We start from the raw sequence: 95,322 nt of genomic DNA, 5'->3' as shown, positions 1-95,322 counted from the left end.
GGGGTGCTGTCGCTGGATGATGCCTGCCGACTCGTCCGGGCCCGGGGCGGGCTGATGGACGCCCTCCCGTCCGGCGGTGTGATGGTCGCCGTCGAAGCGGCGGAGGACGAAGTGGCGCCCCTGCTCGCCGGGGGAGTCTCCCTCGGCGCCGTCAACGGGCCGGAAGCGGTCGTACTGTCGGGCGTCGAGGAGGAGGTACTGGCGGTGGTGGCCGGGTTCGAGGCGCTGGGGCGCCGGACCCGCCGGCTGACGGTCTCCCACGCCTTCCACTCGTCCCTGATGGAACCGGTGCTGGCGGAGTTCCGTACGGTGGCGGAGGGGCTGACGTTCCATCAGCCCAGGATTCCCGTGGTCGCGGCCGGGGACGTGTCCTCGCCCGGGTTCTGGGTGGACCACATCCGGGACGCCGTCCGGTTCATGGACACCGTCCGGGGCATGGAGGCCAGGGGCGTCACCACCTTCGTGGAACTCGGCCCCGACCGGATCGTCTCCGGTATGGCCGCGGGCTGCGCGGAGGGCGACGACACCGCCTTCGTACCGCTGGCCGGGAAGGACCGCGACGAGACCGCCGCCCTGGTCGAGGCGCTGGCCCGGATCTGGGTCCGGGGCGGGACCCTCGACTGGCCCCGGCTCGTCGCCGACCGGCCCGAGGCCCGCGACCTGGTCCTGCCGACCTACCCCTTCCAGCGCCGCCGCTACTGGACGGAGCCGGTGTACGGAAACGCCGACGGTGTCGGCGCCCCGTCCGGGCAGGACCCGGCCGGACACCCGCTGCTCGCCGCCGTACTGACCGCGCCCGGCGGCGAGACCGTCACCCTCACCGGCCGGCTCTCCCTGCGCGACCATCCCTGGCTCGCCGAGCACACCCTCGCCGGGACCGTCACCGTCCCCGCCAGCGCCTTCGTGGAGCTGGCGATCCGGGCCGGGGACGAGGCCGGCCGGCCCGTCGTGGACGAGCTCACCCTGCTGGCGCCGCTCGTACTCACCGACCGCGACACCGTCCGCGTCCAGGTCGTCGCCGGGCCGCCCGACGCCACCGGCCGCCGCCCGCTGACCGTGTACGGGCGTGCCGAACACACCGAGGAGTGGACCCGCCACGCGGAGGGCGTCCTCGCCCCCGAGGGTCCTGCCACCTCCGGCGTCGACTCCGGTGCCTGGCCGCCGCCCGGCGCCGAACCCGTCGACGTCGACGCGCTCTACGGGCTCCTCGCCGAGCAGGGCTTCGGCTACGGCCCGCTGTTCGCCGGGGTACGCGCCGCCTGGCGGCACGGGGACGAGGTCCACGCCGAAGTCGCGCTCCCCGAGGAGACCGCCGTCGACGGCTACGGCATCCACCCGGCCCTGCTCGACGCGGCCCTGCACACCGGCGAACTGTTCGCCGCCGACAACACCCCGACCATGCCGTTCACCTGGCGGGGCGTCAGCCTGACCGCGACCGGCGCGACGACCCTGCGGGTCCGGCTCACGGCCCTGCCCGGAGGCGGCTACGCCGTCCACGCCGCCGACCCGGCCGGGGCACCCGTCCTCACGGCCGACGCCCTGCGCACCCGCGCCGTACCGGCCGACGCCCTCGGCGGCACCGAACGCCACCGGGACCTGTACACCGTCGACTGGACCCCCCTGCCGTCGCCGGAGAGCCGGGCCGACTCCGGCACCGAGCGGTGGGCCGTCATCGGCGGCCTCGCCGTCCCGGGCGCCGACCCCTACCCCGACCTGGCGGCCCTCCTCGCCACCGGAACGGTCCCCCCGGTCGTCGTCCACGCCCCCGCCCGCCCGGCCGCCGACACGGCCCCGCCGGACGCGGTCCGCGCCACGACGGCCGCCGTACTCGCCCTGCTCACCGCATGGCTGGCCGACGAGCGGTGCGCCGCCGCCCGGCTGGTCCTCGTCACAACCGGCTCGCCGCTGGTCGACGGGGCCGTCGCCGGACTCGTCCGGGCGGCCCAGGCCGAACACCCCGGCCGGATCCTGCTCGCCCGCGCCGCCGACGGCCCCGACGGCCCCGACGGCGATCAGGGCTGGCTCCGGGCGGCCGTCGCCTCCGGCGAACCGGAGACCGCCCACCGCGACGGCCTGGTGTACGCCCCGAGGCTCACCGCCGCGACCGGCGCCCGCAAACCCGTGGAGACCGGCGACACCGTCCTGGTCACCGGCGGTACGGGCGGCCTGGGCGCGGTGGTGGCCCGGCATCTGGTGGTCCGGCACGGGGTCACCCGGCTGGTGCTGGTCAGCCGCCGGGGTGACGAAGCCCCTGGCGCTGTCGAACTGAAGGCGGAACTGGCCGGGCTCGGGGCGGACGTGGTGATCGCCGCCGCCGATGTCGCCGACCGAGACGCCGTCGCCCGGCTCCTCGCCGAACACCCCGTCGACGGCATCGTCCACACGGCGGGCGTCGTCGCCGACGGACTGCTCGCCACCATGACACCCGACCGGCTCGACACCGTACTCCGGCCCAAGGCCGACGCCGCCTGGCACCTCCACGAACTCGCCGGAGAACTCCGGATGTTCGTCCTCTTCTCCTCCGCCGCCGGAACCTGGGACGGCGCCGGACAGTCCAACTACGCCGCCGCCAACGGCTTCCTCGACGCCCTCGCCGCCCACCGCCGCGACCTCGGCCTCCCCGCGTCGTCCCTCGCCTGGGGCCTGTGGGAGGAACGGGCCGGAATGGCGGGCCGCCTCACGGACACCGACATCGAACGGATGGCCCGCGCCGGGCTCCGGGCCCTGCCCACCGACGACGCGCTCGCCCTCCTCGACACCGCCGTCGGCCTCGACCACCCCGTCGTCCTGCCGCTCCGGCTCGACCCGGGCGCCGTCGCCCGCGCCGGGACACCCGTACCGGCGCTGCTGCGGGCCCTGGTCCGTACCCCCGCCAGGCGTACGGCCCCGGCCGCGTCCGCCGCCCCGGCCGCCGCCGAACAGTCCCTCACCGACCGGCTCGGGGCGCTCCCCGCCGACGACCGGGGGCCGCTCCTGCTGGAGCTGGTCCGAACCGAGGTCGCCGCGGTCCTCGGCCACGGCGGAGCCCGCGACATCGAACCCGGCCGCGGCTTCAACGAACTCGGCGTCGACTCCCTCGCCGCCCTCGAACTCCGCAACGGCCTCGCGGCCAAGGCCGGGATCAGGCTCCCCGCGACCCTGGTCTTCGACTACCCGAACCCGGCGGCCATCGCCGCCCACCTCCTCGACCAGCTCGCCGTCCCCGACCCCGGCACCACATCGGCCCCGCTCGGCGCGGAGCTGGCCGCCATCGAAAGGACCCTGACCGCGGGCTCCCCGGGAGACCCGACCCTGGACACCCTCGTCGCCCGCCTCCGCGAACTCACCGCCCGCTGGTCGGACCCGGGCCCAGAGGACGACGCCTTGTCCTCGGCGACGGCGGACGAACTCTTCGACATCCTGGACGGTGAGCTGAACTAGCCTCCACTTCAATTGACCGGCCGCGCCCGGCGCCCCTCGCGGCGGCCGGGCCGCGGCCCTGTCCGTGGGTGCTCGCGCAGTTCCGCCCCCTTTTTCTTCGGCGGTGGGGGGACCCTCAGCGCCTCGGCCCTCCGGGTGAGGCCCGCGCCATCCGCCCGGCCGGGCGAATGCTGCCGGGCGACCGCGCGCCGTCGTGGGCTGGTCGCGCAGTTCCCCGCGCCCCTAAACGCTCTCCCCGGCGCCGTCCCCTGAAGATGGGCCCGCCTCTATCCGAGGGCGACGAGGAGGGCAACCCAGGTGGCGCTGCGGGTCCCCCCATTGCCGAAGGCATAGGGGGCGGAACCGCGCGCTCAGCCACGGACGGTCCGCAGACCGAATACTGCGGACGGGTGCCGGGTGGGTCCGGCAATCACCGCAGCAGCCGGGGCCCGGAAACAAGAGACGGCCGTCCCCGGGAAGCATTCCCGGGGACGGCCGTCCGGCCACCACCCACAAGAAGAGACGATCGCGGCTGACACGGGGGCCACGACCCCTCAGGCGGCGCCGGTCAGGGACGCGGCGGTCAGGAACACGCGGCGGTCATGGATACGTACCGCTCACCAAGTGATCCGCAGCGCCGCCGGCCCGCGGACGATGACGCCGAACTTCCACTCCACCGCCTCCGCGCCGCCGTCCAGGCGGATCTCCGGCAGCCGGGTCAGCAGTGCCGTGAGGGACTCCTGGAGCTCCATCCGGGCGAGCTGCGCGCCGATGCAGTGGTGCGGGCCGTGGCCGAAGGTGACATGGGGGTTGTCGGTCCGGGCCAGGTCGATGGTCTCCGGGTCGTCGAAGACCTCCGGGTCCCGGTTCGCGGCGTGCAGCGCCGCGAGTACCGGTTCGCCGGTACGGACCAGGGTGTCGCCGACCCAGACGTCCTCCAGGGCGTACCTGGCGAACATCGCGGCCGTGTTGATGGGCACGTACCGCAGCAGTTCCTCGACGGCCGTCGGCATCAGCCCCGGGTCGGCCCGGAGCCGCTCCATCAGGCCGGGCCGGGTGAGCAGGGTGTAGACGAAGCTCGGCAGCGCCGCCGCGACGGTCTCGACGCCGCCCGTGAGCAGCCCCGCGCCCGCCAGCACGATCAGTTCGTTGTCGGTGAGCTTGTCGCCGTTGTCGCGGGCGAAGACCAGGGCGCCCAGCAGATCGTCGGTGGGTTCCTTGCGCCGTTCGGCGACGAGGGCGGCCATGTAGTCGTCGAGTTCGCCGCCGATGTCGAAGAGGACGTCCGCTTTCGCGGTCTCGTCGTTCGTGACGCCTTCCGTCCAGACGCGGAAGACATGGCGATCCTCGAACGGGACACCCAGCAGATCGCAGATGACGTTGACCGGCAGCAGCCGGGCGAAGTCCTCGACGATATCGGCGGGTTCGCCTTTGCCGTGTTTGGCGACGAGCCCGTCGACGAGACTTTCCGCGAGCCCCCGGACGCCGTCCCGCATCTGGTTCATCCGGCGGGCGGTGAACGCCTTGCCGACGAGCCTGCGGAGCCGGGTGTGGTCCGGCGGGTCCATGCCCATGATGCCGTCGCCGGTGGACTGGCGGCGCAGTCGTGGCTGGTCGAGCCCCTGGGCGATCTCCCGGCTGAACCGGGGGTCGGTCATCACCAGTTTGACGTCGGCGTGCCGGACGGCGAGCCAGGAGGGTTCCCCGTACGGCAGCCGGACCCGGCTCATGGGCTCCTCGCGCCGGAGCCGCTCGTACAGCGGCGAGACCCCGATGTCCGCCATCTCGAACGGATAGTCGCGCACCGTCGGTGGCACGGTCATACGAGTCCTCCTCGGTGAAGGGGCCGTCCGGCGAAACATCGGCGGGTGATCGACGGAAGAGACGGAAAGACAGAAGAGACGGACGTACCGGGGGGACGCCGCGCCGGGCCCCGCGCGCCGGGCATCGGAGGGCGCGCGGGGCACCGGACGCCGTCGCGACGAACGTCGGCGGGCGGCGGGCGGCCCTGAGGCCGCACCCGGCGGGCGATCCGTTACGGCAACCTAGCCGCCGCCTCCCGCCCCCGACACCCCTAGGGCCTTTCTTCCGGATCTTGCTGGGGTTCGCGTGCCCTGGCACCGCTCCCCCTGGGCCCGGCGGCCCGGGAGGTACCCCCACGCCGCGTTGTCGTCAATCACCCATGGCCCCCTGCGCCTGGCGGCGCGGGTGGGGGCACCTCCCGGGCGGAGCCCAGGGGGCGTGCCCCCACCGCAGTGGCTCATTCCTCCGCCTTGCGATCCACGGCACCAGACCCCGCTCACTAACCCCGCCTGATCCGGAAGAAAGGCCCTAACCAGCCGTGCCGCCCGCGGCCCGCGGCCCGTACTCCGCCCGGGCCAGGGCCGTCAGCCGGAGCCGGTCCGTCTTGCGGTTGGGGTTGAGCGGGAAGGCGTCGAGGTGGCGGAAGTGCCGGGGCAGTACCCCGTCCGGGACGACCTCCCGGAGCCGCCGGACCAGTTCGCGGGGTTCGACGGGGGTGCCGGTGTAGAAGGCGACGAGTTCGGTGCCGCCGGGGGTGTCGACGCCGACGACGACCGCGTCGTCCGTGCCGCAGGCCCGTACCGCGTGCTCCACCTCGGCCGGCTCGACCCGCCAGCCGTGCACCTGGAGCTGGGAGTCCAGCCGGCCGACGTAGACCAGGCCGCCGCCGGGCGTCCGGCGGACCCGGTCCCCGGTGCGGTACCAGCGGCGGCCCTCGCGCTCCACGAACCGGCCGTGTTCGTCGGCCGGGTCGAGATAGCCCGCCGCCAGCTGGGGGCCGGTGATCCACAGCTCGCCCTCGGCGTCCTCGCCGTCCTCGCCGTCCTCGCCGTCTATGGGCTTGTCGTCGGGGCCGAGCAGCAGATAGTCGTGGCCGTCGTTGATCCCGCCGATGGGGGAGAGGCCGTTGACGGCGGCCCGGGGGGACTCCTCGTCGTCCCAGCGGTGCGCCGCGACGGTGATCGTCAGCTCGGTGGGGCCGTACAGGTTCTCCAGCGTCGCGCCGGGCGCGGCCCGCCGCCAGTCCAGCGCGTCACGGCACTTGAGGGCCTCACCGGCGAAGAGGCTCCAGCGCAGCCCGGGCATCCGGGACCCGCCGACCCCTTCAGTCCCCCCGCCGCCCCCATCGACAGCGCCGTTGCCGAGCCTGCCGAGCCGCCGGGTCAGATCGATGACACTGGGCGTGGAGAACCAGACGGTGACACCCTGCGCGGCGATGAAGCCGGGCAGATCGCGGTAAGCGGGCGGCGGTACGGGTACCACGGTCGCCCCCGCGCCCCAGGCGCAGAACAGGTCGAAGACGGCGCAGTCGAAGTTGAGGTCGAACGCCTGCGAGAAGACGTCGGACGGGCCGAAGTCGTAGCGGCGCTCCATCAGGCCGAAGTAGTGGTCGGTGGCGCCATGGGTGATCACCACACCCTTGGGGCGGCCGGTGGAGCCCGAGGTGAACAGCAGATACGCCGGATCGCCGGGCTTGCACCGCACCGGCTCCGGCAGGGCGGGTTCGGGGCGCGGTACGAGCCGTACGACTCCGGCGGGCAGCCCGCCGTCCGGCGTGTCGGGCAGGTCCGGCGCCAGTACGGGGAAGTCCACTGGGACGTCCCCGCCGCCTGCCAGGGCGTCGGCCAGTACCGGCAGCCCGGCCCCGTCTACGACGACCGCGTCCGCGCCGGACGCCCGCAGGATCTCCCGGGTCCTGGCCGCCGGGAAGTCGGGCCGCAGCGGCACCACGGCCGCCCCCGCGTACAGGACGGCCAGGATCCCCGCGTAGCCGGTGGCGCTCTTGCCCGCCAGGACGCCGACGGACCGGGCGCCCGCGGCGGTCAGCGCGCCCGCCCAGCGCAGCGCCGTCCGGTGCAGTTCCCGGTAGGAGACGCTCTCCGTACCGATCCTCACCGCGGCGCCGTCGGGCGCCGTCGACAGCCCGCGCAGGAACCGGGCGTGCAGCCCGTGATCCATGGTGTCGTCCATGCTCGTCCTCCATGGGAATAGGGGGTGCGGGCCGTCGAGAAAGTGCGAATCGACAAGTAGGCTCGGGCCTCGACCTTCGGCTTCCCAAGCCGTTCTGACAACCCTTAATTCCCGGTAACACCGAAGGGGTGGCACCTATGTGGGACGACCGGTTCGAGGAAGTGCTCAGGCGTTTCCTGCCGTACCTGGCGGAAGGCCAGGAAGTACGCGAGAACATCCGGCTGCGCGATGTCGGCCTGGACTCGATCGCGATGGTCGAGCTGCTTTCCGTACTGGAGAAGGAGTACGACGTCCGGCTGGACGACGAGGCGCTGCGCCCCGAGACCTTCGAGACCCCCGGCACGCTGTGGGACGCGCTGGCCGCGGCCCGCGTCTGACCCGCGCCCTCGCCTGGCCGGAGCCGCGCGCCCCGGGGCGCGGCCGTCGTCCGGCCGCCGCCCGCCCCCGTCCGCGGACCCCGGGACAGCCCTTAGGGGTTGAAATGCGGGCCGTGACCGGCCCTAGGATGCGGGCCGTCGGGGGTTTCCCGGATTCCCGGATTCCCTGATTCCACGGGGGACCGCGGTGCGTCGGCCGGGCCGGATATCCGGGCCCCCTGCCGCATCGGCCGTACGGGTCCGTGCGATTCCCCCGCCGCCGTTTCGCGTCATTCTTCGCGTGTCCGCCGTATGCCAGATCCAGACCCAGATCCAGATCCATTCGCGTATCCGTACCGCGTGTCCGGCAATTCACGTTCCGTGTTCCACGGGATGGGTACGGGTTCCCCGTCCGCCCGGCGGGCCGCCCGCCCGGTAGCGCGTTTCACCGATGTCCGCCGCCCGCGTCCGACCGCCGTCATCCGCCCGGCGCCCGCCCCCTGTATCCCGGCCGGCGCCCGCGGGGCGGTCCGGCGCGCCACCGTCGCGTTCCCGGCGCCCCGTCCAGCCGCCGGGCCCGCGCGGTCCACGTACAGAACAGGTGATTCCGTCTTGGCCGCAGCACGATCCGCAGAGACCATCTACCAGGAGAACTTCGCGGAGATCTACGACGACGTCTACCGGGGGCACCGCGACTACCGGCTGGAGACGGAGCGCTTACGGCAGCTGGTGCACGAGCGCCGGCCCGCCGCCCGCACCCTGCTGGACGTGGCCTGCGGCACCGGGGAGCATCTGGTCCATCTGGGCCGGGTCTTCGACGTCGAGGGGCTCGACCTCGCCGAACCCATGCTGCGGGTGGCCGCCGCGAAACTCGGCGACGTCCCCGTCCACCAGGGCGATATGCGGAAGTTCGACCTCGGCCGCAGCTTCGACGCCGTCAGCTGTCTCTTCAGCTCCATCGGCTATCTCGGCGGTACCGACGACCTCGACGCGGCCGTCGGCGCCATGGCCGCCCATCTGGCCCCCGGCGGGGTACTGGTGATCGAGCCGTGGATCCTGCGGGAGCGCTGGAACGGCGGCGACCTCGTCCAGGCGCAGTTCAGCGGCGACCGGGCCACGGTCTCCCGGATGGGCCGCTGGTACACCAGCGGCGACCGCAGCCAGGTCGAGATGCACTACCTGGTCGCCGGTCCCGACGGGGCCGTCCGGCACTTCGTCAACCAGCAGGACCTCGCGCTGTTCTCCCGCGACGAGTACGAGGCGGCCTTCGTCGCGAGCGGCTGCACCGTCGAGTACCTGGCCGACGGATACGCCGACCGGGGCGTCTTCGTCGGCGTCCGCACGTCCTGACCCCGGCCCCGTCCGCTCCGGCGGCGGGGCCCAGCACATCCGACCGGCCGCCCTCTCCCGATGAATCGGTGGACGCCATGAAAGCCCTCGTACTGTCCGGAGGATCGGGGACGCGACTGCGGCCGATCACCCATACCTCGGCCAAGCAGCTCGTGCCCGTGGCCAACAAGCCCGTCCTCTTCTACGGGCTGGAATCGCTGGCCGCCGCAGGCGTCACCGACGTCGGGATCGTCGTCGGCCACACCGCGCCCGAGATCGAGGAGGCCGTCGGCGACGGCTCCGCCTTCGGCCTCAACGTCAGCTATATCGCCCAGGAGGAGCCGCTGGGCCTCGCCCACGCCGTACTGATCTCCCGGGACTTCCTCGGCGACGACGACTTCGTGATGTATCTGGGCGACAACTTCATCGTCGGCGGCATCACCGGTCTGGTCGAGGACTTCCGCCGGGACCGGCCCGACGCCACGATCCTGCTCACCCGGGTCTCCGACCCCCGCCAGTTCGGGGTCGCCGTCCTCGGGGACGACGGCACGGTGGCCGCCCTGGAGGAGAAGCCGGAGCACCCCAAGAGCGATCTGGCGCTGGTCGGCGTCTATCTCTTCTCGTCCGCCGTACACGAGGCCGTACGGGCCGTGAAACCGTCCTGGCGGGGCGAATTGGAGATCACCGACGCCATCCAGTACCTCATCGACGACGACGCCCGGGTCCACTCCGAGATCATCGACGGCTACTGGAAGGACACCGGCAACGTCGACGACATGCTGGAGGTCAACCGGACCATCCTCGAAGGGGTGGAGCCCAGGATCGACGGCGAGGTCGACGACGCCTCCCGGATCATCGGCCGGGTCGTGGTCGAGCCGGGCGCCAAGGTCACCGGATCCCGGATCGTCGGCCCCGCCCTCATCGGCGCGGGCACCGAGGTCACCGACTCGTACATCGGCCCCTACACCGCCGTGGCGGAGAACTGCCGCATCCTCGACAGCGAACTGGAGTTCTCCATCATGCTCCGCGACTCGTCCCTCACCGGCGTCCGCCGGATCGAGGCGTCCCTGATCGGACGGCATGTCCACGGCGCCTCCAGGCCCCGGGTGCCCAACGCCCACCGGCTGGTCCTCGGCGACCACTCCACCTTCGAGATCAGCTCATGACCGAGCGGATCCTCGTCACCGGCGCCGCCGGATTCATCGGCTCCGCCTACGTCCGGGCCCTGCTCGGCCCCGAAGGACCCCGGGGCGACGGCACCGGCCCGCAGGTCGTCGCCCTCGACCTGCTGACCTACGCCGGCCGCCGCGACAACCTCGACCTCGGCGACCGCCGGCTGACCTTCGTCCACGGCGACATCCTCGACACCGGACTCGTCGGCGAACTCGTCGCGAGCGTCGACCAGATCGTCCACTTCGCCGCCGAATCCCATGTCGACCGCTCCATCGACGACGGCGGGGCCTTCGTCCGTACCAACGTCCTGGGCACCCAGACCCTCCTCGACGCGGCGCTGCGGCACGGCGTCGACCGCTTCGTCCATATCTCCACCGACGAGGTCTACGGCTCCATCCCCGTCGGCTCCTGGCCGGAGACCCACCCGCTGAGCCCCAACTCGCCCTACTCCGCCTCCAAAGCGGGCTCCGACCTGCTCGCCCTGGCCTACCACCGCACCCACGGCCTCGACGTCCGGGTCACCCGCTGCTCCAACAACTACGGCCCGCGCCAGCACCCCGAGAAGCTGATCCCGCGATTCGTCACCACCCTCGTCGACGGCGGCAACGTCCCCCTGTACGGCACCGGTGACAACATCCGCGACTGGCTCCACGTCGACGACCACTGCGCCGCGATCGAGCGGGTACGCAACCACGGCAGGGCCGGGCGCGTCTACAACATCGGCGGCGGCACCGAGCTGACCAACAAGGAGCTGACCGGGCTGCTGCTGGAGGCGTGCGGCGCCGACTGGAACCGGGTCGAGTACGTCACCGACCGCAAGGGCCACGACGCCCGCTACTCCGTCGACTGGACCCGGGCCCGCGACGAACTGGGCTACCGCCCCCGCCGTGACTTCGCCCGGGGACTCGCCGAGGTCGTCGACTGGTACCGGGAGAACCGCGCGTGGTGGGAGCGGCTGGTGTGAGCCCCGGGACCGCGCACTTACCGGCCCGCACCCGGCCCGGGACCGATACCGGCCCCGCCGGGCCCGGGACCGTGCCCTTGCCCGCCGGACACCGTACGGAGCCCGCCCGGCCCGAGTACCCGTACGGGACACCTCCGCACCGGCACCCGTACGGCCCCCGGCCCCGGCCCCGCACCGCCCGTCCGGCGCCGACCGCGCCCGGCGCACCCGTCCGGCCAGGGCGGCCGTACGGGACACCTCCGCACCGGCCATCGGCCCCGGCCCACGACGCTCCGAACCGGTACCGGGACACCCATCCCCAGGAGATCCGCATATGAACTCCCCACTCGCGCCCGAAACACTCGACGACGCGTTCCTGAGCGGCCTGCGCAGCCCCGCCAACGGCGCGCCGCTGCGCCCGGCCGGGCCCGGACTGCTCACCGACGGAGACACCCTCTGGCCCTGCCTCGACGGCATCCCCTATCTGCGGCTCGGCCGGCACGGACTGCGCACCGCCGCCGTCGAGGCGATCCGGGCCGGTGATCCGGTCCACGCCCTCGCCCTGCTGCTCGCGGACCGCAAGGACTCCTCCGTGCCCGCCGCCGACCCGGCCGCGTCCCGCGCCGCGGTCGACGCCGTCGTCCGGGGCGAGGTCACCGCCGCCGAGGTCATGACGGCGCTCGGCTACGGCGGCCTCGGCACCTACTTCCTGCACCGCTGGTGCCTGCCGACCTATCTGAGCGGCCAGGCCCTGCTGGAGGCGCACGCCCCACGCGGCGGAACCCTGCTGGAAGTCGGCTGCGGCGCCGGTCATCTGCTCCGCGGCTGGCTCGCCCGATCAGGCCCCGCCCACGGCTGCGACCTGGTCTTCTCCCATCTGTGGCTGGCCCGGCGGTTCACCGCCCCCGGCGCCCGGCTGGTCTGCTTCGACGCCGCCGGGCCCTTCCCCTTCGCCACCGGCTCCGCCGACGTCTGCTTCGCCCACGACAGCTTCCACTACTTCCCCGACAAGGCCCACGCCTTCCGGGAGCTGCGGCGCATCGCCCGCGACGGACGCGTCCTCCTCGGCCATATCCACAACGCCGACGCCCCCAACTACGCGCCCGGCACCCCGCTCTCCGTCGAGGAGTACACGGCCCTGCTCGGCCCCACCGCCGGATACGACGACGCCGCCCTCACCCGGGCCGCCCTCGACGGCGCCCCCGCCGAGCCCGTACCGTCCGAGAAGCTCTCCGCCACCCCGGCCCTGGCCTTCGTCCACGGCCCGCCGGCCGCACCCGCCGAACCCGGCTGGCTCACCGCGCCCCGCCCCGGTGTCCCGCTGCGGGTGAACCCGCTGCTCGGCCCGGACGGACCCCGCTGGCCCACCGGACAGTTCGCCCGCGAGTTCGCCGAGGACTGGCCCTATCTGCGCCGGCTCACCCCACCGCCCGCCGGTACGGCCGACGCCGTCGCCGACACCGGCTGGGACGGCACCGACCCGGACGTCGAACGGCTCGTACGCCGCCGGGTCCTGCTGGAACTTCCGGAGCGCTGGTCCTGAGGGGCGGGCGGTGCCGGGCGGGACACCACGCCCGGCACCGTCCGCCCCGGCGCTCCGGACGATCCGGCCGGTGGCCCCGCCGCCCGGGGTCACCGGCCGGAGCTCCCGGGCCGACCGGTCCGTACTCCGGCGGCGGTCAGCGCGCGGCGGCCGCGGCCGCCGCGGCGGCTTCCAACCGCGGTACCACATCGGCCAGCGTCGGGGCCGCCAGCATCTCGTCCCGTACCTCCGCCGCGATCCGGCGGAACGACTCCTCCTCCAGCAGCCGGGTCACATCCCGGGCGATCCGCTCCGCGGTGATCTCCGGGAGATCCACATAGAGACCGAAGCCCCGCTCGGCCTGCGCCACCGCCGACGCCCGCTCGCTCCAGATCGTCCCCGGCACCAGTAGCTGCGGCACCCCGTTGACCACGGCGTTCCCGATTGTCGCCCCGCCGCCCTGGTGCACGATCGCCGAACAGCTCGCCAGCACCTCGTTCATCGGGACGAACGCCTCGGCCCGCACGTTCTCCGGCAGCCGGGTCCCCGGCGGCAACTGCTCCCGGCTGAAGGTGGCCACCACCTCCACGTCGAGTGAGCCGAGCCCCTCCAGCAGCTCCGAGACCGACGCCTGCTCCTCGCCGTGCACCTGCCGGTTGGAGACCCCCAGGGTCAGCAGCACCCGGGGCCTGGCCGGCGGCTCGTAGACCCAGCGGTCCATCGCCAGCGGCCGGTTCACCGGCACGAACCGCACCCGCAGATAGTTGACGTCCAGCGGGAACTGCACACACTCCGGGCCCGGATCGATCGACGCCGAACCGAACCGCAGCTCCTCGTCGAACTCATGGCCCTGCTTGGCCAGCCAATCCGACATCCACTCCCGGAGCGGATCCGGCCAGTCCTCGTCGGGCCTGCGGGCCTTCAGCTTCTCGTACTCGAAATGGACCCGGGCGTTCTGGTCGGCCGCGTACAGCATCCGCATCTGCGCGGCGCCGACCACCTTCGCCACCAGCGGGGCGGTGTAGATCAGCGGATCCCAGACGATCAGGTCCGGCCGCCACTCCCGGGCCAGCCGCAGCGTCTCGTTGAGCATCCGGTCCGGGTTGAGATAGCGGATCATGCCCGCCGTGGTGTCGTACGCGGCCTTCACATACTCGTCGGTCAGCCGCTCCGACCTGGTCTCCGACAGCTTGAACGGATCCTCGCCGGGCTCGACACTGCCGCCCGCCTGCCGGTGGCGGGCGATATCGAAGTCCCCGCCGACCCACATGCACTCCAGACCGGTCTGGAGGAACGGATCGACCTCCGACGGATTCCGCTGGCCGACATAGCGCACCTCGTGCCCGGCGGCCCGCAGCGCCCAGCCGACCGGGGCGAGGCTGTAGATATGGGTTCGCGTCGGAAACGACATCAGCATGACGCGCACGGGATTCCCCCTCGGGCGAAGCGGTGACGGGCGGGCACGGGAGGGGTCGCGGGAGCGCCGGGAGCGCTCGACCGCGGGTACCGGGGTCCCGCCCCGCCCTCGGACCGGCGCCCCCCGAACCGTACGCGGGGCCACCGTCCGCCCACGATAACGGCGCCCACCCGGACGCGGTGTCCCGCGCCGGGAGAATAGGGGTCCACACGACAGCCGCGTCGCTCCGGATCCCCTGGCCCCGTTCGTCGCGGGCAGCGGCACGGCCCGCCGCGTTCAGGGGGCGGTACGCGGGAGAGCCGTTAGGGGCGCGGGGAACTGCGCGAACGACCACACACGGCCTGCGGTCGGCGGACGATGGACGGGCGCTCCACGGATGCCGCCCGCAAACGTCCCCCGCACGCCCCGCCGCAGAACAGGGGCCCCTTAAGGGCTGCGCCCGGGAAACTCCGGCGGCTAGACAAGAAGAGATCCGCGGCCACGCACGGCCGTCGCACCGAACAGCCCGGAGACGGAGACGGAGACCGAAATGACCGTGGCACCTCGTGCCCAGGGCTGGGTCCCGTTCCGAGACCACCGCACCTGGTACCGCCTCACCGGAGGCACCAGCGGCACAGGAACCTCAGGCGGAGCCGCCCCCGCCCCCGCCCTCGTCGTCGTCCACGGCGGCCCCGGCAGCACCCACGACTACCTCACCAATCTCGCCGCCCTCGCCGGCCCCGGCCGGACGGTGGTCCACTACGACCAGCTCGGCAACGGCGCGTCCAGCCATCTGCCGGACGCCGGCGCCGACTTCTGGACCGTCGATCTCTTCCTCGCCGAGCTGGACAATCTGCTGACCGGTGTGGGGGTCGACGGCAACTACGTCCTGTTCGGGCACTCCTGGGGCGGAGTGCTCTCCGCCGCGCACGCCGCTCGCCGCCCCGCCGGGCTCCGGGGCCTGGTGATCGCCGACTCCCCGGCGTCGTACCGGCTGTGGCGGCAGGAGATGGCGGTACTGCGGGCGGCCCTGCCACCCGGTGTCGACGCCATCCTGCGAGCCCACGAGACCGCCGGGACCACGGACTCCCGCGCCTACACCCAGGCCGTGCAGATCTTCAACGACCGTCATGTGTGCCGGATCAAGCCCTGGCCGCCCGAGTACGTGGCGTCCCTGATGGAACTCTCCAACGATCCGACGGTCTACCACACGATGAACGGCCCCAACGAGTTCCATGTGGTGGGCACCCTCAAGGACCTGTCGGTCGAGGACGTCCTGCCGGACATCGACGTACCGACGCTGGTGATCTCCGGCCGGTACGACGAGGCCACCGAGGTCACCGTACGGCCGTTCGCCGACCTGATCCCCGACGTGCGGTGGGAGATCTTCGAGGAATCCAGCCATATGCCGCATCTGGAGGAGCCGGAGCTCTGCCGTTCGGTGCTCCGGAATTTCCTGGACGAGCTGGAATCCGGCACGGGCCCTGACCGGGCGCCCCGGTAAAGCCGGGAAGGTGCCGGGAGAGACCCTGAGATACCCGAAGAGACCCGGAGGGATACCCGTGCCGAAAGGCTAGGGGTTGTCTCCGCGGTACGGCGGAGACAGGCTCGATTCGGCCCGTGGTCCTTTCCCGAATTCCCGAGAATTCCCTCCGGGCCGCACAGGGCCGGAAATCCGGACCGGAGGATGGTGGCTGGCATGTCCTTGCTCAAGGTTGTGAATTCCGCGGTCTCGTCCACGGACGGGGGTACGAGGTTCCGGGCGCTCGGCCCGCACCACCTCGACGAGGTCGCCGGGCGCTACGGTCTGCCGCCGGACGTACTGGAGTCCGTCCGCGCCGTCGCCCAGGTACTGCCCTTCCGGGTGAACGAGTACGTCCTCTCCGAGCTGATCGACTGGCACCGGGTCCCCGAGGATCCGATCTACCAGCTGGTCTTCCCGCAGCGGGGCATGCTCCCCGCCCATGAGGTGGAGCTGCTCACCGAACTGGCGCGGCGCGGCTCGCGGCGGGAGACCGCCGCCGAGGTGCGCCGGATCCGGGCCGGCCTCAACCCCCATCCGTCCGGCCAGAAGCAGCTCAATGTGCCCAAGGTGTCCGACGAGGAACTCGACGGGCTCCAGCACAAGTACCGCGAGACCGTGCTCTACTTCCCGCAGCAGGGCCAGACCTGCCACGCGTACTGCACCTACTGCTTCCGCTGGGCGCAGTTCATCGGCGACGCCGACCTCCGCTTCGCGGCCCCCGGGCCCGAGCAGCTGATCGGCCATCTCGCCCGCCATCCGGCCGTCAGCGACGTCCTGTTCACCGGCGGCGACCCGATGATCATGACGACGGAGCGGCTGCGCGGCCATATCGAGCCCCTGCTCGCCGTGGACACCGTCCGCACCATCAGGATCGGCACCAAGTCCGTGGCGTACTGGCCGCAGCGGTTCACCACCGACGCCGACGCCGACGATCTGCTCCGGCTCTTCGAGGAGATCACCGCCACCGGCCGGACGGTCGCCGTGATGGCCCACTACAGCCATCCCCGGGAGCTGGAGACCGCGATCGCCCGCCGGGCCCTGGCCAGGATCCGGGCCACCGGCGCCGTGATCTACTGCCAGGCGCCGCTGATCGCCCATGTGAACGACTCCGCCCGGGTCTGGGCCGAGCTGTGGCGTGGCGAGCTGGCGTCGGGAGCGGTGCCGTACTACATGTTCGTGGAGCGCGACACCGGCCCCCGGCAGTACTTCGAGGTGCCGCTGGCCCGGGCCCACGAGATCTTCCGTACCGCCTACCAGCAGTTGCCCGGTCTGGCGAGGACCGTCCGGGGACCGGTGATGTCCACGACCCCCGGAAAGATCGTGGTGGACGGCGTCGAGGACACCCCGCAGGGGCGCTTCTTCCAGCTCCGGCTGCTCCAGGCGCGGGACCCCCGGCTGGTCGGACGGCCCTTCCGGGCCCACTACTCGGAGACCGCCGCCTGGATCGACCATCTCGAACTCGACGAAACCACCCCGCCCGACATCGCCGCGGCCGTCGGCGCCGCCACCCGGCAGGCCTTCACCGGCGTCCACGGCTGACCGCCTACCGCTGCCTGCCGACCGCCGATTGCCGACCGCCGACCCCGGCACCCCGATAGACCGACCACCGGAAAGGGGAATCCGCCATGCCCGGCCGTACCGCGGCGTCCACCGGCCGCTCCGCCCGTATCTCGCCCAATCTGGCCCTCGACCAGCGGATCGCGGAGCGGGCCGCGGCCGGTGAACGCATCGTCCACCTCGGCTTCGGCGAGTCCCGGCTGCCGGTCTTCCCACCCCTGGCCGAAGCGCTGACCGCCGGGGCCGACCGCAACGCCTACGGGCCCGTCGTCGGCGACCCGGGCGTACGGAGCGCCGTCGCCGGCTACTTCGACCGCCGGGGGCTGCCCACCGACCCCGACCAGGTCATCGTCGCCCCCGGCAGCAAGGCCCTGCTGCTCGCCCTGCAACTCGTCCACCCCGGCGACGTACTCCTCGCCGACCCCTGCTGGGTCACCTACCGGCCCCAGGTCCTGCTCGCGGGCAAACGCGCGATCACCGTCCCCATCCCGGCCGAAGCGGGCGGGGTGCCCGACCCGGCCCTGCTGCGCGACCGGATCCGGTCGGCCCGTCTCGACGGCGACCGGCCCGGCATCCTCGTCCTCACCTCCCCGGACAACCCGACCGGCACCTGCGCCGAGCCGGAACTGGTCCGCGAACTGTGCGCGATCGCCGAGGACGAGGACCTGCTGGTGATCTCGGACGAGATCTACCGCGATCTGCTGCACGACCCCGACCGGCCCTATCTCAGCCCGGCCGAGGTGATCCCGCACCGGACCGTCGTCGTCACCGGGCTCAGCAAGAGCCTGGCGCTCGGCGGCTGGCGGATCGGCGTGGCCCGCTTCCCCGCCGACGACGCCGGACGGCGGCTGCGGGCCGAGGTCGCCTCGGTCGCGAGCGAGAGCTGGTCGACCCTGGCCGGACCGATGCAGGCGGTGGCCGAGTACGCGTACGGCGAACCGCCCGAGCTGACCGCCCGGCTCCGGGCCGACGCCCGGCTGCACGGAATCGTCGCCGCCGCCGTCCACCGGATCTTCACCGAAGCCGGGGCCGTCTGCCGCCCGCCGACCGGCGGGTTCTACGTCTACCCCGACTTCGCGCCGCTCCGGGACGAACTGGCCCGGCTCGGCGTCACCGACGGCGAAGGACTCCAGCACCATCTGCTGGAGGAACGGGGCGTCGCCGTACTCGCCGGAGCCCACTTCGGCGACGACCCGAAGGCCCTGCGCTTCCGGGCCGCCACCAGCATGCTGTACGGCGCGACCCGGGCCGAGCAGCGGGCCGCCCGGGAAGCCGGCGATCCGCTGGGCCTGCCCCATGTCGCCGCCGAACTCGACCGGCTGCGACAGGGCCTGGCCGCCCTCACCGGCCACTGAACGGAGCCACCGCGATGGAGACGGAAGATCCCGAGACCAGAACCGAGACCGGCACTGCGGTCGCGGCCGAGCGCAGATCCGCCGCCGGGGCCGCCGACGGAACCGGAACCGGAACCGCCCCCGGGACGGTGGTCGCGGCCGAGCGCAGACCCGGGACCGGCGGTACCGCCGTGGTCTTCCCCGGGATGGGCCCCCAGGACTTCGCCGCCGTCGGCAAGTTCCTGATCGTCAACCCGATCGCCGCCGCCCTGGTCGACGAGGCGTCCGACGTCCTCGGCTACGACCTGTTCCGCGGCTACCGCGACGGCGCGGCCGACTACTCCGAAGCCGCCCAGGTCGCCTTTCTGACGACCTGTACGGCGCTCGCCCGCTGGTCGGACGGGCGGGGCGACACCCCGCCCGGACACATCGCGGGCCCCAGCTTCGGCGGCAAGGCGGCGGCCGTGCACTCCGGTGCCCTGAGCTTTGCCGACGCCGTACGCCTCACCGCCGCGCTCGCCCGCCACGAGGCCGACTACTTCAGCCGCGAACAGCCCGGGATCATCACCCACTCCTTCGCCCGCACCCCGGCCGGCGCGCTCACCGAGATCCGCGCCGAACTGGACGCCATGGGGGAGTGGCACGAGATCTCCTGCCACATCGACACCGACTTCCATATGCTCTCCCTCCGCCGCGAACGGCTGGAGTGGCTGGGCAAACGGATCCGGGCCGCCGGGGGCCTGCCCCTGTACACCATGGATCCGCCCATGCACTGCTCGGTCTTCGGGCCGCTGCGCGACCGGGTCGAGGCCGAGGTCCTCCCCGGGCTCGGCTTCACCGACCCGCACACCCCGGTCGTCGCCGACCAGGACGGCACCGTACGCACCACCGCCGACGGCGTCCGCCGGATGCTGCTGGACGGCTTCGTCCAGCCGGTGCGCTGGCCCGATGTGGTCGCCGCCCTGGCCGCGCGGGGAGTCACCAACCTCCGGGTCTGCGGCCCCGACAGCCTCTTCGGCCGGGTGCCGGTGACCACCCGGGCCTTCCGGGTCACCCCGGTCGACCCGAGGACCGCCCTCCGCAGGCCCCCGCGCCCGGCCCCGGCAGCCTGACCGCCCGGCCCCGGAGCCGTAGGACAGCTGACGGTCCGAGAACGACGGCGCCCGCCGTCCCGCGCCCCTCACGGGCGGGGACGGCGGGCGCCGTCGTACTTCCGGCCACCGGCCCGTTCACGACGAGGGGCTCAGCTCCCGGGACAGCCGCTCCACCAGCGCCGGGCGGTCCACTTTGCCGTTCTGGTTGAGCGGCAGCGCGTCGAGTACCTGGATCCGCTGCGGCGCCATGTAGTCCGGCAGCTCCTCCAGACAGAACGCGCCCAGCTCCATCTCGTCGAACTCCGCCCCCGGCGACAGCTCCACGAAGACCGCCAGGACCGGATCGGCCCCCTCCACCGGCAGCAGTACGGCACTCGCCGCGGCCACCCCGGCGAACTCCGCGACCCGGCGCTCCACCTCCGTCAGCTCGACCCGGTTGCCCCGGATCTTCACCTGCGAGTCGGCCCGCCCGTCGAAGTACAGCTCGCCGTCCGCGCCCCGGTGCGCCAGATCGCCGGTCCGGAAGACCGTCTGACCCGTCAGCGGATTCGTCGGATCGGCGACCAGCGCCCGCGCCGTGGCCTCCGGATCGCCCCAGTAGCCGGTGAACAGGGAACCGCTGCGGAGATGGATATGGCCGGTCACACCCGGCTCGGTGACCGGGACGCCGGCCCCGTCCAGCAGCATCATCTCCGCCCCCGGATGCGCCCGGCCGATGGAGAGCTTCGTCAGCCCCTCGGGCACGGGACGCGGCACGGTCGTGAAGGACGCCGCCACCGACTCCGTACTCCCGAAGCAGTTGACGATCCGGGCCAGCGGCAGCGCCTCCTGAAGGGCCCGCACCTCCGGCAGCGGGAACGGTTCGCCGGAGAAGAGCACCCCCTCGATCCGGTCGCCGAGGACCGCCAGCTCCTCCCGCTCGTGCCGGAGCGCGCCCCGCCAGATGGAGGGGGCGCCGTTGACCTGGGTGGCCTCCGAGTCCCGCAGAAAGCGGACGAACCGGCGCGGCCAGCGCAGCAGCGCCCGCGGCACCGGGACCACGGTCGCGCCGCTGCCCAGGGCGAGCCCGATGTCCAGCAGGGAGAAGTCGAACTGGAACGGCGCCGTGGACGCGACCCGGCTCTCCGGCCCGACGATGCCCTGCGACAGCATCCCCCGGTAGAACGAGAGGATCGCCCGATGGCTCATCACCACACCCTTGGGACGGCCCGTGGAGCCCGAGGTGAAGACCATGTACGCCGGGTCGGCCGGGGCGACCTCGCGGCGGAACCCCGGGCCCGGCCGGGGCGCCCGCTCGATCACCAGCCCGCCGGGGCCGAACCGCCCGGTGCCCACGGACTCCGGTATGCCCTCGCGGCGGCCGCCGTCGGCCTGGAGATAGAGGGCGGGGGAGACGGTGCCCACCACGGAGAGCAGCCGTTTCGCGGGCGTCTCCGGGGTCACCGGGACGAACGGCAGACCCAGCGACGAGCACGCCAGCAGGGCCGCGATCGCGGACGCGGAGGTGTCGGACTCCAGGACGACGCGGTCGCCGATATCCAGTCCGAGACCGCGGAGCACCGTCGCGTACTCCTCGGCCCGGCGCGCCAACTGGCGATAGCTGATACTGCCCGGCTCGGCTCCGGAGAATTCCACGACCGCCGGTTTGTCCGGCGTCAGCCGGGCGCCGACCAGAAGGAATTCATGGAGCCTTTCCACCGGATTCTGGGCGAGGGTGAAGACTTCCCGACTCATGTTCGCCTCACAGGGTGACCTCGAATGCGGAACATCCGAAATCCTAGCGGCGGCCCTACCCCTATGACGGCCCCTAAAACCCCTGACGAGGCCCGTTTCCGGGCCGAATCCACCCCCTCTTTTCCACCCGGCCGCCGGACTTCCCGGGCCGGGCCGGACCGCCCGGCGCCGACTCGCGCCTGTTCCGTCCGGACCGCCGTCCGGACCGCCCGTCCGGACCGCCCGGCCCCGGATGCGACAACGGCGTCCCCCCGGCCCTGAACCCGGGGGACGCCGCCGTGCCGTGCCCACGTACCACCGCCCGGCCCCTTCCGTCGGGACCGGCCGCGACGGGACGTGCCTAGAACCCGCCCCCGTTCTTCGCCGCGAGTTCGGGCTCACGCAGACTCAGCTTGTTCGCCAGCGCGCTGCGCCCGCTGATGCCGAGTTTCCGGTAGGCCCGGGTCAGATGCTGCTCGACCGTGCTCACGGTGATGAACAGGGCGCTGCTGATCTGCCGGTTGGTGTGGCCCAGGGCGGCGAGATGGGCCACGCGCAGTTCCGCCTCACTGAGTACGGTGCTCTCGCCCGGCTCCGGACGGTCGCGTTCGGCCTCCCGGTCCCGGACCCGCTCGGGCTCCCGGACCGGGACATCGGCTCTCCCGGCCACCGAAGCCGTTCTGACCACCAGCTCCCGGCCCGGGGCGCGGGGCACCATCATCCGGCGCTGCTCGGGCACCGAGGGCACCCGTACCGGCCGGTCGCCCTCGCGCCGGGCCGCCACCGCCCGGTCGGCACCGCCCTGGACCACGGGCCTGGCCCGCTCCAGCAGCTTCAGCGTCCGGTCCAGCTCCAGTTGGTGACCGGCCTCGCGGAAGTACGTGGCCGCCCGGCTGGAGATACCCGCCGACTCCTGCGGCGCCGCCGCCATCGCCAGCACCCGCAGCGCCAGACCGCAGGCGTACGGATCGGTGTCGACCGCCAGCTTCACCTGCTGCCGGGCCAGATCGCGGGCCATCGCCACATTCCCCAGCTGGAGGTTGGCCTCCGCCAGATCACTGCGCCAGGGCACCAGAGGCGCCGCCTCCTGGTCCCAGTCGCGGGTGATCTGCTGACACCGCTGGAACAGGCTGACCGCCGCCAGCGGCCGGTTGGTCGCCAGATGGAAGTGGCCCCACGCCCGCAGATACTGGAGCCCGCCCAGGGTGTTGAGGGCGGCGGCGGGCACCGGCCGCTTCAGCGTCCTGGCCGCCTCCTCCAGATTCCCGGCGGCGATGTTCGCCATCAGCAGGGTGGAGAGGGGGTGGACGATCGACGTGCCCCAGTTCTGGTCGCCCAGCATGTCGAGGGCGGCGCGGGCCCGGTCCTCCGCGCACGACACATCGCCGCGCCGGAGCACGATATCGGCCCGCAGCGCGACCAGCATCGCCTCCCAGGTGACCGCGGAACGCTGGTGCGCCTCCCGGCTGAGGGTGACGCACCAGCGTTCGGCACTGTCCACCCGACCGGCCCTGACCAGCGCCGAGATGGCCATGGCGATCGCCTCCAGGGCCGTATCGCCCAGCCGGCAGTTGCGCAGGATCCGCTCCGCCCCGGCGATCGTCGCCCCGTCGCCCCGCTGCCGCCACATCCGCAGCAGGGTGTCCGCCGTATGACTCCAGGGGGTGGCCCGCTGCGGGGCCGCCGACGGTGTCCCGGCCTCCGCCCCGGGCCGCTCCCCGGCGCTCTTCGCGCCGGGTTCGCCGGGTGCCTCGGGCCGGGGCCCGAAGTGCCAGCGGTAGGCCAGGTCGAGTTCGACCATGGTCTGCGGATCCACCGGCTCACCGGTGGCCAGCAGCGCCGTCCGCGCGCGGACGAAGGTCTGCCGGTCCCCCTGCCACAGGGCGTGCCGCATCACGGCGAAGCAGTCGGCGTGGTCGGAGACCCCGTCGAGTACGGCCTCCCGCAGCGGTGCCGCGTACGGGTTCACCGCCGACGGGTTCACCCGGAACAGGCTCCGGGCGATGGACTGGCGCAGCGACCGGCGCTCCTGCTCGTCCTCCGTCACCTGGAGCGCCAGCTCCAGGCACTGGGTGGCGAACTGCACGTCGTCGGCGGTCATCGCCTGCTCCGCCGCCGTGCGCAGCAGCGGTACGGACCAGGTCGCCGAGGCGTCCGCCGCGGTGATCAGATGAGTTGCCACATCGGTCGCCGTGGCCGCCGCCCGGTACTTCAGCTCCGCCGCGTCGGCGTGCAGCCGGGTCCGGTCGGAAGGGGTCAGCACATTGAGGACGGCCGTGCCCGCCGCCGGATGCCGGAACGCGCCGTCCGCCAGCAGTCCCGCCTGCTGGAGGGCCTCCAGCAGGGCGGTCACCGTATCCGGGTCGATCCCGGTCAGCTTGGCGATCAGCTGGCCGTCGCTGCAGTGGCGGCCCAGAACGGCCACCGCCGACGCGACGTCCAGCAGTTGGCTGTCGGGCCGCTCCAGCAGGGAGTGCACGGCCGTGCTGTACGCCGCTCCCGCCGCCACCTGGCGGCGCTCGCCGCTCTCCCGGTAGTCCTCGGCGAGGGCGTGGACCAGGAGCGGATTGCCGGCGCTCAGGGCGTGGATCCGGCTCGCCGCCTCGTCCGCCGCCGGGTCCGCCGTCCCTTCCGGCGCCTCCTGGAGGAGCCGGGCGATGGAACGCGGCGGCAGCGGCGCGAGCCGTACCGCCTGGAACCGGGGCTGCCGGGCGAAGTAGCTGCTGAGCCGGGTCGGCGAGTGCTGCCAGTCGGGCTGGGTCAGGACGATCATCAGCCGGGTGCGCCGGATCCGGCGCTGGAGCTGCGAGAGCAGCTTGAGCGACGTCTCGTCGGCGAAGTGCAGATCGTCGACGCCGATCACGATGGGCTGGGTCCTGGCGAGGCCCAGCAGGGTGTCGCAGACGTCCCGGACGAGCCGGGCCCCCGCGTACTCGTCGGGCCCGTCGGGGACGGCGGCGCCGCTGCCCGGCCAGGCGAAGGTGGACGGGATGTCGATGGGTAGGGACGAGTTCGTCAGCAGCTGATCGATGACGGCCGCCCCGATGTGCTGCTCGTCGCGCGCGCCGGTCGCGCTGAGGGTCAGCGCCCCCGCTCCGGCCGCCTCGTCCAGCAACTCCTCCTGGAGAACCGTCTTACCACTGGCGATACCGCCGCTGACCATGATCAATCGACCGGCCCCGGCGGAACTCTGCTGAAATTGTTTCCACAAATATTTCTTCGCGCCGTCCGGCGCTATGTGAAGTTGGGTACTTCGAACGGATGCCATACGTCTATGCCCCCGTACTGATCGAGGGATGATCCGCGTATCACCCCTCGTTTCCGTTAGTTACCGCACTGGTACCATATCAGAGCCTTTGTCACAGTTGTACCCGTCATTAACCTAATGCCCGGTGAAGAACTTTCCGAAATGCTGTGAAAGTTCGACCGGTTGAGTGGCGGTTGGTGTGTCGCCTTGCCCGCGGGGGTCCGTAGTCCCCGCCGCCGCGTACGCCCCAACCGCCACTGCCGTTACCGGTATTCCTGGATCACGGATCGCAGGATGGTGTCCAGCGACCGGGTCGGCCGGAAGCCGATCCGCTCGAACGCCCTGGTGCAGTCGGGTACTCGACGCTCCATATCCTCGAAACCGGGCCCGTACGCCTCCTCGTACGGCACCTTGACGATCGGGCTCCGTGAACCCGTCGCCGCCCGGACCCGCTCGGCGAGTTCGCCGATACTGGTCTGCTCGGGATTGCCGAGGTTGTACACGGTGCCGTGTGCCCCCTCGTCCGCCAACAACGCCGGCAACGCCGGTACGACGTCCAGCACATGGCAGAAGCAGCGCACCTGCTGGCCGTCGCCGAAGACGGTGATCGGCTCGCCGGCCAGCGCCTGCTGGACGAAGCGCGGCACCACCATCCCGTACCGGCCGCTCTGCCGCGGCCCGACCGTGTTGAAGAGCCGGACGATCACCGTACGGACGCCGTACTCGACGCCGTACAGATAGGCCAGCGTCTCGTCCAGCGCCTTCGCCTCGGCGTACGACCAGCGGTTCAGCAGCGGCGATCCGACGATCCGGTCGGCGTCCTCCGTCAGCCCGATCGCGGTGTTCTTCCCGTAGACCTCACTCGTCGAGGCCACCAGGATCGGCACCCCGTGCCGCCGGGCCGCCTCCAGCACCGTCTCGGTGCCGCCGAGATTGGTCCGCAGGCTCTCCAGCGTGCGGCCCATGATGGTGAACACCCCGACGGCGGCGGCCAGATGGTAGATCGCGTCCACCCCGGCCATACACCCCTCGACGGCGTCGGCGTCCAGTACGGAACCCCGGACCAGGCGCAGCCGCTCCCGGCCCGGCAGCCCGGCGAGATTCTCCTCGCGGCCCGTACTCAGATCGTCCAGCACCACCACCTCGTGCCCCAGCCCGAGCAGATGCTCCGCCAGGTGCGAGCCGATGAAACCGGCGCCACCGGTGATCAGACAGCGCAAGACCGCCCCCTCTCCGGGGCGGGTGCCCCGTGGATGTCCTGGAATCTCACGGGGTCGCCCCCGCCTTCGAGCCGTCGGCCGGCCGGAACCGGTAGGTGGCGTCCAGCACCAGTGTCCCGTCGCCGATCCAGCCGTAGTCGTGCCCGGGATGGACCGTGTGCACCAGCACCAGATCCCACTCCCCGCCGTCCGGCCGCGCCACCGACTCCAGCATCGCGCCGCCGGGCAGGGCCAGCGTCGGAATCAGCGGATCGTGGTACGCCACCAGGGCCCCGCGCCGGTTCAGATCCTCGATGATGTCCAGCGCCGACGACGAACGGACGTCCAGGACACCCGGCTTGTAGGCGACCCCGACGACCAGGACCCGTGCCCCGCCCAGCCCCCGGCCGGTCTCCGAGAGCACCTCGTGCGCCCGGTCCACCACCCCCCGGGGCCGCTCCGCGATCGAGGTCATGGCCTGGTTCACCAGCGGCGCGGCGGTCCGGGTCTCCCGCAGCTGCCAGAGCAGATAGTGCGGATCGCAGGGGATGCAGTGACCCCCCACCCCCGGGCCGGGATCGAAGGCCATGAAGCCGTACGGCTTGGTCCGCGCGGCGTCGACGACCTCGATCGGATCGAGGGCGAGACCCGCGCAGATATCGGCGAACTCGTTGGCCAGTGCGATGTTCACGGCCCGGAAGGTGTTCTCGTACAGCTTGGTCATCTCCGCGACCTCCGGGGAGGCCACCCGGTGCACGGCCGGGGTGAGCAGTTCGATCACCCGGGCCGCCGAAGCGGCGCAGCGTTCGGTGACCCCGCCGAGCACCCGGGGCGTCTCCCGCTGGGTGTGGGTGGAGTTCCCCGGATCGATCCGCTCCGGACTGGACGCCACCAGCACGTCCTCACCGACGGTCAGCCCGCGCGCCGCCAGCGGCTCCACCAGCATCCGCCGGGTGGTGCCGACGAAGCTGGTCGACGTCAGGATCAGGGTCTGGCCCGGCCGGGCGTGCCGTACCAGCGCCTCGCACGCCGACCGCAGCGGCCCCAGGTCGGGCAGCAGATAGCGGTCCACCGGGGTCGGTACGCACACCATGACCGCGTCCGCCTCGGCCAACCGGGCCGGATCACCGGTGAGTTCGAAGCCGTCCAGGTACAGCGCCTTCTCCAGACGCCGGTGGTCCGCCTCGATCAGATCGACATCGCGCGCCTCGATCGCCCGCAGCCGCTCGGGGCTGTGGTCGATGCCGAGGACCCGCACACCGCCCTCTAAAAGGCCCAGCGCGGTCGGCAGGCCGACATAACCCATCCCGACGACCGCGACCGAGGTCAGCGCCGTCGGCAGGGCGGGAGGTCTTTCGGTGGTAGAAGTGTTCAGCATATTCCACCCGAATTCGCTGTATGGGCCGGAGGAGTGTCCTGAGCGGAAGGAAAGGTGATATGGCGATCGGCGATACGGAGGGAATCCGCAGCCCGGTCGCGCATCGCGGAACGGGGCGGATGGCACCCCGGATTCCCGGCGAATGTCCGGGCGGGCACATGACTCGTGGTGTCGCTCATGTGTTCCCCGGAATTCCCTTTGGGATGCTACGCAGCCGACGCGCGCGCTTCCTACCCTTATCCGCCCCTACGGCACACCGGATGTGGCGCCGGTGGCGGTGGGGATCCCACACGGCCTAGAGGATCGCCCGGACCAGCTCGAACGCCTCGGCCAGCGGTACCGACACCTGGGAACCCCGGTATTCGGCCAGGGCGCGGGTGCCCCGCTCGCTCCGCGGGGAGGGCCACTCCTGGACCTCGTCGCCGTAGGCGCGCAGCGCCTCCAGCTTCCGCTCCAGATGGGCCGGCTCCAGCGGCTGCCAGATCTGGGGTGAGAAGACGGGCAGCCCGGACGCCTCACCGACGTCGGTGGCGGATCTGACCTCGAAACACCGGATCTCGCGCACGGTCCCCTTGCCGGGTCTCGCGGCCACCCGGACGCACCGGCTGACCAGCCGGTGGTCGTAGTTGAGGTCGCTGAGACTGGTGGTGAGGACCGTATCGGGGCCGAACTCCCGGAACTCCCGCTCGAAGACCCGGTTCAGCTCCAGCTGGCTCACCGTGTCGAGCCGGTTGTCGCCGAAGGAGTGGACGGAGACCTGCTCGATCCCGAGGATCTTCGCGGCCTGCTCGACGGCGGCCCGGCGGGAGGTGACGCCGTGGCCGGAACCGGGGGCCGACCGCGAACCGTCGTCGTCGGTTAGTACGCACAGCCCGATCCGGACACCCTCGTCGGCGAGGCGGGCCAGGGTGCCGCCCGCCCCCAGGGTCTCGTCGTCGCCGTGGGCGACCGCCACCATGAGTCTGCGTATCGTCCGGTGCAACGTTCTTGCCCTTCCCTCGGAGTGGACCGCGTGGCCCGCGGAGCCAGTTCCACCGCCATCCGGGGGAATCCCGCGAATACCGGTCTCGCCGTCACGGTGCGGAGAATTGCAAAAAGCGGAGGGAAGAACGCGGGCTCGTGCGTTGATCTTCCCACCGCTTGGCTGCCGAATTTGCCAGTTGCCCCCATCTGCGTCAACCCCTATTCGGTGGCTCCAGCGTTTGCCGCCGTCCGCCCCTATCGCACCGGATCATTCGGGCCCGCTCCGGCGTGAACGGTGGCCCGGAGGCGGTGCGGCGAGGCGCGGCGGCGGCCGATGGCCCCACCGCGGCCACTATAGGGCCTATACGTCAGGCTGGCCACTATAGGCCCTAAACGGTCCGGATCGGACATGATGGTCCGTGCCGGTCGCCTCCGCCGCGCGGTGCGCCCGACCCGTGGGGGGCCGTACAGCCCTGGAGCCTTTGCCAAATCGTCACCCCAGAGGTGGTGATTGAGTGATTTTGATGTGAAGAAAGTGTGAAATCTTCCCTGGTCGGGTTGTCGACTGTCGTGTGAATCCCTGTCGCGGGAGCTGTCGAGGGCGTGGCGAGATGTCGGGTTGGCGGTCAATTGCCGGAGTGGGAGTTCGATCGAACTCGATGAAGCGACAGTTCGAAACCCGCGATATCCGTATTCCCCGGGTGTTATGTATGCGGTAAAGAAGATCGAGGCTCCGAAATAATTCCGGAACGCATACGCCGACCGTCGGAGGTGAATTCGGGGCGCCGCCGCGAAAACCCGGGCTCCACGGTCCCCGCGGGGTACGGCATCTTGCCCGGGCGCCCCGGACTCGGCGATCATGCCGGGGTAAGGCTGCCCCATCGCCGACGGCTCCCGCGTCGGCCGGGCGCCCGGCGCGGGAGCCGTCGGCGCCCAGTCCGGTCCCGGTCCGGTCCCGGTCCGCGCAGAAGGGAATCCGCGTATGAGCGCCAATCCGTTCGACGACGAGGACGGCCGCTTTCTCGTCCTGGTCAACGACGAGGACCAGCACTCCCTGTGGCCCGCGTTCGCCCCCGTCCCCGACGGCTGGCGAACCGTCTTCGGGGAGGAATCCCGCCAGAGCTGCCTCGACTACGTGGAGGAGAACTGGACTGATATGCGCCCCCGCAGCCTCCGCGAGGCGATGGAGGGCTCGGCCCCGTAACACCCGCCCGGGTGCCGCGGCGACCACGGTCGCGGCACCCGGGCGTCCCCCTCCTGGGGCGGGTGTCGCTCCCGCGTTCCCGGGGCCCCGGCGTGGGACGCTCGGCACCCAAGGACCGGGCGAAGGACGACGGCACCCCCGGCCCCCGACCCCGCGAGGACCGCCCGGTGGACGTCAGTACGTTTTACGCGCTCTTCTCCGCGACGTGCTTCACCCTGGTCGGCCTCTGGTGGAACGTGGTCCAGGGGCATGCCGAATGGCTCCGCGTACCCCCCGTCCGCCGAGTCGTCGGCGGTATCTACCTGTCGTTTCTGCTCCCCGCCGTGATGGGACTCTTCGCCCAGGTCGGCGGAGTCAAGACCCCCGGCATCTGGCGCGTCAGCTTTGTGGTGATCGCGGTGGTCGGCTGCGCGTCGACACTGCGACTGCTGGCCCTGACCGCCCGCGACCGGGCCTTCGCCCATCTCGCCCTGCCCCAGTTGGCGGCGGCCCTGATCTACGCCCTGGTCGCCGTCGTGGGCACCGTCCCGTCCCTCGCCGGCAGGATCTCGCTCCGCCCGATCCAGGCCGAGGCGATCCTGCTCTCCCTGCTGGTCCTCCTCGGCCACGGCCTGGTCTGGCGCTTCATGGCGGGCGAGGGCCGCCCGGACCCGGCGTGACGCCGTACCGGCACTCGTCCCGCCCGGACAGGCATGCCCACCGCGTCCCCGGGTAGACGCGGCCCATGGCAGTGACGAAGACGAGTGTGCTCGTACTGGATTGTGCGGAACCCCTGGAGCTGGCGGAGTTCTACGCCGCGCTTCTCGACGCCGAGATCCACCGGGGCGACGACCCCGACTTCGTGGAGATCATCGGCCACCGGGGAGTCCATCTGGCCATCCGCAGGGACCTCGGCCACGCCCCGCCGAGCTGGCCCAGGCCCGAGGACTCCCTCCAGTCCCATCTGCGGATCCTGGTCGACCGCGGCGACCTCGACGAGGCGGAACGCGAACTCATCGGCCTCGGCGCCCGCCCCGTCGACACGGAGAACCGCGGCGGCCCGCGCGAGGTCCGCCTCTACTCGGACCCGGCGGGCCACTCCTTCTCCCTCGCGGTCTCCCCGCAACCGGCCTACCGGTAGCGGACCACCCGGACCGTGTGCTCCCGCAGCCCCCGGAGATCGGTCAGGGCCCGGGCCGAACCGTCGAGCAGCGCCGCGCCGCCGTCCGATGTGCGGACCCCCGTCAACAGCAGCCCGGTCGACGAGCGACCCCGCCCGTCCAGCCGGCTCACCCAGACCAGGGCCCGCGCCCCGGGCGGCAGCGCGCACAGCCCGGCCAACGCCTCGCCGATGTCCCGGTGCTCCGAGACGGACAGCACCGCGCCGAGCTGACGGAGCGTCGGCGCGAACCACGCCGCCGGACCGGGCTCGGGCGTCGGCCCCACGGGGTCCCCCCGGTCCCAGGCGGCGAAGTAGCCCCACGGGTCGTCGTTCGGCAGCAGAAACGGCTGCTGAGCGCCCTTCGGTACGACGACGGCCGCGTCGACCATCGCATCCCGCCAGTCCCCGCCCCGCGACCGGGCCACCGTCTCCACGGCGAACAGCCAGCCGCGCGCGGTCCGGTCCCCTTCGTCCGGCGCCACCAGTTCCACCGGCTCCCGGTACACCCGGCGCAGCCACTCCTCCGCCTTGCGGCGCGCACCCGGAAGGTCGTCGGCGGTCACGGTCGCTCCGGCCCGCGCCCTCGCGAGCACCAGTTCGGTCACCCCCGCCGTGTCCAGCCGCCCCAGCCCGCCGGTCATCCCGTCGAGGAAGACGACCTCACCGTTGTCGTTGAGAGCGTTCAGCAGATGCCCACTGGCCTCGACCCCACCGACCGCCCGCCGCACCCACACCACACCCCGGCTTCCCGGCCCCGCCTCACGAACGGCCCGCACCACCTCGTCCCAACTCCTCAGCCGCAACTGCTCGGCAGCCGGAAACGACTGCCGCAACAGCCCCTCCCACCACCCCGGAGCCTCGTGCGCGGGCTGCCACGGCAACGGCGAAGCCTCGGCCCCCTCGAACCGCGCGGCCGTCGCGAGCACACACCCCCGCGCGTTCAACCGCCTCGCCCGCGCCTGCGGTGCCCGCAGCTCCGGCGGCGTACGGGGATAGGCGGCCGCGTCCCCGAACGGATCGTCCCCCGCCGGATGAAACGGCACCCCGCCGTCCTTGGGCACGACGAGGGACGCGGCCAGCATCGGCGTCTGCTCCCGCCCGGGAAACGGGACCGTCCGGCAGCCGAACAACCAGGTGGCCTCGTCCTGCGCGACGGGCTGCGGGACGGCGAGCTCGACCAGCCCGCCGTACGTCTGCCGGAGCCAGTGGTGGGCGGCTTCGACGGGGGTCACCTCGGCATCCTCAACGCGGCCGGCCAGACGCCCGTCTCGCGGAACTCCTGGAACTGCTCGGACGTGGCGTAGGACGGTCTCCCGTGTGGTCCGGAACCGTCGTCCGGCACGATGAGCACCGTGTTGATCGGGCCGACCGGGACGCCCGCGTCGATGCTCTCCTGTGTATCCCAGCACACGATCCAGCCTGCGCAGTACCGGTACGAGCGCTCGGGGAGCACGACAATGGTCCACTCGTCATCGGCGTAGGCCCGCTCCAGATGGGCTGCGGCCTTTGCGAGTGCCTCTTCCTTGCTCAGCATGTGCCGGTTTCCATCGCTTTCATCGGTATGGGACATGTGATATCCGGGTCGTGTTTCGTTCCAGCGTGGCGAGGGTTCCGGTCTGGCCGTCCAAGAACGCTACTCCATCCGGTGTCTTGACCGCGTTGAAGACGTGGCCGGAGCCGTCGGGCCGAACGATGCATACGACACTGCGTGAACCATCGCCGCGTTGATTGAGGTCACGGATGATGTCGTCGTAGCTCTGGACATCCTTGAACGCGTCTTTGGTGACGCCCAGTTCCTTGAAGGGAATGGGACCCGCCTCCGCTCGGGGGGCGGCGCTCACGTCGATCCCGTCGAGCCGCCGATCCACGGTGACCACGTTGAAGGTGCAGTTCTGCGTGTACCCCGGCTGGTCCGTGTTGTTGACGTCCTTCAGCCACGGATACCGGTCCTCCAGGAACTTCCGCGCGTTCTCCGGCGAAACGGAGTCCGCGTGGATGGCGGGCTCGCTCACGGTTTCCGTGCGCCGGGCGAGATACTCCCACCAGCCGTCCGGATTGGTGGACTTCTTCTCCTGTTCCTTCTCGGCGTCCGGAGCGGAGTCGGGGTCCTCGTCGCCGAGCCGGGCTCCCTTGCGGCCCGCGCCCAGGCCCTTGCCGCCGAGCATTTCCGGGACGAGCCGTCCGGCGCCTTCGCTGAAGTCGTCTTTGAAGGGGGCGAGCAGTGCGCCCGGGATGCGTTCCGGGTGGGCCACCGTGGAGATGATGCCCGCCGCGGTCAGGTTGAGGTTCTCCCGGTACTCGGCGGGGTGCGTGATGTTGTAGATGTCCAGTGGGTTGAGGCCCCGAGCGAAGTTGAGCATGTCGGCGGTGCCCTTGACGATGCCGCCGCCCACATGGGCCGCCTCGATGTTCACGGCCGTGTGGAGATCGTTCAGATTCGCCAGGGCGCGGTCCAGCGGCGGAGGCTCGGCGGGGGCGTACCGTGTCGCCGCCCTGACGGCGTCAGCGGCTTCCGCAGCGACCGTGTCGCGCTGGCGCCGTACCTCCGCGAGCAGTTCCCGGGCATGTCGCCGCTCCGCCGAGCCGGGGTCGGAGAACGGCGGTGGCGGTGGGCCGGGGTCGCCACCCGTGGCCATACGGGCGCGATAGGCGTCGATGTTCGCGTTGTGCGCCCGCGCGGCCTCCCGGGAGCGTCGGCGGCCCGCCTTGTACAGCTCGGCCGCCTGCCGGGCCTGCCCCTGTGCCCAGGTCACGCTGTCCGCGTACCGCCGCAGGGCCCGGGACGCGGCGCCGAAGGAGTCGGCGGCCTTCAGCCACTCGGCCGGATGCATCTCGAACTTCCCCCGGAAGGCGTCGGCCGCCTCACCCCTCCACCCCTGTGAACCGAGGGCTTTCATGCCGCCGCCCACATTGTCGAAGGCTGCCTGGAAATCGTCGAGATGACCGGCCGATGCTCTGATGGTGCCGGGGGAGCCGTGGATCAGTTCGTCGGCCTGGTCGGTCTCGTCGAGGGACTGCTCGCGGACGGACGCGCCGAGTTCGGATGCGACGCTGTCGCCCCAGTCCTCGACATCGTCCGCGACGCCCTCCGCGCCGACGTAGTCCAGGCCGTCGCCGAGACGGTCCGTCGTCCAGTCGACGCCCTCGCCGAGCGCCTTCTTTCCCGCGTCGAAGCCGTCCTCCAGCTTCCCCAGGCCCCTATTCGCGAGGTCCCCGAGGTCGACCATCAGGGCTCACCCGCCCGCTCGGGCGCGGACGGCGGGTCGGCCCGGTCCACCAGATCGTCCAGTTCGCCGCCGAGTCCGACCGCGTCGGCGAGCCGTGGCACCGGCAGTACGGGGGAATCGGCGACCTCGCGGACGGTCTCCCGCCAGATCTCCTCCACCGCCCGGTCCGCCCGGGCGGAGGACTCGTCGCTGTAGTCGGCGTCGCGGACATGGTTGTACGGGTTCTCGGCGAGTACCTCCCCCCAGTCCTTCGCGATGATCTCGTCCTCCGACGCGTAGGGATTGCCGATCCCCGCATTGACCAGCACTTTGAAGCTGCCGTGCACATATCGTTCGGCCTCGAACTGGGCCCCCGCCGCCAGGCCGACGTCCTCGGCGAACTCATTGGCTTCACGGATCAGGCCTCGGACACCCCACTCCCACCGCTCGCAGAAGGTGGTGAAGGCCGATGTCAGCCCGTCGTGCCCGGTCTCGACCCCGGAGAGTGCGATATCCGAGAAGCCCCGCCCCGCACTGGCGGAGCCCACCATGCCGAGTTCCCTCAGCTCGGCCAGCGCCTTGTTGATCCCGGTCGTGATCCGTGCGATGGCCGCCTCGGACGCGGCGAGGTCACCCGCTCCGTCGTTCATGTTCCTCCCCCCGTCGATTCGAACTCCGTTCACAGCCCCGGTGGTGCGACGCCCCGGTCGAGGGCCGCGCGGTCGGGGACGATTCCGCGTAGCGGCGGATACATCCGGACTTCGGGCCCCGCCGCGTCGACCGCGACCCCGCACGGGAAGCCCGCCGCCGGGATCACCTCGTCCAGCAGATAGGCGCCGGGCACCCGCGATACCGGCAGCCCGGGTTCGCCGCTCCCGCGAGCCCGGTGGAACGCGGCCAGGGCGGTCTCGTCCGTGAAGGCGCAGATCCAGTCGATCCCGCCGAAGGCCACGGTGAGCGGACCGCCTGCCTCGTCCAGGGGTACCCGGACCCGCTGCCTGCGGAAGTGCCGCAGCTCGGCCTCCGCACGGACTCGTACGTCCTCCGGTGCCACCCGTCCGTGTCCCTGCACGTCCTGTACGTGCGGCACGGACAGCGGCCCCCGGGCGGGAGGAGTCTCGGCCGTCGAAGCGGAGGAAGGGCCGCCGTCCGGAGCGGGCATGCCGGAGGGCGACCCGTCGCCGTCATCGCAGTCGCCCTCACCGGCGGCGGTGCGACGAGCCAGGGCATCCGCCTTCAACTGCCGCCATTCCGAGGCGAAATCGGACTCCATAGACTCCGTCCTCCATCGGCTTCGCCTGAGACCACGACCGTAATGCCGGGTACTGACACTCCATCGGGCCGTCGCCCCGGCCATGGCCGAAAGCAACTCCCTCGGCAGCTGGGGCCCCGTTGGCAGGTCCAGGCGTAGCCGAGGCCCCGGGCCGGGTTCCACCGGCATCCACCGAGCTGGAGCCGGGGCTTCGGAACGGCTGAAACCCCCTGTTCAGGGCCCTGTAGCCGACCTGTTCCCGGCCTCGCCCGCAGCCCTACCCGACCCGCTGAAGGGCCTGCTCCCGATACTCCGCGACCTTCGAGCCGGACTGCCGCCGGGCCATCCGGCGCAGTACGACCGGGGCCAGAACCAGTCCCGCCAGTGCCCACGCGCCGAGTACGCCCAGGGTCTCCAACCGCCGCCAGGACTCGCCGATCTCGATGACGGCCATGCCGTCGGGGAGCAGCGCGGAGCGCATGCCCAGACCCAGCCAGTAGACCGGGAACACCTGGGCAGTCCACTGCAACCAGTCCGGCGAAGAGGTGATCGGGTAGAAGATCCCGGAGATACCGATCAGGGCCATCACCGGTACCGATACGGCGCCCGCCGCCCGGGGGCCCGAGACCAGGGCGCCCAGGACGGCGCCGATGGACTGGGTGGCCGCGAGTCCCAGTACCAGGACCCAGGCCAGGGTCAGCCAGGAGCCCGGCGCGTTCAGTTTCAGGCCGTCGACGAGGAAGGCGCCCGGGACGAAGAGGATTACCAGATAGACCAGGGTCGATCCGGAGGTGGTGACGAGCTTGCCCAGGAAGTAGCCGTGGATACCGTGGGGGAGGGTTTTGGCCCGTAGCAGGGTGCCGTCCTCGCGTTCGACGGCGAGGTACTGGATCACCAGCAGCATGCCCAGGGCGATGAACATGCCCAGAACGCCCGGCATCACCAGCAGGCCCAGCTCGATTCCGGTGTCCCCGAACTCCCGGTCGCGCAGGAAGAAGACGGCCACCAGCGTCGCCACCGGCCACAGCAGCTGGTTGAGCAGCTCGAACCCCGCGAAAGCCTGGCGCAGTTCGATCAACCCCCGGGTGAGGCCGGTACGCATCGTGATTGTTACGGCGTTCATCGCGCCCGCCCCCTTTTTCCGGCGGTACCGGCCCCGGCCGCGCGGGACTCGGCCCGGCGTACGAGGGAGAGATAGGTGTCCTCCAGCGACGCCCGGCTGACCTCCAGCCCGTCGACGGCCCGGCCGTGCCGTTCGAAGAGTTCCCGGACGAACCGGGTGGAGTCGGCGACCGACCGCGTATGGCGTTGTCCGTCCAGCGTCCAGCGGACCTCGTCCGCACCGGCGAAGTGTTCGGCCAGCTCACCGGCCGTGCCGTCGGCGACGACATGCCCCCGGTCGAGGACGACGATCCGGTCGGCGAGCTTCTCCGCCTCGGCCAGATCGTGGGTGGTCAGTACGACGGTGGTCCCCCCGGAGGCGACGAGCCCCAGGATCAGGTCATGGAACGTCCGCCGGGCCTCGGGGTCGAAGCCGACGGTGGGTTCGTCCAGGAACAGCAGTTCCGGGCGGCCGACCAGGCCGATGGCCACGTCGAGACGGCGCCGCTGCCCGCCGGAGAGCATCCGGACCCGCTGGTCGGCGTGGTCCGTGAGGCCCACCCGGGCGATCAGCTCCGCGACGTTCCAGGGCCGCGGGACCCCGGGGGTCGCGTATGCGGTGTAGTACGTGGCCAGATGGGCGAGGAGCTCCCGTACCCGCCACTTCGCGTGATCCCGCCAGGACTGGAGCACGATCCCGATCCGGGCCCGCCAGAACTCGTCGCCGTCCTCGGGGTCGACACCCAGCACCCGGACCCGGCCGGCCGAGCGCCCGCGGAAGCCCTCCAGGATCTCGATCGTGCTGGTCTTCCCCGCCCCGTTGGGGCCCAGCATCACCAGGACCTCGTCCCGGTGCGCCCGGAAGGTCACATCATTCAGGACGTCACGGCTGCCGTAGCGCATCCGGAGGCTCTCCACCTCCAGGGCGATCCCGGCCCGGGCCGTCATCGGTCGCCCCCGCGTGCCGTATCGCGGCCCGGGGTTCGTAACCCTGTCGAGGCGCGCGCCCTCATGAGGCGGACTCCGTGCCGAGCGACGCCTCGACGCGTGCGCGCAGTTCCGGGCGGTCGACTCCGGCGAGCGACAGCGCGCGGGGCACGGTGCCGTACTCCAGCAGCAGAATGCCCAGGAGCAGATGCCGCGGCCGCAGATCCCTTCGCGCACCGGCCGTCGTCAGGCCGCGTTCCAGGGCCAGTTTGGCGGACTGGCCCAGCCGGGAGGGGCGTGTCGCCGACACTCCAGGGCGCGGCAGATCCTCCTCGGCGATCGAGATTCCGGCCGCCGCCAGGCTCTCCCGGAACTCCCGTACCAGCGCCCGGTGGACTGCGTCGCGGCCGAGTCCGGCCGCTTCGAGGAGCTGTCCGGCGGGGCTCTCCCGGTCGGCCGCGACGGCCAGCAGCAGATGCTCGGCTTCCACGGTGGGTGATCCGGCCCGCTGGGCCTCCTCGGCACCGGACTCGATCACCGTCTCGATATAGACGTCGAACTGCCGCCGGGTCACATCATCCTCCTCTTCAGTTCGACACCGAGGGCGATCAGCCTTCTGGCGTGCTTCTTGTGGACCGCCTGACGGGTCACCCCCAGTGCCTCGGCGACGTCCGGCCAGCTCCAGCCCGCTCGCATGGCCCGCTCCACCGCGGCGTCCTCCAGCTGATCGGCCAGGCGCCGCAGTGCCACCGCCGCGGCCAACTGCCGGGCGGGATCGTGCGATACGAGGCCGTCCTCCACACTCGTCATGCGAGCAACTTAGGTTGACCGATGGGTGTTGTCAACGCAGGTTGCTTACCGTCTTCCGGCCCGTACCCGCCGGCCCCGCCCGCGCGTCACCGCCCCGTCGCCGCCCCCTCCCCGCCGCAGGTCGTACGCCCGTACCGGCCCATGGCCACGGCGCGTTGGACGTGCTCGCCGCCGACCGTGACCGTGCAGGTCGCCGTAGTGCCTCGATCGCCGAGGACCACCGAGACCGTCGGGGGTGTACCGACCGGCAACCGGATCGAGGTGCGCCAGGGCAGGGCGGCGTCGCGGACCACCGTCGCCGGGGCCGTGCCGCCCGCCGGGCGGAAGGTGATCTCCGCCGGGCCGTCCCCGGTGACCTCGTACGTCACCGCCACCGTCGGGACCGCTTGGGCGGGCGGATCGTCCCCGGAGCCGTCGTCGCCGGATGACACGTAGACGCCGAATGCGGCGGCCGCGCAGACCAGGGCCAGCGCCCCGGCGATGGCGCCCGAACGGCGCCGCGACCACCGGGCGCGCGGTCCCCGCTCGCTCTCCGTCGTCACCTCCGGGGCGTCGGTGTGCTCCGGTGTCGTCTCTTCCCCTTCATGGACTTTGCTGGCTGAAATGACCGCCACCCGCCTTTCCCGGATCTCCGGACAGTCGACCCGGTGGATATACACCATCGTCCTGCCGAAGCGAAAGCCCCGGGCGAAAACGGGGCAATACGCCGCCCTTGAACCCGGCTACTGCCCCAAATGTCCAAAGGGTTGACAGGTCGTCGGGCATATGCCGGATACTCTTCGCCGCCATGCCTGGAGAAGAAATCCGAACGTTCTCCCGGTGCGGTGGAAAAGGGTTTCGGCTGGGCGGAAAACTCCGCTCCAGCTCATTCGGCGTGCCCGCTTTTCGTCTTTCCAGCGATGGGGCGGTGCGCCGGAACGGAAGGACGCTAGGTGAGAAACCCCTATGGGAGATGGGTGTCCTGCCTGGTCGCAGCGGCGATCGCGGGCACACTGTTACCTCAGGCGGCGCATGCCGCACAGACGTCGTCCTCGGGCAAGGGTGACGGAAAGGGTGCATTCGATACGGTCAAAGGCTGGTTCTCGGACGACGACGAGAAGAAGCCGAAGCGGGCCGAACCTCCGGTCGGCGGGAAGATCGAGATACCCAGCCGGGAAAAGCTGACCCGGGGCAAGAAGGCGCCACCGGCCAAGCGGATCAAGGAACTGGCGGAACGCAGAACCCCGCAGGCAAGATTCTGGCAGCTTTCCGACGGTCGGGTCGAGGCTGAATTATCAGCCGCCCCCGTCTCCTACCGGTCGGGCGCCGCCTGGAAGTCCGTCGACCCCACCGTGAAGGCGACGAAGACCAAGGGATTCGCCTTCGCCAACACTTCCAACGTCACCCGTAGCTGGTTCGGTACGGACCCGGGGCGGCTGCTGCGCTTGCAGGCCCCCACCGGCGAGACCGTCACCCTCGGACTGCTGGACGCGGCCCGCGGCGTACGGCCCGCCGCCAAGGGCGACACCGTCACCTACAAGGGCCTGGCCGGTGGCGCGGACGTCTCGTACCAGGTCGGCGCCGGCCGGGTGAAGGAGAACATCACCCTCGCCCGGCGGCCCGCGAAACCGGTGTCGTACGTCTTCACCCTCGACGCCGGGACCCTGCGGCCCACCGAACGCCGGGACGGCTCGATCGCCCTGTTCGGCGAGGACCCCGGCACCCCGGTGCTGGTGATCCCGCCCGCCTTCATGACCGACAGCCGGAAGGACCGTACCTCCCCGTACGGGAAGTCCTTCAGCCCGAAGGTGACGCAGAAGCTCACCCGGCACGGCAAGGGCTGGCGGCTCGCTCTCACCCCGGACGCGGCTTGGCTCGCCGCGCCCGAGCGGGCGTACCCCGTGGTCATCGATCCGACCATCACCATCGCCCCGTCCGCATCGGTGTCGCAGGACGTGATGGTCCGCTCGGACCAGCCGACCACCAACTTCAACGGCACCTGGGAGATGGCGGCGGGCAAGACCAGCGCCACCGGGATCGCCCGCTCCCTGATCAAGTTCCCGCTGGACGAGATCCCGGTCGGAGCCAAGATCGACGCGGCCCGGCTCGGGCTCTACTACGACCAGACCCATACGACCGCCACCACCAATGTGGATGTCGAGATCCGCCGGGCCACGGGCGCGTGGGACGAGGCGACGGCGACCTGGAACAACACCAACGCCCTGGTGGGGGAGCAGTCCTCGACCACCGTCCAGCTGGACGACGGCGACCCGGGGACGGCCGCCGTCGGCGAATGGCCCCGCGTCACCGGTACCGGCATCGGCGGAGACTACTCCTACAACAAGAACGCGGCGACCGGTGAGTCGTACACCTACCAGCCGCGGGTGCACGAGACGGCCGACTACCGCGTCGAGGTGTACACCACCCCGCAGACCGACGGCGCCCCGGCCGCCCCCTATCGGATCAACTCCGCCGAGCCCGCCCAGAACTACACGGTCAACCAGTCCACCGGGACCGCGGGCTGGCGGCAGCTCGGCACCACTCAGATCGACTTCACCAAGGGCACCACCGGCAGCATCGTGCTCGGCGATACGGGTGACGCCGCCAAGCGGACCATGGCCGACGCCGTACGGCTGGTCAACGCGGCCCAGATCCGCAAGGACGTCGGCGAGTACAACTCCTGGCACAACTTCGCCGTCGCCGACACCGTGCAGAAGTGGGTCAACGGCAGCTCGCCCAACCACGGCTTCGTGGTCAAGGCCGTGAACGAGACGTCGACCGCGCCCCTCGGCGGGCCCGCCTACGAGGCGGGGGACTTCGACTACGGCGGCGAGACCTCCACGATCCCCCGGCTGACGGTCACCTTCGACAAGGTCGGCACATCGCTGCGGTCACCGACCGTGATCCACTCCACCGGCCCCGAACTCTCCTGGCCCGCTTACAGCAACGGCACCGGGGACCCGGATCTCGATCTGGTCGAGTACCAGCTGCACCGCTCGACCCAGCAGGTCTTCACCCCCTCGTCCGCCACCCGGATCGCACCGATTGCCCGGACTCGGACCCAGTACACCGACACCACCGCGGTCCCCACCCCGGACAGCCATCCCGAGGAGATCGGGAAGGTGTATTACTACCAGATCGCCGTCAGGACCAAGGACGGACAGCTCCTCGGCTCCCCGACGCGACTGGTCGCCATTCCCAAGGCAGGCCGCACCATGCGGCTGATCCAGGCCGGACAGACCGACACCACCCTGTCGTCGGCCCAGCCGACCACCAATCTCAACACCATCGAACAGGGCGCGGTCGGACAGCACTGGCTGACCGTCGGTAACAACTCCACGACCTACGGCAAGACCCGGGCGGTGATCGACTTCCCGACCACCGCGATCCCGACCACGGCCACCATTCTCGAAAGCCGGATGTTCCTCTGGCGGAACCAGACCGAACGCACCGGCACGGCCAAAGCGCGCTACAACCTCCACAGCCTCACCAGGGAGTTCACTGAGACCGCCGCCACCTGGAACAACGCCAACGCCACCACGGCGTGGACCGCGCCCGGCGGTGACCACTCGTCCGCCGTCGCCGACTACGTGCCCTCCTTCAACACCGATCTGGGCCGCCACTGGTGGGACGCCACCGGCATCACCCAGAGCTGGGTACGGACCCCCGCCAACAACAAGGGCGCCTTGGTCAAGCTGCACGACGAGTCGGCCACCGGACCGCAGGAACGTTCTCTCTTCCTCTCCGCCGGCGCCCTGGACCCCCAGCTCCGCCCGCTGCTGCGGGTGATCTACGTCGACGCCACCGCGGAGAACACGTACTACGCGCCGAACACCCCGCACCGGATGACGACGAATACCGACTACACGGGCGCCGTCACGGTCACCAACACCACCTCCACCGCGTGGGCGGCCGGTGAGCGGGAGCTGTCGTACACCTGGAAGCTCCCCGACGGCACCGATGTCACCACGGCGGCCAACCAGAAGCGGACCGCGATCCCGGCGCTGCTGCCCGGCAAGTCGGCGACCGTGACCGCGGCCATCAGATCCCCCGACATCACGACCACCGGCAATGAACGCGCCGAGCACTACATCAACTGGGACATCCGCAAAGTCTCCGACGGCAGCTGGCTCTCGGCGGGCGCGGGCGGCATCCCACCGCTCCGGCAGGACGTCGCGGTGGAGGACCTGAAGGCCCACCACCTGGGTGCGGAGAGGTACCACTCGTACGCCGGGAAGAACACCGGCGCCGGTTCGACGCTGATGACGAACCTGGGCGCCGGTAACGCCGTCTGGTCGTACAACGCCTTCAGCAACCCCGGCCGTGGTCTGAACACCTTCGCCCGGTTCTCCTACAACTCGCAGGACACCTCGGACACCGTCCTCGGCCACGGCTGGACCGCCCAGCTCGCCGGACCCGTCCGGCTCGGGACACCGCTCGACTTCCATCCCCGGACCAACCCCACCGAGATCCGGCTCACCGACGGCGACGGCACCACCCATCTGTTCCGGAAGCAGGCAGACGGCAGCTGGCAGGCGCCCGCCGGACTCCACTACCGGCTCACCATGAAGACCGGCCTGAGCTGCACCCCGTCCCAGGACTCCGTCTCCGACGCCTGGACCCTCACCCGGCCGGACGGCACCCGGTTCCGGTTCGGCTGCGACGGCTATCTGACCGAGACCGTCGACAAGAACGGCAACAGCCAGGAGTTCGCCTACGAGGAGCGGGTCTCCAACAACCGGACCATCAAGTTCCTGGTCTATGTCACCGACCCCGCCAACCGGCAGTCGCTCACCGTCGACTACTGGGAGAAGGGCGACGCGAGCTACGAGTACATCAACGACGCGGGCACCAAGGTCACGGGCACCAATCTCACCAACCCCCGGATCTACGACCACGTCAAGTCCATCACGGACATATCCGGCCGGAAGGTGTCCTTCCACTACACCGCCAAGGGCATCCTCGGGCAGCTCACCGACGGTGACGGCGGCAGCCAGCCGAAGGTCTTCACCTTCGGCTACGACCCCGGCCAGAGCGACCGCAACGTCAAACTGATCCGGGCCACCGACCCGCGCGGCAAGAACACGGCACTCGTCCATAACGTGCCCGGCGCCGGGACGGACGTCAAGGACAACTGGCGGACCAAGACCATCACCGACCGGACCGGCGGCGACACCCGGTTCGGTTACGCGGTCGACACCACCGACGCCACCCACACCGCGACCACCGTCACCGACGCCTCGAACCGCGCAGCGGTCTATGTCACGGACGCCGCGGGCCGCGGCATCCGGCACACCAACGCCAAGGCGGAGACCACCCGGAGCGTCTGGGACACCGACAACAACGTGGTGCAGCTGGAGGAGCACAACGGCGCCAAGACGGCGTACTGCTACGACCAGAAGACCGGCTACCCGCTGTGGATCCGGGACGCGGAGCAGAACCGCAACGGCGTCCCGACCGCCGCGGAGTGCGCACCCAACGCGGTACCGGCCAACGCCATGCGGTACGAGTACCAGACCCGGGCGGACGGCTTCTCGGCCGACCTCTTCCGCAAGACGTCCCCGGAGGGCCGGGCCTGGCTGTTCGGCTACGACACCTTCGGGAACCTGACAACGGTCACCGACCCCAAGGGCGTCGCCACCCCGTCCGTACCGAACGACTACACCACCAAGTACGAGTACAACGCGCACGGGCTGCTGACCAAGGCGACCGACGCCAACGGCAACCCGAGCACCAACGCCGGCTTCGGCCCGCACGGCTACCCGGCGACCAGCACCGACGCCCTGAACCGGACCAGCACCACCGTCTACGACGCCCGCGGCCTCGTCCGCGAGGTCACCGACCCCCTCGGGAAGAAGACCACCCAGACCTATGACGTCTTCGGACGGCCCCTGGTCTCCACGGTCCCCAAGGACCAGAGCGCCGGACAGCTGATCACCACCCCGGCGCCCGAGTACGACACCAACGACAACATCACCGTCTCCACCGCGCCCAACGGCGCCGTCTCCACCGCCGGGTACGACAACGCGGACCAGGTCGTCTCCGCCACCGCGCCCGGCAACAACCACACCTCGGCCGACCGGCGGACCACGTACAGCTACGACGCCGAGGGCAATCTGCGGACGGTCACCGAGCCCAAGGGCAATCTGCCCGGCGCGACCCCCGGCTCCTACACCACCACCTACACCTACGACGAGCTGCACCGGATCTCCACCGTCGCCAACGCGGCGAACGAGACCATCTCGTACGCCTACGACAACGTCGGCAACCTCACCACCGTCGTCGACCCCAAGAAGAACGCCACCGCCGACCCGAACGACTTCACCACGAAGACCGCCTACGACCTGAACCACCGGGTCGTCTCGATCACCGACCCGACCGGCAAGATCTCCTCCTCCGTCTACGACAAGGACGACCTGGTCGTCCGGTCCACGGACGCCGACAACAACACCACCCAGATCGACTACGACGAGCGGGGCGACCAGAAGGAGATCCGCGTCCCCTACGTCGCGGGCACCGACCGGACCACCCGGTTCGAGTACGACCAGGTCGGCAACACCACCAGGGTCGTCACCCCGCGCGGCACGGCGACGGCCGCCGCCGACGACTTCACCGCACGGACCGAGTACGACGCGCTGAACCGGCCGATCCGCCAGTACCAGCCGTACGACCCGGCCGACACCCGCTACAACGACCCGAACGTCCATACCCGTACCGACTACGACGCCGTCGGCCGGGTCGCCAAGGTGTCGCTGCCGCCGTCCGAGGGCGAGACGGCCCGCAACGACACCAGCTATAGCTACTACGACAACGGCTGGGCGAAGACCGCCACCGACCAGTGGGACATCGTCACCGGCCACGACTACGACAACCTCGGACAGCAGATCCGGCGCACCATCTCCTCCGCCGGTGACGCCGCCGACCGGACCATGAACTGGTCGTACTACCCGGACGGCAGCCTGCGGACCAAGTCCGACGAGGGCCACCCGGCCGGCCGGTCCGTGGTGGTGGTCGACAACTCCGACATCCAGAACACCTCGTCGACCGGAACCTGGACCAAGGGGGACATCGCCGGTCAGCAGGGCCATGACCACCGCACCCACGCCCCGGGCGCCGGTACGGACGCCTTCACCTGGACCCTGAACGTCCCCAGGAACGGCACCTATACCGCCTATGTGAAGTATCCGCAGGTCAGCGGGGCGACCACGGCGGCCCAGTACACCGTCACCCATGCCTCGGGCACCGCGACGGTCAGCAAGGACCAGACGGTGGCCGCCGGAACCTGGGTCCCCCTCGGCAGCTACACCTTCAACCAGGGCAACGCCGGACGGATCACGGTCGGCCAGAACGCCACCGGGACCGTCGCCGCCGACGCGGTCCGGCTGATCCGGGACACCACCGGCGACCCCGCCGACACCGAGCGGCGGAACTTCGCCTACGCGTACGACGTCAACGGCAATCTGACCTCGATCGACGACACGTCGAACGGGGCCAGGATCGACGCGTACACGATGACGTACACCGGCCTCAACCAGCTCCAGAAGGTCACCGAGGCGCTGGCGGGCCAGGAACGGAAGTCCACCTCCTACACCTACGACGCCAACGGGCAGCCCGAGACCGTCACCCACCCCGACCAGTTCTCCAGATACACCTACGACCTGCGGGACCTGGTGAGGACCGTCTCCGTGGGCAGCTCGGCGGCCGACACCTCGCCGAAGGTGACCACCTACACCTATACCGACAAGGGCCAGCGGCTCCGCGAGACCAAGGCCAACGCCAACACGGTCGACCACGCGTACCACCTCAACGGCACCATCAAGTCGACCACCGAGAAGCAGTCCAACGGCACCCTGGTCGCCTCGCACGTCTACGACTACGACGGCAACGGCAACAAGACGCAGGACGTCGCGAAGAAGATGAACGCCGACAACACGACGGCGTATCTCGAATCGACGACAAACTACTCCTACGACCCCAACGACCGGCTCAACGAGTCGGTCCGCACCGGAAACGGCGCGGGAACCGAGACGTATGTCCACGACAACAACGCCAATGTCATCAGGCAGACGGTCCGCGGCACCACCACGACCTACAACTACGACCGCAACCGCCTGCTGACCAGCGCCTCCGGCGGGGTCACCTCGCGGTACAACTACGACCCGTTCGGCCGTCAGGACACCGTCACCACCGGCGGGAACATCACGGAACGCAAGGTCTACGACGGCTTCGACCATGTGGTCGAGTCCCAGAAGGCCGACAGCAGCGGCGTCCTGAAGTCCACCACGTACAGCTTCGACCCGCTGGACCGCACCACGGAGACCCGGGTCGGCAACAAGACCACCGACTACACCTACCTCGGGCTCTCCCAGGAGGTACTGGGCGAATCGGTCGCGGGCGCGATCACGGCCTCGTACCAGTACGGCCCGTGGGGCGAACGGCTCTCCCAGATCAAGCACAAGGCCGACGGCACGACGGAGAGCGGCGTCTACGGCTACAACAGCCACAACGACGTCGAAACCGTCACTGGCTCCGACGGCCGGGCCACCAACACCTACGGCTACTCGGCCTACGGCAACGACGACCAATCCGACTTCACCGGTATCGACAAGCCCGACGCGGCCAACCCGGCGAAGGAGGCGTACAACCCCTACCGGTACAACGCGACCCGCTGGGACGCGAACTCGGGTACATACGACATGGGCTTCCGGGACTACACCCCCGGGCTCAACCGGTTCACCAGCCGCGATATGTACAACGGCGCGCTGGCGGATATGGGCCTCGGTGCCGATCCGTATACCGGGAACCGGTATGCGTACGGCGGTGGGAACCCGGTCAGCAGTATCGAGTTCGATGGTCACTTCTCGATCCGTGACACCTTCAAGAAGGCGGTCGACAAGGCCAAGAGCTTTGCTGGAACCGCTACCAAGACCGTCGCCAAGAGAAATCCGATCGGTACGGTCGTCGACACCCTTCTCACTGGTATCGGCTGGAATGATATCCAGACGCCGACGAAGACCCCGTACGACCAGAAGAAGCCGAACTATGACGTCGGGCTGCTGGCGGAGGAAACGGAGATCAACGAGTACCACTGGGGCCATGATTTTCCGGTCAGCCGTGCCAAGTGCAAGCAGGGCCAGAGCTCCGTCTACTACAGCCCACTGGACGACAAGGGGCGGGCTACGGGAATGAGGGCCTGCCTGACCGGTGGAGGCTTCAGTTGGGAGAAGGGCAAGGAGAAGATCGTGTCGGGCAACGCCGGTTCCCATGTGCGGGGAACGCAGGTTCCGCGCCCGCCTGACATTACATGGGGTGACCCGTTGGTCACGCCTCCGGGGATGAAGAAGAAGGGCTGGGCCCGGGGCCATCTGCTGGGGAATCAGCTGGGTGGGTCGGGACACGACCGCCGGAACCTCGTGGCCCTGCACGCGAGGGCGAATAGTCCGAGAATGAGCAATATCGAGCGCGATCTCGCCGCTCGAATAAAAGAGGGGAACGAGACTCTCTTCTATCAGGTGACACCGTCTTACGCGTCGGGTAATCTGGCGCCGGACAAACTCAATCTGGAATGGTACAGCATAACGAATAAGACGTACGGCTCGGCGATTGTCTACAACACTCCGGATGGATTCTCGCCGCGTCGCTGATCGAGGGCTCCCGTAGTCGGCCCGATCGGGTGGGCAATCAAAAGTGAAAGGGTGGCGGGCGGTCTTTTGGGGCCGCCCGCCGCGCAGTTGGTGTCACAGATCAGGAGGGGATCTTATGTGGGTAGAAAGGTTGCTGACGGCGACCGGGCGTCAGGATCAGCGACTTACCTTGCCCTGGGGGCCGGTGGAAAGCGCCTTGCGGACGTCGCTGCCCGAGGATTACAAGCGCATGTGTGAGGCTTTCGGATACGGAACGTTCTCCGGCGCGTACTATCTGACGTCGATCGGCGCCGAGGAGAGTGGGGACATCCTCAGCGACTGGCAGGTGTATCTGCGGTCCGTCCCCGAGCCGGGTTCGGAGGGTGCGGATACGTCGCAGTACGCGCCGTATCCGATCTACCGGCCGGGGCGAGAGGGGCTGATTCCCTGGGGCGGAGGAGAAGCCGGTGACGAGATGTTCTGGCTGGCCGACTCAAACCCTCCGCACTCCTGGCCGACTCTTGTCCGCAACTCCGATTTCGGGCCGGGGGAGTGGTCACGTTTCGACATGCCGGTCTCGGAGTTCATGGGCCGGGCGCTGCTCGACCCCGATTTCGGGTTCTTCGGGTTGGCGGAGGCCGTCCCGACGCCGTTCTTCACCCCGGAGGACTGACGTGCTCGGCTCTTGTGCCGCGGCCTGACCTGTGAGTGCCAGATACCGCGCCAGACCATTGAGTCCTCGGTGCTTGGCGGCCCGTACGTCCGATCTACGGGCCCTGAGCAGATGAGCCGTCGCCGCCGTGTCGAGACCCATGACGACACGGAGCAGGACCGTCCGGGCCTGATGGTCCGGCAGGACGGCGACCAGGGAGAGGGCCCGTTCGGTGGAGATGGTCTCCAGCGCCTCCCGGGCCGTGTCCCGGGGGCCGGGGAAGTCATGGATCTCGCGGTCCAGGAGGTCCGTACGGGGTCTGCTCCGGCGGCGGCGCAGATGGTCCACGGCGCGGTGGCGGGCGATCGTGACCGCCCAGGCGATGAAGCCGGAGCCCGAGCCGTGGAATCGGCCGAGGCTTCGGACGATGTACAGCCAACTGTCCGAGGCGACGTCCTCCGCGTCCGGCCCGACCAGCCCGGAGAGATGGCGGAGCAGAACAGGCTGGACGGTCGCGTACACAACACTGAACGCCGTCTCGTCCCCGGACTGCGCCCGGCGGACCGCCTGGCCCAGGTCCGCTTCGAGTCCGCCGTCACCTGCACCCACGCGATCCCCTCCCGGTCCGGTCGGCCCCCTCGGAAGGTGCCCTTCCGCTCGGCGCGTCACGCTATCCCCGGGTGATAGCGGAACTTCTCCATGCGCTTATTCCTCAGGGGCTGTTCGACGGCCCCGGCCACGATGGGGAAGGTGAGTGCCGATGCAGCCGATCGTCGAACCACTACCTACGGCAGCGCAGACGCATGGCTACGTCTTGGATTTCGTCCGGCAGATCAACGCAAGGGTCGGACTGCCCCTCGACTACTCGGTGAAGAGCCTGCGGGTCGTCGACCGGGTGGTCGACGGGCTCAGACGGGGCGGCGGTGACCGGGCCCGGCCCGCGGAGACCTTGTTCGGGCTCGGCGCGTACGCGGGTGAGGTACTGGTCCGGCGGGCCGGTGGGTTCTGGGTCGACCTGAGTACCGAGCAGCGGGAACTGTTCGGTCAGCCGCTGGCCGTCCGGATGCCCGACGGGCGGAGCTGGAACCCGATCGGGAAGGTCGTGAAGCGGTTCGAGTACGGGGCGGAGGAGTCCGTGGCCCTGCTCTATCTCCAGCTCCACGGGCGGCGGCGGAGCGGCGGACCGACCCACCCGGGCGGCGGCCCGGTCCGGCCGCCGGGCCCGCCGAGGTAGGGCGGCGGGCCCAGAGGGGTGCGGGGGAGCGCCGGGCCCGGCGCTCCGCCCGCTTCGTAACGGGACTCGGACGGCGTCCGGATCAGGGCGTGCAGACGACCCCCTGGCACTGTGCCGCCTGCCCGTTGCCGGAGGCCCGGTTGCCGCCGCCGTCGGTGTTGCCCGGCTCGGTGTAGACGCCCCAGCCCTTGTTGTCGCGGGCGATGTTGCCCTGGAGGGTGTGGACGGACTTGGAGACGTAGACGCCGTCGCCCTGGTTGGCGGTGGCGGTGTTACGGATCAGCTGGTTCCCGGTCCCGGCCGGCGCGTCGCCGACGACATGGATGCCCTTGGCGCCGTTGCGGCTGGTCTGGTTCTCCCGGACGTCGTTGTTGCGGGAGAGCCCCAGGCTGATCCCGTCGCCGGTGGTGTCGCTGGCGATATTGGTATGGATCAGGTTGTTGTTGGCCGAGCTGAGTTCGATCCCGCCGGTGTTCCGGCTGACGTCGTTCCCGGTGACCGTGTTGCCATGGGCGGCCTGGAGCACGATCCCGCTGTCACCACTGTTGCGCAGGTTGTTGGAGAGCAGCCGGTTGCCGGTGGAGTCGGCGACGATCAGCCCGGCGTCGGCGCTGCGGACGGACGAGTTCCCCTGGAGCAGGTTGTTGTCGGAGCCGAGCCGCAGGGTGATCGCGGCATCACCGCTGTCGGCCGCCGTATTGGCGAGCAGGGTGCCGCGGTCGGCGTTCTCCAGCGCCAGGGCGGAGCCGCCGCTGCCGGTGATCCGGTTCCGCTCCAGCCGGTTGTCGGGGGAGTTCCGTACGACGGCACCCAAGCCCTGGTTGTTGGTCAGAGTGTTGTCGGTGATCAGATTGCCGCCCGCGCCGCCGGTGATCGCGATACCGCTGTGGCTCTGCCGGTCGATGAGGTTGTTGCGCACCTTGTTATTGCTGAGGGCGCTGTTGAGTTCGATACCCGAGAACTCGTTGTTGTGGACGGTGAGTTTCTCGATCACATTGCCAGAGGTCCCCGCGTTGAGCCGGACCCCGTAATCGAACTGCTCGACCCGGGCGGCGGTCGCGGCGCCGTTCGTGATGGTGACCCCGGCGAATCCGTTGTTACGGATCCCGGTACCCAGACCGATCCCGTCGACGGTGCGCCCATTGAGATCGATGGTGATCGCACCGGCCCCGACGACGATCCCGTCGCCTGGACAGTTCAGCAGGTCGGCCGTGAGTACGACACTCGTCGTCACGGTCTGCCCGCAGGTCAGCACCGTGGCGTGGGCCGACTGCGCGGGTACCGTGACCCCGATGAGCGCGGCGGCTCCGGCCACGGCGAACCATCTGGGGGAGGCTGCTCCGGAAAGGCGGATCATGTCGAGACCCCATTCCCTGTGGCTTGGTGTTCCCGATCACCCGAAGGCCGGTCCGGCCCCCGGGCGCGGCGACGAGACGGGCGGGCCGCCTCTCCCGACAGCGTCAAGGGAATGAATTACATGGGCTATGAATCGGCAAAGAATGACCAAAGTCGGGTGAAGGCTGACCGAATAGCCTGCCGGTCGGATGGATTTGGTGTCCGTGTGATCGCGTTCTTGTCGGCTTCGGGATGGAAAATGATCTCGAAGAGGATCACTACGTGAGCCCCGAAATAGCGACGCCCCCTACTGATTTGTTAATCCGTTGATCAGTAACGGGTGGGTGCGACGGCCTGTACGGCCGCCGGATCAGCCGAGCCCCGCCCGGGAGGGGCGGCTGGTCGCTTCCGGCCACGTAGCGGAATCCTCCGCTTCCTGTGCCGCGTCACGCCCGGTGAGGACATCGCCCCGTCGGCTCCGGGGGGTGACACGTTCATTGTCGGCGGAGCGCGGTCGCGCGGGGTGCGGGAGAAAGGGTGGTGCGGGTACCCGAGAGGCGGGTGTGAGGATGCCCTGGGGTGCGGGACACCGGGCCCCGCGCGTGTCAGAAGGGCATGTGCATGCGTCATGGCACCGAGGAGCGGGCGGGATCCCGACCGATCCGCTTCGCCCGGATATCACTGCTCTCCCGATGACTTCTCATCCGTGGCTGGTCGTGGGGCCGCCGGGCCCGCGTCCGGGTCCTGGCGCCGGCCCGGGTGGCGGTGGCCGTGGCCGCCGTCATGCCCATCGTCATGGGTCGACCTCGACAGCCGTGGCCGCCACGTTGCCTGGTGCTATTACCTGTACGACAGCAAACCAAGCAACGGGGTACGGGGGTCGTCCTCGCCTGCGGTATCCGCAAACAGGGTTGGCCGGGCCTTGTCCGGTACCCGCGATACCGGATCTCGGTCCGGCGCTGAGCCGTACTTCGGATCCCGGGGCCGAAGCGTCTTCGCCCCCCGGGGATCCTCGGCATCTGCCGCCGGGCATCATGGAACGGCCGCCCTCACCTCGGTTCCCAGGCCGCCACGCACAGCGCATCGGAGACGGCTGACACATAGCGGGCGGCGGCGAGCCAGTGTGTGGCGAAGCCGTCGGTGTCGGCGGGCAGCAGGCGGCCGAAGGGGTCGCGCGCGCGGCGGCCCGCCGACGCGCGGAGGGCGGTGAGGAGGTCGGCGGCCGTCGGCAGGCCCGCCCGGCGGAGGCGGTGGCTCTCGGCGGAGACGTCGCCGAGTATGCCGAGGGCGGCGCGCCCCGCCGGGACCGTCTGGTCCACGCGGCGGGCCAGGAGATGCAGGGGCGAGTGGTCGCCGAATCCGCCGGGCTCGTACGGGACCGGGGGCGGGGCGGCGCCCGGGGCGGGGAGGTCGGCGCGGCCCAGCCGGTCGAAGCCGAGGTCGATCGTGCCCTCGCCGGTGGGATGCGAGCAGGCGAGCAGGGTGAGCCGGGGGTGGAGGGCGGGCACCAGGCGTCCGATGATCCGCAGCCGTGTCCCCGGTGCCGTGGCCAGCAGCATCAGATTGTCCCGGTGGGCCAGCGCCGGGTCGTCGTCGGCGACCGTGAGCCGGACGGCGATCCCGCCGTCGCACCGGGCGAGCAGGCAGATACCGCCCGACTCCTTCACGGCGCCGAGCAGTTCGACGTCCAGGAAGAGCAGGTCGTCACCGCCGCCGAACGGGTCCGTGTCGGGGGAAGCGGATCCGAGGGCTCTGGCGACCTGCTGGGACGGCGGTGGCTCCCAGAGCGCGGCGAGCGGCGGTTCCGTCCAGGCCACCCCCTTGGCCGAGACGGCCTTGACGCCCTTCCCCGCGCCCAGTCGGCCGTCCGGGGAGACCGTCGCCCCCGAGACCGCCAGTCCGGCCCGGCCCAGCTCCCGGTGGGTGAGCGCGCTGTCCCCGAGCCGTACGGCACGGTCGGCCACGCCCACGGCCCGCCCGGCGCCGCCGGGTGCCACGTCACCGGCTGTGAAGAGCCGTCCGTCCGGTCCGGCGACCCAGGTACGGGCGCCGCCGTGGCCCGAGTCGGTGACCACGGGTTCGGTGAACAGGCCGTAGAGGCGCAGCGACCCGTCCGGGGTGTACGGGCGGCGGGCCCGGCCCTTGACGGCGGCCAGCTCCGGTCCGGTCGCCGTGCCCACCCGGTGCGCGGTGCCCAGGAGTTCGGCGAGGGCGGTGACGAGGTCGGCCGTACGGTACGAGGGGTCTCCGGCGCGGGCCGCGCGCAGCAGGGCGACGACGGAGACCGCGGCGCCCGCGGCGCGCGGCAGGGACCGGAGCCGAGCGGTGTGGGCGGCGCGCAGGAGCGCCGCCTGGGCGACGGCGCCGGCGCCGTCGACACCGGCCTCCAGTACGGCGGCCCCCGCCGACCACAGGGCCCCGGCCGCGGTACGTTCGGCCGGGCTCGCGGTCTCGGCCGGAGCGTCCGGCAGGTTGTCGGTGTACGGGGTCGGTTCGGGTGCCGTCGCGGGCTCGGGGGCCGGATCCGCCGTGGGGGCTGCGCAGGCGGCGGCCGCGCGGTGGACACAGGCCGGGGCGAGGAGGCAGCCGCAGCGGATGGCGTCCGCCGTCGCCACCACGCCGCCCGGCGCGTGGAGGCGCAGTTCGGTCTCGTCGTCGACCGCGATCGTCACCGTGTCCCCGTCTCGGCGGACCGGGCGGGCGGCGAGTTTGGCGACCGCCGCGTCCAGCCGCTTGCGCAGCCGGGGGGAGAGGTCCTCCACCAGGGCGGCGGTGACCTCCGGCGCTACGGAGGGCAACTCGACGGCGGTCATCCGGTCTTCTCCCCTATCCAGCGGGCCAGTTCGAGCGGGCTGAGCGCGGCCACGGGCATTCCGGCGGCCACGAGCTGTCCGGCGATCCCCGTCGAGTAGCGGGGCCGTCCCGCGTCGTCCAGGCTCGCGCAGCCGAGGACATGGCAGCCGGTGGCTACCAGATTCCGGACCTCGGCGAGCAGTCCGCCGAGCGGGGCGCCCTCCTCGAAGTCGCTGATGACGACGACGATCGTGCGGGTGGGCACGGTGATGAGTTCGCGTGCGTGCCGCAGTCCGGCGGCGATGTGCGTGCCGCCGCCCACACTCACCTCCAGCAGGAGCGAGAGGGGGTCGTGGACATGGCCGGTGAGGTCGATGACCTCGGTGGAGAAGGCGAGGAAGTGGGTGCTCAGGGTCGGCACCCCGGCCAGTACGGACGCGGTCAGCGCCGACCAGATCGTGGACGCCTCCATGGAACCGGAGACGTCGGTGACCAGGATCAGCCGCCAGTCGGCCGACCGGCGGGCGCGGGCGCGGAACACCGGCTTCTCGGGGATCACCCGGACCGTCCCGTCGGCCGTCCGGCGGGCGGTGGCCAGATTGGCGCGCAGCGTACGGGGCAGGTCCAGCCGTCCGCCGGGGCGACGGGTGGGGCGGGCCGTCGTCGTGCCGGTGAGGGCGGGCCGCAGCCGGGTGGCGAGCTGCCGGGTCAGTTCGTCGACCAGGCGGCGGACCAGGGGGCGCAGCGCCGCCAGGCGGGCCTCGGGCAGGCCGCCCGCGTACCGCAGGACCGTACGCAGCAGCTCCACGGAGGGGGTGGCGGCGGCCGGGTCGAGCGCGGTGAACACATCCGTCCGGCCGGTCGCGGCAGCGGCGGCGAGGACTTCCTCGCGGATTCCGGGGCCGAACAGCGCGGCCAGCTCCTCGGACCATTCGCGGACGCCGGGGAAGGGCGCCTCGCGTCCCCCTCGGCCGGGGGCGGCCGTACCGCCCCGGGAGCCTTCGCCGTGTCCCGAGCCGTACAGCTCGTCGAGGGCGGTCGCCAGGCGGGCGGCGCCGGACGGCAGCCGGTCGGGGCGGCGGCCGAGCACGAGCCGCCAGCGGTCGGCGGGTGCCGGGGTCCGTACGGGGTCGGCGGCGCCGCCCGTGCCGGACCGGGGTGCGGCGGTCGCCGCCGGGCGGGGGACGGCACTCGCCGGGGGCCGCGGGTCGTCGTGTGCCGGAGCCGAAACGGGCAGGCCGAGGCCGGTCAGGAGGTCGCGGGCCGCGAGGTCGGCGGCCGTACGGCGGGCCAGTTCGGCCGGGTCCTCGATGTCGGGGCCGTCCACCCGCTCGCCCAGCCGCTCCTCGACGGTCTCCAGCAGCCGGTCCCGCGCGGCGGGGCTCAGGGTCTCGAAACCACCACGCAAAGCGGGCAGCCGGGCCAGGAACGCGGTGTCGTCCAGCTCGACCACGCGGTGCAGCAGCGGATCCAGGGCACCGGCGCCGACGGTCAGGAGCGGGCCCGCCGCCGTCAGGACTCCGGTCAGGCGGGCGGTGAGCGCGGCCCGGGAGGCGCCGTCCACGGCCGCGTCGACCCAGGAGGCGACGCGTATCCCGAACGTCTCCGCCTCGTCGTGGCCGGTGAGCACCCGGACGGCCCCGGCGGCGGCGGCGATCAGCGGGGTGCCGTTCGCGACCAGCCGGGCGAGGGCGTCGGTCAGCCGGATGCCGCCCACCCGGTCCGCGCGCTGGGCCAGTTCCAGCAGGGCGCGGGCGTCCTCGGGCTCCTCGGATCCGGTCAGGCCGTCGACCTGCCGGACCGCGGCGGCCGTCAGCAGCTCCGCCGCGTCCGCGACACCGACGCCGACATCGGAGAAGCCACCGGCGCCAGCACCGGGGGAGGCCCCGGCCGTTTCGCGGCCCGACGTGGTGTCCGGGGCGGCCGGGCCCGGCAGATGGCCCGCCGCGATCCGGTCCAGGAGGTCGAGCCCGGCGAGGAGTTCGGGCAGGGTGCCGCCGGACGGGAGTACGGCCGCCAGTTCGGTGAGCCGTTCACCGGCCAGTACGGGCAGTCCGCACTCGGCGGCCTCCGTCAGACCCCGTACGACCTGGGCGGCGGTGGGGCCGCCCGCGGCGCGCTCGGCCGCGTGCCGCTGCCGCAGCACTCCCTCGGCCGCCTGGGCGGGGGTGACCCCGCGGGCCCCGGCGGCGGTGAGCATCGCGTCCGTCGCCGGAGTCCACCGCACCTGCCAGCGCGTGGTCAGCCCCTCCGTACCCCCGGCGCCCGTCACCCCCTGTTCCCGCGCGTAGGGGACACCGCACACCGTCAGCCTGCGCAGCAGCAGTTCGCGTCGTCCGTCGAGTCCGGAGCGGGCCGGGTCGAGCCGGAGATCGCGCGGCGCCTTCTCGTGCGCGTCGCCGGGGCCGGGGAGCGAGAGCGCCGCGGTCTCGGCCTCCACCGCGGGGCCCAGTCCGCCGCGCGGGGCGGCGGGGGCGGGCCGTCCGGTGCGGGCGCCGACGAGGACCCGTTCGAGCGACCGGGCGACCGCCCGGCCCGTGCCGTGGGTCTCGCCGCGCCCGAGGACCGACTGCACGGCCTCCAGGAGTTCGCCCCTGCCGGGGGCGGGCAGGTCGCGGAGCCGGGCCAGGTCGGCGGCGACCCGGACGATCTCCCGGCCCTCCGCCGGGCCGTAGGGGTGACCGTGTTCGCGCAGGTCGGCGCAGATCCGGACGGCGGTACGGATCAGCGCCTCGTGGAGGGCCGCCGGGTCCCCGGCCGCTTCGAGGACGGTGTGCTGCCACTCCGGGTCCCGGATGCCGGACGGATACCCGGACCGGGAGTCGAGCAGCGGATAGGTATAGGGGATCAGGGAGACCGTGCACACCGGCTCACCGGTGGTGTCGTCCTCCCGGCCCGTACCCGGCTCGCCCGATGCGGGCCCGGAGGAGGCGGACGGCAGCAGCGCCGGGGTGTGGAAGGCCCCCACCACCACGGCGGGCCGCCGTCCGTCCGCCAGCGCCTCGGCGAGACGTTCGCGCATATACGCCTCACGCGCCAGGTCCGTACCGTCCACACCTCCCCGCGACTCGGCCTCGTACCGAAGGGCCCAGCCGGTGAGCAGCGCGGCCCGGCGCACCGCCTCGGGTGCCGAACCGGGGGCGGGGGCCTCGACCAGCCGGTCCCACAGGTCGTCGCCGTCCCGGCCGGTGAGCCGGGACCGCAGGGCGGCGGACAGCCCGTGTCCCTCCCCGGCTACGGCCGAGGGCCCGGGAGCCGGGCCCGTACCGGCGGCCCCGTCCGGACCGCCCCGGACCCAGGCCCGGTCGGCCAGCGGCAGATCGCAGGCCACGGCCGGGATCCCGTTCCGCGCCGCCCACCGCAGGGCGACCAGCTCGGGCGAGAAATCGGCGAACGGATAGAAGGCGGGCCCCCGCTCACCCGCCGTCCCCGTCCCGTCCCCGGGTACGGCGGCCAGCGCCACCGGGGCCTCGGTCTCCTCATGGGCCAGCCAGCCCAGCCAGGGCTGGAAGTCGGCCGGCAGTTCGACGAGCAGGACATCGGGGGCCGCCGCGTCCAGCAGGGCCGGGAGAGCGGCGGCGAGCGAGGGCGCGTGATGGCGCACCCCGATCAGATACGGCAGCCCGGGGGCGGTGGCCGCCAGGGCGGCCACCGCGCCCTCCGGGGTCGTCGGACGCTCCGTCATCAGCCCTCCAGCACCGAGCGCAGCTCCCACAGGGCACGCCAGGTCGCCGAGCCCTGCTCCGCGCGCCTGCGCACCGGACCGTCCCAGTAACCCAGCAGCCGCGCCGCGTCGGCGGGGTCGTCCTTGCGTACGACTCCGAGCAGATGGCCGGGGAGGAGGGAGAGGACGTCCCGGTCGCCGGGAAAGAAGGCGGCGGCCAGACCGAGCGAGCCCGCGACGGAGACCGCCTCCGCGGTACTCATCACCGTGGAGGGCCGCTCCACCTCCCAGCCCTCCGCCGAGCGGCCGTCGCGCAGATCCCGGAAGGCGGTGACCAGGGCCTCCAGCACGGCGTCGTCCACCTGGTAGGCGGTGCCCGCGCGTTCGACGGCCGCCCGCGACTGGCTCCGGACGAGCGCCGTCTCGACGTCCGCGTCCCCGATCGGGCCCACCGTCTCGAAGTTGAACCGCCGCTTCAGCGCGGCCGACATCTCCGAGACGCCCCTGTCCCGGAGGTTGGCGGTGGCGATCAGGGTGAACCCGGGGGCCGCGTGCAGCTGCGAACCCTCACCGCCCGCGAGTTCGGGCACCGCGATCCGCCGCTCGGAGAGCAGCGACACCAGCGAGTCCTGGACCTCGGGCAGACAGCGGGTCACCTCCTCGACGCGGGCCACGGCGCCCCGGGTCATGGCGGTGAGCACCGGGGACGGCACCAGGGCCTGCTCGGTGGGGCCCTGGGCGAGCAGCAGCGCGTAGTTCCAGCCGTACTTGAGCTGGTCCTCGGTGGTGCCCGCGGTGCCCTGCACGGTGAGCGCGCTGGTACCGCAGACGGCCGCCGACAGCAGCTCGGAGAGCAGGGACTTGGCGGTACCGGGCTCGCCCACGAGCAGCAGCCCCCGCTCCCCGGCGAGGGTGACCACACACCGCTCGACCAGGGCGCGCTCGCCGACGAACTTCTGCTCGATCACCAGGCGGACCGGTATCCCGGCGCCGGGCCGTACGCCCTTCGGCAGCCCGAGTGCCTCGCCCCCGCTGCCCATCACGAAGGTGACGACGGCGCGCGGAGTGAGCAGCCAGCCGGGAGGCCGCGGCCCCGGGTCGTGGGCGGCGAGGAAGGCCAGCTCGGTGGCGTACCGGTCCTCCGGCGGGACGACCTGCCGGTTCTTCCGGCCCGCCGGGCCGGCGGAAGCCCCCGCCGGGTCGGGGGATCCGCCCGAGGTGAGAGTGTCGGTGGGGTTCGTGCTGTCGCTCATCGGCGGCGGCCCTTCCGGGTTGCGCGGGTGTCCAGTTCCTCGAAGGCGGGGGCGTCGCCGCCGCGCGCCCGTGACCAGGCCGCGGCGAACAGCTCGGACACGGGGAGGTGGGGCAGGGTCCGGGCGGATCCCACCACCGGGTACAGCTTTTCCTTCCAGGTTTCCAGCGGCAGACCGGGCGCCGAGCGCTCCAGCCAGCCGCAGGGCAGGAAGAGGGCACGCCCGGCGCGGGCCCGCTTGGCCTCCACCACCAGATCGGTGGCGGCCAGTTCCGCCCGCGCCTTCTTGACCCGGGCCGGCTTCCACCCCGTCCAGCGGACGCAGTTGCGGTCCGTCGGGTCGGGCAGGGCGAGCAGCATCAGATACAGGGCGGCGGCGTCGGCGCCAAGGCCGATGACCTCGGCGGCCTCGGCCACCAGCTCCGGCACCGTACGCGTCGGATCCTGGGCCGGGTAGTGCGGAGTGCCGTCGGGGGCGCCCGCCGAGACCAGGGCGTCGGTCTCCTCCGACAGCAGGTCGCGCAGGGCACGGACCTCGGCCCGCCGGTGCCCCTGGGCGATGCCCTCGATCAGGCCGAACGCCGGGTCGCCGGCGCCCAGCAGGCCCGCCGGGCGGATCAGCAGCCGCTCGCCGTTCCTCTCGTCGGGCGCCAGGAGCAGCGCCGTACCGGACCGGACCAGGCCGTCGGACCCCGCGCCTCCGGACTCCGGAAGCTGAAGGGCGGCGCGGATCACGGGGCCGATCGGATTGCCCTCCTCGGTCCACTGCAGCCCCAGGTCCAGCACCAGCTCCGGGTCACGCAGCGGGCGGCGCAGGCCCGCGAGGCCGGTGACCAGGCAGGACCGCAGCGGATGCCCGTACGGCAATGTGTAGGCGAGGGTCCGCAGGGCGGTCAGGGCGGAGCCGATCGTGCCGTACGCGCCCACCCGGCGCAGGCCCGGCCGGTTGGTGCCGTCCTCGATCGGGGTGCCCCCGGCCGACCAGGTCCGGGAGGCCGCGTTGAGGACCAGGTCGACGGAGCCCTGCGCGGTGCCCGTCAGATCGAGCTCCAACTCCTCGGGGACACGGACGACCGCGCCCAGCCGCTCCCGCCAGACCCCGGCGGCGCCGGGGACGTCCGGGCCCGTGGACCACAGCTCGGCCGGGTCGGCCGGGAGCAGGGCCTTCCGTACCGCGTACCGGTCGGCCGAGGGCAGGGCGTCCAGTTTCGTCTGGGCGTCCTGGAGGGCGCGCGTCTTGACCCCGAGCAGCGCCAGCGCCTCGGCACCGGGTTCCTCGACGGCGGCGGAGAGCAGGGCCGTGGCCTGGAGCGGTCCGATACCGGTGGCCGCGTGGAACGCCTCGGCCGCCTCCGGGCGCCAGGGCGCGGGACCCCGCTCCCGGACGAGGGCGGTGAGCCGGGTGAGCCGGTCGGGGGCGGTGCCCTGCCGGAAGACGTGCTCGCCCTCCAGGGCGAAGCCGGGAACCGGCCCGAAGACACCGGCGGGGTCGTGGTCCAGGGCCAGCCAGCGCGGCTGGCCCCGCAGCGAGTTCCAGCCGCCGTCGGCGATGACGACGACGGTGCGGTCTCCGTTGCGGAACACCTGGCCGAGCGGGGTCAGGTCCTTTCGGCTCTGCCCGGACGCCGTGGCGGGCGACAGCTCGGTGAGCCTGATCCGGCGTACGGTGCCCGCCGGATCGGCCAGCGGGCCCTCGGCGACCGTGTCGAGCAGGACCAGCAGCCCGGCCCGGTGCTCCGGCGAGGTGGCCGCCGACGCGGCCCGGTAGGCGAGTTCGGGGAGTACGTCGAGCAGCGACGTCCAGTCCGGGGACTGGACGGGAACCGTGTGCCCGTCCCGCCGCCAGCCGTCCACGGCCGTGAACGGAGCCCCGGACGGCACGGCCGGCCCGTACGCGGGCTCACCGCCGAGTACGTGGTTGACGGCGAGGAGCTGCCGGATCAGGGACCAACGGGCGTCGGAGCCCCACCAGCCGCGGTACATCCGGTCCGAGCCCCAGGCAGTGGCCTGCGACAGGCTCAGATCGTCGGCCTGCTCGGGCGAGCGGTCGAAGAACATGCCCTCCGTGCGGGCGGTGGTGCGGGGGTCGGCCGCCCGGACCGGCTCGGGCGGTGCCAGATACCGGACGAGGGCGGTGGCCCGGTACACCGCGTCGCAGACGGTCGCGGTGACCCCGCTCCGCAGCCGAGCGTCCGACACCTCGGGCAGTACCCGGGCGACGGCCTCCTCCGTCAGCTCCCGAGAGCTGGGCCCGGTGTACTTCTCGGCCGCCCGGAACGCCTTCAGATGCGCGGCGATCGCGGTGGCGACCTCCTTGACCAGCTCCTCCGCCCGGGCGTCCGTCAGGTTCCGCAGGGCGAGGGAACCGGCTTCGTCGCGCGTCCGCAGGGCGTGCCAGTAGACGACGGGCGGCACATAGGGGGTGCCCGCCGCCGCGTCCCGCCCGGCGGAGTCGGTGGCGACGGACCACAGATCGCCACCGGCGCCGTCGGTGTCCGCCGGATGGGCTTCGACGAACCGCCCGGTGACGGCCAGGACCGGACGCGAACCACCGGGCAGCGTGAGGGCGCCGATCGGTACCGGCGAACCACCGCCGGGCAGGGAGACGGTGTGTCCGTCGGGGGTGCCCGCGACGATCCGGTGCCCGTCCGCCGGGGCGGCGGCGCCCGGCTCGGCGACCGTACGGCGGACCCAGCGGCCGAGGACCGTACCGTCCGTGCCCAACGGCGTGTTCTCCAGCCCCGGCTGGAGGGGCAGCACCTGGCAGCGCTCGGTGAGCAGACGGCTGCCGTCCCGTACCCCGGCGCGGAGGAAGGCGGGCAGCGATGCCCGGCCGTGCGCGCCGGTCGCCGGGTCGTACTCCAGCCACACCCGCTGGGTGCCCTGACGGCCCGCCCGCCAGTAACCGGTGCCGTCGGAGAGGACGGCGCGCTGCGGCGGCAGTGATGTGTCACCCGCGTGCAGGGCCTTGCCGCCGGTGGCGCGGCCACCGCCGGGCAGCGGCAGACAGGCCCCTTCGGAGGGGCCGGCGTTGCCCCAGCGCGAGGTCTGCTCGCCGCCGACGGCGAACACCTCGCCGGGGCGGTTCGACCAGTAGCCCCGCTGCTTGCCGTCCTCCCACCAGATGACCAGCAGTTCGCCGTCGACGTAGTGGAAGGAGAGCGCCACGTTCTCGACGACGGTGGCGGGCAGCCGCAGCTCGTGCCGGAGCAGAACGCCTTCGGGGCCGACGACGACGGCCCGTTGAGACGTGTTCAGGATCAGTGCGGGCCAGGCGCCGGTGACGACGACTCCCCGCGACCGGTGGCGCCCCTGATGCGCGGCGGCGGACTCGGCGGCCAGTTCGGCGTACGTCTCGTCGAGGGCCGGCCAGCCCAGTTCGTCGAGGACACCGGTACGCAGCGTGGCGGCGAGCACCGGTACGACGTCATGGCCTTCGAGCAGCCGTACCGCCTCGGGGGCGACATCCGCGACCACCGGACGGAACGCCGAGATCCTGTTGTACGTGGTGAGCAGCCGGGGCAGCCCGACCGCCTCCGTGTACTCCCTCGCGCGGGCGGTCAGCCACTCCCGCAGGATGCCGGAGAGCACCGGATGCGCCGCCAGCCTCGCCAGGTCGGCTTCCTTCAACTGCTGACCGCGTCCGCCGCCGAGGCCGCCGACGGTCCGGCTCAGCAGGGAGCGGAAGACCGGCCGTCCGGCGACGGCGACGAGGTCCCGCGCGCCGGGCGCCTCGTCGGCGAGCCAGGTGCCGAGCGGGAGCACCGGGGTCGACATGTAGTCGCCGTCGCCCTCGCCCGGTTCGGCGACCGGGACGTCCGAGGCCAGACAGAGATCGAGGAGGTCCAGGTCGGCGGTGCGCCGCCAGCGGCCCTGGAACAGCTCGACGGGATCCCCGTCGGCCCGCAGCCGGTCCGCCATCCGGGCGACGAGGCCGAGGGTCTCCGGGCCGCGGCCGCAGAAGGCCCGGTTGCGCCTGCGGTGCGCCTCCCAGCGGCCGAGCCACTCCGCGGCGGAGACGACCGGGCCGCCGGAGGCGTCCGGGAGGGCGGTCAGCAACTCCTCCGCGCCGGACTCCGCCAGCAGCGCGAGCCAGCCGGTCCGCTCATTCTCGTCCCGGTCGTTCTCGCCGAAGTGCTCCGGGAAGAAGCCGAGGAGCCGGACGCGTACGGCCACGTCCCGCCGGGCGAGGGCGATCAGGGCGGGACGGTAGGCCGTCCAGAACGAGGCGGGGGCGCGGACGACGCCCGGCGAGCCGATCAGATCGCCCACCAGCTCGCGTTCGGCGGTCTCCCGGTCCAGCCCGGCCTCCTTGACCAGCGCGCGTACGTCCTGGGGCAGCGCCGCGTACGGCGGCATCCCGGCACCGCAGCGCTCGACCAGCAGCCGGCGGAACTGCGCCCAGGCGTCCGCCGGTGCCAGCCGGGCCGCCAGGTCCCGTACGTACTGCCGCAGCGCCTTCACGGTCAGCGCCCCGGCGAAGGCGAACTCCAGGAAGACGGCCCGCTGCCGGTCCTCGTCCACGGCCAGCCCGTGCACCCGCTCGGCCTCCCGGGCCTTGCCGAAGAAGGACGCCGCGTAGGAGGTGTTCTCGGCCTCCAGGAAGAGGCGCGCCACCTGCTCGTAGTAGGTGGGGAGGAAGTGGGGCACGGCCCGGCCGAGCCGGGTGCCGAGGGCGTCGAAGCCCTCCTTGGCCGCCCCGGCGCGGCTCTTGGCCTGCCGGCCCAGCCGCTCGATGTCCTTGACCAGGGCCAGGGCGTGGTGCCCGTTGGCCGGATCGTTGACCAGGGCCCAGGCGGGGAAGCCCAGCGTCTCGCGGCGCACCTGGCCCACGACGGGGGCCTCGGCGGTCCGGGCCAGCCCCAGGAACTCCAGGGCCAGGTCCTCGGCCTCCCCGAGGGTGCCCGGTACGAGCCGGACCACGGGGCGGTCGCCGAGTGCGGTGTGGGTGTAGGTCCGGGCGGTCAGCGCGTCGGCGTCGTCCCGGTCGGTGGTCCCGGCGGGGAGGATCGCGCCCGCGTCCAGCAGGGCCGCCGCGTGAGCCGCGCCGGACTCCGGCCCGGCGGCCGTGATGTCCGTGGTGGACGTGCTGGTCGTACGGATGTCCGTGGTCGTGGTGCTCATGCCGCCTGCTCCTCGTCTTCCACATCGCGGCCGGCGTAGAGCGCCGCCGCCATGCGCATGCCCTCGGACCACGCCACGGGGCCGACTTCGGCGGCCGTCAGGGCGCGCCCGGCGGGGTCGGTCCAGCCCAGGGGGCCCGTCTCGGTGTCGTACGCGTCGTAGCCGTCGTGCTCGCCGATCCAGATCCGCGCCTCGGTGCCGACGCCGTCCTCGACGACCTGGCAGACCGCGTATCCGCCGCGCGACCGGTACCCGAGCTGGGTGACGCGGCCGTGCAGAAAGCGGAGCTCCTTGAAGACCCCGCCCGCGTAGGTGTCCACGGAGGTGGTGTCCGGGGCGAGGTCCACCGGGCGGTGCCACACCTCGCGGAACAACTGCTCCACGTTCTGGCGCACCTCCAGCTCGACCGCGAACTCCCGCAGATCGTCCAGCTCGTCCAGGAGGACGGGATGGGGCAGCCGGACGACGTCCGGGGCGATACGGACCGTGTCGCCGTCCAGGTCGACGAGGCCGAGTCCGCGACCGGGGTCGACATCGCGCAGGAACCCGGCGACCCCGCCGTCCGCCCCGGTCACCACCACGTCCCGCAGGGCCGCCCGCCACGCCGGGTCGGGCCAGACCCGGGCGAGTACGGCCGCGGGAACGGGCAGCGAGCGGACCATCCACTGCTCGACCTCGGTCAGGCACCGCCGCTCGTGCCGTTCCAGCCACTCGGTCAGCTGCCGCAGCCCGACGACCGCCGGATCGTCCTTGAGTTTGGCCGGGACGGTTTTCAGCCGCCGGCCCTGCCCGTTGCGGCAGACCACCTTGCCCGCCTCCAGGGCGACCTCGTAGTCGCCCGCGGATACCCACCCCATGCGCTGTTCCCCCATGGTTCCCCGACACCGCCGGACCGGCGGCACGCTGATGAGACCTGTCAACGGCGACGCGCCGTGACGAGTGGGAGAGACTTTAGGCGACCCCAGTGACAACGGGCCCCGAGCGGTCCGCGGGCCCGTCGGACCGAAACGTTTCGCCCCGCTGTTCACGCGGCCCGGAGTGCGGACCGGAGTATCGGGGCATCACTTCGCGCCACCGCGGCCGTCGGCGGGCGGCGGCCCGGCGGGTCCTTTCCGTACGGCGGAACGGGCGGGTCACGCCGAGGCGGTCCGGCGAGGGTACGGGGTACGGAGGGCCGGGTCGTCCCTCTTCCGCCGTGAGGCCCGGGACGGACAGCGCTGCCCATGCGACAGCGGGCGGACGGTGGCTCGTGGGCCGGAGGCCACAGCGGCGCCCGGGGGCGCCTTTCACCGACCCGAGGGGTCTCGCCCCCGTGGACCGCCCGCACGTGACCGGGATCCACGTTCGGCACGGCCGCACCGGAGATGTCGTGCGGCGGAGCGGCCTGTCCGCTCGGCTTCTTCACATGTGTGCAGATCAAGGGGTGTGGGAGGGGGCGGGTTGTCAGAAGGATGACCCGTGAGGGATCGTTGCCTGAAGGAAATGATTCCGATTGAGTTGGTGAGGTGAGGGATTCGCCCAGCGGGTCCTCGATCTTTGGTCTCCACCCGAACGCAGACCGTCCCGGACACGGAGCCGGACTTTCCATGGGGCCGTGCCCCCTACCCGGTTCTGGTAGCTGACGCGGCGGGCCTTGTCGTCGAGTGCAACGGCGCGGCACGGGCGCTTCTGCCCGCGGCCCGGCAGGGGTGCCGCATGGCCGACGTGGCACCGGACTGGCTGGCCGCGGCTCACCAGGCGATGTGTCCGGGCGGCCCGCGGGCCGCCCACGAGTCGGACGTACCGCTTTCCGGTGTGATCGAAGCGCGCCGCTTCGAGGCGCACCCCAGCATGCGGGACGACGGCATGGTGGCGTGGTGGCTGGTGGACGACACGGATCACCAGCTGGCCCGCGAGGCCCTGCACATGGAGCGGGAGCGGACCGCTTTCCTCGCGAAGGCGTCCAGCACTCTGCTCTCCTCACTCAACCTGGCGCGCTGCATGGACGTGACAGCGCAGTTGGCCGCCGAGAACCTCGCCGACGCGGCCCTGGCCATCGCGCCGACCCGCGGCCGTCGGCTCCCCGTGGTGACGTGCCTGCGTGGCGGCATCCCCGTTTCCACGCAGGCAGCGGTCGACCCCGATGAGGTGCCCGGTCTCGGTGAGGCCCTGCGCGGGTTTCCGCCGGTGCCCTCCCGGTGGATCGACCCTGCCACCGCTCCGGCCTGGATGATTCCCGAGGATTTCGGTCCCATCGGGGCGATGGTGATCACTCCGCTGCCCGGGCACGGGGTACCGGCCGGCGCGCTGGTGATGCTGCGCAAGGAGGGGAGCGCCGCCTTCACCGAAGAGGAGGAGGTCTTCGCTCGCCTGTTCGCCGCACGTTCGGGGGCGGCGATGTCGGCGGCCCGCCTGTACGCGGAGCAGACGGCCATCACCGAGGTGCTCATGCGGGAGCTGCTGCCCCCGGCTCTGCACCAGATCTCCGGCGTGGACTTCGCCGGAAGCTACCGTCCCTCGGCCGACCACGAACGCGTCGGCGGGGACTTCTACGACGTACACCGCGCCACCGTGGAGGGCGAGCCCTCGCTGGTGACGCTGGGCGATGTGTGCGGGAAAGGTCTGGAAGCCGCCGTCCTCACCGGCAAGATCCGCAACACCCTGCATGCCCTGCTGCCCTTGGCCGACGACCACCAGCGGATGCTCACCCTGCTCAACACCGCGCTGCTCAACTCCCACCACACCCGGTTCGCGACACTGGTGCTCGCCTCCGCCGCCCGCCGGGGCAACGAGGTCCAGGTACGGCTGACCAGCGCCGGCCATCCGAACCCGCTGATCATCCGCGCGGACGGGACGGTCCAGACAGCCGACACCCGCGGCACCCTGGTCGGGGTCCTGCCGGATGTCCGCGCCCGCACCGCGGTCGTCACTCTGGCCCCCGGCGAGTCCTGCATCCTCTACACCGACGGCATCACCGAGGCCAAAGGCGGCCCGCTGGGCGACACCCTCTTCGGCGAGGAACGCCTCCAGCGTGCCCTCGCCGGATGCGCCGGGATGCCGGCCGAGGGCATCGTGGAACACATCCAGATGCTCGCCTCGCAGTGGCTCGGCAGCCGTCGCCACGACGACATGGCCGTCCTCGCGATCTCCGCGCCCCGCACCCATCATCTGAGCGCGGTGAACGGCCACACCCGGGGCAGGTTCACCGCATGAGCACACATACCCCGCCCCGCCTCCCGGACAGTGAGCGCATACGGGAGCTGACCGGCGAACTGTGGACGGCTGTGGCGGCCGGCGACGAACACACCGCCACCGGCATCGTCCTGGGCGCCCTGGACGACGGCCTCGACCCCGAGGCCGTCCTGCTGGACGTCATCGCCGCGGTCCAGGGCACCGTCGGCGAGGAATGGGCCGCCAACCGCATCAGCGTCGCGCAGGAGCACGCCGCGACCTCCATCAACGAACGAGCCGTCACCGCGCTCGCCCTGCACCCCGCCGCCCGTACCCCTGTCTGCCGGGGGCGGATCACGGTGGCCTGCGTGGACGGTGAGTGGCACGCTCTGCCCGCCCGGCTGGTGGCCGAGGTGCTGAAGCTGCGCGGCTGGCAGGTCGACTACCTCGGCGCGCAGGTCCCCTCCCCGCACCTCATCGCCCACCTGCACACCACGAAGGCCGACGCGGTCGCCCTGTCCAGCTCGATCGCCACCCGGCTGCCCACGGCGCACGCGGCGATCACGGCCTGCCAGGCCGTGGGCGTTCCGGTCCTGGTCGGCGGCGCCGCGTTCGGCGCCGACGGTCGCTATGCGAAACTCCTGGGCGCCCAGGCGTGGGCTCCGGACGCCCGTGCCGCGGCCGACCGGCTCGCCGAGGCGCCGCTGGCGCGCCCGCAGGCCGACCACCAGCAGGTCGACGACCTGCCGCACCTGGCCGACCAGGAATACACGATGGTCGCCCGCAGCAGTGCCTCGCTGGTGCGGATCGCCCTCTCCGGACTTCAGGACGCCTTCCCCGCCATGCGCGGCTATGACGAGACGCGGCGCGAACGCACGGCGGAGGACCTCGCGCACATCGTGGAGTTCCTCGCCACCGCCCTCTACCTCGACGACGACGACCTCTTCACCCGCTACATCACCTGGACCGCCCGCATCCTGCGAGCCCGAGGGGCGCTCGCAGAGTCCCTTCCGCCCGCACTGAAGCTCCTCGCCCATGAGCTCGAAGACTTCCCCCGGGCCTCCCGCACCCTTCGGCGCGGTGTCGAAGCCCTGACCGCCGACCGCTCCACCGCTGGAACACACGCATGACACAGCCTTCCGCCCTTCAACTGACCACCATCGACACCGCGGACACGGTTCGCATAGAGATCACCGGAGACCTCGACTACGACACAGCCGACCTCCTCCTGGACGAGGTCACCGACGAGCTTTCGGCCCGGCCCGGCCTGAAAGAGCTTCATCTGCACTGCGCCGAGATCGGCGTCGTCGACTCCATGGGCCTGTCGATCCTGCTGATGATCGGCCGCCGCACCGCCGCGGCCGGAGCGCGTCTGCACCTGGACGACCGACCGGCGATACTGGACCGGCTCCTCGACATCACCGGTACGCTGGACTACTTCACGGTGACACCTCCCACCGGCGACGCCTCGCACCACAGCACGACACACTCCCCGCCGACCACGGGGGAGGCGCAAGCGGCCCGCCCCAGCGGACCGGACGGCACCACCTGAACCATGCCCCGCCGACCCCGGCAGGGCATCCACCCACGGGGAAGCCATGTCCGCACCCGAAGCCGCACCCGGCGGAACCCGCTCTCGGACCGCCCAGAGCGCCCATAGCATCGCCGAACTCCTCGGCGTCCTGTGGGAGCGGTCACAAGACGCCACCGCGCAGGTGACCGCGCCCGCCTCTCTTCCTCAGATGCGGCTGATGCATGTCGTCGACCGGCAGGACGGCATCAAGATGCGGACCGTCTGCCGCCTGCTGGCCTCCTCGCCCCCGAGCGTCAGCCGCATGTGCGACCGCCTCCAAGCCATCGGCTTCCTCGAACGTCTCCCCTGCCCGGACAGCGGACGTGAAGTCACCCTCCGGCTCAGCCGCGCCGGAAAAGAACACCTCCAGCGCATCCGCGAGCAGCGCGAGACCGCGCTTCACCAAGCCATCCACGACATGCCGGCGAGCAAACGGCGAGCGCTGGCACGAGGTCTCACTGAACTGGCGGTGCAGCTCGCCGCCACCGACGGCAGGCAACGCACCGAGCCCGGCGCCCACACCACGGCCTGACATCCGTCCGGTTCCCGGCGCCGGCCGGGATGACCGGTGCCGAGGCCCCGGAACTCACCGAAAAAGGGGCCCTGAGGGCAGCCGGCAGGGCCCTTGGCCCGTCGCACGCCCAAAGTCCCAGAAAAGCCCCACAGTCGCCGCGAATCTCCTCCTGGCCGGCATGGACGCGGGCCAGGAGCGGGTTAGTGAAGCTGTGGTGTGTCCGAGGCACTTCCGGAGGGGGACCGGTGGACGTTGTAGCGATCATGGAAGCGCTGGCTGAGCAGGGCGTAACCATGCTGTTCAAGGCTGATGCCGAGCTTGTCGTGGTGACCGAGCGCCTTCGCGATGACGGGGGCCGGGACCTGGAGGGCCTTGCCCCTGGACGTTGAACATGGTCTATGCGGCTCGGGCCGGGTAGTCGCTGCTGGTCGGAGGGCGTTCTCGTAGGCGATCGGGGATCGCCGGCCGAGGCGGGAGTGCCGGCGGCGGGTGTTGTGTCGAGTCAGCCAGCGGAAGGCGTGGAGTCTGGCCTCACGCTCGCTCGACCAGGCTTGCGGCCTTCGAGCGTGTCCCTCTTGAAGGCGGCGTTGGGGCTTTCCGCGGCGGCGTTGTCCGCGCTGGAGCCGATCGACGCGGTGGCAGTGGTCTTCTCAGCGGCGAAAGCTACGTGAAGCCACGGGTCTCCAGAAGCTGAACAGAAGAACTTGACAGGGAACCCGGTCATCTCCCCGAGTGCGTCGTGCGTGATGACGACGCCCGGCCGGAATCGCCAGGTGGCCAGAGCCCCGCGCCGTGCGGCGCGCCGCAACGACGGCGCGAGCCGGGACGTGGCGAAGCAGTCGGGCCACTCCCGTGCGAAGGACCTGTCCCAGGGGGCTGACCCCACCCGCCGCAGCGCGCCCCCCCGCCTGGTTCGCCGGGCGGGCCCACTCCTGATCGAGGCATGGTCTGGACCACTTCTGATCCCTGGTCCAGCTCTGGCGCACCACGGGTCCCACGGAACCGCGATGAAGCGGTGTCGCGCTGCCGAGCCCGGCCCGCGGTCGTGAGCGAGGGTGCCCGTCGGGGCTGTCGACGCTGGACGTCCATGACCGACACCCATTCCCCGGGCGCTCTGACGGTGCCTACCCCGCGCGGTGTAGCGGGGGGCGGCGGCCGCGGATTCCGCGGTACGGGGTGACACGAGCGGGTGGTGTCAGGTTGCGGCGGTGAAGGTCCAGCCGGTTTCGAAATTCTCCCAGAGGTTGAGGGTTATCGGGGTGCCGGAGACGGCGTGGGCCGCGTCGACGGGGCCGCCGCCTCCCCTCGCGCCGTGGACACGTAGGCGTGTACCGGTTGAGCCGGTGGGATGCGGCTCGGCGGGCCTGGCCGGTTCGAATGTGTTGCCCCTGGAGCCCGGGTAGCCCATGACCCAGGACTGCTGTTGGGTCTGTGAGCTGGGATTCACCCGGACTTGCTGGCTGATGGTGTTGTCCGGCTGGAGGGCGAGCGCCAGGCCGCTGTGGACGTTGATGATGTTGAAGAACGTGTACACGGTTCCGGCGTGGTGGATCTCGAAGCGCCACCGCTGGTTCGCGCCGTTGTTACGGGTGTAGAGGATGGGAGTGGTGCCCGCCGTGGTGGAGAAACGGGGCATGTCCCACACCAGATTCGGATGGGACGCCAGGGAAATGTAGAGCTCACCGTCCGGGGCCTCGAACGTCGCGTCAAGATCCTTGAACCGAGCCATGTGCCCTCCCGCGTACGGTCCCGCCGTCTGGACGGGACAGCGGACCGCCCCGCGATTCCGGGGCGGAAGGATGTGCGCCGGACACAGTAGGGACCCCGCCCCGGCGTCGAACAGAGCGCCATTCAGGCCACCCACGCCCCACGCCGGTCGTATGCAGCGGGTGGCGAGTGCCGGCTGCTGTTCGGACGGGGCACACAGGGTGCCCTGATCAGCGAGCAGCGTCTGGCCGGCCCGGACCGGCTCAGCACCACCGTGCCGAAGCCGCGCAATGTCCGCCGGCTGGCTCACAGCGACTCCGGGCCGGTGCTGTCCCGCCCCGGAGAGGCCCTCCAGAGCCTGTTCTCCCGGGACGACGACGTGGAGCGCTACGACTGGGAGCAGGGACGCGCGCTGAGCGAGGGGCCGTGGGCGGCGCTCGGGAACCGGGGGACCGCGCTCCCGGCCGACTGGCGCTCGCGGATCGACGCCCTGTTACCGGCCCCGACGCGGCGGGCGGAGCGCGGCAGACGTACTTCCTCAAGGGCGTGCTGTCCCGGAGACCGCTTCCCGCCGGACCGTATGCGTCTCGTACGGCTGCTGCTCGTGGAGGGTGCGCCAGCGCCGGTTGCCTGCGGTCAGTTCTCGGAGGGCCGCATCGGGCGCGGTGGGCCGGGGGCCGTCGAGCGTACGAGGATTGACCGATGCGGCCGGACTTCGTCGGGGCCCGGGCGAGCCGGATCACCGGCAACGGTGTGGTCCTCGGTCACGGGCGGCTTGCCGGGAGCATGCGGTACGACCGGGCTCTGGTGTGGGCGCCCGACGGCACTGTCCGCGACGCCGAGCTCGGGCGGGGATACGACGTCAACCGGGCGGGGACCGCGGTGGAGGCTTCGCTGAAGAACAACCCGAACGGCTACCCGGCCCGCTGGAACGCGGTCACTACCCGGACAGTGCTCGCCAATCCGGCGGAAGCGGCCGGGGAGGTACTGTCGATCAACAACCAGGGTACGGCCGTCGGGTATGTGTGGCCGCCGGCCCGGCAACCCCGCTTTGGACAAGGCCCTGTTGTGGAAGTCTGAGGTACGGCCGTCCCGCTGCCGCCTTCGTCTCTCGGTCCCTACGCCGCGGCGTTCGGGATCAACGACGCCGGAGTGAGCGCCGGATTCGCCGTCGGCACCGATGGCGCCGGTAACGCGACGACCTGGCGTGCGACCGTCTGGAAGCGCTGACGCCCGCCGTCTTCTTGACGGGAGCCCCGGTAGGGGGCGGGTGAGGAATACTCCTTGAGGTCCCCGGCCTCGTGGTAGGCGAGGGTGCCAACCGTTCGCCCCTGCTCGCGCGGGAATCGACCCGGTTCTCTTTCGATCCGCCTCCACGACGGGTACCAGGTCCCGCGGCTCCGGCAGGGGTATTGACCGGCTCCCCACTTGCGAGAGCCGGAAGCCCCTGGCCGGATGCGGGAGTGCGGACGGGAGGGGGTGCGGTGGGTTGGTCAGGCGGGTACGAAGGTGAACGTGTCGTTCCGGGCCCCGCTGCCGGGGACGTTGCAGGGCAGTTGGATGATGTCGGCGCCGTCAGCGGTGGTGGCGTTGCGGACGTGGAGGCAGAAGCTGTTGTGGTTCAGGGGGGCGATCTGCGATCCGCCCCAGGGGTGGTAGCCGTGGAGGTCGAACGCCTCGTTGTAGACGGCCTGGCAGGGGTACTGGATGATCCTCTTGTAGGGGAGCGGTGAGCCTCCTTCGACGTTCCAGCATTTGCCGGCGCCGGTCACGAAGCGGAACCGCTGGGGGTGGTTGGGGTCGGTGAACTGCTGGAGGGTGACGCGCTGGGCGGCGCTGCCGTCGCAGGTCTGCTGCACGATCAGGACACCGTCCGAGGTGCTGCCGTCCTGGGGCGCGAAGCACTTCCCGGAGTGGAGCGCGCGGATGGTGTAGGCGCCGGGGGCAACCCCCGCAACTGCCTTGCTCTGCGCGGGCGTGGCGGTGGCGGGCGCGGTGGCTCCCACGCCGGCGAGGGCGACCGACACGAGGCCGAAGACGGCGGACCGGAGGATGAGGGAACGAGACAAGGGCACACTCTCCACAAGGGACGATGAGGGTCAACTGCGGCAGGTCCGGGAATCAGGTGAACCCGGCATTCCACTACGCGGATATGAAGTATGACGAGCGAACCCTCTGTGGAGACGGGCGCGGAACGGCCCCTTTCGAGTGGACGCGGAACACCCGTACGACAGACACCCGCGCCATCGCGCACCCGCGCCGCCCGTCGTCTGTCCCGGAACCGGCGAGGCTCCGAGCCGCAGCGCCAGGAGCGCAGATGCCCGCGATCAACAAGTGCCAGGGATAGTGGAAGCCGCCAGTCGGGCCTCGTCGGCACCAGGGCACCGGGACAACAGCCGGGAACGCTCCCACTCCGCACACCTCTCCGCCGGCCCGCCGGCCGCTGCTCCGTGCTGTGCCCCTGCGACGGGTCTGGGTAGCCGGGGGTGTCGTGGGTTGTCCGCGCGGGCGTGGCCATGCGCGGGTGCATCGGCCCGGGCCGGGCGGGGGTTTCCCTCGTGCGGGTGGTTTGAGCGAGTGCGTGGCCGGTGCGGGGTGCTGCCGGGTGGAGAGTTGTGGGTATCAGTCGCTTTTCTGAAAGGCGTACTTCCGGTGAGCGTGTTCGAGCAGGTCGGCGCTGTGTCGGCGCGCCCATCTCTTCTGTCGTTGACGGGGATGAAGACCGCGGCATGAGGTGCGGGGCCGTGCGTGCGGTTGGCGCGAGCGGATTCCGTGGCCGGCCGGTGGGCGGTGAAGTGCCCGATGCGGAGGGTCGTGGATTGCGGGGTGTGGCGTGTTCCGTCACCCCCGGACAGGGGCGTGTCCCGTCCGGGAGACGCGGCTGGACAGGGGGGAAGGGGAGTGGGTATGAGGTTGTCGAGGGGTTGGCCGGGGCGGGTGGTTCCGGCTGTGGTGGCGGTGTTACTGGCCGCCGGCCTGACGGGTACGGCATCAGCGGCATCGCCACCGGAACCGCCGCTGGAGCGGGCGTCGTCGCCGGTTGCGCGGATCACGGGCGGGACGGGCGCGCCCGTGGGTGTGTCCCCGGACGAGGAGCCGCCGCGACCTCCTGGGACGCAGGTCGTGGGCGGGTCGGACGCTCCTGACGGCGCGTACCCGTATCAGGTCTCGCTACAGGCCAGGTATTCCACTGGGTGGTACCACATCTGCGGCGGGTCGATCATCGGCGCCCGGTGGGTGCTGACCGCGGCCCACTGCCTGGAGTCGACAGCCGGCGATCTGCGGGTGTACGCCGGGGCGAACAACCTGCCTCTTCAATACCTCGGCGAATTCCGGAATGTGCAGGAAACGATCCGTCACGAGGGCTACAACGGTTCCGCCGCCGGGCTGCCGAACGACATCGCGCTCCTGAAGCTGAGTGAACCGTATTACTTCACCCCGAAGATCCAGCCGATCGCACTCCCTGACCTCCCCGATCTCCTCGGTGGCAGCGCGATCCTGACCGGCTGGGGACGGACCACGGCGGGCGGCCCGAGGGCGGACATCCTCCAGCACGCCACGGTCAGCGTCCTGCCCGTCGCCAGCTGCCGGCTGCGCTGGCCGGATGGGAACCTGAGCCTGGTCAACCATCTGTGCACCTTCGACCGCGGTTCGGGTATCTCCGCGTGCCAGGGCGACAGCGGGGGCCCGCTGGCCCGGAACGGCAGGGTGATCGGCATCGTCAGCTGGGGCGTCTCCAACTGCAGCGGCAACTACCCGTCCGTCTACACCAACACCGGCGCGTACCGGTCCTGGATCAACGCCAAAACCGGCATCTGACCAGAACAGGAACCCCGAGGAGGAGCACCGCTCCCGCCCCGGCCCACCGTGATCCGCCCGGGGCCGGGCCTGCTCGCGAGGGACACCGAGTCCGGTCCGCGGAACGCCGAACCCACCGCCGCGTCACACGGCCGGGACCGGCGTCCCCCTCCGCGGGCCGCCGTTCCCTTGAGGGGGCTTCGTATGTACGGCACTCACGACGACGGCCGCCCCGTTCGGGGGCGGCCGTCGCTGCCGTGGCGGGAAATCACTCGCGCCGGTGGTGTCGGACGCCGTCCGCGTCGTCGATCTCCTGCGGGCGTTCGCGGACAGTCCGGAACTTCCCCGAGCGGGGGAGTGGTCCCCGCTTCCCCCGCGCGCCTGCGGGCGGGGCCGGGGCTCTGCCGACGGGGCGGCCACGCTCCCCCTCCCGCCGGTCAGGCGGGGTGGAAGAGGAAGGTGTCGTTCTTCGCCCCCGCGCCCCAGGAGTTGTGGGGGGCGTACTGGATGAGGTGGGTGTCGTCGGCGGTGCTCGCGTTGTATACGTGGAGGACGCGCCAGCGGTCGCGGTCGGTCCAGCCGCCGGTGCCGGTGCGCAGGACGCTCCCGGTCCAGGGGTGCTGGTCGTCGTGCGGGGTGAACCACTGGTTCCACCGGCCGTGGCAGGTGTGCTGGATGATCGGGGTGTAGGAGTCCTTGCTGTCGCCCTGGACGTCCCAGCACTTCCCGGACGCGGTTCTGAACAGGAAGGTGTTCGGCTCGTATCCGCCGGTCGCGACAAGGGTGACCCGCTGGGAGGGACGCCCGTCGCAGGGCTGCTGCACGATCAGAGCGCCGTCCGCGGCGCTGTTGCCCCGGGGGCCGAGGCATTTGCCCGAGTGCAGCACGCTCACCGTGTACGTACCCGCTCGCACGGCGGTCTCGGCTGCGGCCGTCGGCACCATGCCCGGTCCGAGGGCGGTCAGGGCGGCCAGGACGACCGCTGCCCTGAACACGGGTCGGGCAGTGGCGGACATGCGGTTCATGTCTTGCTCCTATGACAGTGGGGGCGGCGAAGAAGGGCCGCACGGCCCTGTGCCGCGGAGCCGGGGGGAAGTCCTGACGGCGGCCCTGTCAGAAGGCGACGATGAAGGGAGTCGGGCCACCGATGATGATCGGGCGGATCGCATCGGCGTCGCTCATGGGCGCTCCGCGGGAGCGGTTGTGGCGGGCGCGGACGCTGTGGGGTGGTCGGGTCTGTGGTGTGGTGGGGCGTTGGGGGTGTCCGGGGTGTGGTGTTCTTCGAGTTGCTGTACGCGTCGGGACAGTTCCTGTACCGCGGCGATGAGTACGCCCTGGGCGTCGACGGTGTCGATGGTGGTGTCGCGTTTGCCGTAGCCGAAGGCGGCGTGCCAGTCCTGGGCCATGGGGCCGATGTGGAGGCTGTCGGGGTCCCAGTCGTAGCGCCATTCGCTGATGGGGAGTTCGTCGAGGAGGGCGAGGATCTGTGCCCGGGTGAGGGGTTCGGTTCGCTCGGTCCTCGGGGGGCGGGGTCCGAAGAACGTCGAGACGATGCCGCGGACGTTGGCGATGATGCGCATGAACACTCCTGCCGGCGGGCGGTGACAGGCCGCCCACCGGCGGCAAGAGGGGCGTCGGTGTCAGGAGATGGGCGTGATGCCGTGCTTCACCCCACGATTCGAGGCGAGTCCGACGAGAATCGGGCTGACGCCGAGGGCGATGACAGTCTCGATCCAGCTCATGGGCGGCTCTCCGTTCTCTTTCTACTTTTGCTGTGCTTGCACGAACGGCTCACGGTAGGCGGCGCGCGGTCCGGCGGAGGGCGCGGTGCGACAAGAGTTCGCCCGGTCGGGTGAATCCGCAGGCGTTCACCTCCGGAGGCTCCTTGGTCAGTGGCACGGAGGCCGGGCTGGGGCTTCTCCTTCCTCTCGTTGGCCGTCGGCAGCAGCGTCCCTCAGGGGTGGTTCGGCGGACGTGGGCGGCCTACGGGGCGAGTGTCGGACCAGGCAAGGCAGCCCGCTTGCTTGTCTGACGGCGTCTTCACGGCCCCGGTGGCGCGGATGCCGCGGGCGCTCACGCCACCATGGCTCCCGGACGCGGGCACCGCCGCATCAGGCGAGCCGGTCGCCTTCAGCGGGTCGGCGGCGACGCCGTTCACGATCCGTTCGGTAACCGGAGCCGGTGGCCGTGCGCCACGGCGAACCGCGCGATCTTCGACAGCCCGATCACCCGCCCGGCGGGCCGGTATCCGGCGCTCACGGTGAGGGTCATGGGCTGGAGGTAGTGCTCGCACAGGGAGTTCACGGTGATCCCGGAGACGATGACGAGCTCGTCCCCGCCTACGGTCGCGGACTCGTGAGCCGTTCGGCTAGCCGGCGGGGGCCCGGAAACGCCCCAGGGGCCCCAAAGTCCCAGAGAAGTCCCACAGACGCCGCCGCACCCCCACTTGACCTACGTTTCAGCAGGTCAAGTGGGGGTGCGGCGGCGCCCATATGTCAAATGTCGCGGAAGATCTCGATCTGCGCGCCCACCGAGTTCAGCCGCTCGGCCAACTCCTCGTAGCCGCGGTTGATGACGTAGACGTTCCGCAGTACGGAGGTGCCCTCGGCGGCCATCATCGCGAGCAGGACCACCACCGCGGGGCGCAGGGCGGGCGGGCACATCATCTCGGCGGCGCGCCAGCGGGTGGGTCCCTCGACCAGGACGCGGTGGGGGTCGAGGAGCTGGAGCCGGCCGCCGAGGCGGTTGAGGTCGGTGAGGTAGATCGCCCGGTTGTCGTAGACCCAGTCGTGGATCAGGGTCTGGCCCTGGGCCGTCGCCGCGATCGCGGCGAAGAACGGGACGTTGTCGATGTTCAGGCCGGGGAACGGCATCGGGTGGATCTTGTCGATGGGCGCCTCCAGTTTGGAGGGGCGTACCGTCAGGTCGACCAGGCGGGTGCGGCCGTTGTCCGCCGTGTACTCGGTGGAGCGGTCGTGGTCGAGGCCCATCTCCTCCAGGACCGCCAGCTCGATCTCCAGGAACTCGATCGGGACCCGGCGGATCGTCAGCTCGGACTCGGTGACCACGGCGGCGGCCAGCAGGCTCATCGCCTCGACCGGGTCCTCGGAGGGGGAGTAGTCGACGTCCACGTCGATGGTGGGGACGCCGTGCACGGTGAGGGTCGTGGTGCCGATGCCCTCGACCTCGACGCCGAGCGCCTCCAGGAAGAAGCAGAGGTCCTGGACCATGTAGTTGGAGGAGGCGTTGCGGATGACCGTGACGCCGTCGTGGCGGGCGGCGGCCAGCAGCGCGTTCTCGGTCACCGTGTCGCCGCGTTCGGTCAGGACGATGGGCCGTCCGGCGGTGGCGGGGCGTTCGACCCGGGCGTGGTAGAGGCCCTCGGTCGCGGTGATGTCGAGCCCGAAGCGGCGGAGCGCGATCATATGCGGCTCGATGGTGCGGGTGCCCAGATCGCAGCCGCCCGCGTACGGCAGCCGGAAGTTGTCCACCCGGTGCAGCAGCGGCCCGAGGAACATGATGATCGAACGGGTCCGGCGGGCGGCGTCGGCGTCGATGGCGTCCAGGTCCAGCCGGGCCGGGGGCACGATCTCGAGATCCATGCCCTCGTTGATCCAGCGGGTCCGGACACCGATCGAGTTGAGGACCTCCAGAAGCCGGTAGACCTCCTCGATCCGGGCGACCCGGCGCAGCACCGTACGGCCCTTGTTGAGGAGGGAGCCGCAGAGCAGGGCGACACAGGCGTTCTTGCTCGTCTTGACGTCGATCGCGCCGGAGAGGCGCCGTCCGCCGACCACACGCAGATGCATGGGGCCCGCGTACCCCAGGGAGACGATTTCACTGTCGAGCGCTTCGCCGATGCGCGCGATCATCTCAAGGCTGATGTTCTGGTTACCGCGTTCAATGCGATTGACCGCACTCTGGCTGGTGCCGAGCGCTTCGGCGAGTTGGCTCTGTGTCCAGCCGCGATGCTGTCGGGCGTCACGGATGAGCCTGCCGATGCGTACGAGGTAGTCGTCTGCCATGCGGTAGAGGTTATCTCAGATATGAGATGAGGCGCGCGTTGGGGGTGTCAACCGGGTGAGCCCTACGCGCCGCGTCCGCCGCGCTTCTGACGCTCCGTCGGCGGCGGCGTCGCGGCAACCCGGGCGGACCGTTCGGGTGGTCCCGGACTTCTGCCCCTTGCCGGACAGGCTATTCCCGGCCGGATCGAAGGGGAAGAATTCCGCCATCCGGGAGCAGGGGAGGGTGTCACCTTTTGTTCGAGTGATCCCGATAAGTCGAAGGGGAGGGGCGAGGGAGTCATCCTCATATGGCGGAGCCTGTCGGATTTATCCCTAGGGGCATGGAGGGGCGGGGCATGCCGGATGTCACGTACCGGATGCCGCGTAGGGGTGGTGTTCCGGGTGCCGCCGTACGCCCCGGGGCGGGGCGTGGCCGCCACTCGCGGCCGGGGTGGCGGGGAGGGTGCGTCGCCGTCCGCCGGGTGTGACCGAGTACGCCCCGGCCGCCGGGGTCCCAGGTCGAGGGCGTGCGCGGGCATGCGGGGGCACCCCCGTGAGGCGCCACGGGGGTGCCCGCGCATGACCGCGACGCGGCGATGTACTAGAGTTATCTCGACATCGAGATAACTGCCCGGGCGTACCGCAGTCGCCATCCCGGTAAGGGTTACCTAACTAAGCCCTACCTTAGCGGATCGATGAGGGGCCATGGCGGCAGCATGACGTAGTACGCGCACATTGATGAAGGAGACTGTCGTGTCGGCGAACAGCTTCGACGCCCGCAGCACGCTGCGCGTGGGCGACGAGTCGTACGAAATCTTCCGGCTGGACAAGGTCGAGGGCTCCGCGCGGCTGCCCTACAGCCTGAAGGTGCTGCTGGAGAATCTGCTCCGCACCGAGGACGGCGCGAACATCACCGCCGACCACATCCGGGCGCTCGGTGGCTGGGACTCCCAGGCCCAGCCGAGCCAGGAGATCCAGTTCACGCCGGCCCGCGTCATCATGCAGGACTTCACCGGTGTCCCCTGTGTCGTCGACCTCGCCACCATGCGCGAGGCCGTCAAGGAGCTGGGCGGCGACCCGGCGAAGATCAACCCGCTGGCCCCGGCCGAGCTGGTGATCGACCACTCCGTCATCGCCGACAAGTTCGGCACCCGCGACTCGTTCGCCCAGAACGTCGAGCTGGAGTACGGCCGCAACAAGGAGCGCTACCAGTTCCTGCGCTGGGGCCAGACCGCCTTCGACGAGTTCAAGGTCGTCCCGCCCGGCACCGGCATCGTCCACCAGGTGAACATCGAGCACCTGGCCCGTACGGTCATGGTCCGCAACGGCCAGGCGTACCCGGACACCCTCGTCGGCACCGACTCCCACACCACCATGGTCAACGGCCTCGGTGTGCTCGGCTGGGGCGTCGGCGGCATCGAGGCCGAGGCCGCGATGCTCGGCCAGCCGGTCTCCATGCTCATCCCGCGGGTCGTCGGCTTCAAGCTGACCGGCGAGCTGACCCCCGGCACCACCGCCACCGACCTGGTGCTCACCATCACCGAGATGCTGCGCAAGCACGGTGTCGTCGGCAAGTTCGTGGAGTTCTACGGTGAGGGCGTGGCCGCCACGTCGCTCGCCAACCGCGCCACGATCGGCAATATGTCCCCCGAGTTCGGCTCCACCGCCGCGATCTTCCCGATCGACGGCGAGACGCTGAACTACCTGCGTCTGACCGGCCGCTCCGCGCAGCAGGTCGCGCTGGTCGAGGCGTACGCCAAGGAGCAGGGCCTCTGGCTGGACCCGGCCGCCGAGCCCGACTTCTCGGAGAAGCTGGAGCTGGACCTCTCCACGGTCGTCCCGTCGATCGCCGGTCCGAAGCGCCCGCAGGACCGGATCGTGCTGGCGAACGCCGCCGAGCAGTTCGCCCAGGACGTCCGCAACTACGTCGACGACGACGAGGAGGCGGGCAAGGAGTCCTTCCCGGCCTCCGACGCCCCGGCCGCCGCCAACGGTGTGCCGTCGCGCCCGACGCTGGTCACGGCCCCCGACGGGTCGACGTACGAGATCGACCACGGTGCCGTCACCGTCGCCGCGATCACCTCCTGCACCAACACCTCCAACCCGTACGTGATGGTCGCCGCCGCCCTGGTGGCGAAGAAGGCGGTCGAGAAGGGCCTCACCCGCAAGCCGTGGGTGAAGACGACCCTCGCCCCGGGCTCCAAGGTCGTCACCGACTACTTCGACAAGGCGGGCCTGACCCCCTACCTCGACAAGGTCGGCTTCAACCTGGTCGGCTACGGCTGCACCACCTGCATCGGGAACTCCGGCCCGCTGCCGGAGGAGGTCTCCAAGGCCGTCAACGAGCACGACCTGGCCGTCACCTCGGTGCTCTCCGGCAACCGCAACTTCGAGGGCCGGATCAACCCCGACGTCAAGATGAACTACCTGGCGTCCCCTCCGCTGGTCGTCGCCTACGCCCTCGCCGGTTCCATGAAGGTCGACATCACCCGGGACGCCCTGGGCATCGACCAGGACGGCAAGCCGGTCTACCTCCAGGACATCTGGCCCTCCGAGGCCGAGGTGAACGACGTCGTCGCCAACGCCATCGGCGAGGACATGTTCAACAAGTCCTACCAGGACGTCTTCGCCGGAGACGCCCAGTGGCAGGCGCTGCCGATCCCGACCGGCAACACCTTCGAGTGGGACGCCGAGTCCACCTACGTCCGCAAGCCCCCGTACTTCGAGGGCATGGCGATGGAGCCGTCCCCGGTCACCGACATCGTCGGCGCCCGGGTGCTCGCCAAGCTGGGCGACTCGGTCACCACCGACCACATCTCCCCGGCCGGTGCCATCAAGGCCGACACCCCGGCCGGCAAGTACCTCACGGAGCACGGCGTCGAGCGCCGCGACTTCAACTCCTACGGTTCCCGCCGGGGCAACCACGAGGTCATGATCCGCGGCACCTTCGCCAACATCCGGCTGCGGAACCAGATCGCGCCGGGCACCGAGGGCGGCTTCACCCGCGACTTCACCCAGGCGGACGCGCCGGTGTCGTTCATCTACGACGCCTCCCGCAACTACATCGAGCAGGGCACCCCGCTGGCGATCCTGGCGGGCAAGGAGTACGGCTCCGGCTCGTCCCGCGACTGGGCCGCCAAGGGCACCGCGCTGCTCGGCGTCAAGGCCGTCATCGCCGAGTCGTACGAGCGTATCCACCGCTCGAACCTGATCGGCATGGGTGTCCTCCCGCTCCAGTTCCCGGAGGGCGCGAGCGCCGAGGCCCTGGGCCTGACCGGCGAGGAGACCTTCTCCTTCACCGGTGTGACCGAGCTGAACAACGGCACCACCCCGCGCACCGTCAAGGTCACCACCGACACCGGCGTGGAGTTCGACGCGGTCGTCCGGATCGACACCCCCGGCGAGGCGGACTACTACCGCAACGGCGGCATCATGCAGTACGTCCTGCGGAACCTGATCCGCGGCTGACGCGGTCGCGGACCACGGTCCGCGACCCGAGTACCGGTACGACGAGGGCCGTATCCCCGGGGCGAACTCCCGGGGGTGCGGCCCTTCGCCGTGCCCGCAGAGGCGTGCCCGAGGGCCGGGAAAAGGGGAGCCTCCCGGGCGCCTCCGGGGTGCGTCCGGGGGCGCCCCGGACGCCGTACCGGGCCCGTGTCGGGCCCGGATCCAAGAGTCCGGTTCCGGGCCGCCGTACGGCCGGACACAGCAGCCCCTGAGGCCGGACACCAGGGCCCGTACGGGGTTCGTACGGCCGGGGCGGCGGAGGTCAACGGGGCCCGAAGCGGGCGTCCGGGGCCGGGTGCGGGGTGCCGGACCAGGGGCGTACGCGACCGGGAACCGGAGGCGCTCCGAGCCGGACCGGGGCACGTTCCGCCCCGGGATCACCATCGAAATCCGACCGGTCGCACAGCTATTTCCAGCCACTTTCGCACCGGTGTGGATCGGCCGCGTCCTCCTGCGGTCCGCCCGAATCACGGCATTCGTCGCCCCGGTGAGTCTCGGTGAACCCCGGCGATCCGTTCTCCGGCAGTGCCCGAATTCCCCCGTCGAATGCACTCTTGGGGCTTGATAGCCGTTTCTTTCCGTCCGCCCCGTCTTTCCCGCTATTGCTCTGCTCCGGCGGCGGATCGGCCGGGGCGCGGAAGGGCTGTCGATCATGGTGATCGGGATATTGGCAACGTTGTCCGAATGCCCGGAGCGACCCAATGCGGAGGCGGGTGCCCGGCCGTGTCAAGAGTGCCGGTGCGATGTCGGGGCGCAATAGCGGCGCGATGTGCTTGGAATCAGCCATTCCGCCAAGAACGATCTGGTCATACCCGCCTTCGCATGTCAGGCGGGTGTCAGCGGGATGTCCCACGTCCGGGGCGGGGGAGATATCCGTACGGTCTCAACTAGGGAAAGACTGACGATGAACCTTGCTCTTGATCTTGCTCCCCCTGAGGGAAGTGGACTATACCTGTCGGCGTCCGAGCGGGTGTCCGACGACACCGCCCGGGCCAGGGGGAACGGGCGGGTGGGCCGCCGTGTGCCGTTAACGCGATGACCACCGCCGGGGCTCCCGAAGAAAGGTGCACTACCCAAGCTTTACTGAGTTTCCTGCGGGAAATCACAGCAATTCACCGCGGTGTGCGGAGCCCTGCGCCGGGAGGCGTGACGGACGGGCGACTTGTTCACCGCCTGAGTCCTGATGAAGGCGAGGACTTGAGCATGGGATCCACCTCCGTCCACGAGAACGGCGGTCTCGGCCGTCGGAAGCTGATGAAGCGCTCCGCGGCGCTGGGCCTGATGACCGTACCCGCAGTGGGCTTCCTGTCCTCCTGTGCCAGCGGCGACGGCGACAAGGAGAAGGAGACGAAGGGCACGAAGTCCGAGAAGAACCCACTGGCGGTCAATGAGACGGCCGGACTCGACTTCGTGCTCTTCAACGGCGGCTTCGGCGACCAGTACGCCCGGGACGCCGTCAAGGTCTACGAGAAGAACTTCCCCAAGGCGAAGGTGAAGTTCCACGCCACCCAGGCGATCCAGACCGAGCTGCAGCCGCGCTTCAACGGCGGCACCCCGCCGGACCTGATCGACAACTCCGGCAAGGAACAGATGGACATGGGCGTCCTGGTCGCCCAGAAGCAGCTGCACGACCTCACCGAGCTGCTGGACGCGCCCTCCTACGACGACCCGAAGAAGAAGGTCCGCGACACCCTGCGGCCGGGCATCGTCGAGATGGGCCAGTTCGAGGGCTCCCCGGTGTGGATGCTCTATTACGCCTACACCGTCTACGGCGTCTGGTACTCGCAGAAGCTGCTCAACTCGCTCGACGCCGAGTACCCCGAGACCTGGGACCAGATGCTGGCGGTCTGCGAGAAGGCGAAGAAGAAGGGCATCGCCGGCTGGACCTACGCCGGTGTCCACCCGTACTACATCCCCTTCACGCTCTACCCGATGATCGCCAAGCGCGGCGGCCCGGACGTCATCAAGGCGATCGACAACCTGGAGCCGAACGCCTGGAAGCACCCCGCGGTCAAGGACTGCTTCGAGCGGTACTACGAGCTGAAGAAGAAGGGATACGTCCTCGACGGCACCCCCGGTCTGGACCACATCCAGTCGCAGACCAAGTGGACCGAGGGCAAGGCGCTGTTCATCCCCAACGGCTCCTGGGTGGAGAACGAGGCGGCGAACACCATGCCGAAGGACTTCGACCTGGCCGTCAGCGCCCCCACCGGCATCGACTCCAGCGACAAGATGCCCTTCGGTACCCTCTGGGCCTCCGGCGGCGAGCCGTTCATCGTCCCCTCCAAGGCGAAGAACAAGGCCGGCGGCATGGAGCAGCTCCGGATCATGCTCGGTGCCGACTCGTCGCGGAACTTCACCAAGGCCGTGAAGTCGCTGAGCGCGTTCGACGGCGGTACCGACGGCATCGAGCTGACCCCGGGCATGAAGTCCGTCGTCGCCGCCCTTGAGAAGGCCGGTACGAATGTGGTCAACCCGCGGCTCGGAGACTGGTACGCGGCGCTTCAGAAGGAGAAGATCGGTGCGGCTCTGGGTGAGCTGATGGCGGGCCGGATCACCCCGGCCGAGGCCATCAAGAAGGCCCAGAAGGTCGCCGACGAGACCGCCAAGGACGACTCCATCAAGAAGTTCAAGCGCCAGTGAACCCTGTCGGGGCCCCGTCCGGCCGACCGGGGACGGGGCCCCGGCTCTCCACACGGCACCAGCGGTGCTTTCCGAGGGAAGATCGGGGTCGGTAGGAAATGCAGCACGGTAAGTACCGTTTCATCGCGGGGTTCCTGGTAGTCCCCCTGGCGCTCTACGCGCTCTTCGTCATCTGGCCGTTCATCCAGTCGATCTACTACTCGTTCACGAACTGGACGGGACTCAGTCCCGAATTCTCGATGGTCGGCTTCGACAACTACACCAGGATGTTCGAGGACGACGTCTTCTGGAAGTCGCTCCAGCACAGTCTGACGTTCGCCGTGGCGCTGCCACTGGTGACGATCGGCCTGGCACTGTTCTTCGCCTTTATGATCAATGTCGGCGGGCGGCGGCGCAAGGGTGCGGCGGTCACCGGAGTCCGGGGTTCGGGCTTCTACAAGATCGTGTACTTCTTCCCGCAGGTCCTTTCGATCGCGATTGTGGCCCTGCTCTTCAAGTTCGCGTACAACCCGGCCGACGGGGCCATCAACACCGCGTTGAAGACCTTCGGCATCGGTGCCCAGCCGCAGTGGCTGGGAGACCCCGATCTGGCGCTGATCTGTGTGATGGTCGTCCTCGTCTGGTCGACCGTGGGATTCTTCGTGGTCCTCTTCTCCGCGGGCATGGCCTCCATCCCCCGGGACTTCTACGAGGCGGCCCTGCTCGACGGCGCCAGCCGCTTCACCACCTTCTTCAAGATCACCCTGCCGCTGCTCTGGGACACCGTGCAGTCCGGGTGGATCTATATGGGCATCCTCGCGCTCGGCGCCGAGTCCTTCGCGGTGGTCCAGATCATGACGGTCGGCCCCAGCGGCGGCGGACCCGACTACTCGACCATCGTCATGCCGCTGTACGTGTACCAGAAGGCATTCCGCGACGGCCAGGCCGCCTACGCGACGACCATCGGTGTCGCCCTCCTCTTCGTCACCCTGCTCTTCGCGGCCGCGGTGATGCGACTGGGTCGGCGCGAGCGGCTGGAGTACTGAGATGAAGACGACTGACACCACGGCCGAGGGTGTGGCCGGTGACGGGCCCGAGCTGACGAAGACGACCGACGTGCCGGAGCCGGCGGCTCCCGTCCGCCGGACGGGGAAGTCCGAGGGCGGCGTCCTCAATGTCTTCTCCCACGGTGTGCTGGTCATCTGGGCGATCCTGGTGGTGCTGCCGCTGCTCTGGGCGGTGATGTCCTCCTTCAAGACGGACAAGGCGATCTTCACCACGCCGTGGTCGCTGCCGGACAGCCTCCAGCTCGACAACTGGTCCCGGGCCTGGAACGAGGCCCGGATGAGCGACTACTTCTTCAACACCATTCTGGTGGTGGGGGGTTCGCTGATCGGGACGCTGCTGCTGGGATCGATGGCGGCCTACGTCCTGGCCCGGTTCGAGTTCCCCGGCAACCGGTTCATCTACTTCCTCTTCATCGGAGGAATGAGCTTCCCGGTGATCCTGGCGCTGGTGCCGCTGTTTTACGTCCTTCAGAACATGTCCATGCTGAACACCCTGCATGGACTGATCCTGGTGTACATCGCCTACTCGCTCCCGTTCACCGTCTTCTTCCTGACGGCGTTCTTCCGAACGCTGCCGACCTCGGTGGCGGAGGCGGCGTTCATGGACGGGGCCTCGCACACCCGGACGTTCTTCCAGGTCATGCTGCCGATGGCGAAGCCCGGACTGATCAGTGTCGGGATCTTCAATTTCCTCGGACAGTGGAATCAGTATCTGCTGCCGACGGTGTTGAACACCGATCCGGACCGGAAGGTGCTCTCCCAGGGGCTGGTCCAGCTCGCGGTCAGCCAGGGATACAAAGGTGACTACTCCGGTCTCTTCGCCGGACTGGTGATGGCGATGCTGCCGGTACTCGCCGCGTACATCATCTTCCAGCGGCAGGTGGTGGCCGGTCTGACGGCCGGCGCGCTGAAGTAGCCCGTACGGAAGAACCGGCCCGCGCCCCTCGGGGCGCCCCAGGCCCGACGCCCCCGGCTGATGTCCCGCCGGGGGCGTCGACGCGTTCCGCCCCGCCGCCCCGGAGCACCGCCCCGCCGCCCCGCCGCGAGCGGTGTCCCGGGACCGGTCCGGCCCTCCGCCCCTTGACGCCATTCCCCCGCCCGGGTCAGCTTGGAGTTCACAAGTTGTACGCATTCGGCGGGAGTGGTGGGTCGTGGAGACTCCGGGTTCGCAGACGTCCCTGCACCGGGCCAATCTGGAGCGGGTCGTCCGGGCCGTCCGGATGGCGGGCTCGCTCACCCAGGCCGAGATCGCCCGGAGTACCGGACTCTCCGCCGCCACCGTCTCCAATATCGTCCGCGAGCTGAAGGAGAGCGGCACCGTCGAGGTCACCCCCACCTCGGCGGGCGGCCGGCGGGCCCGGTCCATCTCCCTCAGCGCCGCCGCCGGGGTCGTCGTCGGGGTCGACTTCGGCCATACCCATCTCCGGGTCGCCGTCGCCGACCTCGCCCACCAGGTGCTCGCCGAGGACTCCGAACCGCTCGATGTGGACTCGTCGGCCGACGGCGGCTTCGACCGGGCCGAACGGATGGTCACCCGGCTGATCGCCGCCACCGGGACCGGCCCGGAGCAGGTCCTCGGCGTCGGGCTGGGCGTACCGGGACCCATCGACGGCGAGTCCGGGGTGATCGGCTCCACCTCGATGCTGCCGGGCTGGGTGGGCTCCAACCCGGGCAAGGAGATGTCGGACCGGCTCGGCGTCCCGGTCCATGTGGACAACGACGCCAATCTGGGGGCCCTGGGCGAACTGGTCTGGGGCGCCGCCCGGGGCGTCGCCGACCTCGCCTACATCAAGGTCGCGGGCGGCGTCGGCGCCGGACTGGTGATGGGCGGCCGGATCTACCGGGGCCCCGGCGGCACCGCGGGCGAGATCGGCCATCTCACCCTCGACGAGTCCGGTCCGGTCTGCCGCTGCGGCAACCGCGGCTGTCTGGAGACCTTCGCCGCCGTACGGTACGTACTGCCGCTGCTCCACCCCGTCCACGGCCCCGGGCTCACCATCGACCGGGTGGTACGGCTCGCCCGGAGCGGGGACCCCGGCTGCGCCCGGGTGATCGCCGACACGGGACGGCATCTGGCCGTCGGCGTGGGGGCGCTCTGCAATCTGCTCAACCCCCGGGTGGTGGTGGTCGGCGGGGAGATCGCCGAGGCGGGTGAGGTGCTGCTCGCCCCGCTTCGCGCGGCGCTGACCAGGTACGCCATTCCCAGCGCCGCCCAGCGGCTCACCGTGGTCAAGGGCGCGCTGGGCGCCCGGGCCGAGGTGCTGGGCGCGGTGGCGCTGGTACTGAGCGAGATGGGGGACTCGGCCCTGGTCGGGCGAACCACCGCCGGAGGGTGAGAAGCATTCACTTAGAGAACGGATGGCACCGTTGTCATCTCGTTAATGATTTACTCCTTGACCCTGCGGATACGGCCGAGTTGACTGCCTGTCACCTCGGCCGCAATGACGCGGCCGCGTCAGGAGGTAACGATGAACGCTCGGCTGAGTCGTGTCGTGTCCACCGCCTTATCCGCCGCCGCGGCCCTGGCCCTGACCGCCTGCGGCAGTGCCAAGGAGTCCGGGGACGAGGAGGGCGGCCGGGCCACCGGTACCAGGGCCGCGAAGGGCGACGGCATCGCCGTCGGCCTGCTCCTCCCGGAGAATCAGACCGCCCGCTACGAGAAGTTCGACAAACCCCTGATCGAGAAGCGGATCAGTGAGCTGACCAATGGCCGGGGCGAGGTCGTCTACGCCAACGCCAAACAGGACGCGAGTCTGCAGAGCCAGCAGATCGACACCATGATCACCAACAAGGTCGACGTCCTGGTGCTCGACGCGGTGGACTCCAGGGCCGTCGCGGGCGGGGTCCGCAAGGCGAAGGAGGCCGGGATCCCGGTGGTCGCCTACGACCGGCTGGCCGAGGGCCCGATCGACGCCTACACCTCCTTCGACAACGAGGAGGTCGGCCGGGTCCAGGCCGAGGCGCTGCTCGCCGCCCTCGGCGACCGGGCGAAGTCGGGCCGGATCGTGATGATGAACGGCTCCGTCACCGATCCCAACGCCGCCCTTTACAAGAAGGGCTCCCATGCCGTCCTCGACGGCAAGGTGACCATCGGCCGGGAGTACGACACCAAGGAGTGGAAGCCCGAGAACGCCAACTCCAATATGGAGAGCGCCATCACGGCCCTCGGCAAGGACGAGATCATCGGCGTCTACTCGGCCAACGACGGTATGGCGGGCGGCGTCATCACCGCCCTGAAGGCCGCCGGTTTCGAGAAGCTGCCACCGGTGACCGGGCAGGACGCCGAACTCGCCGCCGTCCAGCGGATCGTCGCCGGTGAGCAGTACCAGAGCGTCTACAAGCCCTACGCGGGCGAGGCGAACGCCGCCGCCGAGATGGCCGTCGCCCTGGCCCGGGGCCGTGATCTGGGGACCGTCGCCAAGGACTCGGTCGACAGCCCCACGACCCGGGACATCCCCGCGGCCCTGGTGGAGGTGACATCTCTGACCAGGGAGAACGTCCGGGAGACCGTCGTCGAGGACGGTATCTACACCATCGCCGAGATCTGTACCGACAAGTACCGCGCCGCCTGTGACGCGCTCGGGCTGAAGTAGCCCGGTCCCCGGCGCCCGGCGCGTCCCCCCGGGGCCGCCGGACCCACAGCACCCGTACTCGTACCGCGGCCCCGCCCCGCCCGGCCGGGCCCGGTGTGCACCCCGCCGGTCAGGCGGCGAAGGAGTTGGTCGATATGTCCGCAGTGCCGGTACTGGCGTTACGCCGGGTCTCGAAGCGCTTCGGCGCCGTCCGGGCCCTGACCGAGGTGGACCTCGAAGTCCACGCGGGCGAGGTGGTCGCCCTGGTCGGCGACAACGGGGCCGGGAAGTCGACCCTGGTCAAGATGATCGCCGGGGTCCACCCCGTGGACGGCGGGACCGTCGAATGGCGGGGCGGTCCGGTCCGGATCGAGGATCCGCACGACGCCCAGGAGCTGGGCATCGCCACCGTCTACCAGGATCTGGCGCTCTGCGACAATCTCGATGTCGTCGGCAATCTCTTCCTCGGCCGGGAGCTGAGACGCTCCGGCGTACTGGACGAGATCGAGATGGAACGCCGCTCCCACGAGCTGCTGACCACCCTCTCCATCCGGATCCCGAGTGTCCGGATCCCCGTAGCGTCGCTCTCCGGCGGCCAGCGCCAGACCGTGGCCATCGCCCGGTCCCTGCTGGGCGAGCCCCGGCTGGTGATCCTGGACGAGCCCACCGCCGCCCTGGGCGTCGAGCAGACCGCCCAGGTACTCGATCTGGTGGAACGGCTCCGGACCCGCGGCCTGGCGATCCTGCTGATCAGCCACAACCTGGCGGACGTCCAGGCGGTCGCCGACCGGGTCGCGGTGCTCCGGCTCGGCCGGAACAACGGGACCTTCACCATCGGCGACGCCACCCGGGAGGACATCGTCGCCGCGATCACCGGCGCCGCCGAGAACGCGGTCACCCGGCGGGCCGCCCGGACCGAGGGGGCCGTCCGATGACCGCGGGACCGACACCCCCGTCGGGCGGTGCGTTCCCGGCCGGGGCGCCCGTACGGAAGACGTCCCCGGCCGGGAGCGGCGACCGGACCCGGCCGCCCTCGTCCGGCGCCCCGGCCGCCGCGCCGGACGCGATCACCGCCGTCGACCCCCGGCTGCTCGTCCGCGAGCGGGGGTTCGCCGGATACGCCGCCGAGTTCCGGCGCCGGATGCGCTCCGGCGAACTGGGCTCCGTACCGGTCGTGGTCGGTCTGATCGTGATCTGGACGACCTTCCAGATCCTGAATCCGGCGTTCATGTCGGCCCAGAACGTCTCCCATATCTCCGTCGACATCGCGGGCACCGGCCTGATCGCGGTCGGGGTGGTCTTCGTTCTGCTGCTGGGCGAGATCGACCTCTCCGTGGGTTCGGTCAGCGGACTCGCGGGCGCGGCCTTCGGCGTACTGAACATCACCCACGGGGTGCCCGAGTGGCTCGCCCTGATCCTGGCCGTGCTGTCGGGCACGGCGGCGGGGGTGGTCCACGGCTTCTTCTTCGCCCGGATCGGGGTCCCCGCCTTCGTGGTGACCATGGCCGGTCTGCTGGCCTGGAACGGGCTGATGCTCCAGATCCTGGGCGCCAACGGCACCATCAACCTGGACGACACCGGACTGGTCGCCGGGCTCACCACCCACTACTTCTCCGACATCGCCGCCGCCTACGGTCTGGCGACCCTCGCCGTCGCCGGATACGGCGCCGCCGCCCTCCTGGGCGCCCGCGGACGGGAGGCGGCCGGGGTGCCGTCCCGGCCGCCGGGCGAGCTGCTGCTGCGGACGGCGCTGCTGGCGGCCGTCTGCTATCCGGTCGCGTACCTCCTCAATCAGCACAAGGGCCTGCCGCTCGCCCTGGTGATCTTTCTGGCGGTGGTGGCCGGGACCGACTTCGTGCTCCGGCGGACCGTCTTCGGCCGGCGGGTCTTCGCCCTCGGCGGCGGGATCGAGGCGTCCCGGCGGGCCGGGATCGATGTGGCCGCCGTCCGGATCGCGGTCTTCGCGATCGCCGGAACCCTGGCCGCGTCCGGCGGACTGATGCTCGCCTCCAAGATCAACGCGGCGAACCAGGGCGCGGGCTCCGGCGATCTGCTGATGTCCTCCATCGCCGCCGCCGTGATCGGCGGTACCAGCCTCTTCGGCGGCCGGGGCCGGACCTGGTCCGCCCTGCTCGGGGTGCTGGTGATCGTCTCGATCCAGAAGGGGCTCCAGCTGGAGAGCATCGCCGAACCCGTGAAGTACATGATCACCGGTGGGGTGCTGCTGGCCGCCGTGGTGATCGACTCCGTCTCCCGCCGTACGCAGCAGGCGGCGGGCCGGGCCTGACAACCCGGGCCCCGCCCCCGGCGCGGCCCGGGGCCCGGCGGGCCGTACGGCGTCCGGGGCCGTACGACGCGCGCGGGGCCGGGCACCGTACCGTACGGAACCCGACACTCCGGACCACCCGGAACGCCGCCCTCCGGCGGCCGGGCCCGCCACCCCCGCCCCGGCGGCCCGCCGCGCCCGGCCCGGCCGGGGCCGCCACGCCCGGGCGGCGCTGAGACGTGCCTCACACCATCCGGTGAACGGCCCGGTGGCACCGTTCACCCACAGGGGCGTTCAGTTGTTCGTGAGGTGACAGCCCGCCCCTTCGGTCGCGCCGCACCGCCCAAACACTAGACTCGGTCAGATCACCGGCTCGACGGCGACGACACGACCAGCTCATACGCCCAGCTCAACACGCAAGGAGGCACGGGTGACGCTGCTTACCCGTATCAGGGGACCGCGCGATCTGGACACGCTCAGCCCGGAGCAGCTGGTTCAGCTGGCCGCGGAGATCCGGACCTTCCTCGTGGACGCGGTCGCCAAGACCGGCGGCCACCTCGGACCCAACCTGGGTGTGGTCGAGCTGACCATCGCCCTGCACCGGGTCTTCGACTCCCCGAAGGACCGGATCCTCTGGGACACCGGCCACCAGAGCTATGTGCACAAGCTGCTCACCGGCCGCCAGGACTTCTCCCGCCTGAAGATGAAGGGCGGCCTCTCCGGCTACCCCTCCCAGGCCGAGTCCGACCACGACGTCATCGAGAACTCGCACGCCTCCACCGTCCTCGGCTGGGCCGACGGCCTCGCCAAGGCGAACGAGGTGCTGAAGAAGGACGACCACGTGGTGGCCGTCATCGGCGACGGCGCCCTCACCGGCGGCATGGCCTGGGAGGCGCTGAACAACATCGCCGCCGCCAAGGACCGCCCCCTGGTGATCGTGGTCAACGACAACGAGCGCTCCTACGCCCCGACCATCGGCGGCCTCGCCAACCATCTGGCGACCCTGCGCACCACCGACGGCTACGAGCGGTTCCTCGCCCGCGGCAAGGACATCCTCGGCCGCACCCCCGTCGTCGGCAAGCCGCTCTACGAGACCCTGCACGGCGCCAAGAAGGGCCTCAAGGACTTCATCGCCCCGCAGGGCATGTTCGAGGACCTCGGCCTGAAGTACGTCGGCCCCATCGACGGGCACGACATCGACGCCCTGGAGTCCGCCCTGGCCCGCGCCAAGCGGTTCAACGGCCCGGTGATCATCCACTGCCTGACCGAGAAGGGCCGCGGCTACCAGCCCGCCCTCCAGGACGAGGCCGACCGGTTCCACGCCGTCGGCAAGATCCACCCCGACACCGGTCTGCCCATCGCCTCCTCCGGCCTCGACTGGACCTCCGTCTTCGGTGAGGAAATGGTCAAGCTGGGCGAGGAGCGGCCCGATGTGGTGGCGATCACCGCCGCCATGCTCCAGCCCGTCGGCCTGGAGAAGTTCGCCAAGGCGTTCCCCGACCGGGTCTACGACGTCGGTATCGCCGAGCAGCACGGCGCGGCCTCCGCCGCCGGACTCGCCACCGGCGGGGTGCACCCCGTCTTCGCGGTCTACGCGACCTTCCTCAACCGCGCCTTCGACCAGGTCCTGATGGATGTCGCCCTGCACCGCTGCGGGGTCACCTTCGTGCTCGACCGGGCCGGGATCACCGGCACCGACGGCCCCTCCCACAACGGGATGTGGGACATGTCGATCCTCCAGGTCGTCCCCGGGCTGCGGATCGCCGCCCCGCGCGACGCCGACCAGGTCCGGGCCCAGCTCCGGGAGGCCGTCAGCGTCGACGACGCGCCCACCGTGGTGCGCTTCTCCAAGGGCGCGGTGGGCCCCGCGGTCAAGGCCGTCGGCCGGATCGGCGGGATGGACGTCCTGCGCGAGCCCGGCACGGACACCCCGGACGTGCTGCTGGTCTCCGTCGGCGCGCTCGCCCCGATGTGCCTGGAGATCGCCGCCCTCCTCGACCGGCAGGGCATCTCCACGACGGTGATCGACCCCCGCTGGGTCAAGCCCGTCGACGAGGCGATCGTGCCGCTGGCCGACCGCCACCGGGTCGTGGTCACCGTCGAGGACGGCGTCCGCACCGGCGGGGTGGGCGCCTCGGTCGCCCAGGCCCTGCGGGACGCGCAGATCGACGTACCGCTGCGCGACTTCGGTATCCCGCCGCGGTTCCTCGACCACGCCTCGCGGGCCGAGCTGCTGACCGAGATCGGGCTGACGGCGCCGGACATCGCCCGGCAGGTCACCGGTCTGGTCGCCCGGCTCGACGGCACGGTCGACGCGGCCGAAGCGGCCCCGGAAGAGGCCGGGGCGGTCGAACCCGTCCGGGACTGACATCCAGGACCGACATGTGATGGGCCGGGCGGAAACACCCCTGACGGGTGGTTCTACCGGCCCATTCGCGTGAAACCCAGCCGTACCGGACCCCGGTGGACCACAGGTCGTCCCGATCATGTCGGGACGACAGATCTGGAGGTCCACGGTGAGTACTCAGACCGGCCCCGCGCCCAGGCCGGGCGCGTTCCGTACGAAGACCGTCGAGCAGTCCATCCGGGACACCGAGGAGCCGGAACACGCGCTCAGGAAGTCCCTCTCCGCGCTCGATCTCACGGTCTTCGGCGTCGGAGTCATCATCGGTACCGGCATCTTCGTGCTGACCGGGGCCGTGGCCAAGGAGAACGCGGGCCCCGCCACCGCCCTCGCCTTCGTCGCCGCCGGGATCGTCTGCGCGCTGGCCGCCCTCTGCTACGCCGAGTTCGCGTCCACCGTGCCGGTCGCCGGATCCGCCTACACCTTCGCCTACGCCTCCCTCGGCGAACTCCCCGCCTGGATCATCGGCTGGGACCTCGTCCTGGAATTCGCCCTCGGTACGGCGGTGGTCGCCGTCGGCTGGTCCGGCTATCTGCGGTCCCTGATGGACAACATCGGCTGGCAGCTCCCCGACGCCCTCGCCGGGACCAACGACGTCACCGGCTTCGGTTTCGACCTGATGGCGTTTCTGCTGGTCCTGGCTCTGACCGTGGTTCTGGTCCTGGGCATGAAGCTCTCGGCCCGGGTCACCGGACTGATCGTGGCGATCAAGCTCGCGGTGGTGCTGATCGTGATCATCGCCGGATCGTTCTTCATCAAGGCGGCCAACTACGACCCCTTCATCCCCCCGGCCGAGCCGCAGACCGGCGGTTCCGGACTCCAGGAACCCCTGGTCCAGCTGCTGTTCGGCTACGCGCCCACGAACTTCGGTGTGATGGGCATCTTCACCGCCGCGTCCATCGTCTTCTTCGCCTTCATCGGCTTCGACGTGGTCGCCACCGCCGCCGAGGAGACCCGGCTGCCGCAGCGCGACATGCCCCGCGGCATCCTGGGCTCCCTGCTCATCTGTACCGTGCTCTACGTCGCCGTGTCCCTGGTCGTCACCGGGATGCAGCACTACTCGGAGCTCTCCATCGACGCCCCGCTCGCCGACGCCTTCAAGGCCACCGGCCACCCCTGGTACGCGGGCGTCATCAGCTTCGGCGCCGTCATCGGACTGATGTCGGTCTGCCTGATCCTGCTGCTGGGCCAGACCCGGGTGTTCTTCGCGATGAGCCGGGACGGGCTGCTGCCCCGCTTCTTCTCCCGTACCCACCCCACCTTCCGCACCCCCTACCGCGCCACCGTCCTCCTCGGCGTCGCCATCGCGGTCATCGCGGGCTTCACCAACATCCAGGAGCTGGCGGTCCTGGTGAACATCGGCACCCTCTTCGCCTTCGTCGTGGTCGCCCTGGGCGTACTGATCCTCCGCCGCACCCGCCCCGACCTGCCCCGCGCCTTCCGCACCCCGCTGGTGCCCTGGCTGCCGATCGCCTCGGTGGCCGCGTCGCTCTGGCTGATGCTCAATCTGCCCACCGAGACGTGGATCAGGTTCGGCGGCTGGATGCTGCTCGGGGTGATCGTCTACTACCTCTACGGCCGCGGCCACAGCCGGCTCGGCCGCGCGGAGAAGCGGCCCGACCAGACGGCCTAGGGCGTGTCTGACGGATCAGGCTGGATCAGCGAGCGGGGTCTGGTGCCGTGGATCGCAAGGCGGAGGAGGGAGTCCACGCGGTGGGGG

The 95,322-nt window shown here is 71.2% G+C and carries 64 protein-coding genes and 1 pseudogene; 33 read left to right on the top strand and 32 right to left on the bottom strand.

Annotation, left to right across the window (positions count from 1 at the left end; translation table 11 throughout):
- Nucleotides 1–3,420 (top strand): SDR family NAD(P)-dependent oxidoreductase (locus ABZ714_RS21640; protein ID WP_358826907.1); only part of this gene is annotated, 3,420 nt, incomplete at its 5' end.
- Nucleotides 3,421–4,016: 596 nt separating this feature from the next.
- On the opposite strand, the gene ABZ714_RS21635 is transcribed toward ABZ714_RS21640, so the two are convergent.
- Complete coding sequence (locus ABZ714_RS21635) at nt 4,017–5,222, bottom strand: cytochrome P450 (RefSeq protein WP_358826906.1); 1,206 nt, start codon at nt 5,220–5,222, stop codon at nt 4,017–4,019.
- A gap of 508 nt (nt 5,223–5,730) precedes the next feature.
- Nucleotides 5,731–7,392, bottom strand: coding sequence for an AMP-binding protein (locus ABZ714_RS21630; protein WP_358826905.1), 1,662 nt, complete (start codon nt 7,390–7,392; stop codon nt 5,731–5,733).
- Between the two features lie 137 nt (nt 7,393–7,529).
- Here ABZ714_RS21630 and ABZ714_RS21625 point away from each other — a divergent pair, with 137 nt between their 5' ends.
- From ABZ714_RS21625 to ABZ714_RS21605, 5 genes are all read left to right on the top strand, one after another.
- Nucleotides 7,530–7,769, top strand: coding sequence for an acyl carrier protein (locus ABZ714_RS21625; protein ID WP_358826912.1), 240 nt, complete (start codon nt 7,530–7,532; stop codon nt 7,767–7,769).
- A 591-nt stretch (nt 7,770–8,360) separates the two neighbouring features.
- Nucleotides 8,361–9,098, top strand: a complete 738-nt coding sequence (locus ABZ714_RS21620; protein ID WP_358826904.1) for a class I SAM-dependent methyltransferase — start codon at nt 8,361–8,363, stop codon at nt 9,096–9,098.
- 77 nt (nt 9,099–9,175) lie between these two features.
- Nucleotides 9,176–10,243, top strand: coding sequence for a glucose-1-phosphate thymidylyltransferase (locus tag ABZ714_RS21615; protein ID WP_358826911.1), 1,068 nt, complete (start codon nt 9,176–9,178; stop codon nt 10,241–10,243).
- On the top strand, nt 10,240–11,214 hold the full coding sequence (gene rfbB / locus ABZ714_RS21610; RefSeq protein ID WP_358826903.1) for a dTDP-glucose 4,6-dehydratase: 975 nt from the start codon (nt 10,240–10,242) through the stop codon (nt 11,212–11,214). The genes ABZ714_RS21615 and rfbB overlap by 4 nt, the downstream gene beginning before the upstream one ends.
- 313 nt (nt 11,215–11,527) lie before the next feature.
- Nucleotides 11,528–12,736, top strand: coding sequence for a methyltransferase domain-containing protein (locus ABZ714_RS21605; RefSeq protein WP_358826902.1), 1,209 nt, complete (start codon nt 11,528–11,530; stop codon nt 12,734–12,736).
- A gap of 136 nt (nt 12,737–12,872) precedes the next feature.
- Here ABZ714_RS21605 and ABZ714_RS21600 read toward each other — a convergent pair whose 3' ends face one another.
- On the bottom strand, nt 12,873–14,132 hold the full coding sequence (locus ABZ714_RS21600; protein ID WP_358826901.1) for a nucleotide disphospho-sugar-binding domain-containing protein: 1,260 nt from the start codon (nt 14,130–14,132) through the stop codon (nt 12,873–12,875).
- Nucleotides 14,133–14,661: 529 nt separating this feature from the next.
- On the opposite strand from ABZ714_RS21600, the gene ABZ714_RS21595 reads away from it, so the two are divergent.
- The 4 genes from ABZ714_RS21595 (at nt 14,662) to ABZ714_RS21580 (ending at nt 19,639) form a co-directional block, all read left to right on the top strand.
- Nucleotides 14,662–15,615, top strand: coding sequence for a proline iminopeptidase-family hydrolase (locus tag ABZ714_RS21595; protein WP_358826900.1), 954 nt, complete (start codon nt 14,662–14,664; stop codon nt 15,613–15,615).
- Between the two features lie 195 nt (nt 15,616–15,810).
- The gene (locus ABZ714_RS21590; protein ID WP_358826899.1) at nt 15,811–17,175 is read left to right on the top strand and encodes a lysine 2,3-aminomutase; all 1,365 of its coding nucleotides are present in this window, start codon (nt 15,811–15,813) and stop codon (nt 17,173–17,175) included.
- Nucleotides 17,176–17,261: 86 nt separating this feature from the next.
- Entirely contained in the window at nt 17,262–18,548 is a 1,287-nt protein-coding gene (locus ABZ714_RS21585) for an aminotransferase class I/II-fold pyridoxal phosphate-dependent enzyme (RefSeq protein WP_358826898.1), read from the top strand.
- Nucleotides 18,549–18,733: 185 nt separating this feature from the next.
- Nucleotides 18,734–19,639 (top strand): ACP S-malonyltransferase, encoded by a 906-nt coding sequence (locus tag ABZ714_RS21580; RefSeq protein WP_358826910.1) that lies wholly within the window; start codon nt 18,734–18,736, stop codon nt 19,637–19,639.
- A 117-nt stretch (nt 19,640–19,756) separates the two neighbouring features.
- Here ABZ714_RS21580 and ABZ714_RS21575 read toward each other — a convergent pair whose 3' ends face one another.
- From ABZ714_RS21575 to ABZ714_RS21555, 5 genes are all read right to left on the bottom strand, one after another.
- Nucleotides 19,757–21,355: a D-alanine--poly(phosphoribitol) ligase gene (locus ABZ714_RS21575; protein ID WP_358826897.1), complete on the bottom strand. Its 1,599-nt coding sequence runs from the start codon at nt 21,353–21,355 to the stop codon at nt 19,757–19,759.
- A gap of 340 nt (nt 21,356–21,695) precedes the next feature.
- Nucleotides 21,696–24,602: an AAA family ATPase gene (locus tag ABZ714_RS21570; RefSeq protein ID WP_358826896.1), complete on the bottom strand. Its 2,907-nt coding sequence runs from the start codon at nt 24,600–24,602 to the stop codon at nt 21,696–21,698.
- Between the two features lie 242 nt (nt 24,603–24,844).
- Complete coding sequence (locus tag ABZ714_RS21565; RefSeq protein ID WP_358826895.1) at nt 24,845–25,801, bottom strand: NAD-dependent epimerase/dehydratase family protein; 957 nt, start codon at nt 25,799–25,801, stop codon at nt 24,845–24,847.
- Nucleotides 25,802–25,847: 46 nt separating this feature from the next.
- The gene (locus tag ABZ714_RS21560) at nt 25,848–27,158 is read right to left on the bottom strand and encodes a nucleotide sugar dehydrogenase (protein ID WP_358826894.1); all 1,311 of its coding nucleotides are present in this window, start codon (nt 27,156–27,158) and stop codon (nt 25,848–25,850) included.
- Between the two features lie 295 nt (nt 27,159–27,453).
- Nucleotides 27,454–28,140, bottom strand: a complete 687-nt coding sequence (locus ABZ714_RS21555) for a PIG-L family deacetylase (RefSeq protein WP_358826893.1) — start codon at nt 28,138–28,140, stop codon at nt 27,454–27,456.
- A 963-nt stretch (nt 28,141–29,103) separates the two neighbouring features.
- Between ABZ714_RS21555 and ABZ714_RS21550 the strand changes: the two genes are divergently transcribed.
- From ABZ714_RS21550 to ABZ714_RS21540, 3 genes are all read left to right on the top strand, one after another.
- Nucleotides 29,104–29,325, top strand: a complete 222-nt coding sequence (locus tag ABZ714_RS21550; protein WP_358826892.1) for an MbtH family protein — start codon at nt 29,104–29,106, stop codon at nt 29,323–29,325.
- A gap of 167 nt (nt 29,326–29,492) precedes the next feature.
- Nucleotides 29,493–29,984, top strand: a complete 492-nt coding sequence (locus ABZ714_RS21545; protein ID WP_358826909.1) for a hypothetical protein — start codon at nt 29,493–29,495, stop codon at nt 29,982–29,984.
- Nucleotides 29,985–30,049: 65 nt separating this feature from the next.
- Nucleotides 30,050–30,445 carry a VOC family protein gene (locus ABZ714_RS21540; protein WP_358826891.1) on the top strand — a complete coding sequence of 132 codons (396 nt, stop codon included), beginning with the start codon at nt 30,050–30,052 and terminating at the stop codon, nt 30,443–30,445.
- Here ABZ714_RS21540 and ABZ714_RS21535 read toward each other — a convergent pair.
- The 10 genes from ABZ714_RS21535 to ABZ714_RS21490 form a co-directional block, all read right to left on the bottom strand.
- Entirely contained in the window at nt 30,436–31,698 is a 1,263-nt protein-coding gene (locus ABZ714_RS21535) for a YrhB domain-containing protein (RefSeq protein WP_358826890.1), read from the bottom strand. The genes ABZ714_RS21540 and ABZ714_RS21535 overlap by 10 nt on opposite strands.
- Entirely contained in the window at nt 31,695–32,000 is a 306-nt protein-coding gene (locus ABZ714_RS21530; RefSeq protein ID WP_358826889.1) for a YrhB domain-containing protein, read from the bottom strand. The genes ABZ714_RS21535 and ABZ714_RS21530 overlap by 4 nt, the downstream gene beginning before the upstream one ends.
- 19 nt (nt 32,001–32,019) lie before the next feature.
- Nucleotides 32,020–33,693, bottom strand: a complete 1,674-nt coding sequence (locus ABZ714_RS21525) for a putative T7SS-secreted protein (protein ID WP_358826888.1) — start codon at nt 33,691–33,693, stop codon at nt 32,020–32,022.
- Entirely contained in the window at nt 33,693–34,322 is a 630-nt protein-coding gene (locus ABZ714_RS21520; RefSeq protein WP_358826887.1) for a hypothetical protein, read from the bottom strand. Before ABZ714_RS21520 ends, ABZ714_RS21525 begins: the two co-directional genes overlap by 1 nt.
- 29 nt (nt 34,323–34,351) lie before the next feature.
- Complete coding sequence (locus tag ABZ714_RS21515) at nt 34,352–34,945, bottom strand: hypothetical protein (protein WP_358826886.1); 594 nt, start codon at nt 34,943–34,945, stop codon at nt 34,352–34,354.
- A gap of 256 nt (nt 34,946–35,201) precedes the next feature.
- The gene (locus ABZ714_RS21510) at nt 35,202–36,047 is read right to left on the bottom strand and encodes an ABC transporter permease (protein ID WP_358826885.1); all 846 of its coding nucleotides are present in this window, start codon (nt 36,045–36,047) and stop codon (nt 35,202–35,204) included.
- Nucleotides 36,044–36,973, bottom strand: a complete 930-nt coding sequence (locus ABZ714_RS21505; RefSeq protein ID WP_358826884.1) for an ABC transporter ATP-binding protein — start codon at nt 36,971–36,973, stop codon at nt 36,044–36,046. The genes ABZ714_RS21510 and ABZ714_RS21505 overlap by 4 nt, the downstream gene beginning before the upstream one ends.
- Before the next feature lie 61 nt (nt 36,974–37,034).
- Nucleotides 37,035–37,526: a Clp protease N-terminal domain-containing protein gene (locus tag ABZ714_RS21500; RefSeq protein ID WP_358826883.1), complete on the bottom strand. Its 492-nt coding sequence runs from the start codon at nt 37,524–37,526 to the stop codon at nt 37,035–37,037.
- Complete coding sequence (locus ABZ714_RS21495; RefSeq protein ID WP_358826882.1) at nt 37,523–37,762, bottom strand: hypothetical protein; 240 nt, start codon at nt 37,760–37,762, stop codon at nt 37,523–37,525. The genes ABZ714_RS21500 and ABZ714_RS21495 overlap by 4 nt, the downstream gene beginning before the upstream one ends.
- Nucleotides 37,763–37,848: 86 nt before the next feature.
- Complete coding sequence (locus ABZ714_RS21490; protein ID WP_358826881.1) at nt 37,849–38,376, bottom strand: hypothetical protein; 528 nt, start codon at nt 38,374–38,376, stop codon at nt 37,849–37,851.
- A gap of 318 nt (nt 38,377–38,694) precedes the next feature.
- On the opposite strand from ABZ714_RS21490, the gene ABZ714_RS21485 reads away from it, so the two are divergent.
- Complete coding sequence (locus ABZ714_RS21485) at nt 38,695–47,385, top strand: DNRLRE domain-containing protein (protein WP_358826880.1); 8,691 nt, start codon at nt 38,695–38,697, stop codon at nt 47,383–47,385.
- 130 nt (nt 47,386–47,515) lie between these two features.
- The gene (locus ABZ714_RS21480; RefSeq protein ID WP_358826879.1) at nt 47,516–48,037 is read left to right on the top strand and encodes a hypothetical protein; all 522 of its coding nucleotides are present in this window, start codon (nt 47,516–47,518) and stop codon (nt 48,035–48,037) included.
- Here the strand turns inward: ABZ714_RS21480 and ABZ714_RS21475 are convergent.
- Nucleotides 47,921–48,625, bottom strand: a complete 705-nt coding sequence (locus ABZ714_RS21475) for a sigma-70 family RNA polymerase sigma factor (protein ID WP_358826878.1) — start codon at nt 48,623–48,625, stop codon at nt 47,921–47,923. The two genes, ABZ714_RS21480 and ABZ714_RS21475, sit on opposite strands and share 117 nt — an antisense overlap.
- 151 nt (nt 48,626–48,776) lie before the next feature.
- Between ABZ714_RS21475 and ABZ714_RS21470 the strand changes: the two genes are divergently transcribed.
- Nucleotides 48,777–49,250 carry a hypothetical protein gene (locus tag ABZ714_RS21470; protein WP_358826877.1) on the top strand — a complete coding sequence of 158 codons (474 nt, stop codon included), beginning with the start codon at nt 48,777–48,779 and terminating at the stop codon, nt 49,248–49,250.
- Nucleotides 49,251–49,332: 82 nt separating this feature from the next.
- Here ABZ714_RS21470 and ABZ714_RS21465 read toward each other — a convergent pair whose 3' ends face one another.
- The 6 genes from ABZ714_RS21465 to ABZ714_RS21440 all read right to left on the bottom strand — a co-directional run bounded on the left by ABZ714_RS21465 (nt 49,333) and on the right by ABZ714_RS21440 (nt 64,275).
- A complete protein-coding gene (locus ABZ714_RS21465) occupies nt 49,333–50,565 on the bottom strand; it encodes a right-handed parallel beta-helix repeat-containing protein (protein WP_358826876.1) in 1,233 nt (410 codons plus the stop codon).
- 1,069 nt (nt 50,566–51,634) lie between these two features.
- Nucleotides 51,635–53,398 (bottom strand): hypothetical protein, encoded by a 1,764-nt coding sequence (locus ABZ714_RS21460; RefSeq protein WP_358826875.1) that lies wholly within the window; start codon nt 53,396–53,398, stop codon nt 51,635–51,637.
- A complete protein-coding gene (locus tag ABZ714_RS21455; protein WP_358826874.1) occupies nt 53,395–57,063 on the bottom strand; it encodes a DUF5682 family protein in 3,669 nt (1,222 codons plus the stop codon). Before ABZ714_RS21455 ends, ABZ714_RS21460 begins: the two co-directional genes overlap by 4 nt.
- Nucleotides 57,063–58,295, bottom strand: a complete 1,233-nt coding sequence (locus ABZ714_RS21450) for an AAA family ATPase (RefSeq protein ID WP_358826873.1) — start codon at nt 58,293–58,295, stop codon at nt 57,063–57,065. Before ABZ714_RS21450 ends, ABZ714_RS21455 begins: the two co-directional genes overlap by 1 nt.
- The gene (locus ABZ714_RS21445; RefSeq protein WP_358826872.1) at nt 58,292–63,418 is read right to left on the bottom strand and encodes a hypothetical protein; all 5,127 of its coding nucleotides are present in this window, start codon (nt 63,416–63,418) and stop codon (nt 58,292–58,294) included. The genes ABZ714_RS21450 and ABZ714_RS21445 overlap by 4 nt, the downstream gene beginning before the upstream one ends.
- The gene (locus ABZ714_RS21440; protein WP_358826871.1) at nt 63,415–64,275 is read right to left on the bottom strand and encodes a DUF4132 domain-containing protein; all 861 of its coding nucleotides are present in this window, start codon (nt 64,273–64,275) and stop codon (nt 63,415–63,417) included. The genes ABZ714_RS21445 and ABZ714_RS21440 overlap by 4 nt, the downstream gene beginning before the upstream one ends.
- A gap of 838 nt (nt 64,276–65,113) precedes the next feature.
- Between ABZ714_RS21440 and ABZ714_RS21435 the strand changes: the two genes are divergently transcribed.
- The 5 genes from ABZ714_RS21435 to ABZ714_RS21415 all read left to right on the top strand — a co-directional run bounded on the left by ABZ714_RS21435 (nt 65,114) and on the right by ABZ714_RS21415 (nt 69,044).
- A complete protein-coding gene (locus tag ABZ714_RS21435) occupies nt 65,114–66,610 on the top strand; it encodes a SpoIIE family protein phosphatase (RefSeq protein WP_358826870.1) in 1,497 nt (498 codons plus the stop codon).
- A complete protein-coding gene (locus ABZ714_RS21430) occupies nt 66,607–67,698 on the top strand; it encodes a cobalamin-dependent protein (RefSeq protein WP_358826869.1) in 1,092 nt (363 codons plus the stop codon). Before ABZ714_RS21435 ends, ABZ714_RS21430 begins: the two co-directional genes overlap by 4 nt.
- The gene (locus ABZ714_RS21425; protein ID WP_358826868.1) at nt 67,695–68,120 is read left to right on the top strand and encodes an STAS domain-containing protein; all 426 of its coding nucleotides are present in this window, start codon (nt 67,695–67,697) and stop codon (nt 68,118–68,120) included. The genes ABZ714_RS21430 and ABZ714_RS21425 overlap by 4 nt, the downstream gene beginning before the upstream one ends.
- Nucleotides 68,121–68,166: 46 nt before the next feature.
- Nucleotides 68,167–68,673, top strand: coding sequence for a MarR family transcriptional regulator (locus ABZ714_RS21420; RefSeq protein WP_358826867.1), 507 nt, complete (start codon nt 68,167–68,169; stop codon nt 68,671–68,673).
- 227 nt (nt 68,674–68,900) lie between these two features.
- The gene (locus tag ABZ714_RS21415; RefSeq protein WP_358826913.1) at nt 68,901–69,044 is read left to right on the top strand and encodes a hypothetical protein; all 144 of its coding nucleotides are present in this window, start codon (nt 68,901–68,903) and stop codon (nt 69,042–69,044) included.
- Between the two features lie 51 nt (nt 69,045–69,095).
- Here the strand turns inward: ABZ714_RS21415 and ABZ714_RS21410 are convergent.
- Both ABZ714_RS21410 and ABZ714_RS21405 read right to left on the bottom strand, forming a co-directional pair.
- Nucleotides 69,096–69,286: pseudogene (locus tag ABZ714_RS21410) on the bottom strand (integrase core domain-containing protein); the annotation flags it as partial.
- 564 nt (nt 69,287–69,850) lie between these two features.
- Complete coding sequence (locus ABZ714_RS21405) at nt 69,851–70,384, bottom strand: RICIN domain-containing protein (protein WP_358826866.1); 534 nt, start codon at nt 70,382–70,384, stop codon at nt 69,851–69,853.
- A 680-nt stretch (nt 70,385–71,064) separates the two neighbouring features.
- Here ABZ714_RS21405 and ABZ714_RS21400 point away from each other — a divergent pair.
- Nucleotides 71,065–71,442 carry a hypothetical protein gene (locus tag ABZ714_RS21400; RefSeq protein ID WP_358826865.1) on the top strand — a complete coding sequence of 126 codons (378 nt, stop codon included), beginning with the start codon at nt 71,065–71,067 and terminating at the stop codon, nt 71,440–71,442.
- A gap of 413 nt (nt 71,443–71,855) precedes the next feature.
- On the opposite strand, the gene ABZ714_RS21395 is transcribed toward ABZ714_RS21400, so the two are convergent.
- Nucleotides 71,856–72,431, bottom strand: a complete 576-nt coding sequence (locus ABZ714_RS21395; RefSeq protein ID WP_358826864.1) for an RICIN domain-containing protein — start codon at nt 72,429–72,431, stop codon at nt 71,856–71,858.
- Nucleotides 72,432–73,164: 733 nt separating this feature from the next.
- Here ABZ714_RS21395 and ABZ714_RS21390 point away from each other — a divergent pair.
- Nucleotides 73,165–74,181 (top strand): serine protease, encoded by a 1,017-nt coding sequence (locus ABZ714_RS21390; protein WP_358826863.1) that lies wholly within the window; start codon nt 73,165–73,167, stop codon nt 74,179–74,181.
- A gap of 416 nt (nt 74,182–74,597) precedes the next feature.
- On the opposite strand, the gene ABZ714_RS21385 is transcribed toward ABZ714_RS21390, so the two are convergent.
- From ABZ714_RS21385 to ABZ714_RS21370, 4 genes are all read right to left on the bottom strand, one after another.
- On the bottom strand, nt 74,598–75,185 hold the full coding sequence (locus ABZ714_RS21385; protein WP_358826862.1) for an RICIN domain-containing protein: 588 nt from the start codon (nt 75,183–75,185) through the stop codon (nt 74,598–74,600).
- A gap of 153 nt (nt 75,186–75,338) precedes the next feature.
- Nucleotides 75,339–75,740, bottom strand: a complete 402-nt coding sequence (locus ABZ714_RS21380; protein ID WP_358826861.1) for a tail fiber domain-containing protein — start codon at nt 75,738–75,740, stop codon at nt 75,339–75,341.
- 574 nt (nt 75,741–76,314) lie between these two features.
- Nucleotides 76,315–76,575, bottom strand: a complete 261-nt coding sequence (locus ABZ714_RS21375; RefSeq protein WP_358826908.1) for a GTP cyclohydrolase I — start codon at nt 76,573–76,575, stop codon at nt 76,315–76,317.
- A gap of 80 nt (nt 76,576–76,655) precedes the next feature.
- On the bottom strand, nt 76,656–78,185 hold the full coding sequence (locus ABZ714_RS21370; RefSeq protein WP_358826860.1) for a UDP-N-acetylglucosamine 1-carboxyvinyltransferase: 1,530 nt from the start codon (nt 78,183–78,185) through the stop codon (nt 76,656–76,658).
- Between the two features lie 732 nt (nt 78,186–78,917).
- Between ABZ714_RS21370 and acnA the strand changes: the two genes are divergently transcribed.
- The 10 genes from acnA to ABZ714_RS21320 all read left to right on the top strand — a co-directional run bounded on the left by acnA (nt 78,918) and on the right by ABZ714_RS21320 (nt 95,235).
- On the top strand, nt 78,918–81,632 hold the full coding sequence (gene acnA / locus ABZ714_RS21365; protein ID WP_358826859.1) for an aconitate hydratase AcnA: 2,715 nt from the start codon (nt 78,918–78,920) through the stop codon (nt 81,630–81,632).
- A 1,242-nt stretch (nt 81,633–82,874) separates the two neighbouring features.
- Nucleotides 82,875–84,314, top strand: a complete 1,440-nt coding sequence (gene ngcE, locus ABZ714_RS21360) for an N-acetylglucosamine/diacetylchitobiose ABC transporter substrate-binding protein (protein WP_358826858.1) — start codon at nt 82,875–82,877, stop codon at nt 84,312–84,314.
- Between the two features lie 98 nt (nt 84,315–84,412).
- Nucleotides 84,413–85,339, top strand: coding sequence for a sugar ABC transporter permease (locus ABZ714_RS21355; protein WP_358826857.1), 927 nt, complete (start codon nt 84,413–84,415; stop codon nt 85,337–85,339).
- 1 nt (nt 85,340) lies between these two features.
- Nucleotides 85,341–86,276 carry a carbohydrate ABC transporter permease gene (locus tag ABZ714_RS21350; protein WP_358826856.1) on the top strand — a complete coding sequence of 312 codons (936 nt, stop codon included), beginning with the start codon at nt 85,341–85,343 and terminating at the stop codon, nt 86,274–86,276.
- A 235-nt stretch (nt 86,277–86,511) separates the two neighbouring features.
- The gene (locus ABZ714_RS21345) at nt 86,512–87,696 is read left to right on the top strand and encodes an ROK family transcriptional regulator (protein WP_358826855.1); all 1,185 of its coding nucleotides are present in this window, start codon (nt 86,512–86,514) and stop codon (nt 87,694–87,696) included.
- Nucleotides 87,697–87,828: 132 nt separating this feature from the next.
- Nucleotides 87,829–88,953, top strand: coding sequence for a substrate-binding domain-containing protein (locus tag ABZ714_RS21340; RefSeq protein ID WP_358826854.1), 1,125 nt, complete (start codon nt 87,829–87,831; stop codon nt 88,951–88,953).
- A 134-nt stretch (nt 88,954–89,087) separates the two neighbouring features.
- Nucleotides 89,088–89,867: an ATP-binding cassette domain-containing protein gene (locus ABZ714_RS21335; RefSeq protein WP_358826853.1), complete on the top strand. Its 780-nt coding sequence runs from the start codon at nt 89,088–89,090 to the stop codon at nt 89,865–89,867.
- Nucleotides 89,864–91,219 carry a sugar ABC transporter permease gene (locus tag ABZ714_RS21330; protein ID WP_358826852.1) on the top strand — a complete coding sequence of 452 codons (1,356 nt, stop codon included), beginning with the start codon at nt 89,864–89,866 and terminating at the stop codon, nt 91,217–91,219. Before ABZ714_RS21335 ends, ABZ714_RS21330 begins: the two co-directional genes overlap by 4 nt.
- Before the next feature lie 409 nt (nt 91,220–91,628).
- The gene (gene dxs / locus ABZ714_RS21325) at nt 91,629–93,566 is read left to right on the top strand and encodes a 1-deoxy-D-xylulose-5-phosphate synthase (protein ID WP_358826851.1); all 1,938 of its coding nucleotides are present in this window, start codon (nt 91,629–91,631) and stop codon (nt 93,564–93,566) included.
- 148 nt (nt 93,567–93,714) lie between these two features.
- On the top strand, nt 93,715–95,235 hold the full coding sequence (locus tag ABZ714_RS21320; protein WP_358826850.1) for an amino acid permease: 1,521 nt from the start codon (nt 93,715–93,717) through the stop codon (nt 95,233–95,235).
- The last annotated feature ends 87 nt before the right edge of the window (nt 95,236–95,322 follow it).

This window comes from Streptomyces sp. NPDC006798, assembly GCF_040635975.1.
Lineage (GTDB): Bacteria > Actinomycetota > Actinomycetes > Streptomycetales > Streptomycetaceae > Streptomyces.
Note: the sequence above shows the minus strand (reverse complement) of the source record. Positions and strands in the feature narration are given on the sequence as shown.

Coding starts and splice junctions, on each gene's coding strand:
- ABZ714_RS21540 (WP_358826891.1), top strand. CDS start 30,050: ATGGCAGTGACGAAGACGAGTGTGCTCGTACTGGATTGTGCGGAACCC.
- ABZ714_RS21370 (WP_358826860.1), bottom strand. CDS start 78,185: ATGGCAGACGACTACCTCGTACGCATCGGCAGGCTCATCCGTGACGCC.
- ABZ714_RS21525 (WP_358826888.1), bottom strand. CDS start 33,693: ATGGTCGACCTCGGGGACCTCGCGAATAGGGGCCTGGGGAAGCTGGAG.
- ABZ714_RS21585 (WP_358826898.1), top strand. CDS start 17,262: ATGCCCGGCCGTACCGCGGCGTCCACCGGCCGCTCCGCCCGTATCTCG.
- ABZ714_RS21435 (WP_358826870.1), top strand. CDS start 65,114: ATGGCCGACGTGGCACCGGACTGGCTGGCCGCGGCTCACCAGGCGATG.
- ABZ714_RS21550 (WP_358826892.1), top strand. CDS start 29,104: ATGAGCGCCAATCCGTTCGACGACGAGGACGGCCGCTTTCTCGTCCTG.
- ABZ714_RS21340 (WP_358826854.1), top strand. CDS start 87,829: ATGAACGCTCGGCTGAGTCGTGTCGTGTCCACCGCCTTATCCGCCGCC.
- ABZ714_RS21430 (WP_358826869.1), top strand. CDS start 66,607: ATGAGCACACATACCCCGCCCCGCCTCCCGGACAGTGAGCGCATACGG.
- ABZ714_RS21460 (WP_358826875.1), bottom strand. CDS start 53,398: ATGACCGCCGTCGAGTTGCCCTCCGTAGCGCCGGAGGTCACCGCCGCC.
- ABZ714_RS21505 (WP_358826884.1), bottom strand. CDS start 36,973: ATGACGGCCCGGGCCGGGATCGCCCTGGAGGTGGAGAGCCTCCGGATG.
- ABZ714_RS21520 (WP_358826887.1), bottom strand. CDS start 34,322: ATGAACGACGGAGCGGGTGACCTCGCCGCGTCCGAGGCGGCCATCGCA.
- ABZ714_RS21390 (WP_358826863.1), top strand. CDS start 73,165: ATGCGGAGGGTCGTGGATTGCGGGGTGTGGCGTGTTCCGTCACCCCCG.
- ABZ714_RS21600 (WP_358826901.1), bottom strand. CDS start 14,132: ATGCTGATGTCGTTTCCGACGCGAACCCATATCTACAGCCTCGCCCCG.
- ABZ714_RS21425 (WP_358826868.1), top strand. CDS start 67,695: ATGACACAGCCTTCCGCCCTTCAACTGACCACCATCGACACCGCGGAC.
- ABZ714_RS21560 (WP_358826894.1), bottom strand. CDS start 27,158: ATGCTGAACACTTCTACCACCGAAAGACCTCCCGCCCTGCCGACGGCG.
- ABZ714_RS21530 (WP_358826889.1), bottom strand. CDS start 32,000: ATGCTGAGCAAGGAAGAGGCACTCGCAAAGGCCGCAGCCCATCTGGAG.
- ABZ714_RS21605 (WP_358826902.1), top strand. CDS start 11,528: ATGAACTCCCCACTCGCGCCCGAAACACTCGACGACGCGTTCCTGAGC.
- ABZ714_RS21405 (WP_358826866.1), bottom strand. CDS start 70,384: ATGGCTCGGTTCAAGGATCTTGACGCGACGTTCGAGGCCCCGGACGGT.
- ABZ714_RS21335 (WP_358826853.1), top strand. CDS start 89,088: ATGTCCGCAGTGCCGGTACTGGCGTTACGCCGGGTCTCGAAGCGCTTC.
- ABZ714_RS21355 (WP_358826857.1), top strand. CDS start 84,413: ATGCAGCACGGTAAGTACCGTTTCATCGCGGGGTTCCTGGTAGTCCCC.
- ABZ714_RS21635 (WP_358826906.1), bottom strand. CDS start 5,222: ATGACCGTGCCACCGACGGTGCGCGACTATCCGTTCGAGATGGCGGAC.
- rfbB (WP_358826903.1), top strand. CDS start 10,240: ATGACCGAGCGGATCCTCGTCACCGGCGCCGCCGGATTCATCGGCTCC.
- ABZ714_RS21330 (WP_358826852.1), top strand. CDS start 89,864: ATGACCGCGGGACCGACACCCCCGTCGGGCGGTGCGTTCCCGGCCGGG.
- ABZ714_RS21470 (WP_358826877.1), top strand. CDS start 48,777: ATGCAGCCGATCGTCGAACCACTACCTACGGCAGCGCAGACGCATGGC.
- ABZ714_RS21615 (WP_358826911.1), top strand. CDS start 9,176: ATGAAAGCCCTCGTACTGTCCGGAGGATCGGGGACGCGACTGCGGCCG.
- ABZ714_RS21455 (WP_358826874.1), bottom strand. CDS start 57,063: ATGACGGAGCGTCCGACGACCCCGGAGGGCGCGGTGGCCGCCCTGGCG.
- ABZ714_RS21450 (WP_358826873.1), bottom strand. CDS start 58,295: ATGAGCGACAGCACGAACCCCACCGACACTCTCACCTCGGGCGGATCC.
- ABZ714_RS21580 (WP_358826910.1), top strand. CDS start 18,734: ATGGGCCCCCAGGACTTCGCCGCCGTCGGCAAGTTCCTGATCGTCAAC.
- ABZ714_RS21420 (WP_358826867.1), top strand. CDS start 68,167: ATGTCCGCACCCGAAGCCGCACCCGGCGGAACCCGCTCTCGGACCGCC.
- ABZ714_RS21510 (WP_358826885.1), bottom strand. CDS start 36,047: ATGAACGCCGTAACAATCACGATGCGTACCGGCCTCACCCGGGGGTTG.
- ABZ714_RS21440 (WP_358826871.1), bottom strand. CDS start 64,275: ATGGGGTGGGTATCCGCGGGCGACTACGAGGTCGCCCTGGAGGCGGGC.
- ABZ714_RS21590 (WP_358826899.1), top strand. CDS start 15,811: ATGTCCTTGCTCAAGGTTGTGAATTCCGCGGTCTCGTCCACGGACGGG.
- ABZ714_RS21625 (WP_358826912.1), top strand. CDS start 7,530: ATGTGGGACGACCGGTTCGAGGAAGTGCTCAGGCGTTTCCTGCCGTAC.
- ABZ714_RS21515 (WP_358826886.1), bottom strand. CDS start 34,945: ATGGAGTCCGATTTCGCCTCGGAATGGCGGCAGTTGAAGGCGGATGCC.
- ABZ714_RS21630 (WP_358826905.1), bottom strand. CDS start 7,392: ATGGACGACACCATGGATCACGGGCTGCACGCCCGGTTCCTGCGCGGG.
- ABZ714_RS21570 (WP_358826896.1), bottom strand. CDS start 24,602: ATGGCATCCGTTCGAAGTACCCAACTTCACATAGCGCCGGACGGCGCG.
- ABZ714_RS21350 (WP_358826856.1), top strand. CDS start 85,341: ATGAAGACGACTGACACCACGGCCGAGGGTGTGGCCGGTGACGGGCCC.
- ABZ714_RS21495 (WP_358826882.1), bottom strand. CDS start 37,762: ATGACGAGTGTGGAGGACGGCCTCGTATCGCACGATCCCGCCCGGCAG.
- ABZ714_RS21445 (WP_358826872.1), bottom strand. CDS start 63,418: ATGAGCACCACGACCACGGACATCCGTACGACCAGCACGTCCACCACG.
- ngcE (WP_358826858.1), top strand. CDS start 82,875: ATGGGATCCACCTCCGTCCACGAGAACGGCGGTCTCGGCCGTCGGAAG.
- ABZ714_RS21400 (WP_358826865.1), top strand. CDS start 71,065: ATGCGGCCGGACTTCGTCGGGGCCCGGGCGAGCCGGATCACCGGCAAC.
- ABZ714_RS21595 (WP_358826900.1), top strand. CDS start 14,662: ATGACCGTGGCACCTCGTGCCCAGGGCTGGGTCCCGTTCCGAGACCAC.
- ABZ714_RS21380 (WP_358826861.1), bottom strand. CDS start 75,740: ATGCGCATCATCGCCAACGTCCGCGGCATCGTCTCGACGTTCTTCGGA.
- ABZ714_RS21575 (WP_358826897.1), bottom strand. CDS start 21,355: ATGAGTCGGGAAGTCTTCACCCTCGCCCAGAATCCGGTGGAAAGGCTC.
- ABZ714_RS21385 (WP_358826862.1), bottom strand. CDS start 75,185: ATGAACCGCATGTCCGCCACTGCCCGACCCGTGTTCAGGGCAGCGGTC.